Raw genomic sequence first — 115,343 nt, forward strand, 5'->3', positions numbered from 1 at the left:
CGTTGATTCAGCGCCACGTGTTCGAAAATCCTGCTTGGTACACCGCCTACACCCCGTATCAGGCCGAAATTGCCCAGGGGCGTCTGGAGGCTCTGCTCAACTTTCAAACCTTGATCAGCGAGCTCACGGGCTTGCCGATCGCCAATGCGTCGCTGCTCGATGAAGCCACCGCAGCGGCGGAGGCCATGAGCCTCAGCTTCGGGGTGTGCCGGCGCGCTGAGGCGACCCGGTTCCTGGTCGACTTCAATGTGATGCCGCAGACCTGGGCTGTGCTACAGACCCGCGCCGCTCCCCTCGGCATCGTCCTCGAGCAGATCGAACCGGGCACGGCCCTGATTGATGCGTCCGTGTTTGGTGTGCTGCTGCAATTGCCAGGTGCTGATGGCTGCATCTGGGACCCATCGGCCGTTATTGAAGCGGCCCATGCGGCGGGTGCTTTGGCCACCGTGGCCATCGATCCGCTGGCGCAGACCCTGATGGCGCCCGTGGGATCCCTGGGGGCAGACATCGCTGTGGGCAGCGCTCAACGCTTGGGGGTGCCGATGGGATTCGGCGGCCCGCACGCCGCCTTTTTCGCCACGGTTGAGTCCTACAAGCGTCAGATCCCCGGCCGCCTGGTGGGGCAGTCCAAGGATGCCGAAGGTCATTCGGCGCTGCGGCTGGCGTTGCAGACGCGTGAGCAGCACATCCGTCGTGACAAGGCCACCAGCAACATCTGCACGGCCCAGGTGTTGCTGGCAGTGATGGCCTCGTTTTATGCGGTGCACCACGGGCCTGATGGTCTGCAGGCCATTGCTCAGCGCATTGTTGGCCTGCGCAGCCAGCTGGAGCAGGGCCTGCGGGCCCTGGGTTATCCGCTGGAGCTGGCCGATCGTTTCGACACCGTCACCGTCCACTGTGCGTCGGCACCGACTGTGCACCGCGCTGCCGCAACGGCTGGTTTCAATCTGCGGGTGCTGCCCGATGGTGCAGCGCCGGCAGATGCCACCGGATTCGGCATCAGCCTCGATGAGCTCTCGGATCAACAGGAGCTGCAAGCCCTGCTCGCCCTGTTGGCCGATGCCAGTGGTCAGGCCACCCCGGAACTCGAGTCTGAGCAGCCCCTGTCCCTCTCCCTGCCGCAACGCAGCCAGCCCTGGCTGAGCCAGCCGGTCTTTCACCAGTACCGCAGCGAATCGGAGTTGCTGCGGTACATCCAGCGGTTGGTGAGCCGTGATCTGTCGTTGGTGCACGGGATGATCCCGTTGGGCAGTTGCACCATGAAGCTCAATGCCGCGGCTGAGCTGCAGCCGGTGAGCTGGCCTGCTTTTGCCGCATTGCATCCGTTTGCTCCAGCCGATCAGGGCCAGGGTTATCGCCGTCTGGCCGACGATCTGGAGCAATGGCTGGCTGCTCTGACGGGCTTTGCCGCCGTGTCGTTGCAGCCCAATGCCGGTTCTCAAGGGGAATACGCCGGGCTGCTGGTGATTCGCGCCTGGCACCGCTCCCGCGGTGAGGCCCATCGCGACATCTGTCTGATTCCCACCAGCGCCCATGGCACCAACCCAGCTAGTGCCGTGATGGCTGGCCTCAAGGTGGTGGCCGTGGCCTGTGATGACGAGGGCAACATCGATCAGCAGGATTTGGCGGCAAAGGCTGCCGAGCATGCCGATCGGCTGGCGGCGCTGATGGTGACTTACCCCTCCACCCATGGGGTTTTCGAAGCCGGCATCCGTGAGATCTGTTCGGTGGTGCATCAGCACGGCGGCCAGGTGTACCTCGACGGGGCCAACCTCAATGCGCAAGTGGGGCTGTGCCGTCCCGGTGCTTTCGGCGCCGATGTTTGCCACCTCAATCTGCACAAGACGTTTTGTATCCCCCACGGTGGTGGTGGCCCGGGTGTGGGGCCCATCGGTGTGGCGGCGCATCTGGCGCCATTTCTCCCGGGCCATCCGTTGCTGGCCTCGGCACCCTCAGCCATCGGCCCTGTTTCGGCGGCACCGCTCGGCAGCGCCAGCATTCTCCCGATCAGCTGGATGTATCTGCGGATGATGGGAGCGGAGGCCCTGCGTCAGGCCAGTGCCGTCGCGCTGTTATCGGCCAACTATCTGGCCCATCGGCTCGATGCCTCGTATCCCGTCCTGTTTCGAGGCAGCACCGGTCGGGTGGCTCACGAATGCATCCTTGATCTACGTCCACTGAAGCGGGATGCGGGGATCGATGTGGATGACATCGCCAAGCGGTTGATGGATTACGGCTTCCATGCACCCACGGTCAGCTGGCCGGTGGCTGGAACCGTCATGGTGGAACCCACCGAGAGCGAGAGCCTGGCGGAGCTTGATCGCTTTGCCGATGCCCTGGTGGCCATCCGTGAGGAGATTCGTGCCATTCAAACCGGCGCAATTGATCCTCAGAACAACCCGCTGAAGCGTGCGCCGCACACCCTGGCTGCCGTTACAGCGGATGACTGGGATCGTCCCTACAGCCGTCAACAGGCTGCCTTCCCAATGGAGAGCCAGCTCGAGTTCAAGGTCTGGCCGGCTGTGGCGCGTATTGATAACGCCTTCGGCGATCGCAACTTGGTTTGCACCTGTCCTTCCGTGGACGCGCTGGCCACCGCGGCTTGAAGTTCTGGTGCGAAGGCTTCAGGGCTTGTAAATTTTCACCGAAAGTGGAAAAATTCGTTTGATTCCGTTTATCGCACTTGCGAGTTCGGTCAAACTATCCGACAACTGATTCGTCTGTCGGGGGACACTATGGATCGGGACACCAACAAGAAATCTGCTCTCAGGAGCTCTGAAGGGCCTGCCCTCCCGCAACTTCCGGAGGGTCTTGAGTCGGCCCTCAATCGTGGCCATACATTGTCAATTGAAGGAACAAATGTGATTCGGGTTCCCTTCGGCACCCGCCGGTCCCGCCGCAGTCGTCCTGAGCGGCCCGACCACTGGGCCACCCTGGTGATTCCTTTTCAACCTGTGGGTGATCCCACTCCGCCACCGGCCGCGGCCTGAGTTCAGGCCACACCGATTTCAGCTTTTTCCTGAGATAGGCGCCAGTCAAGCAGGGCCTTGACGTCGGCCAACGAGCAGGTTGGTGTCCGGAATGGCAACAGCCTCATCGGGCTGCGCTCCGGCCGCACCAGCCAACTGTGGTTGGTTTGAGGCATCAAAAGGAACCCGCGATACCGCACCGCGGTCTCCTGACCGTTCATGAATCCCATCGCTCAAGGGATCGGTTGAAAGTGACCCCGCCATTTCAGGGCGCAGATTCTGGTCTCTCGCACTTGCACCGAATCTCTTCCGGATTGCTTTGTTTAGGTGATCAAACGGAGATCAGATTGCGAGATTGCAACGGCCCGCCAGCCGGCGCGTCGAGGCGGATGGTTCATGCCATCGCAAAGAGAAGCACGTCAGCCGTGTTGCTGAGAACGATCAGCTCCTGCTGTGTGGTTGCGTCGTGGTTCATGCCCAGTCCGTCGCCCCGCCGGAGCGGTCGCCTGGGCCTGCCGTTGCTGTGCAGGTTCAGCTCGCCCTCAATCACCTGAATCCATCGCCACGGCTTATTCACTGTTGGCAGGGGCAGCTGCTGCCCTCGTTTCGGTTGAGCACGCCACAGGTGGATGGGACGGGCGATGGCCATTGCCTCGCCGGGTCCATCTGGCGCAATCAGGGGTGTCCAGTGCTCACCGAGTGCGAATGACTTCTGTTCATAGGCGGGTTCGAGCCCTCGTTGAGTCGGTTCCAGCCAGATCTGCAGCAATCGGCAGGGAGTGTTGCTTCGGTTGATCTCGCTGTGCAGGAGGCCGGTCCCTGCGCTCATGCACTGCACTTCGCCGGCACGCAGAACTTCGCTGTGTCCCATGGAGTCGGCATGGGTCAGCTCCCCGTCCACCATCACGGTGATGATTTCCATGTCGCGGTGGGGGTGCATGCTGAAACCCTGGCCTGCAGCGATGGTGTCGTCGTTGATCACCCGCAGGGGGCCAAAGCCCATCCAGTTCGGATCCTGATGGCTGCCGAAGGAAAAGCTGTGCCATGAGTCGAGCCAGTCCAGTTGGCTGTGAAAGCGCTCGTCAGCCAGGCGGATCACCGTTGCGGATGTGCTGTTCGATGGTGCTGCGCACACGGTTCGTAGAGGCGTGATGGATGACGTTCGACCTAGAGCTCCAGCGGTGACATCTGCAGAAGGCGCTGCACTAGGTCGCTGATGCTCTCGTCCTGCGGTGGTTTGGCATGGTTGCTCAAGAGCTGACGCCCCACCACCTGAGCCCCGAGGTGGGTGAGTTGGATGCGCAGTGACAGGAGCAGTTCCATGCCGCCACCGCCAGAGAAGGTGGCCATGGCAATCGGGCGACCATTGAAGAGGGACCGGAAGTCGTCTCCTGTGACGGAGAGCCAGGCAATGGCATTGGTAAGGGTCGGCGGAATGGAGCCGTTGTATTCCGGCGCGCAGATCACCCAGCGCGGTGCTTGATGCAGCTTGTCGTGCAGGATCTCGAGGTCAGTGCCTGCCCCTACTGCCTTGACTCTCGGTGTGAAGAGAGGCAGGTCGATCTCTGTGAGATCGATCAGTTCGGCACTGGCGTTCTGAGCTGCTGCGGCCTGCACGAAGCGTTCTGCCAGTTTGAGGTTCTCGCCATTGCTCGCTGTCAGGACGACGAGATCAGAGGACATGGAGGGTTTGGCGTGTGTCTGAATCGTGTTGGTTCTCAACCGTTTTCACAACCAGGCCCGCCCCGCAGGGGGACATGGTGACGGACCTGGCTGTGACGTTGGGGCTCGTGTTGGTTGGGACGAGTCTCAGGCTGCTTTCAATTCCGCTTCGCAGTAAGGAATAAAACTGGTTTTGCGGGCACCGCAGATGGGGCACTGCCAATCGTCTGGAATCGCTTCAAAGGGGGTGCCGGCAGCGATGCCGGAATCCGGATCCCCCTCGGCGGGGTCGTAGATCATCGAGCACACCTTGCAGATCCATTTGCCCGGGATCGGTTGATCGGCTTGGCCTGCGGTGCCCTTGCCTTGTAGGGCTTCGAGGGCAACGCCATAGGTTTTGGCGTGATGCTGCTCGATCGGGGTCAGAAGGCCGAAGTTCTTGGCGGCGGTGCGGAAGAGGCCCGCATGCTCCTTGGATTCGCTGCTTTGTTCGGCGAACTCCGCTTCGGCTCCGCTGTCCCGGTCCTGCCGGGCCTGGGCGGCGAACTCCGGATACATCGTTGTGTACTCGTAGGTTTCGCCTTCAATGGCAAGCTCCAGGCAGCGGCTCAGGATGGCCTGCTTTTCTTCTCCGCTGAGTTGATCAGGGTTGCTGATCATCAGCTCGGGGTGCAGCAGGCGGAAATGCGCAAAGGCGTGTTCCGTTTCCTGGGCTGCAGTATCACGAAACAACTTGGCCAGGTCTTTGTGGCCCAGTTGTTTGGCCACGTCCGCAAAGAACAGGTATTTGCGGTTGGCCATGCTTTCGCCACCGAATGCCGCTTCAAGGTTGGTGTGGGTGGATGGCTTGGAGAGGTCCATCAGTCAGATGAGCGATCGTTCCACAAGCCTAGACCTAACTCATAACAGCTATGAGTTAGGTCTAGGTTCGGGTTGCCGGCTCAGTAGTTGGCGCCGCTGCGGCGTTGGTGCACTGCGGTACTGCCTTTTGGATCCAGCACCCCGCCGTGATCCACTTCCGCGTAGATCAGCCAGTGGTCGCCGCATTCCATCCGTTGGCTCACCTTGCCGTCCAGCCAGGCCAGGGCATCCGGCAGCAACGGCTGCTCAGCAGGGCTGGTCTCAAGCTCCAGGCCTGCAAAGCGGTCGGCTCCAGGTTCGAACGGTTGGAGGAACTGCTTCATTGGGCCTGTTTCGCGTCCTTCGGCCAACACGTTCAAGGCGAAGCGATCGCCCTTGTGCAGTAGGGCTTCGACGGCGCGATCCTTGGCGACGGCCACAGTGATGCCGGGCGGATTGAAGCTGGCCTGACTCACCCAGCTGGCCACCATGGCGCCGCTCAGATTGGCTTTGCGTGTGGTGAGCACGCAGAGGGAGCCGATCACACGGCCCAACGCCAGCACCGCTGGATCGCTGCGGCTTTCGCTCAAGCCGCCAGCACTGCGCCGCAGGGCCCGTTTCTGGCTCTGCAGCAGCTGGCGGGCGAAACGGGTACCGGTTTCCTCCAGCTCCTTCACTCGGGCAACATCAGGACTGAACTTCACCCGGATCGGCTCGAAGCCGAAGCTGAAGCCGCCGTCCCGCAGTTTGGTTTCCAGAAGATCGACCGCTTCGCCACTCCATCCGAAGCTGCCGAACACCCCCACGGGCTTACTGCGATCCCCTTCCGCCAAAAGGGTGCCCAGGGCCGACACGATCGGTGTGGGGGCATGGCCCCCCAGGGTTGGTGAGCCAATCAACACGGCATCGGCACGCTGGATCGTGCTCACCAATTCATCGGCGGGGGTGAATTCGCAGTTCAGGCTGCTCACCCGGATGCCCGTACGGCTGACGCCGCGGGCCAGGGCATCGGCAATGGCCGCGGTGTTGCCGTAGGCGCTGGCGAACAGCAGGGCCACCGTCAGGCTGGCGTTTTGCTGGCCTTCGCCCCAGCGCCGGTAGTCATTCAGCAGGCTGCGCCAACTGGCTTCGATGGCCGGGCCATGGCCTGGTGCGATGGTGCGGATGTCGAGCTCTTCGAGCCGTTCCACCAGGGCATCCACCTGGCTGGCCATGGGGGCCATCAGGCAGTCATAGAAGTGACGTCGTTCTTCTTCGGTGCTGCTGCGGTTGCTTTCGGCCCAGCTTTCGGTGCAGAGATGGGCGCTGAAGAATTTGTCGCTCATCAGCAGGCCGAGGCTTTCTTCGAACGCCAACAACCCGCCCGGCCAGCGGGGGGTTGGGGCCGGCAGAAGCACCAAGCTGCGCTGATGGCTGAGCGGCAGCGTTTGCTCCTGGCGGATCACCCGCAGCGGCGGCAGCTCGGGCAGTGGTGGTTGCTCAGTGGCCTCGCCGGGAGGGGCCGGTTTGCGTTGGTTCCATAGCTCTTCGATCAGCTTCGCGCCGGGGTTGGAGACGATCAGTTCCAAGCCGGCATAAGCTTCAGCCAGATTCCGCAGCAGGGCAACCCGGTTTGGGTTGACGTGGCCCACGACCACCAGCAGCGATGCGTCGCTGCTCGGCAGGGCTTCGGCAAGCACCGGCAGAAAGGCCGCGTTGTAGGCCACCCCTGGAGGGTGGACCAGCACAGCAGGGGCACCGTCACCGGCTTCGAACAACACACTGTTGGCGGTGCTGCCCCGCTCCAGGGCGTACTCCAGTTCGAAGCGGTGACGTTGGGGGCTCAGACCGCGGAGGCCAACGACACCATCGTCGATCGGCAGCTGGATCGTGCGACGCGTGGTTGCGGTGCTGGTCACGCTCATCTTCGAAGCCAGTTGAATGTAGGCGTGTCGTTGATGGGAGCAGCAGGCCGGTGGCCCAGAGCGTTGTTCTTCTCTCCTCCCAGCTGATTACCACCCTCTCGGCTCTGGCCTATCTGCGCTGGAGAGGCCTCAGGGGGACTCGGCTGGAGGTCGTCTCGCTCTACCGCGACGACCTCAGTCATTCGACCCGGGCCTTTCAGCCGCTGTTGCGGGATCTTGCGGCCCAGGATGGGCATCAGTGCCAGTTCATCGCTGGGGACAGCGTGATGATCGAGCCTGAGCTGAGAGCCTGCAGCCTGTTGCTGCTGCCCCGCTTGGACGATCGCGAAGGCCAGCAGATGTTCCGTGCTTACAAGGCTTCAGAGGTGGTGGAGCTGGGGGAATCCATTGGAGTGGAGACGCTCTTGTATTCACGGGGCGGCCGTCGGGAACGCCAACGGGTCCTGCAGAGATTGCGCCGTTCTGGTGGCCGAACTGCGGTTCGAGAGGAACCCCTGATTCCTCTGAATCACCCCGTTGACGCAGAACGCTTGCGTTGTCTGCTCGACTTGGGTGCTGCCTGTCGTGCGGCCATGGCTGAGGTCGCGTTTGCGTCCACCAACCGCGGCTCTGCAACGCGGGTGATGCTCTGTTTGCCTTACCTCAAGTTGCGGACATGGCGCTTTCGCTGGCGCCTGGGGGGGCGATCGCTGGGCTGGCGGCAGGCACCGATGATCGAGAACCGTTCCTACGTCAGGCGTGCCGTTCGTTCCGCGTGGTGCCACCTGCCGGCTGAAACGACGTTGGCGGTGCAGGCCCACCCCAAGAACGAAGCGCACCATGATTTGATCGAGAAGTTGTTGCGTCCGCTTCAGCCAGGGAGACTCTTGGAGCTGCTCCCCTCCGATGCCCCTCTGGAGGTGAGGCTGTCGAGCGGGTTGTCTCTTGAAGGGAGTGGACGTTGGCGTGTCTTGGGTTTCGGTACCAACCTCTTGGCTGCGGCGGTGTTTCTGGCGCCCCAACACCATGGTGTTGGTCTATGTCAGCCGGCTGAGGAGTGTTGGTGGCGGCGCTGCTTGGATCAGTGGCTCAACCACCGTGAATGGCATAGGCGTCAGCACGTGCGTGCCGTACTCTCCAACCTGCTGGATGCATTGGATCAGCTGCAGGTTTAGTGGTGCGTCTCCACGCTGCAATCGGTTACATGCAGGTGAGGGATGCTGTATGGATTCTTAGCTTTTGAATCAACGTTTCAACGCGATGTTTGCTGGTTTTGCTCCAAGGATTCGTCGCATTGTCTTGCTTGCTTCAGTTGTGCTTTTGATCGGTGCATGTGGTGGGATCTTTCCAGGCTCGATATTTCATGCAGATGGCAAGCTCTCCACAGATGAGTTGAACTATTTCTTGTCAGAGATGAGAGAAACGACGGGCATCGGTGCGAGGCTTGATCGATGCATCAAAACAGAAGCTGCTCGACGCGCAGAGATTGCCGGTGATCCGCAGGCGATTGATCCCAAATCACTGAACATTCCAAAGGACAACTGGTTGCTTTTGGATAAGTCGAATAAACGACTGATTTTGGCCCAGCTGATCGTGACGCAGTCCAGTGTGTTCTGCACGATGGGGCGTGAGATGTAAGCACCGAGTGGTAAGACACGCTGGGGGCAGGTCCTGGGATTGAAAAGTGAACGAGCGCGAAATTTTTAAGGATGATGCTGTTTTGAGCCAGGACATCCTCCGACTTTTTCAAGCGTTTGCTTGAGGAGATTGTGTTTCAGCTGGGAATCAGTAGTGATTTCCTACCTTGCGGTGGTGCACCGCGGTGCTGGCCTCGGCATCGGCCACGTTGCCCTGCTCCACCACGGCATAGATGATCCAGTGGTCGGGGCCTTCCATCCGTTGCTCCACCCGGCAGCCCAGAAAGGCCAGGGCATCGGCGAGTACCGGGCCGCCATCGGCGGTTCCCTCCAGCACGTTCACTCCGGCGAAACGATCGGCACCGGGGGGGAAGCGCTTCAGGAAATGGCGCATCAGCTGTTGGTGGTTGTCCTGCCGTAGAACGTTCAGCACGAAGCGGTCGCCCACCTGCATCAGGGCTTCAATGGCGCGGTCCTTGGCGACGGCGATGGTGAGGCCCGGTGGGGTGAAGCTGGCCTGACTCACCCAGCTGGCCACCATGGCGCTGCGGCGTTGCGATTCGCCCTCTCCCTGGCTGGCGGTCACCACATAAAGGCCTCCGCTGATGCGACCCAGGGCTTTGTCGAGGTCGCCATCGAGGCTCTTCATTGCTGCGATCGCCTTTTCCTTGGTGAGCAGTTGACCAAGGTCCGTGCCCGACTCCTCACAGCGTTGGTAGTCGCTTCCTTGGGGCAGTTGCTTGATCCGCAAGGGGCTGAAGGCCTGTTTCTGGCCCTGACTGCTCAGTTGATCGGCAACGGCATCGATCGGTTCATCGTTCCCGCTAAAAGCGTCATAGACCCCTACGAGTTGCTTTGGATGGAGGGCTGCCAACAGGGTGCCGATTGAGGCCTGCAGATCCGGTTCCGGATCCGACGGCCAGGTCGGCACCACAACAGCCTTGGCGTCGCCGATCAGGGCGGTGAGCTCCTGGGGGTCGGTGGCCCGTAGGTCCACCAGTTGCACCTGGGCCTCCGCTTTGCCGATGCCGTGGGCAATGGCCTGGCTGATCCGATCGGAGAAGCCGTACTGACTCAGGTAGCAGACGGCTGCATAACTTTCCCCCTTGCTGCGCTGGCCGCTCCACTCGCGGTAATCGCTGATCCAGTGACTGAGGTGATGGCGCAGCAGGGGGCCGTGGCCTACGGCGATGGTGGTGATCTCCGGCAGGCCATCCATCCGCTTGAGAGCCTGCAGCACGCTGCGGGCGTTGGGGCCCATGAGGCAGTCGTAGTAGAAGCGAAAATCGGGAGCGATCGCCCCAGGGTCGGCGTCGAAGACGTCGTCGGAGCAATAGTGCAGGCCGAAGGCGTCGCAGGTGTAGAGGATGCCTGTGCCGTGATCGAAGGAAAAGATCGTGTCAGGCCAGTGCAGGTTTGGAGCACTGAGGAATTCGAAGCGGTGCTGGATGCCGCTGTCAGGATTGGTGCCGAGATCCAGTTCCTCTCCGGATTTCACAGCACGGGATTTAAAGGGCCGATGCACCTGGTCCTGCAGGAACTGCAGTGCCACCTTCGAGCCCACGATCTCGATCTCGGGATTGAGATCGATCAGGTCACCGATCAGACCGGAGTGGTCGGGTTCGGTGTGGCTCACGATCAAGACATCGATCGCGCTTGGATCGATCTGCTCCTTGAGCAGTGGGATCCACGTGTCACGGAATTTCGCGTGGCTGGTGTCGATCAGGGCGGTGCGCTCCCCTTGCACCAGAAAGGCGTTGTAAGTGGTGCCGTTGCGCAGGCCGAACTCAATGTCAAAGCGGCTGCGATCCCAGTCGAGCGAGCGAATCGTTGTCGTGTCGGCCGAGATGGTCCTGCATTGCAAGGAGAGCCGAGGTGCCACAGCGGAAGGGTCTGTGCTGTTCAGACTTGCCGTGACCATGACAGAACGCTTGTTGATTGAACTCTACGAAGGTTGTTAAGTGATTGGCCCGGGGGTCACTCCCGCTGCGAGGCGTGGCAGCCACTCCACCAGTCCCGGTACGGCGATGATGAGAGCCAGTACGGCCACTTGGAGGCCGACAAACGGCAGGGCTCCCCTGTAGATATCTCGAGTGCTCACCTCCTCGGGGGCTACACCACGCAGATAAAACAGGGCGAAGCCGAAAGGAGGTGTCAGGAAGGACGTCTGCAGGTTGGCTCCGATGATGACGCCGAACCACACCATCGCCTCAGGGCCCAACAGTTGACGGGCTGCGGGCAATAACAGGGGCACCGCAATAAAAGCGATTTCGAAGAAATCGATGAAAAAGCCCAGCAGAAAAATAATCAACATGCTGAACACCAAAAAGCCCACCCTGCCTCCCGGCAGGTTGAGGAGCAGTTCGGAAATCAGTTGATCGCCTCCCACGCCCCTGAAGATCAGGCTGAAGGTGGTGGAGCCCATCAGGATCGCCATCACCATTGCAGTTGTGCGCATGGTGCTCTCGCACACCGCAGAGAGTTGGCTGCGGCTGAAGCCACCGTTGATGGCAGCCAGAACCATGGAGCCAACGGCACCGATCACACCGGCTTCGGTGGGTGTAGCGATCCCGAAGAAAATGCTGCCCAGGACCGCCACGATCAGTGCGAGCGGTGGAAGCACTGAACGGATCAGCTGCAGCGGGTTGCCCGTTTTGGTGACTTCAGTCTCAAGTAATGGTGCCAGCTGTGGTTTGAGTGCACTGATCACCAGGACGTAAATGGCGAACACAGCCGACATCAGCAGCCCTGGGAGGAGGGCTCCGATGAACAGATCTCCAACGGAGATACCCAGCTGATCCCCCAGCACCACCAGAACGATGCTGGGGGGAATGATCTGCCCGAGGGTGCCGGAGGCCACGATGACGCCTGTGGCGAGGCTTTTGTCGTAGCCCGCCCGCAGCATGGCCGGCAGGGAGATGAGCCCCATCGTGGTGACGGTTGCCGCTACCACGCCCGTTGTGGCGGCGAGCATGGATCCCACGATCACGACCGCCAGTGCCAGGCCGCCGCGCAGGCGGCCCAGCAGCTGACCCATGGTTTCCAGCAGACGTTCAGCAATGCCCGAACGTTCGAGCATGGCGCCCATGAACACAAAGGCAGGAATGGCCAACAGGGTGAAGTTGGCCATGATCCCCAGGATGCGTTGGGGCAGGGCGGCGACGAACTGAGGCTCGATTTCACCGCTGAACATGCCCAGCAGGGCAAAAATCACGCCCACGCCGCCGAGGCAGAAGGCCACCGGGAATCCGCTGAGCAGAGCGAAGACCAGCGCCAGGAACATGCCTGGAGCGAGTACAGCTGAGGGGTCGAAGCTGATCACCCAGCCGAGGGCTTCAATTTCAATCACAGGGCAGGCCCTCTGTTATGCGTTTCCTCCGCTGTTGGGGGCTCCGTCTTGTCCTTGCGGGGCGCCCGGATCAGACGCAGTACTTCAGCAATTCCCTGGAGGCCGAGCAGTAGAAAACCCAGCGGGATCAACGATTTCACCCAGGTGCGGGGCAGTCCGCCGGGGTCTGGCGACAGTTCACCGATGCTCCAGGATTGCAGGGCTGGATCGATGGCAATTGCCATCACGCCAAAGGCAAATGGCAGCAAGAGAACGAAGATTCCCCGCAGCTCCTGGCGCTGGCGTCGACGTTCAGACCAGCGGCTCTGGAGCACATCAACACGAACATGTCCATCCTTTTGCAAAGTCCACCCCAGGCCCAACAGAAAGATCAGATCAAAGAGGTACCACTGGGCTTCGATGAGTCCGTTGGAGCTGAGATTGACGCCGATTGCTGACCCCAGGTAGCGGCCGATCACATTCCAGATGCCGATAGCCAGCATCAGCAGGACAGACCATCGGGCCAGCCAGGCCGCTCCGGCATTCAGGCGATCCACCAGCTGCACCATCCCTCTTGGCGGCTGGCTCATGGCTGGTCCCCCTCGGCGTTGGCGGTGAAGTTGGCCAGGGGAAGTTCATTGATTCGGTTCCAGCGGATGATGGCGCGCTGGAACTGGCGCCACTGCTCAAGCAGATTCCGAAAATCAGTGTCGCTTCTGGCCAATTCGGCAAACATCTCCTTGGTGGCGTCGCGTGCTGCATTCAAGATGTCGTTGCTGAAAGCCTCAAGCCGGATGCCCTGCCGTTGGAGCCGCAGGAGAGCTTCGCTGTTGCGTTGTTCGTATTTGCTCAGCATGCCCAAATTGGCTTCGTAACAAGCGGTCTTGAACATCGCTTGGTATTCCTTCGGCAAGGCAGTCCAGGATTTCCTGTTCACCAGGGCTGAGAGGGTTGGTCCCGGTTCCCACCAGCCCGGGTAGTAGTAGTACTCGGCGGCTTTATGCAGGCCCAGTTTTTCATCGTCGTAGGGGCCGGTGAATTCCGCTGCATCGATCGCACCCCGCTCCAGCGCGAGATAGATCTCACCACCCGGCAGCACCTGCACATTCACCCCAAGGCGGGCCATGACCTTGCCTCCAAGGCCCGGGATGCGCATCTTCAAACCCTGAAGGGAGGCCAGCCCCTGGATCGGGCGTTTGAACCACCCCCCCATTTGGGCACCGGTGTTGCCGGCAGGAAAGAATTTGGTGCCGAAGTCGCCAAACAGGCGATCCATCGCCTCATTTCCCCCCCCGTTGTAAAGCCAGGCGTTCTGTTGTTGGGCGGACAGGCCGAAGGGCACCGCTGTGCCAAAGGCGAAGGCTGGGTTTTTGCCGATGTAGTAGTAACTGGCCGTGTGGCCACACTCCACAGCACCAGCCTGCACCGCATCCAACACCTCCAGTCCGGGAACGATTTCGCCGGCGGCAAAGGGCTCGATGTTGAACCCACCCCCGCTCATCTCAGCCACCCGTTGGCAGATGGTTTCAGCGCCTCCGTAGATGGTGTCGAGCGAGATCGGCCAGCTGGTGGCCATGCGCCAACGCACCTGGGGGAGGCCGCTGCTGCGGCTTTCATCAGCACGACGGATCGTGCAGGCGCTCAGGACTCCGGCGCCAGCGGCAGCGGCGATGGTTTGTCCACTGTTACGGAGCAGCTGCCGACGTTGCATGGCGTGGTCCTGCATGCGTCGCTTGGGAGGCGACATGGCCTGTTTTTTACCCTACCGATGGTGGACAGCAGCCCTTGACTTTGTGGCAAACAGAAAAGCCCCCCGCGTTGCGGAGGGCTGAACCGTTCTCAAGGGGGCTGTGGTTGTGAGACCAGGGGCGTATCGCCACCATCAGCTCTTCACTGTCAGCTCTCCACGTTCAGCTCTCCACGGTCACTGAAACGCTGGTGTGCTCCACAGCTTTGCCGGCCTTGATTTCAAGAATGCCGTCGCGATAGCTGGCCTTGAGTTGGTCGCGATTGAGGCTGTGGGGAAAACGGAAGCTGCGGCTCCAGGTGCCGTTGCGGAATTCGCTCAGCAGCGGCGCGTTGCTCTCATCGCTTTCTGTCGCTGGGCGCTCGGCCGTGATCACCAGATTGCGATCGGTGGCCTTGATGTCGATGGAGTCGCGGTCCACGCCGGGCAGCTCCAGCCGCACGCTGTAGCTGGTTGCGGTTTCATGGATTTCGGCGTTGGGGACGCGCTCTGCCGTGGCCATTTGCTGCTCGAGACGCTCGAACAGATCGAAGGGAGATTGGCGAAGGGTCAGCATGATGATGGCTCCGAAGAATGAACATCTGCGGACTGGGTTGATCGCCCGCCATCACAATCTGCGCTGCTTGGATGAAAATCAGAAGGATGAGAACCGTCCGATTTCATTCGGTCTCTACCACCAGGTTCGGTTGGCACAACAGGGATGGCGTTGAAACCGAATCTCCTTAAAGCCACTTAAAGCCACCACCAGTCGCTGAAGCAGGCCGCCTGTCCACAGGCCCGCTCTTCTGCATCCCAGAGGGTCCAGATCTTGGCGTTGTTGATCATGAATCGCCGCCCTTTGCGGCTGATGCGAATGCCGCGGTAGTTCCGTACCGCGTCGAGACGTTGGGCTTGGCCCAGGGCGCTGCTGCGTTCCGCTCGTTCGCTCTCCGGTGCGGTGAGCCGTGAGGGCATGCCGATCAGCGCATCCCAGCGGGCGTCCCAAAGCTGCAGGGCCGCAGCGTTGGCATACGTGAGCTTTGGATCCTTCTCTGTGCCGTGGGCCAGCACTGGAAAACCGCAGGCGAACAGCTCCTGGCAGAGCAGCCGCTTTGAGCGGCCTGGTTGGGCGGAGGCGATCAGCGGCCGAGCGAAGGCCCGTTGATGCGATTGCAGCAGCAATCCCGCGAGCCCCTGTTTGTCCTTGCTGAGCCAGTCGGCCTCGTTGGCCATGGTTCCCGGCCGCCCCACGTCCCGTCAGCTGCCGGCCGCCATGGCCTGCAGCATGGCCTTCTGGGCGCTGGCCTGGCCGTGGGCTTTGAGGTTGCTGAGGAAGGTGCTCCGAGCTTCGGCGAAGCGGGGGTCTTCCGCCAGCGGCAGCTCTCCGGCGGCATCGAGGCCCGTGTCGCCCTCCATTGCTGGGGTGATCACGACAAGGTCGCCATCGAGGCTGCGGTTGTAGCGCCACCACAGGGCGGGGTCCTGCACCGCCGCATGGGGCGGCAGCGGTGTTGCCTCTTGAGGCGTGCTGGCTTTGTTCTCCTCCTTTGCTGCCGCCGCCCGCTCCGCCAGGGCCTTGCGGCGGTGTTCCGCCAGGTCTTCCAGCAGCCGAGCCCGGTTGCGGCCCCGTAGTTGGAACAGCACAAAGGGATCTTCACTGAAGCGATCCCCCATCAGGAAATACACCGCGCTGATGTGTTTGCAGGGGTTGGCCTTGTCGGGGCAGCTGCACTCGCTGCGCACCTCCTGCAACTTGAACGGGAACAGGCGTTTGCCGCTGGCGGCGAAGGCCCGTTCGATGTCTGCAGGCATGATCCCCGCCAGCAGCTGGGCCGACCAGCGGGCTTTCTGGGTCAGCGCTTCCAGCACATAGCCCCAGTCCTCATCGTTGAGCACGTCCAGCCAGAGCTTCACCTTGTAGGGCGCTTCATCGGTGCCCTGCACACGGGCATGAACCCGGCGGCCTTCGAAGCGGATCGAGGTCACATGGCCTTCGCGGGCGTAGCCCCAGGCCCGCTCCAGCCGTTTCTTGAAGCGATAGCCGTTGATCAGCTCCATCCACTGCTCCACCCACCAGGGTTGCTGGCCCAGGCCGTCGTCGCCGATGGCGGTGATGCCGTTGCTGTTGCTGTTGCTGAGGGTCATGGTCAGGTGTCCTCCAAAGCGACGAGATCGCGCAATTGATCGCCACCGAGGCTTCCCAGCCAATCTTCCCCGGAACCGATCACATCTTCGGCCAGGCGTGATTTCTCGCGGATCATTCGATCGATTTTTTCCTCCACCGAACCGCTGGTGATGAATTTATGAACCATCACCCGGTTCGTCTGGCCGATCCGGTAGGCCCGGTCGGTGGCCTGGTTTTCCACGGCAGGGTTCCACCAGCGATCGATGTGGAACACGTGGCTGGCCCGGGTGAGGTTGAGGCCCACACCACCGGCCTTGAGCGAGAGCAGGAACAGCTGTGGACCGCGGGGATCCTCCTGGAAGCGATCCACCATCGCCTGGCGTTCGCTCTTGCGGGTGCCGCCGTGCAGGAAGGGCACTTCCCCCTTCCAGCGTTGCTGCATCCAGGCCTGCAGCAAATGGCCCCATTCGGCGAACTGGGTGAACAGCAGGGCCCGATCGCCCGCTTCGATCACCTCCTCGAGGATTTCCTCCAGCCGCTGCAGCTTGGCCGAACGGCCCAGGAAACCATCGTCCACGGCCCCCTCGCTCAGGGCCAGGGCGGGATGGTTGCAGATCTGTTTCAGCCGGGTGAGCAGGGCCAGCACCTGCCCGTGGCGCTGCCCGCGCGGCGCCCGGGCAATGGCATCGAGGGTGTCTTCTACGGTCTTGCTGTACAGAGATTTCTGCTCCTTGCTCAGCCCCACCCATTCGCTCAGCTCCACCTTCTCCGGCAGGTCGGAAATGATCGTCTTGTCGGTTTTCAGCCGGCGCAGGATGAACGGACCCACGCGGCCTTTGAGGTCCCGCAGGGACGACATGTCGCCGTAGCGCTCAATAGGCATCCGATAGCGCTGGCGGAAGAAGTCCTCTTCCCCCAGCACCTTGGGGTTGAGGAAGTCCATCAAGGCCCACAGTTCGCTCACCCGGTTCTCCACGGGGGTGCCGGTGAGGGCGATGCGGAAGCGGTTGCTCTTGCTGCGGCCGGTGCGGGCCAGATCCCGGGCGGCTTGGCTCTGCTTGGCGCCAGGGTTCTTGATCGCCTGGGCTTCGTCAATCACCACCCCTTGCCAGTCCTGGGTTTCCAGCAGTTCGCTGTCCCGCTGCAGCAGCCCGTAGCTGGTGAGCACCAGATCCACCTGCTTCAACGCTTTCTTGAGTTCAGCGGGTGTGGAGGGGCGTCTTGGGCCGTAGTGCTCGATTACGGCTAAATCGGGCGTGAAGGATTCTGCCTCCCGTCGCCAGTTGGTGAGCACCGAGGTGGGGGCCACCAGCAGCACCGGGCGCTTCAGTTCTTGCTCCGCTTTGAGGTGCTGGAGAAACGCCAGAAGTTGGATTGTTTTGCCCAGGCCCATGTCGTCAGCCAGGCAGGCCCCTTGATCGAAGCGGTGCAGGAAGGCGAGCCAGCCGAGGCCCCGCTCCTGATAGGGGCGCAGTTGGCCGCTGAATCCTTCCGGGGCCGGCAGGGGGTCGGGGGCCTTCTGCTGGTGGTACTGCTCCAGCACCGATTGCAGCCTTGGGCCGGCATCGAAGCGGTGTACCGGCATCCGCATCAGCAGTTCCCCTTCCGTCCCCGTCAGCCGTAGCGCGTCGTCGAGGCTCAGCTCCGGTTTCGCTCCACAGAACCGTTCGGCGTTCTTGAGGTCGTTGGGCCGCAGTTCGATCCAGGCCCCCTTGTGGCGCACCAGGGGGCTGCGCTTGCCGCTTAGGCGCTCCAGTTCCCGCAGGGTGAGCGTCACCCCGCCGATCATCAGATCCCACTCCCAATCCAGGCACTCACCCAACGTGAAACCGCTCGAGCGTTCGGGCAGTTCCGCTTTGATCGCCAACCCCAGCCGGCTGGCCAGGCCACCGGAGAGGCTGGGCGGCAGCTCCACCCCCACACCGGCATCCCGCAGCTGCCGGGCAGCCGTGCGCACCAGCACGAAGGCCTCGGCTGGGGTGAGCTGCATCGTTTCAGGTGTGGCGCTCTCCAGTCCCCGCTCAATCGCCGGAAACACGCTCAGGGCGCGGCCCATGCCTTCCAGCAGCACTTCACCCGGTTGGTCCACCCGGATTTCTCCAAGCTGTAGCGGTTCCGCACCAGCCGCCCAGGCCGCGGCGGCAGGGAGCTTCAGGCTGGGGTCAGCTTCCGCCTGCAGCCCGAAGCGCAGCTCCCAGAGATCCTCCCCATCCGGTGGGGTGTGCAGTTCAAGGCAGGTGCGGGCCGCAGCAAAACCGCCGGCGATGCCCTCCCTCCAGTGATGGCTGGCGGTGGCCAGGCGTTCGGCCTCTTCATCACCGATCTCGATCACCCCAGTCTCTGAGCCCAGGGCCTCCTGCCAGAGGGTCAGCAGGGGATCGAGGCCATCGGTAGAGGGTTCAAAGTCCTTGCGCAGCTGCGCGTCCACCAGGTCTTCCAGCAGCGTCGCCACCCGCAGGCGTCCGCTGCGAGGCCGGCAGCTGGCCACGGGGTTGGCGGCCCGCATCGCCTCCGGTCGCAATCGGGTGGTGCGGTTGCTGCGGCGCCCCAGGGGTTCACGCCAGGGCAAGGCGCAGGTGGCCACCAGCGGCAGGCTGGCCGCCAGATCCTCCAGCCGGCGCCGGTCTTCTTCCCGGTTGAGCAGGGGCACCCAACGGGCCCGATGGGGATAGCCCTCCCCTTTGCTGAGCTCCATCTGGGGAATCCAACGTCCCCGGGCCACCAGGCTCAGGGCCCAGCGCTGCAGATGGCTCCACCAGCGCAGTTCGTCAGCCAGGTCTGGATTGGTGCCGGAGAGGGGCAACCGGGACAACCACTCGGTGGCCGCGGATGGTTCCACCGCGAGCCCCTGCACCTGCCAAGGCCACCATTCTGTTTGCTTGGGGATCGGTTCGCCGGCCTGCATCGGCAGCCCGGTCCAGCCCGGTGGTTCCGGCGTTGGCTCCTCTTTTTTGCTGCGGCTTTTGCGGGGCTTCACCGTGCGGCTCGGCAGGGTGAGGCATGCCGTGGCATCGATGCAGCCGCCCGGCAAAAGGTCGCGTTCGCCCAGCCAGGCCCTGAGGTCGTCGTGGCTGAGGGTGAAGGGGTGCAGTGCTGGGGTGAGGCCCGGGCCTTCCGGTGTGGCCACCCGCCAGGTGTCAGCCCAAACGAGCAGTGCCGGTTGACCGGAACTGTTGGAAGTGCGGATGGCGGGAAGCCAGGTGGCGTGCAGCAGGCTCATGGCCGCGACGCGGGCAGGAAGCGGAGGGTGCCGTGGAGCAGGAGAGCACTGCCGATCAACGGCAGCCAGGCCTGAAAAAGCTCCAGTAGTAATGATGCCAGGCCATCGACCTGCCAGTTGTCAAGGGGTAGAGGCATGCCGAGGCTGCGCAGCCCGCAGACCGCCCCCACCAGACCCGCCTGCAGATGCCCGTCATCGGGGTCCACCCGTTGCAGGTGGAAGGCCAGCAGGCCGTAAAAGAGGCCACAACCGCCGGAACGCACAGCAGCTTCCAGACCCCAGGGCAAACTCAGCAGCCCAGCGCTGATGCCGGCAGCCAGCGCCCAACCGATCGACTGCAGCCGCAGTCGCTGGCGAATCTCAGGATCACTGGGCGGAACGGCCACGGGCGCCGGCGGTTCAAAGGCGATCATGACGGCAGGATCCCACCTTCCTGTCATGGTTGCCGCCGCATCGTCGTTTTCTGCAGCGTCTGCACCGCGCAGTGGGGAGGAGATCCGTGAGGCTTTCCTCAACTTCTATGCCGAACGCGGCCACAAGCGGATGGCCAGCGCCTCGTTGATTCCCGAAGACCCAACGGTGCTGCTCACCATTGCGGGAATGCTGCCGTTCAAGCCGGTGTTTCTCGGCCAGCAGGAGCGACCTGCGCCCCGGGCCACCAGTTCGCAGAAGTGCATCCGCACCAACGACATCGAGAACGTGGGGCGCACGGCCCGGCATCACACCTTCTTCGAGATGCTCGGCAACTTCTCGTTCGGGGACTACTTCAAACAGCAGGCGATTGAGTGGGCCTGGGAGCTCAGCACCGGCGTTTATGGCATCGACCCCAAGAACCTGGTGGTGAGCGTCTTCCGGGACGACGACGAAGCCGAGCAGATCTGGCGCGATGTGGTGGGGGTGAACCCCAAGCGGATCATCCGCATGGATGAGGCCGACAATTTCTGGGCGTCCGGCCCCACTGGTCCCTGTGGCCCCTGCTCGGAGATCTATTACGACTTCAAACCCGAGCTCGGAGATGAAGGCATTGATCTCGAGGACGACGACCGGTTCATCGAGTTCTACAACCTGGTGTTCATGCAGTACAACCGCGACGCGGAGGGCACCCTCACGCCGCTGGCCAACCGCAACATTGACACCGGTATGGGCCTCGAGCGGATGGCCCAGATCCTGCAGAAGGTTCCCAACAACTACGAAACCGATCTGATCTTTCCGCTGATCCAAGCGGCTGCCGATCTGGCGGGGGTCGATTACCACCAGCTCAACGACAAGGGCAAGACGTCGTTGAAGGTGATCGGCGACCACAGCCGTGCGGTGACGCAATTGATCTGCGATGGCGTCACCGCCAGTAACCTGGGCCGTGGCTACATCCTGCGGCGCCTTCTGCGCCGGGTGGTGCGCCATGGCCGCCTGCTGGGCATCGACAAACCCTTCCTCGTCACCATGGGCGAGGCGGCGATTGCCCTGCTGAAGGGAGCACATCCCAGCGTGATCGAGCGCCAGGAGGTGATCCTGGCCGAACTCCAGCGGGAGGAAGCCCGCTTCCTTGAGACCCTCGAGCGCGGCGAGAAGTTGCTGGCGGAGGTGCTGGACTCCAAGCCCGCGCAGATCAGCGGTGACCGGGCCTTTGAGCTGTACGACACCTATGGCTTCCCGCTGGAGCTCACCCAGGAGATCGCGGAGGAGCAGGGCCTGACCGTCGACCTTGATGGGTTCGAGGCGGCAATGGAGGAGCAGCGTCAGCGCGCCAAGGCGGCCGCGGTGAGCATCGATCTCACGCTCCAGGATGCGATCGATCAGGTGGTGGCGGATCAGGCGGCCACTTGTTTCGAGGGGTATGAGGCCCTCGACCAGGCCTCCTGCGTGCAGGCGTTGGTGGTGAACGGTGAACCAGCCACCACCGCCAAGGCGGGTGATGCGGTTCAGGTGGTGCTCGACACCACGCCCTTCTATGGCGAAGGCGGCGGTCAGGTGGGTGATCGCGGCGTGCTGGCGGGCAGCGATCTGATTGTTCGGATTGAGACGGTGAGCCGCAGCCGTGATGTCTTCGTCCATGCCGGGCGGGTGGAACGCGGCGAGCTCGCCTTGGGTGACACCGTGAAGGCTCAGGTGGACCGCGCCTGCCGGCGTCGGGCCCAGGCCAACCACACCGCCACCCACCTGCTGCAGGCTGCGCTCAAGCAGGTGGTGGATCCAGGGATTGGCCAGGCCGGATCACTGGTGGATTTCGATCGCCTGCGCTTCGACTTCCACTGCCCCAATGCGGTGACTGCGGAGCAGTTGCAGCAGGTTGAAACCCTGATCAACGGCTGGATCAACGAGGCCCATGCACTGCAGGTGCAGGAGATGGCGATTGATCAGGCCAAGGCGGCCGGAGCCGTGGCGATGTTCGGTGAGAAGTACGCCGATGTGGTGCGTGTGGTCGACGTGCCCGGTGTGTCGATGGAGCTCTGCGGTGGCACCCACGTGGCCAACACCGCTGAGATCGGCTTGTTCAAAATCGTGGCGGAGAGTGGAGTTGCTGCCGGCATTCGCCGGATTGAAGCTGTCGCTGGTCCCGCCGTGCTCGCCTACCTGAACGAGCGCGATGCGGTGGTAAAGCAGCTGGGGGATCGCTTCAAGGCCCAGCCGGCCGAAATTGTTGACCGTGTGGCGGCCCTCCAGGAGGAGCTCAAGGCCACCGGCAAGGCGCTGGCCGCGGCCCAGGCAGAACTCGCGGTGGCCAAGGCGGGCGCTCTGGCCGCCAAGGCCGAGGCCGTGGGCGCCTTTCAGATGCTGGTGGAACGCCTCGATGGCGTGGATGGTACCGGTTTGCAGGGGGCAGCCCAGAGCCTTGTGGATCAACTGGGGGATGATGCGGCGGTGGTGATCGGAGGTTTGCCGGATCCAGGCGACATGGGCAAGGTGATCCTGGTGGCGGCCTTCGGCAAGCAGGTGATCGCCGCCAAACTGCAGGCGGGCAAATTCATCGGCGGCATCGCCAAGCGCTGTGGTGGCGGTGGTGGTGGTCGCCCGAACCTGGCCCAGGCTGGAGGTCGCGATGGCGCTGCTTTGGATGGAGCGTTGGCTCAGGCCCGCTCAGAACTGGAAGTCAACTTGCAGCGTGAAACTTGAAGCATTGATCAGCCTCTTCAGCATCAGTCTTTTGCCTGCGGTGAGGGGGCTTGGGTTGATTTGTTGCAGCGTGATTGACGCTGTTTGACTGGTTATCGCTTGCAAATAATGCCTTGATCAATGAGTGCCACGAGTGCTCATGCAGTTGGATGGTGTGATTCAATATGTCAAAGCAGTGTTGTTAATGCTTTAATGATCTTAAGTGTTAATCACTAATTAAGGTGTAGGTTTATGATGTTTAGGAGAATTTGCTTATTTGCTAAGCGTAAAAGAGAAGGCAGCGTTGGTTTTGTTTTTCGTTTTATAAGTTGCTCGTGCTCGTGCTCGTGCTCGTGCTTTGGCTTTGAGTCTCGCTTGTTTCTGGTTCTTTGTTGTCATTGGATATCTGCTTTGGTTCTGTTTGTTGTTTGTCTTCTTTCTTCGGTTCTTCTTTTGGCTCTTGATTGTCTTGGTCGTCTTGATTGTCTTTGTCTTCTTTTTTCTCTTTTTTTGAAAGTTTGTTGTCAGGAACGACGAGATTGTTGGCGCCGCGAAGTCGTGGATATGGAGTTCTTGCTTCAATCAACCAGTCAGATCCTAGGATGGCCAGCAAGGTGCGATCGGGTAGCCCATACAGTTGTTGGTAGATCAGGTTGATCACATGGCTTTCTGGCAGGAGGTTCTGCCCGCTCATCGTCTCGATGATCAACTGAGAGAAGCGTTCTTTGCTCATCATCTGTTGACTCAGCAGTGTTCCATCCGGGCTGAATGTCGCCTCTTCACCAGCTTTCAGGCGAATGAGGGCGTCGGCATTGCTGATCAAGTTGTTGAGGTTTGTGCTCGAGATCGTTGTTTCTTCGGATGTCGGTTGTGAGAATGCATGGCCTCGATCTTGATTAAGGGCCACTTGTGTCGCTCTGCCGGTGTTGAATTCGCCGGCTTGCCATGGTGTGGGTGATTCGGGTGTTTTGGCGCGAAGGTTCGGGTCGTTGACAAACCCTCCATTCGTGGCGAATCGATAGCTGACCTGACCGCCCACCACGGTGTCGAGCAGCTTGTCGTATTGACCGTAGGCCGACAGGATCACTTGGTCGCCGACAGGCACATTCAAGCCGACCCGTCCACCGCCATAGGAATCACCTGTGCCGTGGAGCACGTAGGGCGAGAGTGACAGGGTGATGGACTGGTCGCCCAGATCAGCCACGGGGATGCCGACCTGGCCGATGGCGAATCCCAGATTGTTCGCGCACTGATCCAGAGGGATGCCTCCCGTAACGCCGAACTGCCAGCGATCTTTCTGCCACTGGCCTCCCACCGCGACCTGAGAGTGGAAACATCCAGATCCATCCCAGCCGTCGTAGCCAATCAACAGGGAGCTGATGCTGCGGTCATCGGGGTTGAACCACTTGTATCCCAGTTCTGTGCTCGCGCCCCAAGCACCATCAAAGTTGCTGCTGGCCGTTGAGTAGCTGTAGAGAAGCGTGCTGCCCAAGTTCTGGCTGAGCGGGACGAACACTGAGGCGTCGCCAAGGATGAGGCCTGCAGCTTCCCCCAAGGCACGTCCAGAGCTGTTGCTGCCCCAGCTGCTTGCACCGAAGCCGATCACTGGGTTCAAGGTGGGGTACAACGAGAGGATGTCAGTGCTGCTCTGGCTGCCTGGTGTTTCCAGGGCATCACCCACCGTTGCTTCGCCGCTCAGCACTGCGAGGTCATAGTTTCCGTCTTCTTGGACGCTCAGGACGTAGGTGGTGCCACGGATCCCCAGCACTTTTGTTCCCAGACAACTGTTCTGAGGGCCGTTGACCAGCACCTGACCGCGATCCAGGCGAAAGCAGTCTTCCCCTAGACGGATCAGGCTGTTGTTTCCCAGAAAGCCGAGTGCCCGTCGGTCAAACAGCACTTCGGCCCTGCTGCTGCCGGTGCTCAGTTCCTGACCACGGTCTGCGGTGTCATCAACCGTTGCCGGTTGCCGGTCGATGAACACTTCTCTGCCATCGATGATGCGACGAATCGTGGCGTTGTTGAACGGAGCTGCTCCCGCTGCTGCTGGAACCAGAGACGCCGCGCAAGCGATAGCCAACAACTTTCTGTACACGAACACCAAACGTTGACCACAGGTTGGTCTTACTGATCTGTCTCCGCAGGGGTGACCTCCGCGGTGTCAGTTTTTAGTGCGAACACCTGTTGCTGGCCTTGCCCACGGATTGGAAACGTTCCCAGGTCCTGCAAACGCCAATCATCGGGTAGATGTTCTGCCACCGCAGCACTCATCACAATCGACTGGCCGCACTGTTTGGCAATCGCCTCCAATCGGCTGGCCGTGTTAACGGCATCGCCGATGACGGTGTAGTCCATGCGGCTGGAGCAGCCAATGTTGCCGCTCACAACCCAGCCATAGCTGAGCACCACCACCTGCTCCCATGGAGATTGCCCTTGAGCGATCCAGGCGCGATTCAGAGCGGCGAGGCGTTGCTGAAGCGTTATCGCCGTTCTGACTCCCGCAATCACGTTGGTGCTGTTTGTTTTCTGTAGAGGTGCTCCAAACACCGCAAGAACAGCATCGCCAATGAATTTATCAACGGTTCCCCCCTGTGAATGCACGGCGTCCACCACCTCGCTGAAGTAGGTGTTGAGTCGATCAACCAGTCCTTTCACATCGCCTCGTTGGGTCATCTCTTGGGTGAATGTTGTAAAGCCACGAATGTCGCTCATCAGGACCACCACATCCATCAACTTCCCACCCAGCAGTTCATCGGCTTCTTCTGGCTGGTCGGCGATCTCGGCTGCGACTGCAGGTGAGAGATAACGACCCAGCGTTCGGCGCAAACGTCGCCGTTGCCACTGGAGTCGAAGGGTGGCATCGGCGCTGGAGACAATCCCGGTCAGGATCAGGCAGCCTGCAGGCCCCAGCACTGGTAGCAGGAGGCCGCCCCAGGCAATCAGTCCGGCACCTGCTGTCACGAGGACACCGGAGGCTGCCAACAGGACCCCAAGTCTTGGCAGAGGCCGCTCCTGGCGCGATGTGCAGATGCCTGCAAGGAGCACCAGAACCGCCATCGCAAGATTCCACCCCGGTGGAGCAGGTATCCAGCGAAGTGAGCGATCTTCCAGCCGGTTGGCGACCTCGGTGGCATGCAATTCCACGCCAGGCATGCCTTGTGCACCTGAGAAGACGGCTGGATGGAGGTCTTGAAACACGGCTGCTGTCGGTCCCACGAGCACCGTTGCATCCGTGAGCACGCCGCTTTTCTTGATCGTGAGGAAGGCGTTGGCGTCGAGAAGTTCCCAGATCGAGAGGGTTGGAATCGTTCCAGGAGGTCCGTAGGGATCCAACAGATCCAACGGTTCGTCGTCGAGGTTGCTGTCAGCGTTGGCCAGCTCGAGCAAGGTCTTGGCCAGTCCATCGGGTACGGAGGAACCCAGGTGCTGGCGCATCTCCACTGCACTGTGTCCAGGCCGCCGACGAATCACACCGTCTCGATCAGGAGATCCATTAAGAAGCCCTCGGTTCAGTGATTGGTCAGCTGGTTGCAGGGCGGGAGTCAGGTCCAGCAAGGACATGCTTGCCACGGGGCCGCGGCCGCTCAACACCTGCACACCGAGTGCCACGCGGTCGTGGTAGCGCCTCAACGCACCGGCGAAAGCTGCATCGTCGTCTGCTCCATGGCTGCTGGGTGCTTCGAACAGCAGGTCAAATCCAACGGCAGAAGCACCTGCTTCAAACAGCCGTTCCAACACCTTCACGTGCACCCTCCTTGGCCAAGGCCATTGGTTCAGGTCTTGGAGCAGAGGGTCTCGGCTCAGGTCGGCGTTGGCAGCTTGCTGAAGGCTGAAGTCGTCGATCGCGACGATCACCACTCCTTTCGGTGCGTTACGGGGCCCTCGGGTCTCCTGGACCCAGTCAGCAAAGCGCAGGTCAAGGCGGCTTAACCGCTCCTTGCCGAGTCCTCCGACCGTGAGGACCAATCCGCTGAGCAGCAGCGTTGGGCCATAACGTCGAATCCAGTCGTAATGGTGTGACCGTTCCATGGCGTTTCTGACTCCTGCACTGTGGGGGGGATTCCCTGTAAGCGCCATTCCCCTGAGCGTTCATTGGCATCGCAGCAGCCACTCCGTGAGAGCGACTTGTTCAAACAGCACCTCAGCTCAAGTTGGCATGCGGATGTGTTCGCTCAGCTGTTGGTGAGCGCTGTCCTTCGGTGGCCGAGTGGGCATTCTGGTGTTGGTGCTTGTCGCGTCGTAACCGCACTTCATCTCTGAATCATGTCTGCGCTCACGTCCGAGGATCTCGCCTCCATGCCTTTGTTCGCCGACCTGGCGGATGATCAGCGCGTGCTTCTTCTGGATCGCCATCGTGAGACCAGCCATCTGGTCGATCAGGTGATCGTGATGGAACAAGACTGGGGTGAGTCGTTGTTTCTGATCCGTGATGGGGTGGCCAAGGTGCGCACCTACACAGTCGATGGCGACGAGGTGGTGATGTCGCTGCTTGGGGAAGGCGATGTTTTCGGTGAGATGGCCGCTCTTGACGGTGCCGTTCGCTCCGCTGATGTGGTCGCCCTGACGCCACTTCGTTTGGTCAAACTTCGCTCTGCGCCCTTTGCGGCCTTGCTGCGGCAGCAGGCGACTCTTGCCCTCGCCTTGGCGCGTTTGGAGGCATCCCGTCTTCGCGATCTCAATCAGCGCTTTGCCCTGCAAAGCGCTGATGCCACCACTCGCTTGTTGGATGCCCTCGCTTACCTGGCTCGAAAGAGCGGTCCCACCGCAGATCCCACGGCTGTGATCCCGCCGTTGGCGCAGAAAGAGATCGCTCTGATTGCAGGGCTGGCACGGGAAACGGCGTCCCGCACACTCAGCAAGTTGCGTACACGCGGCACAGTCACGGTCGCCAACGACGGTTCAATGCAGCTCGCTGACCTTCAGCCCCTGGTGAAGCGAGGTCTCCTGACTCAATCCTGAAGGTAGGTGGTTTGCCGCAGACTGCTCTCCAGGTGGTCAAGAAGCCTGCGCGATTCATCGATCCGCAGCTGGCCGTTGTTGATTGCCGCCTCTGCCGCAATCCGCAAGCGTTCGAGCAAGGCGCGGGGGTCGTGCTCCATGGCCTCGAGCACGTCGGCATTGGTGTCACCACGCACGACGTGGTCAATGCGATAGCTACCCCGTGGGCTGAGGCGAATGTGCACGGCGTTGGTGGTCCCAAACAGATTGTGCAGATTGCCCATCACCTCCTGATAAGCGCCGCTGAGGAACAGGCCGATCAGATACGGGTTGTTGTCGTTCAGGTCGTGGAGCTCCAGCAGATGTTTGGGTTGCCCATCGCCGATGAAGCGATCAAGTCGCCCATCGGAATCGCAGGTGAGATCGGCGAGGTTGGCCAGCCGTGTTGGCCGTTGATCCAGCTTCTGGATGGGCACCACCGGAAACAGCTGATCGATGGCCCAGGTGTCCGGAGCCGAGCGGAAGATCGATAGGTTTGCGTAATACGTTCCCGCCAACGCTTTGCTGAGGGCTGCCAGCTCTTCAGGGACGACTTGGTTGTTGGGCAGCCGTTGGGCAATGGCATCAGCGCAGGCCCACGTCAGTTGTTCGGCGGTGGCTCGATCGGGTAACCCCATGTATCCGAGCCGGAATGCGGCGAGTGCATCCTGTTTGAACTTCAGGGCGTCGTTCCAGGCTTCCTGCAGCCGTACGAGCTGGGCATCGGCCGTCACCGATAGCTCTTGAATCGTGGCGAGGGTGTCCCGGAGGTTGCGAACGGTCAGAGGCTCCTCTCCGGTGGCGTTGGGGATGGATGCCGGGAGTGCGCTGCTGCCCAGGATGTCGAACACCAGCAGCGAGAAATGGCTGGCGATGGCGCGGCCGCTTTCGCTCACCAGCGTGGGTACAGCAACACCATTGGGCTCACAGCACTCCCGAACCGTGGCCACAACGTCGTTGGCATAGTTCTGCAGCGAGTAGTTCGTGGAGGCCGCCGACGCCGTCCGGCTGCCGTCGTAGTCGATGCCGAGTCCACCCCCTACATCCAGGAAACCCATCGGGGCCCCCAGTCGGGTCAGTTCTACGTAGATCTGCCCCGCTTCTTGGAGAGCGTCCTTGAGAACGGCGATATCGTTGATCTGGCTTCCAATGTGGAAGTGCAGCAGGCGCAGATCTTGGAGCAGGTTGTTGTCCCGCAGCCGTTCCACGGTTGCCAACAACTCGGGAATGGAGAGGCCGAATTTGGCCTTGTCGCCCACGGAACTGCCCCAACGTCCTGTGCTGCGGCTGGAGAGCTTGGCCCGCACGCCGATGTAGGGCGCTGCCCCCAGGCTCTTGCTGGCTTCGATAATCCGGTCGACTTCATCCGGCTGTTCAATCACCACGACCGGTTGCCGTCCCAGACGTCGCGCCAGGATTGCAGTCTCGATGTAAAGACGATCTTTGTAGCCGTTGCAGATCAACAGGGCTTCGGGGTCGTCCAGCAGTGATAGTGCAATCAGCAGCTCCGCTTTGCTGCCCGCTTCCAGTCCGAAATTCCAGCGGTGGCCACAGCTCACCAACTCCTCCACCACGTGGCGTTGCTGGTTGCACTTCACCGGGAAAACGCCTTGGTATCGGCCTGGGTAGCTGTACTGCGCAATAGCGCGTTCAAAGGCGGCGTGGAGCCGCTCCAAGCGGTCTTCAAGGATGTCGTCGAAGCGAATCAGCAGCGGCAGAGCCAGGTTGCGGCTCTTCAGCTCCGACACCAGATCCACCAGGTCCAGGCTGCCGCCGCGATCCCCTTGGGGTTGAACGCTGATGTGCCCGCGCCCATTGATGGAGAAGTACGGATCGCCCCAGCGGTTAAGGCCGTACAGCGCCGCACTGTCTTCAATCGACCAGCTTTCGCTGTCAGCCACCGGCCTCTGTCGTGGGGAATGGTCGGAATCTAGGGACTTCCCCTGCACTGCCCAAGGCCTGTGCTTGCCAATCGGGGTGGCCAGCACTGACGATGGCTGCGCTTCTACCTAACACCAATTCCATGGCCGAACGCACTTTTGTCGCCATCAAGCCCGACGGCGTCCAGCGCGGCCTGGTGGGCGAGATCCTCGGTCGCTTTGAGCGCAAGGGCTTCAAGCTTGTGGGTCTGAAGCAGATCACCCCCAGCCGTGCGCTGGCTGAGGAGCACTACGGCGTCCACAAGGAGCGTCCTTTTTTCGCCGGTTTGGTTGATTTCATCACCTCTGGCCCAGTGGTGGCCATGGTGTGGGAAGGCGATGGCGTCATCGCCAGCGCCCGCAAACTGATCGGCGCTACCAAGCCCCTCGAGGCCGAGCCCGGCACCATTCGCGGCGATCTGGCCGTCAACATCGGTCGCAATGTCATCCACGGTTCCGATGCTGCGGAAACGGCTGCCTTCGAGATCGGCCTGTGGTTTGAAGCGTCTGAACTGAACGACTGGTCTCCTTCTGATCAGGAGTGGCGCGTCGAGGGCTGATCGCCTGACAGCTCGTTCTGATCTGCATACCCTCGGGACTCAGTCCCGGGGGTTTTGTTGTGAATGCTGAATCGCTGCTGTTGTTGCAGGCCCTGGACGGGGCGGTTGATCAGGCATTCGCTGATGTCGAGCCCTGCAGCTTTGCCCCCGGGTCTTGCCTGGTGCGGGAAGGTGAGTCAGTCGATGGGTTGCTGCTGATCTCGCGTCGGGTGTGGTTCAGGCTCGATGGGCTGATCTGGTGGATTCCCCGGGGCCGCTGCTGGGTCCACCCTGTGTGATCGTCGATATCTCCTATCTGCTGGGCGGAGTGGCTCGGGCCAGTGTGATTGCCCTGGAGCCTGTGGATGCCCTGCGCTTGTCTCGCCAGGGCCTCGAGACCTTGATGGCGTGATCCGGGCCACGGGCAACAACTGTTTCGCGCTCTGGCGGCCATCAATGCCCAGCGCTTACTCCTCCAGACCCATTCCCAAATGCGCGATGGCGTGGCAGGACACGGGGCGGCGTCGTTGATGCCCGAACCGCTGGCTGTAGCGGTGCAGCGGTTCAAGCAATGTGCGGCTGCGGTGGAGGTGGATCTCCGCCGCAGCACCCCTGATCCGGTGATGAGGAGGGATCTGACGGCGGCTTTCGACACCTTGGTGCGTCTCACCGGCAGACTGTTTCCGCCTCTGTCAGGCGAGACCAAGGCACCTGACAGCCCGGCCTTCAGGCATTGCGCCTCGAAATGTTGTCCTATGTGCTGACCCGTTCCGCCGAACGGATGTATCGCAAGCCGATGGGCTACGCGCGGGACCTCCTCACGACCGCCTAGATGTATGCCGATGAGCCATGTGGGGCTGGGGAGCTCGGCACGCTGCTGGACCGCTGCTTTCTCAACCAACCGGCGGCACAGGCGCTGCGCAACTTCGAGGGCTGTTCCGTGAGGAGTTGCAGCCGGCTCTCACCCTTACTGATCAGAGACCTCTACGGGTGACCAGCCTGGCCTGCGGCCCTGCCTCGGAGGTCTTCGACATCCTTCTGTAGGATCATCAGTAGCACTGGAGTACGTGCGCGAGCGGCTGGAGCGTGCAGGGCTTGCGTCGGTGGTGCGCCTGGAACGCAGCAACCGTCCTCATCTGTGCATTGGCCGCCAGAAGTTTGAGCTGGAACCCCAGCACTTGATCTATTCAATCGGCTTGATTGACTATTTCGATGATCGGATCGTTACGCGCTTGCAGACCTGGATGCGGGGGTGTCTCGCGGGTGTGGGCGATCCATCCTGGGCAATTTTCACACCAGCAATCCCACGCGCGGATCGATGGATCACCTGCTCGATTGGCCACTGATTAACCGGGATGAGGGCGACATGGTGCGCCTGGCAGGGCTGCAGGCTTCGCTCCGGGCACAACGCAATGCCGCTTAGAGGGAGCCGGCGTCAATCTGTTTGCGGTATCAACGCATTGATTGGCTTCGATTGACAGATTATTTTCAATTTTAACACACCTGAAGTCTGGCTTTGCTGCTTGATCATCTGCTCATGCGCACGTCCAATTGCTTTCGAGGCAAGTCTGAGTTGAGGCTGCCCATTTTTGACGACTGCCCTGCTGGACTAGATTGAGTCTGAAGGGATAGGTGAGTGGCTACTTCCCTTTGTAATCACGGGCTTTTACACCGTATGCGCTGGGTGTGATGTGTTAAGAGAGGCTTGAAGGAAGCCTTTATGTGTGAATTAAGGAATTTCTTGAAGTGGAGATCTCTTTCTTTAAGATTTAAATTTCGTCATTTAGAAATGCTTGTCGCTCAGCTGTGCTGACGTGCTCTCCACGATCATTCAGTAATTGATTGCATCCTGCAAGACCACAGCGCAATGGGGCAATCATGCATCGATGAATGCCTAAGGCAAGTCGAGAAAGATCGTCTTGTTGTTGATTGTCACGGCTCCCTTCCACAAGTTTTGTATTCTCTGGTGCCAGGTCAAGTCTTGAAATGTTGTATCCCATATTTTTTGCAAGATCCCGGATGGAGTCTATGTAGGCAAAGTCGATTCCGCCGAGGCATCGTTCCGCTGCTTGTTCGCGAAGTTGCAGAAGCTTGTCTTGTAATCCCTTGTCCTCGCAAACGGCAGAAAGAAAAATGTCTAGCTGAGTAGAAGTCATAATGGTAATTGGTTTTAAGGCTTAGATAGAATGATGACGAGTTGGCATTTTTCTGCCTGAGTAGAACGGGGGGTGGCCATGCTCACTGATCAGTTTTCTCTTGGCTGCCTGTATGTCTTCGGGAAGAAGGGGCAGAATATGTTTTTCCCACCGCGGCATCGTTAGGCATTTCATTGGGTCTGGACTCATCTGTGTGTCATAAAGACCGGCATGAGCCCTACATCCACCACCACATAATGAAAAGTACTTGCACTGACGACAGTGACTTAGTGCACCTGAGCGGATTGAGTAGAAATCTACTTCTGATTCTACTTTGGCACAGGCCTGGCTGAGGTGGTCGTATTCTTCTGTATTAGCTAATGGTTTTGTCAGCAGAGGACATATTGTAAGCTCCCCTTTTGGATTGATATTTATTGTTCCCTTTCTGTAGTCACAGGGATGAGATACTTCTGTAAATTCATGCATGTCAAGAGCTGTTTTTTCATAGTTATGATGAACTCCTCCTATATCTAGACCTATGATTTGTCCGTCATTAAAGTGTCGCTCTAAGAGGTTTCGATAGGCCTTGAAAAGGTTGTCGTAATTTTGGATTGATTGCTGCTCTCCAATTTCAAGAGCATCTGGTGTATGCATGTGGGTGTTGATTTTCCATTCAAGCCTATTTTCTTTGACAAAATCGTACATTGCGTCTAGATGCTCAATATTGTGCTCGTTGACGACGCTGATAATTATTGTCCGAAGGTATTTCTTGGCTTTGATAGCGATGTCGGCTAATTTGTGATTAACGGCTCCCACTCTTACGGGGTCATGTCCCTTGATTCCATCAAGGCTTATGGCGATATAGCGTAATCCTGCATCTGCCAAATCTTGAATCATCTGCTCTCCCTTATTGCCCATAAGAAGAGAGCCATTGGTCACCAGACTGCTATAGCCTTTCTTGCCTGTGATGTATGAGATAATTTCTAGGACATCAGGATGCATTAGTGGTTCTCCACCAATAAGAATGTATCTTCTTACTCCCATTTCAGATGCTTGATCGATCAGTTGTCTGGCTTTTTTTGTGGATAGATAAGTGCCATTCTTGCTGCTAATTTGTTCAGCACAGAAGCAGTATGAGCATTTGAAGTTACATTGATTTGTGAGCTCAAGGCGAAGAATAGAATGTGTATTTTTGCTAATTGACGCTGTCTTCATTGCCCTTTGATCTTGCCTATCCTTAGTATGAGCTCATCTCTTAAAGTCCGCAGCAACCCAGGTTAAATTCTTTCTGAAGGTATGTCTCTAACTGCTGTTATTGATTTTATGAGAGCAGTTAAAATTACCCCTCTTCTGGGTGATCAGGTTAAAACGGCACGTGAACGGGCCTCACAGCGTTGCCAGGGTGGGTTTGATGATGAGTATCTAGATCAGTTGGTCAAACTAGCAGAACAAGCTGGATATAAAATTTCAGTCAAAGAACTCAGGCAAGTACCTGGATTCTTGCCTGTGAATGACCCGAATTAATTACCCATTGATGGTTATTAATTTGTCCCCTTGTGGTGTCTTTGGTGAATCATCAGAATAGTATGTGTCTTCCAAGGTAGATTGAATTAAGTCAGGTCTCCCGATTGCCTCCAGCAATAAAGAAGCTGTTATCAGCCTTGTTCCGATGCAAAAGTCGTCATATTTATACTCTGAGCCCTTATGGGTATGCGTTACGTGGCACCCTCCAGCACAGGAGTACCGGCAAAAGCAGTCTTCACATTTTCCTTTTTTGGTGACAAGTTCACGTATTGACTCAACATTGGACTCTTTGATTGATACCACCCCATTGGACCGTATTTCACCTATCTTTAAATCCATGTCGTGGGCTTCCCAGTCATTTGGAGATAAATAGCATGCATTAAGAGACCCATCAGGGTGAACAACGATTGCATCATCTCCAACCAAGCATGATGTTAATCGTGGTTCCCCTGGATTAATCGGAGTGTAGGCAAAGTCAACGCCAGTACCCCTAAGGTGTAGAAAAGTTTGATGCCAATTACGGGCAAAATCAATTGGACTTGGAGGGTAAATTGACGCAAGTACTGTTAATGTGTTTTCAGTTAGCGGCTCAAATTTAATGCTTGATGGCCGCCATCTTTCTATCATATTAGAAGCTATTGATTTCATCTTATGGACTGTCTCTGATGTGATACATCCTCGAATATGCAGCTCTAGCTTACTCTTGGAGAAGTAGTCTGCGCTTTTGGCTACTGCCTGATAGCTTCCATGATCTTTATTGATAGGTCTATGCAGGTCATGTTCGTCTTGTTCTCCATCAATGGATAGGATGATCTTATGAAAATTTTCTGATATCCACTCTCGCATAGATTCGGATAATACTCCATTCGTTGTGGCCATATAAAATGGCTGTATATTGTGCTTTAAACACTCTTTGTTTGAAAATTCAACGATCTCTTTGATCAGCTCAAATGTTGTAAATGGCTCTCCACCAAAAAAGTGAATTTTTAATGGCTGATCTTTCTTGGTCTCCCGCTTACGTTGCGACCGCCTTTTGACCGTCCATTTGATAATCTCTTTTGCTCTTTGTATGTCCAGGCTATTTTGTGGAGAGGTTGGTCCATCAAAATGACAATAAGTGCATTGTAGGTTGCATCCTCTCGTTGTGACAAAGACTAAAAAGTCGTCATTGAGCTCTCCTTTTTTTTGCTTTGGTTTGAGGTGTGGTTCCTGGTGTATTAATTGATTGATAATAGCTAGTTGGGGATCTTGTGTGTTGATTTTCCCCCCTTTTATTTCTTGTATATCCTCGTCTGTAAGAAGTGCATTAAAGTCATGAAGTGGTGCATGGAGTAGCCAGTTTTTTCCGACTGGTATTGCAAATACTTTGCTGGTCTTGAGTGCTTCTTCTTTTGCGGAGAAGTTTTGTTTGATTGATTGTAATGGTGTGGGCATGGGTTCTATTTGAAGGTGCTAGTGAGAACAGTGGTTGGGTGTTTTGAAGTAATATCTATCTATGCATATTGCAAAAGTGGTGGGTTGGGTAATTTCTCAAAAATCCCTTTCTCGTAAAGCGTGTTTGCTGCATGCAACACAAGTCCTGGGTTGATTTCGTTTGTCTTAGAGATTTCTGAGACTATTTCTGAAACTGACAATGTTCCATTAATTCTTGATACGATCTCTTTTTCGATTTTGTCTTTTACAATTATGTTCGCGTATTGTGTTTTCAGGTTGAGCTGCCCTTCGTGATTGGTGATATAGATTTCTTCCCTTAGTGATAATATCTTTTCGATATCTAGGCTTTCGTTGAAGATTGTTTTCTCGCAATGTTCAAAGAATTCTTGGATTTGTTTAATGGGGTCATCTAGCTCTGTCTCAGCGTAAACGGCATAGCCTTGAGGCCATCTCTCAAAGTCTATGCATGGGCTAATTAACTTGATGTTTCTTTGCGACAAGTTGATCAAAAATCCAGAGACACAGGCGATGGAGCCTAGTTGAGTATTGATTGATAAATCTTTCGCCCTACCAGCGCAGCTTTTTGTCTTCAGTGACTCAGGATTTTGCAGCACAAGGTCGATATCCTTGAGTTCTATGGCACTGAACTCTTGCATGATTATATGAAGTTCTTTGAGGCTATTAATTGAGAGACGGTCCCAGGTGCCCCCCATTGTTTCTCTCAATTCTATAAATTGCCGGGTGCGATCTATGTTTTTCACCCACGCGGCAGTTGTTGTTTGGGGTGGAATTCCAAATTCTCTATTGAATGACTGAATATATTTTTCGTAATCGGGATTATCAAAGGGATCTGTGGCCCAATACAAAAAACCTGTGGCTCCGGCTTCCCCTATATAGTTTTTAAGACTTTGTATGATTGAATTGAAGATTGTTCCGTTGTTATTCCTCTCATATCGTGCGACTGATTTCAGTTTGGGAGCTGAAAGGCCGCAGTATTGGCATCCTATAGAGCAACCTTCGGATAGTTCAATCGCGAATGGAAGGAGTCTTTTCCTTCTGGCAAACCCATCGGCGGCTTGTCCGGCATAACGATTGGCTTGTCTGTTTCGCCAGTGGCGAAACGAAGAGGGTAAGTCTGTGTCTAGCTTCTGTAGCCAATGGTAAGCATTTTGCCGTCGCTTTGTGCACCAATTTGTGTAATTTATAGATGTATCTGTTCGTCTGTCAAAAAGTCTGCTTTGGGATTCTTGCCAGAGGTCTTGGATCTCTGAAGGTACGAGTTGAATTCCATAGCGACTGATGATGTTATTCGGGCTTTGGACTGCTTTCTCTCTGAATTCCGGATCGGCGGTGAAAAGCTCCAAAAACCTTTTGACTTCCCAGGGCTGCGTTTTAGATGTCATGTGCCTGCTTGAAAAAAGGTGTGTGTGATTGAAGCTTTTCTCCGCTTCCCCTTAGCCCGAAAAATTACCAGCAGCAGTTAAGTGCCCTTGTGTTCTGATTGTTGACACTCATCCAGTTGCCAACTTTGAAGTGTCTGGTATTGACAGCTTTGTTCAGAGAAAGTTTTGCAAACATTTGCCCCCCGACTACTGCTGTCAGGTCTTCCGTCCCTAGAGGCTCGTCGATGTCCTCTACGGACGGAGGTTCTGTTGGAAGTGGAAAGTGCACCTCTTTTTCTCCGATAAAGTAAGGCAAACCGCTTTCTCCTTCTTTGATGACAACCTCCACGTCATCTCTAATGATGTAACCCTCCTCGGTCAGCACCTTCCGAGCATTACTTTTTAAGTTTTCTTTGTATTGTGGCTCTTCCCAGCATTTTGAGATGATCCTTCCGAGAATCAAAAGGTCTTCGTTAGTCATTGCTTTAGGCCTCGTGGTCTATTGGCAGTCTTCATTTTGGAGATAAATACAGCTGCAGGTCGCCCTCTTTATTTTTTGCTCTGCATTCTTTGTATTTTTGTTTAGCTCACGTATTTCGTCTTGTGCTGAGAAACATAGTTTCTGCTTCTCTCGTCTTGTATCAGGAAATGTTTTTAAATTTTTCGCATTTTCTTCGGCAACTGATGTCTGCGGCTTAGCCCGTAATGTTCAGTAATTGCATGTATGGGCCTGATGGTTCCCCTGCGAGTTGTTTGTGGCTTCCTTGTTGAATTACTTTGCCTTGATCCATCACCAATATGAGATCGGCGTCACGGATGGTGCTCAAGCGGTGGGCCACAATGATTTGGGTGCAGCCTCGCCTGGCGAGGTTCGCGATCAGTTTGCGTTCTGTTTCGGCATCCAGGGCAGATGTGGCCTCATCCATGATCAGAATGCTGGGATTGCTCACTAGGGCTCGGGCTATTTCCAGGCGCTGGCGTTGCCCGCCGGAGAGGTTGCGGCCGCCTTCGCTGAGTTGGGTATCGAGGCCGTCCGGCAGTCCCCGCACCACCTCCAGCACCTCCGCATCACGGCAGGCATCTTGCAGCGTTGTGTCGCTGATGGTCCGGTTCCAGAGGCTGAGGTTATCGCGCACGCTGCAGCCAAACAGCTGAATCTCTTGTTGGACCATCGCCAGCGAGGCCACCGCCACGGAGCGCGGAAGCTCCAGCAGGGTGTGGCCATCGAATCGGATAGTGCCACCCGTGGGTTGATGGAGGCCGGCCAGCAATTTGGCCAAAGTGCTTTTGCCGCTCCCGCTGCCCCCCACCAGGGCAACGCGCATGCCGGGTTGAATGGTCAGCGACAGCCCGTCGATCAATGGTTCCTGAATCGCGGTGAAGCCAAAGCGCAGATCGTCAATTTCGATCTTGCCGCTCATGCGTGTTGGTGCTCTGTTGGCATTGGTTCTGCTCGGGTGATCGAGCAGAGGATCGCGGGGTTGCTCGAGAACGTCTTCCAGGCGCAGAACGCCTGCTTCAAAACCGGGTAGTTGCTGTATGAACTCGATCAAGCTTTCGATTTGACCTTTGAGGCTGAAGGCAATGGTTTGGGCGGCTAGCAACATGCCCAGGGTGAGATCGCCTCGGATGACCAGCAGGAATCCCAGCAGAAGAACGGCCACTTCGTTGAAGGTGGTAAGTCCGTTGGGGATCAGGCGCAGGCTGGCATTGCGCAACTGCAGGGCTTGCAGGGTGTTGAGCAAACGGCTCTGATAGCCGGCAAAGCGGCGGAACACATCGTGTTCCAGGGCGGCGGCCTTGATTGTTTCGATATCGCGCATGGCGCCCACCACCACCGCGCCGCTTTTAGCCTCATCCTTCTGCAGGGCAATGCTGGCATCTTTCTGGGTGCGCAAGTTGCGCTGCACCACAAGCGCATTGATGGCGGTGGTGGTGAGGATCAATATCCCTAGCCATGGGCTGTAGAGGAAGGTGAGGATCAGGTAGAAGACCAAAAGCACCAGCCCTGTCGCCATGGGGATCAGCTTGCCGCCGATGAATTCGGCAATAGTGGTGTTGATGTCCATCCGACTAGCGATGTCGGACGCATGACGTTGGCTGTAGAAGCGTTCGGGTAGGGCGAGGATCTGATGCTCAAAGCCGATGGCGAAGCGGCGGGTCAGCCTTTTCTCCAGGCTGCGGGTTCCCACCAGCTGCAGATGCTGCAGCACCACTTGCAGGCCGATGGTCAGGGCCATGGACCAAAGCATGGGCTTGAGCCAGTGGTTCATGGCATTGCCGATCACTTCGTCCAGGTAGATCTGGGCGAACACCGGCATCACCAGCTGGGGAAGGATCAACAGCAGGCCGGCGATCAGGATGAACAGCGCTCCCATCGGCTCGCTGCTCAATCGACGCCACACGATGGGCCACGGCGACGGTGCACGGCCACCCCGTTGGAACTCCGGCCCTGGTTCCATCGTCAGCACGATGCCGGTGTAACTGCGATCGAACTCCTCACGGCTCACCGTGCGTGGCCCCAGGGCGGGGTCGTTGAGGGCTACCCGATCACCGCGAAAGCCCTCGAACACCAGGAAGTGATTGAACTCCCAGAACAGAATCGCCGGGAGGTTGATCTTCTCCAGCGCGGCGATGCCCTTTTTGAATCCTTTGGCGTCGAGGCCCAGGCTGCGGGCCGCGAGGATCAGATTGGCGGCGTCACTGCCATCGCGGGAGACGCCGCAGAGTTCTCGCAGTTGGGCGAGGGGGACATAGCGCCCGTAATGCTGCAGAACGATGCTCAAGGAGGCGGCACCGCATTCGGTGTTCTCCATCTGCAGCACGGTGGGCGTATTCACCATCAGAAGATTCCTGTCAGATCCCGCAGAATTGGAATCACGTAGCTGATTGGTCTGCGTTCTTCCACCAGCACGCGCACGTCCGTGGGGGTACCGGCACTCAGCTGCAGCGCCGGGCCCGGGCCACCACCCCAGTCGTAACCGCTGATGGTGTTCGGGTCGGCCTTTAGGGAGGTTTTGACTTCGATCAGGGGGCCCTTCGGCTCGGTGCGCACCGCTTCCAGCAGTGATTCGAGGCCGAGCCGTTTCGTCAGGGCGGTGTCATCCACCGGTAGTTGGCGAATCGACAGCACCACACCGTCGATGCCGCCATGGCGTTGCTGTTTGGTGCTCGTGGGGCTGATGCGCACCCGCAGGCCCACGTTAAGGCGTTTGCCATCCCCTGCCGGGAAGAAGGCCAGGCTCTCCAGGGGCTCTTGGCCGTTTTGAGCATCCAGGGTGAACACCGGGCTGCCGGCTTGGAGCACTTCCCCGCGGTGCACATTGCGGTCGACCACGCAACCATCGATTGGGGCGCGGATCTGAGCGATGCGCTTGATCTCCTCATCACGGGCGTTGATGCGCGCCCGTTGCTGCTGGATTTGCTGCTCCCGTTGGCCATCCCGCGCTTCGAGGGAATCCACCAGGCTGCTCAGCTCTTTCTCGCGCTGGCTCAGTTGATCAAGGGAGATGGCCCCAGACTTCACCAGGTTGCGGATCCGGGCGATTTCCGCCTTTTGCTGACGGATGCGGATGGCACCGAGCCGATCTTCCTCTTGGTCTTGATCGATCAGTTGCTGTAGCTGCAGCCTCGCTTCCTGTTTGCTCACCTCCTGGTTTACCGGGTCGATCCGAGCCATCAATTGGCCGCGTTTCACGCAGTCACCAATGTCGTTGTTCAGCTCCAGCAGGCGCCCGGCAGTTTCGCTCTGCACCACCGTGAGGCTGTTGGTGCGAATCAGCACGCCCTTGCCGCTGATGCGCACAGGCAGCCGGCCAAACACCGACCAGACGGCGATGGTGATGCAGAACCCTCCAAGGGATAGGAGCAGTAGCCATTGCCCGGGCCGCAGGAGCCGCAGGGGTTGATCCAGTTGTTCCGGACTGGAGAGGGCATCCAGTGCGTTCTTGCGAAACAGGCTCATGTGATCTGCCGTTCCATCATTCGGAAGAACAGCCCCTGGTTCTGCATCAGGGTCTTGCAGGTTCCCTGCTCCTGCACCTGCCCGTGGTCGAGCACCACAATGTGATCGGCTTGGCGGATGGTGCTGAGGCGATGGGCGATCACGATCCGGGTGATGGCCAGGGATTGCAGGCTTTCGGTGACGATTGCTTGGGTGCGGTTGTCGAGGGCACTGGTGGCTTCATCAAAGATCAGGATGCGGGGACGGCGCACCAGGGCTCGGGCGATCGCGACCCGTTGACGCTGCCCGCCGGACAAGGTGCCACCTCCCTCCGGAACCATCGTCTGAAGCCCCATGGGCATGGCCTGGATCTCATCGGCCAGGCCTGCCAGTTCCGCTGCATGCCAGGCCTCCTGCTCTGTGATCATGGCTCCTCCGGCTATCGCTTCCATCAAGGTGCCTGTGAACAGGCTGTTGGTCTGCAGCACCGTGCCGATCTGGCGGCGCACGCTGTCCAGACGCAGGCCGTTCAGGGGTTGACCATCGAAGCGGATTGCGCCGTCCTCTGGGCTGGCAAAGCCCAGCAGCAGGCGCACCAAGGTGGACTTCCCGGATCCGGAGGGACCGACGATCGCCACCTGCTCCCCTGCACGCGCTTCAAGGCTGACCCCGTCAAGCACCAGGGGGAGCTCGGGGGCATAGCGGTAGCTGATGCGATCCAGCTGGATGTGGCCGTTGAGTGGGGCCGCCTCGTCTTTGCGTTCGGCCGTTTCGGTGGCTGTTTCCAGGATCGGCTTGGCCCGCTCATAGATCACCGGCATGTCGAGAGCGCCGATCAACAGTCCGGCGAAACCGGCTGCAGCGCCGATGAAGGTGCCAAAGGCGGAGAAGAAGCCCAGCAGTTGCCCCACATTGGGCGCCCTGAGGCTGGGGCTGCTGGCCGCTTCGGCGATCAGGCGCGTGATCACGACGTACACCAGCAAGGTGCCCAGATTGGGCATCACCGCTCTTAGCAGGGCGGCAGTTGCCTCTTTGGCATCGAGGGCGTTTTCCAGCGCAACGATCTTTTGAAACTCTTCGCCCCACCAACGGGCGGCGCCAGTTTCCGCACCAGCGAGGCGCAGTTTGGCTACCGAACCGATCAACTCCAGATTGCGGCTTTGGGCCTGCCCTTCGGCTTCTTCCTGGTGGCGTTGCAGCGGGCGGGCTTGCCAGCCGATAAGAGCGGTGGGCACCAGGATCAGGGCTGCCACCACCAGGGCAAGGGCGGTGAGTTTCACGCTGATGCGCAGCATGAACAGGATGTAGAGGCTGGTGAGCACAACCCTCAACAGTCCGCCCTCCAGCAGTTGCTGAATTTCACCGCGCAGTTCGTCCAGGGCACCGAAGCGCAGTTGCAGATCGCCGACATTGCGTTGGCGAAAGAAGTCTGTGGGGAGCCGCAGCAGGCGGTGCATGCCTGCCAGCTGTGAGCGGGCAGCTCCCCGTTGCTGGCTGAGCTGCAGGGCTCGGCTCTGCACCCACTCGAAGGACACCCGTGTGATGCCGGCGGCCATCAGGATCAGGCTGATCTGCAGCAACAGGCCCAGGTCGCGATCCGGCAGGGCTTGGTTGGTGATCACCGTATTGAAGGTGGGCGTCAGCAATGACAGCAGCGTGGAGAGCAGCATCACGCCCACACCGAGCCGGAATCCTCCACTCAGCACGCCGAGGCAGGTGCCTGTCAGCAGTCCAGTGATACCCATCCCGAAGATCCAACGGGCTGCTCCCACTTCACGGCCGATGGCCAGCAGGAAACCGATCACGACGCCCAGCAGCAGCCCGCCGATTACAAAGCGTGTGGTTTGGCGGGGTTGGCCGTAGGCAAACCGCAGTAGGCCAATGGTGGTGAGGTCTTGGGGGCGGAAGGCGGGGCTGATGCTCACCATCCGTGGTGACAGGTTGTTCAGCCAGGCCGAACACTGCTCCAGGGGTTCGGGTTCGGCCATGCGGCTCGGCTGCCAGGCTCGATACCCCTTGCGGGTGGATTGGAGCACCACCACGTCGCTGTCTTTGGCTTCGCTTCCGTTGAGAAAACCGATCAGATCGCCACAGTCCTGCTGGAGATCCTCCGGATGAATCAGCACATCCCGGCAGAACAGATCGGTGCGGTCCAGCAGCTGTTGCAGCCGTTGGCGTTGATCCTGGGTCTCCAGGCGGGGTGCCATGGGTAGGAGGGGCCCTTGATCTCCGCTGACCAACTGCAGCGCCCGCAGCACAGGATCGACGTAGTGGTCCTGTGGGTGGGCTGTCGGGTCACCCGCCTCTGCGGCGCTATCGCCGTTGCTCTGTTCCATGGTCTGGAACAGTTGCCATTCACTGGCTGCATTCAGGGGTTGGTGGGCGTTCACCACCGCTCGGTGATGCTGCTCAGCCTTGGCATGCAGCTGGGCGAGTTTGTGGATGAGCTGGGTACTGCTCGGGGCGGCTGATGCGGGGATGCCCAGGTCTTGGCTGATTTGGGCATCCAGCCAGATCAGCCCCTCACCGCACTCTCCTCCTGGCACGTGCTCCAGCCGCGTCGTCTGGATGGCTCGCAGGCTCAGTCGAATCGGTGCATCCTCCGAGGCAGAGAGCCCTGGATAGAGATGGGTGCGATCCAGGCGCAGCACCCCGAAGCTGTGGTTGCCGCTGACCTCCAACAGCAGGTCGCCGTCGACGACCTGAAACGGCGTCGTGGGCCAGTCGTGTTCGCTGCCGGCCTCCCAGTTCATGCTGAAACGGCCTCGCCCGTTTGAAAGTGTCGGCAGAGCCAATCAAAGTGGCGCGCGCCCCTGCTGATGGCCGCTAGCTCGCCGAGATCAAGTCGATCGATGGCATCCAATTCGGCCTGCTGGCTGGCCGCGGCGCGTTGATGACTCAATAGTTGATCCCTGCTGCGTTGGGACAACATGCAGGCCAGGCCTCGGTAAAAGCGAGACGCCAACTTGGGATCCTGCGCCAAAGCGGCTTGGAGCTGCTGGATGTCGATGGCGAGCACATCCATGCCTGCAGCGGTGTGGACGCTGGCCGCGGCGCCGTCTTGCTTCCTCTGCAGCAGACTCATCTCGCCCAGCAACTCGCCGCGTCTGGAGCTGCCCACCATCTGTGTCGTTCCGCTGAGGTTGAGCAGGATCTCCGCTTCACCGCTGAGCACCAGATACAGAGCTGGGACAGGCTCGCCCTGATGCAGCAGCACAGTGTCAGGCAAGAGCTTCTCTACCTGCCCGAGTAGCGCCAGGCGATGCACATCCTGTTCGTGGAGCTGGGCAAACAACACCAACACTTTGCGCAGGGCTTCCACCGGGGCAGTTGCGTTGGTCAGCCGATGAACCCAGGCGTTCTGCTCTTGAATCTGAACGGCCAGTTTCTGAGCGATCAGCTGATTCAGCTCGGCGGCCAGGGCCGGAGAGTCCTCCACGAAGCGCTCCAGCTGTCGCACCGGGAGCTCCAGCACGGTGCTGTCCTCAGGAGCGGTGACGGTGGCCACGGCGGGACGTTGCTCCAGCCAGCTCATTTCCCCCACCAGACTGCCGGGGCTCAGGGTCGCCAGCTGGTCTTGAAGCTCTTGGCGGTTGGTGGTGGTGACCGTGAGGCTCCCGTTGAGGAGAACGAACAAGCATTCACTGGCTTTACCTTCCCGGATCAGCGTGCTGCCGCCTGCCAAGGTTCTGGAGCTGCCAGCGCTCTTGATCCACTCCAGCAGTGCTGTACTGGCATGGTCAAAAAGGCTGAATGACGGCATGGATTTCGATGCTGTCTGCCAGAACTGTCAGTGGCGGACCCCAACAGGATGGACAGTTCTCGGTTTTACAGCCACCGATCCCAGCTGAAGCTGGGCAGCAAGGCCGCGAGATCGCTTCGGGGTGTGCCTCCACTGGCCAAATCCGCGATCAGTTCTGAAGTGGCACTGGCCATCAGCACGCCGTTGCGGTGATGCCCACAGGCCAGCCAGAGCCCTTGGATTGCGCAGGCGCCCAGGAGAGGACCCTCGTCCGGGGTGCAGGGTCGGAAGCCCCACCAGCGCTCCATCGGTGGCCAGTGGATGGCCTCTGGCAACAAGGCGGCGATGCCCTGTTTCAGGGTGGTCTGACCCTGGGGCGTGAGCCCTTCGCTGAACCCGGCATCGCGTTCGGAGGTGGCTCCTACCACCACGAGGCCATCTTCCCGTGGTACCAGATAGGTGCCTGGCCCGAAGATCACCCGCCGTAGAGCCCCCCGGGGCGTTTGCAGCGAAAGCATCTGGCCTTTCACGGGAAACACCGGCAGTTCCGGCAGGAGTTGGCCACTCCATGCACCGCTGCAGAGCACGGCTGTGCTGCACATCAGGCTTGTCTCATGCCCTTCGGAGTCGCAGGTGCGGACCCCTTTCAGGCGGCTGTTTTGGTCGCGCAGCAGGTCCAGCACTTCTACCCCTTCCTGGAAGTGCACCCCCCGGTCCACACAGGCGCTTTCCAGGGCGCGCATCAACTGGCGGCGGTTGTCGATCTGTCCGTCCTGGGCGAAGAGCAGTCCCGCCGTCCAGGACGGTGCCAGGCCCGGCAGCTCCTGCAGCAGTTGCGCGCGGTTGAGGGGTTCTCCGAAGGCAGCCGTGGGGTACTGATCCCGTTCGTCTTCGCTGCGGAACGGCACCACGATGCCGGTGGTGCGCAGGCCGCAGGGCAGGCCACTGTCGGCTTCGATTTGCGCCACCCAACTGGAGACCCGGCCGAGACTTAACTGTCCGAGCTGCAGTAACGGCCCACTTAGCCCTTCCGCATGGGGTGCCAGCATTCCGGCCGCTACAAAGCCTGCTGCTTCACTGCGGCGGCGGCTGATCACCTGTACATTTTCGCCGCGACGGGCCAGCTGGTGGGCCACGGCCAGGCCCATCAAGCCACCCCCCAGCACAAGCGTTGCTGGATGGTCTGAAGGGGTCATGGCTGGCTCAACTCTCCGGACGTGGTTGCGCTGCGAGCGTCAGCAGCTGCTCCAGCTGAGCCGCCGCTTCACCCATGCTGTCAGGCCCATTGCGAAGGGTGGTGCAGATGTCCGCCAGTGCAGAGGCATCACCGCGGGCCGTGGCGTCAATGCCGTCCAGCAACAGGTTGATCATCTGATTGCTGCCGCGGCAGCGTTCACTGCTCACCAGCAGCATCTCGGCAGCCAATTCAGCATCGAAAATGATGGCGCTGTGGAGCGCGTCTCGCGAGAAGCGCAGGATTTCTGTACCGGCATCCAGCACCCGCACCCGCGCGCCATGGCGGGGCTCCCCTTCTCCGAGCAGCGCCATTTCCCCCAGGACGGCCCCTGCCCCCACCTCGGCAATGGTTCGGGCGGCATGGCCGTTTTGATGAATTTCGATGGCGAGGCGGCCCTTGTGCACCAGCATCAAGGAGTTGGCGATCTCACCCTGCTCAATCAGAACGGATTGAGGCTCCGGGTGGAGACGTTCAGGATTGAGCAGCTTTTGATGGGTCTGGAGCAGAGTCGGCAACCTGCGATTCAACGGTTTCGTTACCTGTGTTGCGGGATCCATTCCAGCCAGGCAACAACCCCCATCCTGATCGGCTCGGGCTTGGTTCCATAGGATCCCGGAATCTGCTTCACATCAAGGGCGCATGGCCGACGCAGCAACCCAACCGGCCTGGGAGGCCGTGATCGGTCTTGAGACCCACGTGCAGCTGGGAACGGACAGCAAAATTTTCACTTCGGCGTCGACCACCTTCGGCGATGATCCCAACACTCACATTGATCCAGTGGTGTGCGGTTTGCCCGGCACGTTGCCGGTGTTGAACCAGAAGGTGCTCGAATATGCGGTGAAAGCCGCGATGGCCCTGAATCTCAACATCGCCGAACACAGCAAGTTCGACCGCAAGCAGTACTTCTACCCCGATCTTCCGAAGAACTATCAAATCTCTCAGTACGACCAGCCGATCGCTGAGGAGGGATGGATTGAGGTGGAGGTCGCTGAAAAGGGAAAAGACACTTACCTGAAGACCATCGGCATCGAGCGTCTGCACATGGAGGAAGATGCCGGCAAGTTGGTGCACGCCGGTAGCGACCGCCTGGCGGGATCCACCCATTCCCTGGTGGATTACAACCGTGCCGGTGTGGCCTTGGCGGAGATCGTCAGCAAGCCGGACCTGCGCACCGGTCGCGAGGCCGCGGAATATGCTTCGGAGATTCGCAGGATCATGCGTTACCTGGGTGTGAGCGACGGCAACATGCAGGAGGGATCCCTGCGTTGCGACGTCAACATCTCCGTGCGACGGGGGCCGGATGCGCCCTTCGGCACCAAGGTGGAGATCAAGAACATGAACTCCTTCTCGGCCATTCAAAGGGCCTGCGAGTACGAGATCAAGCGTCAGATCAAGGCTTACGAGACCGGTGAGCCGATCGTTCAGGAGACCCGCCTCTGGGACGAGGGCAAGCAGCTCACCAAGAGCATGCGAAGCAAGGAGGGGGCAAGCGATTACCGCTACTTCCCGGACCCCGACCTGGGCCCGATTGAGGTGAGTGCGGATCAGCGGGAATCCTGGCGCGCTGAATTGCCTGAGCTGCCAGCAGCGAAGCGGCATCGTTACGCCGATGATCTGGGGTTGTCTCAATACGACGCACGGGTGCTCACCGATGAGCGGCCGATGGCGGATTACTTCGAGGCTGCGGTGAATGCTGGCGCTGATCCCAAGCTTGCGGCGAACTGGATCACCGGCGACATTGCTGCCCATGTGAACAGCAATCGGTTCAGCTACACCGAACTGCCGTTCCGCCCTGAGCAGCTGGCCGAGATGGTGCAACTGATCGATGGCGCCAAGATCAGCGGCAAAATCGCCAAAGAGATCCTGCCAGAGCTACTTGAAAAAGGCGGCTCACCCAAGGCAATCGTCGATGAGCGCGGGCTCGGCATGATCAGTGATCCGGCGGCGATCGAGGCGATCGTCGATGAGCTGTTGGGAGCCCATCCCGATGAGGTGGAGGCGTTTCGTGGGGGCAAGACCAAGCTGCAGGGCTTCTTTGTCGGCCAGTTGATGAAGAAGACCGGTGGTAAGGCCGACCCCAAACTGGCCAATCAAATTCTGAGCAAGAAACTCAAGGGTTGATGAGCAGAGCGGCAGCCATTCCCGACGACTGGAAGGAGTGGCTGCTGCAGAACCGGGATCGTGGTTGTGATCCTGAGACCCTGATTCAAAGGGCTCTCGACAAGGGATTTCAGCGCGACGCGATTGCGGCCGTTCTCCAGTCCTCATCCCATGGGCCGGCGACCCACGGCCCATCCACGCCGGACTGGCTCGGCTGGTTTGAGGCTCCCCTCACACGCCCGGAACATCGCCCTCGCGCCTGGAGGTTGGATACCTCACGAGCCCAGGTGTACGAGCTGCCGGCACTGCTCAGCCACCAGGAATGCGAGCAAGTCATCGACGCCATCAATGCCGCACTGCAGCCTTCGACCGTGACCCGGGGCAGCAGCGATTACCGCACCAGCCGCACCTGTCATCTGCGCCACAACCATCCACAACTTGCTGCGAGCCTTGATCGGCGCTTTGCGGCGCTGTTTGGTGTGGATCCGCGATTGTCGGAACCCATCCAGGGGCAGCGTTACGACCCAGGCGAGTACTTCAAGGAGCACACGGACTGGTTTGCGCCTGGGACGGAGGAATATGCAACCCACACCGATAGCGGTGGGCAACGCACGTGGACGCTGATGGTCTATCTCAACGCCGTTGAGCGGGGTGGAGAGACGCTGTTTCGTCGCCTCGGTCGTTCCTTCACTCCAGTGCCTGGCATGGCATTGGCCTGGAACAACCTCCAGGCCGATGGAACCCCCAACCCCTTCACCCTGCATGAGGCCCTGCCGGTGGATGGGGGTCACAAATGGGTGATCACCAAGTGGTTTCGCGCCGACTTCGGCCGTAACGGTTGAATCAACGCTGCTGTGTCGGGGCTGAGTACTGGGAGAGGGGGCCGTTGTGAATGGTTTGCGTGATCGCGCGTCCATCGGGGGAAACGCGCAGCACCGTCACTTGTGTTGGTGGCGTCCCGGATTCCTGCCAGCCGGGTTGTCCGCCTGGGAAGTGAAAGATGAATCCAGAGGCATCACGCTGGGCAAGGCATGGATTGTTGGCGATTCCCTGGTACATGCAGCGACCTGGTCGATATTTCCCTAGCCCGCCATTCATGCGGATTGCTGTATCGCGAGCCAAGTTGAGTGCGCGTTTAGGTGCCATGGCATCCGTCTGAGCGTGTGTAGGCGAGGGGAGAGCGATGGCTGGGCTGAGCAGAAGAAAGGTCAGGGCAAGATGTTGGAAATTCATGATTCATTGTCCTTTGATTTGAATGAGCTGGCCTGGAGTTAAAAGCCAAACAGGCCAAAGATTTGATCGTTGATTTGCTTGATCAGATTGTTGCTCCGATTCTCTTTGGTGGGTTTCTGACTGGTCTCTTCGCTAATGGTTTGTTCGGGGAAGATGCCAGAAAAGTGAATGAATTGGCATTCCTCTTTTGTGGTGCAGAATTCTATTCTAGCTTCCGTTCTGTCGGTTTCAATGCGAATACGGCTTTCTTCAGCAGAGGCGGAGTGTGAGGTTGCAATTGTGCTGAGTCCAGCAAGGAGGATGGGTGCAACAGTTTTTAGGAAAGGCATGGTTCAGAACACTTGTGGTGATTTTTTCGGTGGTGTTGAGCTGCAGTGATGCCTGGAGGGGTTCAGTAGGAGTAGGCCGGTTGAGCTGGGTAGGGTCCATAGCCCGCGGGCTGTGCCACGGGGGGTTGGGGATAGCCAGGCACGTAGTTGACGGTTGTGGGTGCGCCGTAAACAGGTCTGGCCTGCTGGGCCTGAAGTTGCATCTGGAGTTTCAACAACTCGAGTTCATGTTGTTGCTTGATCAGGGCGAGTTCGGCTTCTGAAGGCCCAGAGGACTGTTGGGCTTTTTGGTTTTGGCTGTTGAGAATCAGTCCGGTGACGAGATTGCCTCCAAGTCCGATCAGCTGGGAATTTCTGTCATGACGACGGTCTTTTGATGCTTCGTCCCGGGCGAAATCGATTGCATCGTCGCAGTCGCGGCCACCGGCCCCGAAGCCAGGGGCCAGCACAAACCCTTCATTACAAGCGCCTTTATCGCCGAAGATGTCCGGGACGAAGGATTGGGCGTGAGCGTCGCCAGGGGCGAGAGTTAAGGCTAGGGCGCCAACAGCGAGGGATGAGGTGGTGATGGTTTTGAAAGACATGGTGCTCATGTGTTTGTTGAGTGGCCCGTGGGATTGGGCTGATTTCACTGTCAGCGCGTTTGCCGTTTGAGGATTTGATTCCGGTCTCCATGGCGTGTGAGCTTGATCACAGCTCGGCTGCGGCGCCTGCCTTCAGGAGCGTGCTGATCTGGTGTTGCCAATGTCCTGGTTGGCCTTGATTGGCAATGACGTGATCCGCTAAACCGCGTTTGCGGCTCAGGGGCCATTGGGCGGCAATGCGGGCTTGAGCGGCTTCAGGGCTCAGGCCGTCGCGTGCGATCAACCGCGCGAGTTGCTGGTCTTCGTCGCAGTCGACCAGCCAGATTTCGCTGCACAGCGATTCCAAACCCGCTTCAAACAAAAGCGGAATCATCAGCACAACGGCTGGTTTTTGGGCAAGGAGGGTGAGCGCTTGATCGAAGCGCTTCCGCACGATCGGGTGAACCAGTTGCTCGAGCCACCGCAATTCATCGGGGTTGTGGAACACGATGCGGCCCAGGGCTGCTCTGTCGATGGCAGCGCCTCCATCGGCCTGGACCGTGGATCCATAGCGCTGCAGCACGGTGTTCGTGGCCTGGCGACCTGGCCCGAGGGCCTCTCGGGCGAATTGGTCCGCATCCAACACCGGGAGCCCTTGTTGCGCCAACCAACGGCCAACGCTGCTTTTGCCGCTGGCAATCCCGCCTGTGAGTCCGATGCGTCGTTGCGAGAACGGCTCGCCAGGCGCCATGGTTCCGGAGCAGGATGCAACCAGTGTCTCGCGGCGGATCAGCGGTGGCGATGGCTTCTTCTTGGCAACCGATCCAGGGCGGTGTGACGGCACCGAATGGGTTCCAGGCGGCAGGCATCGCCGCTGGTCTGAAGCCCTCGGGCAAGCCTGATCTGGCGCTATTGTTGGCACCGGAAGCAGCCGTTTGTGCTGGCACCTTCACCACCTCGGTGGTGCGTGCGGCCTGTGTTGACCTCTGCCGTGAACGCCTTGTCAGCAATGGTGGTCTGGCCCGTGCTGTGTTGATCAATTCCGGCCAGGCCAATGCCTGCACCGGCGATCGAGGTTTGATCGACAGCCAGCGCGCCACTCAGCTGCTCGCCGACCAGCTCGGCGTGGATGCGGAGTCGGTGTTGATCTGCTCCACGGGCGTGATCGGTGTGCCGATTCCGATGACGACCTTGTTGGCCGGGTTGGCACCCTTGGTGGAAGCCTTGGACGACGTGGGCGCTGATGCCGCGGCCAACGCCATCCTCACCACCGATCTGGTGGACAAGCAGGTGGCGCTTGAACTGGAGCTGGAGGGGCGCCGGGTTTGCATTGGAGGCATGGCCAAAGGCTCGGGAATGATTCATCCCGACATGGCCACGATGCTGGGCTTCTTCAGTTGCGATGCGGGCGTTGACCCGACTGCCTGGCAGGGGATGGTGCAGCGCGCGGTGCAGCGTTCTTTCAATGCCATCACCGTTGACGGGGACACAAGCACCAACGACACCGTGCTGGCCTTTGCAGCAGGCCCACCGCTGGCCGAAGAGCACCATGCCGTTCTTGAACAGGGTCTGACCAAGGCGATGCAGCAGCTCGCTCAGGCCATTGCCCGGGATGGAGAAGGGGCGACCTGCCTGCTTGAGGTGCACGTGGAGGGTGCTGTTGACGAACTTGCAGCCTTGCAAGTGGCGCGAACGGTTTGCGGCTCGTCTTTGGTGAAAACCGCCGTTCATGGCCGGGATCCGAATTGGGGGCGGATCGTGGCAGCAGCAGGCCGTTCTGGCGTGTCTTTCGATCCGGATGCAGTGGCCCTGTGGATTGGGTCACATCAGTTGATGGCTGCCGGACAACCCTTGGCCTTTGATCGTGATGCAGCCAGCGACGTCTTGCGGCAGGAGCACGTCTCCATACGCCTCTCGTTGGGTGATGGCTCCGGTACTGGCCAGGCCTGGGGATGTGACCTCTCGGATCAATATGTGCGCATCAACGCCGACTACACCACGTAAACCCAAAAATGTCAGTATTTCCAATGAATTTGGGCGGAGTCTTTTGAGGGGGTAACGCAGGGGTAACGGTGGATCCACACTTAGTTGCCTCTGTGTCTCCCCGTTAGGTCTCTCCTCGTATGACATCAAGCACGATGTCCAGCGGATCACTCAACATCTGATCTCGTCTCTTGCGTAAATCTCTTTTGAGATCAAGATCGTTCCACGCAGCTGCATAGGAATCACAAAGTTCTCTCCCTTTGATCCGAAGGCAGTAGCCAATTTCTTGGATCGAAGGGTTTTATCTTTGATCTCACGACCGCGAGCATTGGTTTTTCCATGTCCACGGGTGATACCAACCATTTCCCAGTTATCAGCGCGATAACAAACACCATTTCTGGTCTTTCCATTCCATAGACGTTCTTCGACGACAAAGGTCTCGAACCCTGCTATCGGAACTCCATATAGTTTTTCCCAGTCCTCCATTATCCGTTTTCTGCAGATGGAGAGAACAATCTTTGCTAGATTTGGTGCGGGATACTCAAGGCGAAAAACATTGTTGTTGACGATGCTATTGAGTTGTTGTGTTTTAACTTCTGTCTCCTCCGCAAGACCAAAGAACTCGTCCCGTGCCTGATTGGCAAAAACTGCGGAAGCACCACCAATGATTCCAACGACCTCAGATCCGTAGAAGACCAGGTACTGGAGTTGTTGTCCCATCGTCCCTCTGTCAGGGATGTAGTGGCTGCGACGGAACTTTTGATAGAGGGGGTTACTGCTCTTGACCAGTTCCAACCTCACAAGGTCTCTCTGAGCGACAGGAAGGGGGTCTGGAGGCGAACTAGGTGTCAGTACACCCTCAAGCAATTTCACGATGCTTCTGCCTCGTCCTGCGCCGTGTTCTCGTCCATACGCATCGAGTGCCTCTATGAACGGTTCAGGCAGAGAGACTTGAATTTGCCTTGCAGGTGGATGTGAACTCTCAACAAACTTCCCTCCTTTGCCACGGTTCTGATGGTCCTTCGATAGTGCCAAATGACCGACTCATATCATTCGGATACGGAACATAAGTCAAGATGACTTATGTTCCGTAAAAAAAGTCTTGATCTTCTTGATGTTTTGAATTACATATCAACTTTTGAACCGCAGGGTCTGATTTTGCTTTTTTTGCAGAATCTCTGTAAGGTGAAACATTGCTTGAATAATTAATTTCCAACCCAAGCAGGGAGGATGCATCATTTTTTAAGTTTTCTGTTCTAATCAACTTCAATTTGGAAGGTATGGACGAAGAAGACATGCATGGAATTCCATGCTCACGGGAAATAGAGAGCATCTGTGTCATTGAATCAGTTTTACGGATCATCGCCGAGAATTCATCGATGTCAAAATCAATTGTTTCAGGCAGGAAGATTTCCCCAGTAAATCTATTTCGTTTGGCGTACCAGTGTGGAGAGAAATATAGGGAAACTAATCTGTCAACAGGATTCCGAATGCATGTGTATACATTAAATGATCGCAATTCATCGTATTCAAAATATTCGGACAATTTCATGTGTTTCTTGGAAGTGAATCTGCCTCTCACTTCGAATCTATCCTTGCCATCCTGACGACCCGAAATTTTCATTTCATCCAAAGAATCGCCATTGTCAAAAATGTGTTTCTGAATAGTATTACCACCAGTTTTGGGAATGTGTATGAATATTGACCGTCCTTCGGGCGAATTGAAAATCATGATCTTTGATTACTCATGTTGTATTTTACCGCAAAAACATTTCTACGACAATATCTGCCATAATTTGCATGCTCTGAAGCGGCAAATCTTTTCATCCATTCTTGACAAATATCATTAACTTGAATGCAATAACTCCGTAAGTGTTCAAGAGAGCAATGCACTTTGAACCCTAGAGAATAGATTGATACCAGGAATTTTTTTGAAAATGATGCATTGAGTTATTCCGATCGTCCGTAACACTTTGTAGGTTGACAGTATCTTCGATTTTAGTTTTACCTGCTACGTCTTATCGAACTTATCTTTGATCAGTTGTTCAATGAGTCTTTCGTAGTTCTGACTAGGCAGTCTCATCTTTTTAATCAGTTCTCTCGCTAGTACTTCTGATTTATCTGAAAGTCTAACTGTTTTCATCTTCGATCTCCCTGTAAACTTGTTTTAGTTCTGCTTCAAGCAGTTTCATTCTTTGTTTGTCGATCTCTTTCATCAGAAACGACACTTGATTATTCTTCTCTTCAAAATCACCATCACAGATTTCATCTAGTTTGTTGTAGAGGTAGTCAATCTTTTTTCTAGTAGCGGTAGTTTCGTCTTTCATAGTGCCGCTTTCAACGCATAATATTTCTCTCTGACTAGATTCTTGTGCAGTTGAGAATAGTTGTACCCGTAATGATCCATCAGGGAACTTTCCATTAATGATAGTCTTTCAATCTCCTGTTCCTGATAAGAAACCATTTTTTTATTGGGTTGCTGCTTTGCTGGTGTCATGTTGATTCTTTCTAGATGATTGATGTAGATAAGTTTTTAGGAAAAACACAAGTGGCGATAACAAATCACCTAAGACAACAAGAGGAGTCATATTAAAATCACCTTTTTTGCCTACTAGTTATGCGATTGAAGTGACTTCAACGTTTTGGCGGTAACTCTAAGCAGGACTCTTAATAAATTTCTGAACAATACTATCTATAATAATTCTATCTTCCAGATATAAATACGTCAGAGAACAAACACAAAAGGGATTGAAATGAGTTGGAACTTTTGCACGAATGAATCAATAGAAGAACCCTTTGTTAATGATGTTGGTCGTTTCATGAATGCCATAGAGAATCCCAGGAAATTCAATGGCAGAGTCGCTTACCAAAAAGGTGAGTGTCCAGTCTGCAAAAGGAAGACAGCAGTGTTGGGATTCTCACCTCGAACAAACACCTGGATGATGGCGTGTCCTGTTCAGGTCTGTGGTCTCCGAACAATGACGTTGCACAAGGCAATCAAGAGTTACTTTCCGACCCTTCAGGAGGACTGGAGGCGTGCGAGATGGACTCCAACGTATTCAGGAGACTGGTTACCGATCAGGAACAGAAAGAGGTCAGTGTCAGAGGGTGATCAAGAAACAGAGACAGGTTCATGTGTTTGAACGATGCGTTGCACCATCGATCGACTCATACCCATTGATCTAGCGATCGTTCCATATCCCTCACCAGCAGTACGTTTTTTCATCACCTCTGTTGCTTGATGTTCGGTATAGGTCTTTTTCCGACCGAATTTCACCCCACGGGACTTAGCGACTTCCCTGCCTTCAGCGGTTCTGGATTTGATCTGATCCAGTTCCTGAGATGCCGCATACCCCAGGACCGACACGATGAGCATCGTGATTTCCTTTGGCATCGCAGTGGTATCAAGACGTTTGTCGAGAGTCCTGATATGGATCCCACGTTCCAGCAGGTTGCTTACCTCGTTCACCATCCCCAGGAAGGAACGAGATAAACGGGAGAGTTCAGCGATCACCAGCGTGTCTCCCTCGACCATCTCATCCAAGCAACGACGTAGTTCAGGACGGGTGTTCCAGTCACTAGTCCCTGTGATCTGGTCTCCATAGATGCGTTCACAACCTGCTTCCCGCAAGGACTGCTCCTGACGCTCGCTGTCTTGCTCAGCAGTGCTGGTTCTCCAATAACCCCAGATCGCCACGACTGCTCTGTCGAAAGTCTGCCGTAAGTACATTGCATTCCGACAGGGAGTTACGACAGACAAAGAATGCAGTCACAGCAGCCTTAGTGCTGCACTGTCGAAACTTTCGCTTTCCGACAGCCCCCCTTTCTGTTTTTCTGGCTCTCTCATGCTTGCCTGTCCAGCCTTCGCCGCTAAGCCAGCTCCCTTCCTGGCCTGCTGTACTTTTTGACTAGGCCTGTCGCTAATTGGTCGTGTCTTGAAATTTCGTCCAGCCTTGATGGGATAATGAGTAAGGGTTTTGATTCCTTACATGCCAGATCATATTTTCACTCCCGAGTCTAAGAACGATCCTTTGAAGTCACAAAAGGGTCAGCTTAGGTTTGTGCTCGAAGTTGCGTTTAACTACGCTGAAAATGGTCTTCACCGAAATGGATATTTTGTCGATCTTGCAGCGGCGCATCCAACCTATCTCAGTAATACGTTCTTCCTGGAACGCCATTTAGGTTGGAGAGGCGTGTTGATTGATGCAAATCCCAGATTTGCTGAGCTCCTAAGGGAGGGAAGGAAAAGCCAGGTTTTCGAGTATGCAGTTACTTCTTCGAACGGAGATAACGTACGCTTTCGTATCGACAATGGTGAACTCGGTGGGATTCTAGGAGATCAGTTTGATAACAATCAGGCAATAAGAGGCGAGCAGCTTCAAGCCGCTGAAATAATAAATGTTAAAACAAGAACTTTGCAGTCTATTCTTGACGAGGCAAGCGCTCCGCGCTTGATCGATTATCTTTCTCTTGATATTGAAGGAGCTGAGTTTGAAGCTCTTAAAGACTTCGACTTCTGTAAATATCAATTTAAGTGCATGACAATTGAGCGTCCTTCATTGGAGCTCGACCTGCTTCTTGATGAGCGTGGATATATACAAGTCCAGCATAGACTTTATGACACTTTTTATATTCATAAATCAGAGATTGCAGGATCTCGTCTTGGCAACACCTCTCCGCAATTTCTTGTAACGCCATCCAAGGATTGGTAGGCCATTGATGTGACCTGTCCAGAGGCCGAGAATAGTCTCGTTGACAATAATTGCGCATTTCTTGTGATCGTTAATTTTTCCACTGCTGAGATTTTGTGGGCACCGTAGCGAGCTTGTAGTCCAGAATTCTTGATGAGTTGTGCCTTGATCTCTCTTCACCTTTCACGTACGGATCTCTCATCCACTCCGCGTTGATCCCTCCCTTAGGTGCTCTTGATCTCCCAGTCAGGAGAGCGCCAGTCGCTCGCTTCGCGTCGTAGTGGAAGTAGTGCTCTTGGACGTATTGGATCGAGGTATCGCAGTTGTTGCATACGGTCGCGACGGGTACGCCTCGTTCCAGAGCAAAGGTGATCCAGGAATGGCGGAACGAGTACCAGGTCAGCGTTTTCCCGCTGGTCACTTCGATCTTTCGGCAGTTGTTGCTGTCGTCCTCGGACCAGGTGGCAAGACCCGATTCAACGAGCATCTCCTTTAAGGAGTCGCCCCAAATCCTGCTGCTGAGTGGTGCACCGCTGCTCTGGTTGGTGAACAACAGGTCGCTTCTCCTCTTGTGTCGAGTGATCTCGCGTAGGCGTTCGAGATGTCTGACCACTGGTGCTGACAACTCGTACCAGCGACCTGTCTTCGTGTTTTCGGGTGGCACCTCAATCAGGCACCAGACCTTCTGCTCTTCCTTGGAAAGCGTTTTGTTGTCCGAGATATGAGACCAGCGCATCTTCCTCAGTGATCCGATCCGAATCCCTGACTCCATCGAGATCCTCATCGCCAGATAAAGCATCAGGCGGTGGTCCTGCTGAATCTGAGCCCTCGTCGATTTCCTGGTGCCTTTCCCCTGGATGACCCCGTATAGAGAGTTCCTGGTGATGGGTCTAGTGCTGTCCTGCCCTTTGTTCGGTCCTCTTGTGATCTTGTGAAACCCCAGTGGACTGCCTGTTTGGGACCACCTGGTTAGACCCTTTGTCCAATAGAGACGTGCTGTCTTTTCGAGCTGAACCCACTCCTCAGCAGAGAACGCTGAGCGCCGATACGACTGATCTTTTGGAACCTTGGCGCTGGGTATCTCAGGTAGTTGGTCTCTGGTGATGAACCCTTCCGCCAGAGCAACCTCCCTGAACATCCGACGGATGGTCGAAAACTCTCCATTGAGGGTTGTTGGACGTGGCAGCACCCGTCCTGCCTTGTCTATTGCGTCTGTGGTGTCTTGTCTCCACTGCTGATAGGTGTCTAGGTACGTACGTCGGAAGAGGTGGACCTGCTTGCTTGCTCCACATCCCCCCTTCCGAGAGCAGAAGTTGAGGAAATGCCTGGTCTGGTTTCTGATCAGACGAAAGCGTCCATCTGTGATCCCCTCGTGAGGTGTGCTGCTGATTCGGCGTTGCTCCTTCGTTAGGAACCGATTCACCATCTCCCCAATGGTCAGGACGTTGACCGCTTCTCCTTCGTCTGCCTTGGTTCGGAGTTCGATGTATCGCTCTTGCGCCAGTTCCACCGCCTCGTCCAGACCTGTTGGTGTTGGGTCGGGGAATCTTCCGTTGGGGTGTCTGAGAACGAACCGATGCCTGCTCTTCTTCTCTGGGTTGAAGAAGTAGAGAGACCACCGACCACCCCGTTGACCGTTCCGAAACACGTACGCTTTGTTTCGTTTGCCGCCTTGTAAGTCGGTCCGATCTAGGACCTGAGATTGAGTGCTCATCTCAGGCATCGGTTGGCAGTTTGTTGACGCTCTCTACCGGCCACGACTGAGATCTGGTATTTGTTGACAGATTGTTTACAGTGATTCTAACTGGCATGAATTCAGTCAGACACTTATTCCGAGAGATACGTACGCATCAACGCCGACTACACCACGTAAACCTTGGACCCTTTTGATTTGAATGAACTCGAGAGGTTCTTCTCTGCTCCTGCTTCGATTGTTCTTCGCTTTTAAACCGCGTGAGCGTCAAGAATCTGTGTTCCATGTCCATCATTCCCGATGGTGTTGGGAATGTTGGTTAATTGCTCTATGGCCTTCTTCATTGTGATAAGAGTGGCATGATGAAGTCTGTGCTCTCGGTTCGTCCAAATCCGAGTGTTCATTCTTCCTCGAAAACTTTGAGTCTTTGTCCTGTAAGATGGAGTTTCATTTGTGATGATGAGTCGGTGATTGGTTGCTAGCGTGAATGGTAGATCGATGCAGCATGTAGTGATTAAATCAGATCATGAACTGTTGGGTTTTGAAAGTGAAGCTTCAAAAGCTGCTGAACATTTGCTGGCGTCGCAGAGCTGCATTAAAGAAATTGACGCCAGCCTCAAGCTTCTCCTCATAAGCGAAGAGGTTTGTGGTAAATTGAACTGGTTATCGTTTGCTTCATGGAAAAAAATCCATATGTAGGTTTGCCGCGAACTGCATTTTGGAAAACCGGCGTTGCTCAAGAAAATCCTTATTCGATCGAAGGTATTTATAGGAAAAAGTTTAAGATACATCCCAAGTCGAAAATTGCAACAGCGGGATCTTGTTTCGCGCAGCATATTTCGCGCCATTTAAAGAAGAACGGATACAAGGTTCTTGATGTTGAGCCGCCGCCGCCGGCTCTTCCTAAGGATTTGCGCCAAAAATTTGGATTTTCAATGTATTCTGCAAGGTACGGAAATATTTATACGGTTCGTCAGTTATTGCAGCTTGCCCAAGAGGTTGCTGGCGAATGGACTCCAAAGAACCATATCTGGGAGAAAGATGGTAAGTTTTTCGATGCTTTGCGTCCGGCAGTCGAGCCTGAGGGTCTTGACTCTGCAGAAGAAGTTCAAAAGCACCGTCAAACTCATATCTCAAGAGTTAGGCAGCTCTTCAAGGATCTTGATGTGTTCATCTTTACCCTTGGTCTTACTGAGATGTGGGTGGATAAAAGGTCGGGAACTGTTTACCCAACAGCACCTGGGGTTCTTGCTGGTGAGTTCGATGAAGAGAATTTTGAGTTTCAAAATCCTAATTTTCGTTTAATCAATAGAGATATGCGTGACTTTATTGAAGTGCTTGGGCGCATTAGGGGAGAGAAAGAATTCAAGATGATTTTGACGGTTTCTCCTGTGCCATTAACTGCAACAGCGAGTGGTAATCATGTGCTCTCCTCTACTATTTATTCCAAGTCAATATTAAGGGCTGTAGCAGGATTTTGGGCTGAAAAGCCTTTTGTTGACTATTTCCCTTCCTATGAGATAGTGACGAATCCAAGAATGCATTCAACTGGATTCTCTGATAATTTGAGGTCAGTAAGGGATGAAACTGTCAAGATGGTGATGAAGCATTTCTTTGCGAGTCACTCAATTGTCAGGTCTTCTAAGAAATCATCTTTAGTGAGTGTTGGTAATGACAAAGGTAATTCTGATGGTGTTGAATGTGAAGAAGAATTGCTGGAGGCATTTGGCAAATGAGTAAGTTCCTTGCTCTTGGATCTTCGCAGTTGGGTGGTTTCCTCAAAGGATTTCGTCTTTTCGATGAGCAACTCACTGAGAATTTTGACTTTGCAGCTCTATGGGAGACAGGCTTTGGGCACTTAAATCTAGAACCCGACGGTTATATTCGTGCACCAGATTTGGTGCCGAAACTAAATAACCCTGAAAAAAGAAATTTGCAGCGCGCTTGGGCGATTCGCGACGCTTTCGGAAACAAAGATTTGGGGCAAGTGCCATGTATCCACAATTACCAGAAGATATTTATTGTGGCTTCACCGTGTAAATATTTTGCCCCGTTTTATTATGCTAAAAACAGTATTCCCTCTCTTCTTTCTGCTTCACTTCTCAAGTCTTGTTTCTATTCGTGGCAGGTCGATAAGCAATTTGAGGCGATCAGTCCTTGGCATTTTCGTGTGTCTCCAATTGTTCGACAGCTTACAAGTCGTTGCCCTGAAAAAGTAGTTTTCATCGGTGCCCCATTGCCGTTAGAGAATTTGGAAAAAGGATATTTCGAAGGCCTAAGGGCTGTTTTGAAGCACGACAAAAGCCTAAAGGATATTCATTTCCATAATATGGAATCTATACGTTGTTTGTGCCGTCAATTTCACTCGCAGTCTGGAAATTCATATGATGTATTTTTGCCCCCTGACGAACTCCTCTGTGATTTGAAATTAACGACACGTTCAATGTATGCAACTAAAAGTAGTGTCTGGCACGCAGGCCCTGAATACTGGCAGAAAATAGTTGCCCAAATTTGTAAGCTTTACGTCGTTTGATTCTGATGTGGTTGTTTTTCTATATTTTGCGTTAGCTCATGTCGTCTTTCTGGCAAGTTCTTGGCTGTCTGTTTTGGGTTTGCAGCTGTCTGGCTTGATGAGCTAGAAGACCATTCTGTTGGCTTGTTCGCAGCGTTCTCATGCGGTGTCTGGTCAACCTTGTTGGTCTGTCTTGCTGATTGGTATTGGTTGGTTTAATCGCCTTAGATTAAAAGTCAACTCCGTCATAGTGTTTTATTTGACTTTGACTTTGGCTTTTGATTGCTCTCTACGGGCATAAATACCTTTGTTCGCCCCTAAGGCTTACTTTTTGCGTATGTAGTGAAAATTTTCTAGCTTGAAACTCTTGCTGTCTCAGATGGTTTGCTTGTTTTTTGCGAAGCAGTTTTATGCATTGGATTTCTGGCTCAGATGCAGGCTTCCCGTGCCGTTTGTCTCAGGGTGATTCGATGACATTTCTGGTTTGATCGTTTTTGGACTCAAGGTTGTGTCTTGTTGATTTGTCGTCGTCAGAGTGATTTTGCTCGTGCATGGCCGCCTTGTCTGAAGGATTCTTGACGCCTTGTTTTGACTTCAGCGTCCTAGTGCTATTGGGGAGATTTTTGTGTTTTATTTTCGAGGTATGTCTGTTTCTGTTGGACTGCTACGACTTTGTCCGTGGTTTCAGCCCTGCTGAACCCGATCGGCTCCCTCACTGTCCAACCTGCAGGCCGAGGTCTGATTCTTCTATGCGTTCACCTCAATATCAACTGCGCCACCTGAAGCGTCTCTGCTGGATCCCTGTCACAATCCGAGTCTCTGTCAGACGCACCCGTGGACAAGTCCAGCTCCCCTGACGCCCCCGTTGAGACCCAGTCCCGTTTCTGGGTTGGCCCCCTGGTTGCTGGTTGTTGTTTTGCTCTCGGTTACGGCATCACCGACCGGGTGCTGACGCTTCAGACCAATGCTGAAGACCCTGTCCCTCAGGCCTTTACGCCGCTCGCCTTCCCCGGGGATTCTCTGAAGGAGATCAGATCTCGGTTCGGCAACGACGGTGCAGCGCTTCAGGTGGACATCACAGCCCTCGAAGCCGCCGAGGCGGCGAGCCGACCACCCAAGCCAGAGCTCAAGACAACAATCAAACCTGAGGTCGCTCTGCAGACGCCCCAAGCTCCAGTGTGGACAGCACCCGCTTGGTCTGACCCTCAAACCATCACCCCGGATCTTGAGCCCGATCTCCCACCGGAGGTCCCCGCAGCAGATGGGACTGTGCCCTCAACAGACCAGGAAGAGGTCCTGGACTCAGGGTTGGATGAGGGCAATACCGATCTCCTGGTTTTTCCTGAGCCCATCGATACCGTCCCTGCTGTTCTTCTGCCTGCCGACGATTCACCGGTGTTGATGGCCGAGCCGGAACCTGTACTGGCGGCCCCTGGTTCGGAAGCCTTTTTTGAAACCATCGAGCCCGTGTTGCCACCTCAGCCGTGATCACCGGTTGGATCTGCCACAGTTGAGCTTGTCTGCAATCGGTCCATGGGCTCGTCGGAGGCCTTGATTCGCGCCACCGTGAATCGCATCAGTGCGCGCCTGGGTCATGGTTTTGCAGATGCGGCAGCGGAGCTTGCCGTGTTGGCGCAAGACGCTCCGCAACGAATGCGTCAGGAATGGGATCTGTTTCAGGAGGAGGTGCGTGCTGAGGCGGAACGGATTGAACGCGCTGATCAGGCCACGGGGAGCACAGACGCCGAGACCTCTGTTGAATCGCCCGAGGCCCCACAAGCTGTCATCGATCGTCTCCGGGCCACGGTGGCTGATCTCAGCCAAGCGATCGAGGCACGCCCCTGATGTTCCGACTGCTGCGGGCGCTCCGGATCTGGCGAGCTGTCCTGACGCTGCTCTTCCTGCTCTGGTGGGATGGTCAGTCCTGGACCTATCGCGGTGGCGTCACCCCTGAGCGTCGCGCTCGCCGTCAGCAAGGGCGTGCCCGCTGGTTGACGGCTGAGTTGCTGTCTCTGGGCTCAGCCTTCATCAAGTTGGGCCAGCTGCTCTCCGCCCGGCCCGACATTCTCCCGGCGGGTTGGGTGGCTGAATTGGCGGGACTGCAGGACAGCGTTCCCGCCTTCAGTTTTGATCAGGTGCAGACCGTGCTTGAAGCAGAGCTGGGTCAGCGCTGTGCAGAGGTCATCGACCTTGACCCGGAGCCCCTTGGTGCTGCCTCGTTGGCTCAGGTGCACCGAGCCAGCCTGCGCAGTGGCCGGCAGGTGGTGCTCAAGGTTCAGCGGCCCGGATTGGACCGATTGTTTCGCCTTGATCTGGAGGTGATGCAGCAGGTGGCGGCGGTCTTGCAACGCAATCCCAATTGGGGTCGTGGTCGCGATTGGCCGGCAATGGCCCGCGAATGTCGACGTGTGCTGCTGCGCGAGCTTGATTTCCGCGTTGAGGCCCAGTATGCGGCGCGTTTTCGTCAACAGTTTCTGGATGACGAACGGATCAGGATTCCGGGCGTGGTCTGGGAATTGAGCAGCCGACGTGTGCTGTGTCTCGACTATCTGCCGGGCATCAAGGTCAACGACCGTGAGGCCTTGATCGAAGCTGGCATCGACCCCGTCGCCGTGGCTGAGGTGGGCGCCGCCAGCTATCTCAAGCAGCTGGTGCGGTTCGGGTTTTTCCATGCCGACCCCCATCCCGGCAACCTCGCCGTGGCGAGCGATGGCGCTCTCATCTACTACGACTTTGGAATGATGGGCTTGTTGTCAGACGGCCTGCGTCGACGTCTGGGAGCCATGGTCCGCGCTGCTGCTGCCCGTGATTCCGCTGGGTTGGTGGAGGAGATGCAGGCGGCCGGGGTGATCTCAGGAGGCATTGATGTGGGTCCGGTGCGTCGTCTGGTGCGGCTGATGCTGCAGGAGGCCCTCACCCCACCGTTCACGGCCAATGTGATCGACAAACTCTCCGGCGATCTCTACGACCTGGTGTACGGCCAGCCCTTTCGCTTGCCGGTCGAACTGATCTTTGTGATGCGGGCGCTGTCCACCTTCGAGGGTGTTGGCCGCAGCCTCGATCCCGCTTTTAGTTTGGTGGCGATCGCCAAGCCTTATCTCCTTCCACTCATGACCTCAAGCGGCTCCGGCAGCAACGATCTGTTCAACGAACTCGGCCGTCAGGTCGGGGCCCTCAGCAGCCGCGCTGCGGCTTTCCCGCGGCGACTGGACGAAAGCCTGGAACGCCTGGAGCAGGGAGATCTTCAGCTCCAGGTGCGGCTGGGGGAATCAGATCGGCAGTTTCGCCGGATGGCTCTGGCTCAGCAATCGATCGGTCAATCGGTGTTGCTTGGATGCTTGGCTTTGGCCACCGCCATTGTCGGTGCTAGTGCTCGCCCGCTCTGGTCAATTCTTCCGGCTGCTGCCGCTTTGCCGGTGGGTTTGGGCTGGTTCCGGATGCAGGTCAAGATCGGTCGGGATCAACGGTTGGAGCAGTTGCCCGGTTCCAACCGTTGAATTTTTGTCGGGGGCCTGAGATCAGGCCTTGCCGCGGGGGCCTTGTCCAACCGCGCCGGCGTACACGGCCTGACTGCCCAGCTCGTCTTCGATGCGAAGCAGCTGGTTGTATTTGGCGACCCGCTCGCTGCGGCTGAGGGAGCCGGTCTTGATCTGTCCGGCGCGGGTCGCGACGGATAGGTCGGCAATGGTGGTGTCTTCGGTTTCGCCACTGCGGTGGCTGATCACGCTGGTGTAGCCGGAGCGGCCTGCCAGGTCGATCGCCTGGAGGGTCTCGGTGAGCGAACCGATCTGGTTCACCTTGATCAGAATCGAGTTGGCCGTGGCGCTGTCGATGCCCTGTTGAAGACGCTTGGTGTTGGTCACGAACAGGTCATCACCCACAAGCTGCACCTTGCCGCCGAGGCGCTCGGTCAGCAGCTTCCAGCCGTCCCAGTCGTCTTCCGCCAGGCCGTCTTCGATCGAAACGATCGGGAATTTCTCCACCAGCTGCTCGAGTTGGCCCACCATCTCGGCGCTGGTGTAGCTGCCGCCATCGAAGGCATAGCGACCGTTCTCGAAGAATTCGGTGCTGGCCACGTCCAGGGCCAGGGAGATCTGTTCGCCAGGCTTGTAGCCCGCCTTGCTGATCGCTTCCACCAGGATTTCGCCGGCTTCCACGTTGCCCAGATCCGGCGCGAAGCCGCCCTCATCGCCCACGGCGGTGCTCATGCCCTTGTCGCTGAGCAGTTTCTTGAGCGTGTGGAACACCTCGGTGCCCATCCGCAGTGCTTCGCGGAAGCTCGGAGCGCCGTGGGGCACCAGCATGAATTCCTGGAAGTCAAGGCTGTTGGCGGCATGGGCGCCACCGTTGATCACGTTCATCAACGGCACCGGGAGCAGGTTGGCCATCGGGCCGCCGAGGTAGCGGTAGAGGGGAATGCCCAGACCGTTGGCGGCAGCGCGGGCGGTGGCCATGCTCACCGCCAGGATCGCGTTGGCTCCCAGGTTGGATTTGTTGTCGCTTCCGTCCAGCTCCAGCATCGCGGCGTCCACAGCCGCCTGATCCAGGGCGGACAGGCCGCAGAGGGCCGGTGCGATCCGCTCTTCGATGTGGTTCACGGCCTGGCCCACGCCCTTGCCCATGTAGCGGTCGCCCCCGTCACGCAGTTCGTGGGCTTCGTGGGCGCCGGTGCTGGCACCACTGGGAACGATGGCGCGTCCCATGGCACCTCCTTCGAGCAGCACCTCGGCTTCAACCGTGGGGTTGCCGCGGGAATCGAGTACCTCTCGGGCCACGATGGTGTCGATGACGAGGTCGAGGGAATCGATCACGTTGGGACAGACGCTTAACCCGGCGATCTTATGGGTCGCCCCTCTCTCTCGTGTTGTGACGGGTCATACCTGGCCAGAATGACGGCAGGTTCACGCTGCACGACGCTCACCCATGCGGATGCTTCACACCATGCTTCGGGTCGCTGATCTGGAGCGGTCTCTGGGCTTCTACACCGAGGTCCTGGGCATGCAGCTTCTGCGCCGGAAGGATTACCCCAGCGGGCGCTTCACCCTGGCCTTTGTTGGCTACGGATCGGAAGAGAATCACACTGTTCTGGAACTCACCCACAATTGGGACACTGAGAGCTACACCCTGGGTGATGCCTATGGCCACATCGCCCTTGGGGTGGATGACATCCGCAGCACCTGTGCGGGCATTGCCGATAAGGGTGGGCGCGTCGTGCGGGAACCTGGCCCGATGAAGCACGGCACCACCGTCATTGCTTTTGTTGAAGATCCCGATGGTTACAAGGTGGAATTGATCGAGTTGTCCTCCAAAGCCCCCGCCTGAACAGGATGACCTCATCCCCAGCTTTGAACGGCAGCCTCACCCATGAGCCGGACCGCTTCAGCGATGCGGCCTGGGATCTGCTACTGAGTGGTCAGGACGTCGCCCGTCGTTGGCGCCATGAGCAGTTGGATGTGGAGCACCTGATCCAGGTGCTGTTCACCGATCCCTCATGCCGCCGCTTGGTGGAGCGCTTGCCCCTCCCGATCGATGCCTTGTTGGATCGCCTGGAGGATGTGCTGGCCGATCAGCCTTCAGGGCGAGGTGATGAGCTGTACATCGGTGATGACCTGGAGCAGCTGCTGGATGCGGCCGAAGCCATTCGTCAGCGCTGGAACGGCGATGTCATCGATCTGCCGGAAGTGCTGATGGCCATCGGCGCTGATCCAAGGATCGGGGCTGAGTTGTTCGCTGGGCTGGGGCTGTCGGCCGATCAGCTTGAACTGTTGCTCCAGAAGGGTGTTGACGCTGGGGTGGGCGGTGTTCAATCTCCACCGCAGGGCCGGCCGGGGCCGTCGTCTCCGCAAGAGGCTCCGCGTCGTCAACGGGTAGCTTCTGTTCCCCCCTCCTCCCGAGCTCTGCGCGAGTCGGCTTCCCCCCAGCCGTCTGTCCTGCCTCGACAGCCGGACCGCCTCGAGCCTTCAGCGGCCTCCGATGCTTCGCTGCAGGAGCAACCCTCGGCGTTGGAGTCCTACGGGCGGGACCTCACCGAAGAAGCGGAGGCAGGCAGCCTCGATCCTGTGATCGGACGCGATTCCGAAATCCGCAACCTGATCAAGGTGCTGTCACGCCGGAGCAAGAACAACCCGGTGCTCATCGGTGAACCTGGTGTTGGCAAAACAGCGATTGCGGAGCTGTTGGCCCAGCGGATCGTGGCGGGTGAAGTGCCTGAGTCGTTGCAGGGCCTGCGGCTGGTGGCGCTCGATCTTGGGGCCTTGATCGCCGGTGCCAAGTTCAGGGGGCAGTTCGAGGAACGCCTGCGTTCGGTGCTCGAGGAGGTGAGTGGTTCCGATTCCGGTGTGGTGTTGTTTATCGATGAGCTGCACACCGTGGTCGGCAGCGATCGCAGCAGCACCGATGCCGGCAGCCTGTTGAAGCCAGCCCTCGCCCGTGGGGATCTGCGCTGCATCGGCGCCACCACGCCTGAGGATTACAGGCTCACGGTGGAGAAGGATCCGGCCCTCAACCGGCGCTTTCAGCAGGTGGTGATCCGTGAGCCGGACCTGGAGTTGAGTTTGGAGATTCTGCGGGGCCTCAAGGAGCGCTATGAACTCCACCACGGCGTCACCATCACCGACGACGCCATCCAGACCGCCAACCGTCTTGCCGACCGCTACATCAGCGATCGCTGCCTGCCGGACAAAGCCATTGACCTGATTGATGAAGCGGCGGCGCAACTGAAGATGGAGGTCACCTCCAAGCCGCAGGTGGTGGAGGAGGCCGAGGCGGATCTGCGTCGCGTTGAACTGGCTCTGCTCGCGGCTGAGCAGGCGCCTGAAGCGGAACGGATTCAGCTCCAGCGCAACCGGCTTGAGGTGTCCACGCGACTGGACGATCTGCGGCGCCGCTGGCAGGAGGAGCGCGGTCAGCTCGAGGAGCTCGGTCAGCTGCTCCAGCAGGACGAAGACCTGCGCCATGCCATCGCTGAAGCCGAGCGGGATGGCGACCTCGAGGAAGCGGCCCGCCTTCAGTACGACCAGTTGCATCGGGTGCAGCAGCGCCGGGATGAGCTGGAGGCGTCCCAGGCGGAGGCACAGTCGGCCGGAACGACTCTGTTGCGCGAGCAGGTGGAGGCCGGGGACATTGCGGATCTGGTGGCTCGCTGGACCGGGATCCCCGTGCAGCGGCTGTTGGCGGGCGAGCGGCGCAAACTCCTGGATCTCGACGCCCACCTCGCCGACCGGGTGATTGGTCAGGCTGAGGCGGTGACGGCCGTTGCTTCTGCCATCCGCCGTGCCCGGGCCGGCATGAAGGACCCCCGTCGTCCGGTGGGCTCCTTCTTGTTCCTGGGGCCAACCGGCGTCGGCAAAACCGAGCTGGCGAAGGCGCTGGCGGGGTCGCTGTTTGATGAAGAGGAGGCTCTGGTTCGCCTCGACATGAGCGAGTTCATGGAGAGGAATGCCGTGGCTCGGCTCATCGGTGCTCCCCCCGGCTATGTCGGCTATGAGGAAGGGGGGCAGCTCACGGAGGCCGTGCGCCGTCGTCCCTACGCGGTGCTGCTTCTTGATGAGGTGGAGAAGGCCCATCCCGATGTTTTCAACCTGCTGCTGCAGGTGCTGGATGACGGCCGGCTCACCGATTCCCAGGGCCGCACTGTCGATTTCCGCCACACCGTGGTTGTGATGACCAGCAATCTGGCCAGCCCGGCGATCCTTGAACATGCCCGTTCGGGATCCACGGATGAGTCAGCCCTGCAACAGCAGGTGGATGCAGCACTCTCCAGCCAGTTCCGGCCTGAATTCCTCAACCGCATTGATGAGGTCATTCGTTTCCGCCCCTTGGAGGTGGCCGATCTGGTGCGGATTGTTCAGCTGCAACTGAAGGACCTCGCTGCCCTGTTGGCCGAGCAGGGTCTTGCCCTTCAGGTGGACGATGCTGTCGCTGAGACCATGGCCCGTCAGGGCCATGAACCGGAGTACGGGGCGAGGCCCCTGCGTCGGGTGTTGCGGCGCCAATTGGAAAATCCGCTCTCCACCCTGCTGCTTGAGGAGCGCTTTGCCGGAGCCAGTGGCGTGACGGTGCGGCTGGGGGAGGCCGGCACGGATGCCCTGGTGTTCGATCCGGTGGGGGTTTGAGGGCATCCGGTAGGGTGTCTGTTTGGCGAAGTGCCCACCGGCACCGTTGTCAACTTCCGGTCCCATCCCCGTGACCAGCCCCATCTCTGAGGACACCACCACTTCCGACGGCTCCAAGGCCGCTGCCGATTCCACCAAATCCGGTGGTTTTCTGGCGGACACGGTTGATGAGCTGAAACTCGTGGTCTGGCCCAGCCGCCAGCAACTGTTCAGCGAATCCATCGCTGTGATCCTGATGGTCAGCCTTTCGGCGGCCACCATTGCGGCTGTCAGCCGTCTGTTTGGGTGGGCTTCGTCCCAGGTGTTCCGCTGACTCGATATCACCTTTCTCGCCGTGCCCGACGACCTGACCACACCGGACACCCCTGAGGTGCTTGATCTGCCGGCCCCGAACGAGGGGGAAGACGGCACCTTGCCTGCGGCGGCTGTCGCCAACACGGCCATCGCCCGTTGGTACGCCATTCAAGTGGCCTCCAGCTGCGAGAAGAAGGTCAAGGCCACCCTGGAGCAGCGGGCCGTCACCCTCGGGGTGAGCAACCGAATCCTCGAAATCGAGATTCCCCAGACCCCTGCCGTCAAGCTGAAGAAGGACGGCACCCGTCAGTCCACCGAGGAGAAGGTGTTTCCCGGCTATGTGCTGGTTCGGATGGTGCTGGATGAGGACACGATGATGGCGGTGCGGAGCACCCCGAACGTGATCAATTTCGTCGGTGCTGAGGACCGGCGCGCCACCGGTAAGGCCCGTGGTCACATCAAGCCTCGTCCCCTCAGCCGCTCTGAGGTGGATCGCATCTTCAAGCGCGCTGCCGAGAAGAAGACCGTCGTCAAGGTGGATCTCACCGAAGGCGATCAGATCCTGGTGACAGCTGGTCCGTTCAAGGACTTCCAGGGCGAGGTGATCGAAGTGTCTGGGGAGCGCAACAAGCTCAAGGCGCTGCTCTCCATCTTTGGTCGAGAGACTCCTGTGGAACTGGAGTTTTCTCAGATCAGCAAACAGAACTGACCTGGCGGCGGCCGTCTCCCTGCGGAGGGCGGCCTTGGGAATGGGCAACCATTCCGCCGCACCCGACCCGAGGGTTTGGTGATCCGCAGCTGTCCAAACCCCCCAGCCGATGGCCAAGAAAGTCGTAGCTGTGATCAAGCTGGCCCTAGACGCCGGCAAAGCCAACCCCGCGCCGCCGGTGGGCCCTGCCCTCGGTCAGCACGGTGTGAACATCATGATGTTCTGCAAGGAGTACAACGCTCGAACGCAGGACAAGGCCGGTTATGTGATTCCGGTGGAGATCTCGGTCTTCGAAGACCGCAGCTTCACCTTCATCACCAAGACGCCTCCGGCGTCGGTGCTGATCACCAAGGCCGCCAAGATCCAAAAGGGATCCGGTGAGTCCGCCAAGGGCAGTGTTGGATCGATCAGTCGGGCTCAGCTCGAGGAGATCGCCAAGACCAAACTCCCCGATCTCAACTGCACAAGCGTTGAATCCGCCATGCGGATCATCGAAGGCACCGCCCGCAACATGGGCGTTTCCATCAGCGACTGACGTCGCTGCATCGCTTCTCCAACCCATTCGGGGGAGGCATCACTGATGTCGCCTGAACCCCACCTCTGAACATGCCCAAAATCTCTAAGCGCCTGGCCAGCCTGGCCGGCAAGATCGAGGACCGTGCCTACGCACCCCTCGAGGCGATTGCCCTGGTTAAGGACAATGCCAACGCGAAATTCGACGAGACGATGGAGGCCCATGTGCGCCTCGGTATCGATCCGAAGTACACCGACCAGCAGCTGCGCACCACCGTGGCACTGCCCAATGGCACCGGTCAGACCGTGCGCATCGCCGTGGTGACCCGTGGTGAGAAGGTGGCTGAAGCCAAAGCCGCCGGTGCTGAACTCGCCGGTGAAGAAGACCTGGTGGAAAGCATCAGCAAGGGCGAGATGGATTTCGACCTGTTGATCGCCACCCCCGACATGATGCCCAAAGTGGCCAAGTTGGGTCGGGTCCTCGGCCCCCGTGGCTTGATGCCCAACCCCAAGGCAGGCACCGTCACCACGGACCTTGAGGCCGCGATCAAGGAATTCAAGGCCGGCAAACTGGAATTCCGTGCCGACCGCACCGGCATCGTCCACGTCCGTTTCGGCAAGGCCAGCTTCAGTGCCGATGCCCTGCTGCAGAACCTCAAGACCCTGCAGGAGACCATCGACCGCAACAAGCCCAGTGGTGCTAAGGGCCGCTACTGGAAGTCCCTGTATGTGACCTCCACCATGGGTCCTTCCGTTGAAGTCGATTTCTCTGCTCTGCAGGACATCGAGCAGGGGAGCTGATCCGGCTCTCCTCTACACTTAAAGATTGGCGAAAGCCAAATCGGGCACGCGCCCGGCCAGAGACAGCAGGATGTCCCTGGGAATGACTTCAGTCCTTCCCGTTGATGTAATCCCTGCCGAGGCAGACGCGACACGGTTTTTGTCCCATCCGGGATTGGATCGGCACGCGGCCTCGTCTTCCTCTCGAAGACTCGATCGGCCGTGTGCCCAGCTTGTTCCTTTGATCCGATCCAATCCCTATGGGCCGCACGCTGGAGAACAAGCAGCAGATCGTCGGAGAGCTCAAAGAGCTCCTCGCCGACGCCGAACTGGCACTTGTCCTTGATTTCAAGGGCCTGTCCATCAAGGAGATGTCTGACCTGCGGGATCGTCTGCGGGCCAGCGACAGCGTTTGCAAGGTGACCAAAAACACCTTGATGCGCCGTGCCATTGATGGTGACAGCAACTGGGCCAGCCTCGACTCCCTGCTGACCGGAACCAACGCCTTCGTCCTGGTGAAGGGCGATGTTGGTGCCGGTGTGAAGGCCGTTCAGACCTTCCAGAAGGAACTCAAGAAGTCCGAGACCAAGGGCGGCCTTTTCGAAGGCAAGCTCCTGTCTCAGGACGAGATCAAAGCCATTGCCGATCTCCCCTCCAAGGAGCAGCTCATGGCTCAGATCGCCGGTGCCATCAACGCCGTGGCCACGAAGGTCGCTGTGGGCATCAACGAGGTTCCCTCTGGTATGGCCAGGGCGCTCAAGCAGCACGCCGAAGGCGGCGAAGGCTGATTCGGCCCTGCCGAGACCACTGTTCATTGATCTGTTGCTTCCCCTTTCAAAACCATGTCTGCAAAAACCGACGAAATTCTCGAATCGCTGAAATCCCTTTCCCTGCTTGAAGCTTCCGAGCTGGTCAAGCAGATCGAAGAGGCCTTCGGTGTGTCTGCCGCAGCATCTGCTGGTGTTGTGATGGCTGCCCCTGGCGCTGCTGGTGGCGGTGGCGAGGCCGCTGAAGAGAAGACCGAATTCGACGTGATCCTCGAAGGCTTCGAGGCTTCCGCCAAGATCAAGGTCCTCAAGGCTGTCCGTGAAGCCACCGGTCTGGGTCTGGGCGACGCCAAGGCTTTGGTCGAGGCTGCTCCCAAGGCCGTCAAGGAAGGTGTCTCCAAGGAAGACGCCGAGGCTGCCAAGAAGGCCATCGAAGAGGCCGGCGGCAAGGTCTCCCTCAAGTGATTGCCGCGGGAGAGGGCATGTCCCTCTCCTCGTTTCCTTGTGTTCAGCCACCGGCCCTTTCGAGGGTCGGTTTTTTTGTATTTTTCTCTGGCCAACAAAAAAGCTCCGCCAAAGGCGGAGCTTTTGTCGAGAGGAACACGTTCAGGAGTCTGTCCTTGTTTCGACCCTGAAGAGGCGTTCGGCACTCCTCACACATCCAAAACCTAGGAGCGCTTCCTTTGTTGTCAGCCTTGTTCTGGTCGCTCTCTCAACTGGCACTGTGACGGTTTGCTGTTAGCGGCCGTACGGGATCACCTGTAATCGGATGGGGCCTCTGCTGGCGATTCGCTTGGTTGATGGGCGACTGCTTGATGTGCGCGTTGCGTTCGCTGAGGGCAGGGGTGGTGGTGCAACCGGTGGCTTCGGTGCCCCCCAAGGCCTGAATCCATACCCTTGGCTGTGGCTGCTCGCCTTGGCGAGCAGCCGGTTCACCGGTTCCTGGTGGGCAAAGTAAAGGTGATTCAACTTGCGCTCTTGATAGACGCGGCGCTCCAGCTCCCAGCCAGGCTCCAGCTGCAGGGGGATGAATCCGTTGGCGTCGCGTTTTGCTACGGCGGCCTGACCGACCAGGAGTGGCGCCCGTTGCTGAGGATCGAGGGCTTCGAGCTTCAGCAACCGACCGGATTGCTTGATCCGGAAGCGGAAGCGTGTGCCCAGATCTTGCCCTCCACTGCGCAGTGAGTAGCCATTGCTGTCGAGGTAGCGCTTGCAGATCCCGCTGAAATCGAAGCGATTCAGGCTTGGTTCCACCAGTCCATCCGGGCGTGACGTCCAGCAGGACGGTTGGGCCTTGATCTGTTCCAACACCAGCAGTTTCCATTGGGACCTGCCAATGGGTTGTGCCAGCACAGCGAAACGCTCCTGCGGGACGGCGGTGCTCTCAAACAGCGAACGCGCTACGCCCCCCTGCGTTAGGCCAGCGCTCAGAAGTCCCACGGCAGTCAGGCCCGCAGCCCGCAGGTAGGTTCGGCTCATGCATGGTGACGCCAGAAGCCGTGTTGTACCGAACAGTGTTGGGACCGATCAATGGCGGAAGGACGGGGACGGGTTGTGGCTGCAGCGACGGATGGCGCCTGCAGCGGAAACCCAGGTCCGGGAGGTTGGGGTGCGTTGTTGCGCTTCGAAGACGGCAGCGTTGAGGAATTCGGTGGCCATGCCCCCGACACCACCAACAACCGCATGGAACTGCAGGCGGCTTTGGAGGTGTTGCAACGGCTTGAGCAGCTGCCCCGTCATCCGGATCTCACCCTGCGTACCGACAGTAAATATCTGATTGATGGGCTGGGCTCTTGGATCAAAGGCTGGAAGCGAAAAGGCTGGAAAACGGCTGCTGGTAAGCCTGTGCTCAATCAGGACCTCTGGAAGGCCTTGGATGCTGCACGTCTGGATGATGTCCCGCTGCGGTACGTCAAAGGGCATAGCGGCGATCCAGACAATGACCGGGTGGATCGCATCGCTGTGGCGTTTTCCCATGCGGCCCATCCGGATTTGGCCCTGAAGCAGGGATCACCTGAGGCCGCATCAGAGGCTTCATCCGAGCTTGCCCCCAGGCCTCTGCTGCAGTTGTTGTCACGGTTGGAGTTGGCGGATCGGTTGGCGGAGGGTGGCTACAGCCTCTCGTTGCTGGAGCTGGCGCAGCTGGTGGAACAGCCGTTCAAACAGCTGGAAACCAAGCAGGAGCGCTGGATCTGGAGGGATTGGATTGTCGAGCCCCAGCTGGAGGGTCGCTGGATCCTGCAACGTCGCAAGGCAGGATCAGAACAGTCCTGAGGCAGAGCATGTCGCCGTCCTCTTCGGCCGGACCGCTCAGCAGCGGCGCCTTCTACCAGCGTTGGCTGGGTCCGGTGCTGGCGCGAGATGATGGCCTGGATGCTGAACAGCTGTCGCGCACCGCGCTCACGGCCCTTGGCCAGGCCAGCCTCAGGCGCCGCTGGCCAGGGGTGTCCACCGTGCTTGATGGCGTCGCGGCCGATCTGCAACGGCGTGATCTGCGCCTGGAGCAGGTGTTGTTGGGCTGCCGTTTTCCCAACCCGGTGGGTTTGGCGGCGGGATTCGACAAGAACGGTGTGGCGGCAGCGATCTGGGATCGCTTCGGCTTTGGCTTCGCCGAAGTGGGCACGGTCACATGGCATGGCCAGCCGGGCAATCCCAGACCACGTCTGTTCCGTCTGGCGGACGAGCAGGCCGCGTTGAACCGGATGGGATTCAACAACGACGGCGCCAAGGCCCTGTTGAAAACCTTGGAGCGCCAACGGTTGGATCCGCCCGGCCGGCGGCCAGCGGTGCTGGGCATCAATGTCGGCAAATCCAAGATCACCGATCTGGAGCAGGCCCCAGATGACTATGCGGCCTCCCTGGAGCTGTTGTCTCCGCTGGCGGACTATGCGGTGATTAATGTCAGCTCCCCCAACACTCCGGGACTCCGGGAACTGCAGGACACAGCCCAGTTGCGGCGGCTTGTGGAGCGGTTGCGACGACTACCGGCCTGTCCGCCTCTGCTGGTGAAAATCGCACCCGATTTGGACGATGAATCGATCGATGCGGTGGCTCGGCTGGCCTTCGAGGAGGGCTTGGCCGGCGTGATCGCGGTCAACACCAGTCTCAATCGGCTGGGCCTTGAGCAACGGCGTCTGCCGCAGACCGGGCGCACGCTCGCCGAGGAGGCTGGTGGCCTCAGTGGTGCACCTCTGCGTCATCGGGCCCTGGCGGTGATCCGTCGCTTGCGGGCCAGTGCTGGCCCCGCATTGCCCTTGATCGGTGTTGGTGGGATTGATTCCCCCCAATCCGCCTGGGAGCGGATCACGTCAGGCGCATCTCTGGTGCAGGTCTACACCGGATGGATTTTTCAGGGGCCGGATCTGGTGCCGCGGATTCTGGAGGGTCTGCTGCTGCAGTTGGATCGCCATGGCCTGCGCAACATCGCGGAGGCCTCGGGCAGCGGTTTGCCTTGGCTGGATTGAGGACAGCGGATTCGTTCCGTTCATGCTCAGAGTGATTCAACTCTTGAACTCTCCTGTTCGCATGCGTTTCGCTCGAAGGAGCTGGCATTGCGAGTGCGTTGTTTGTCCTCTTGCATTCCTGCCTTGAACTGGTTGCTGTGAGGTTTTGTCTTCATGGCGATAAACATGTCCATTCGCTCCTGTGGGGCTCACTTGTTCTTTTGCCTGGAGGTGAAGGCTTCGCGTTGATGTTTGAATCTGAAGCTATGGATGGTCTGCGGAGCTGAGCGATCAGTTCATCCTTTGATTCTCGATCTGCATGCAGTTGCCGTGTGTTGATATCTGTTTTGCGATCTATTGATGCGTGGATCATTGATCCCGTTGATTGGTTTTTGGTATGGAACTGATGATTTCCAATCATCCTTGTTTTCTTCCTGTTTTCTGTCTTGAATGACAATGCTGTTCGGTGGCAGGCCGATCCCGTTTCCAAGTTTGCTCAGCTTTGGTACCGTCTGAACCAAAGCCTTTATTCCGGCGTCGCCACGGATGCTGTCTTCATTCCCACAGTGGCAATCCAGTCGTTTGGCGTGGGACCGTTTGATTCATCCTCGCCCCGTGCTGGTGATGATTTCCAATGGCGGGTTGTCGATCTGCTGGCGGGGTGCCCGGGGTTGGACCTTCCGTTGTGCTGATCTGTCGGCAGGTTCCTGTCGTGATGGCATGCCCAAGGCCCGTGAGGCGATTGGTGAGTTGATTGCTGATCTGCTGTTTGATGTGGAGCTGCCTGGAGCCGAATTGGTGCTTTCGCTTCCGCCTGCGGCAGCCTCCTGGCGCGTTCTTGACGGTTTGAGTTGTGATGTTGAAGCCATGCCTGACTTGCGACGTGAGCTTCCAGGTTCGCTGGATCTTCCGTTCAGCTTGGATCAGAGCTATCTGATGACCAGCGTGATTGGAGATAGTGTTGCGGTGTGTGGAACATCCCGAGCACTGATCCAGGCCTGGGTGGACATCGTGGAAATCGCAGATTTGCCCCTGCGTCGGATCAGTTGGTCACTCACCGATGCCCTGAACGGATTGCGTCAAATCACTCAGGATTGGTCCGGTGATCTTGCTTGGTTGTTGCTCCATGACGGAAGGGCTCGTCTGATCCTGATGCGAGATCGGATTCCCGAGATTGACCGTACCTTTTCGTCGAACGATGTGGATGTCTGTATCGCCGAGACTCGCGCCTTGATTCGTTCCTGGCAACAGAAACTCAATGCACCAAGACCCTTGGGCTGGTGGTTCACGCTTGAGGATCCAAGCCGTCGCGATTGGCTTCAGCTTGTTGATGCGGAGGCTGGTGAACAGAGCTTGAATCGGCCTCTGGCTTGGTCTCCCGATCCCTGGACCGAATCAGCGGGGGCAGAGGTGCTGTCCCCCCTGGCGCATTTGGTGCTTGGTCAGCTGCATGAGGAGGAGTGCTGGTGAAATCTGTGAGGAGCTCCGTTGGATCAGATTGGCTTCGGGAGGTTCGGCTTGAGCGCGGCTTGCCGTCTGAGCCGGTCGCTCATCAGTCCCTTTATCCATTGCTGGCCAAAGGCAGTCTGTTGGGGATTGTTCTGGTCTTAACGCCCTTGGTGCTGCTGCTCTTGTTGCACAACCGGCAGAGCCGCCTCACCGCTGAGGTTGTTGCCTTGGCTCCCGTGGAGGCGCGTCTTGGCGATGCCCAGGCCAGGCTGAAGTCCATGGCCTCCAAACGCGATGTTCTGAAGCAACAGGTTGAAAAGATCGCGTCTCAACTAGTGGCGTTGCGATCAAGTTCTGCATTGCTGGAACAGATGCGACAGGTCACGCCAAAGGGTGTTCGTCTGCGCGCAGTGGCAGCTTTACCTTCGAAGCTGACCATCACAGGGGAAGCCGAAGGGTCGGATGCGTTCCAGCGCATCAATGCCCTAGCCCTCAATCTTGAGGCGGAGCAGGAGTTCAGCCTGAACGGAACATCCATCGTGAAGGCCACTGCAGACGATGCGGGTTTGATCGAGTTCAGGCTGGAATCAGCCATCGATTCCACGGCCGGAACCACGCCGGAACGCCTTCGTGAACTCGGCTCTGATGGTTTGGCGCAACGCTTTGAGTTGCTGCGGGCCAAGGGGGTTGGGCTGTGACCAATCTTCTGCCTTCGGGACGTCGCCAGTGGATCACCCGTGGACGTGTGTTGGTGGGTCTGCCCATCATCTTTGGCGTGATTGTGTCGGCGTGTTTGTTCCTGATTGTTCTGCGGCCTGTCTGGCAGGACGCGAAAGAACTGGAGCGGCGTCGTGATTCTTTGCTGCAATTGCAACGCAACCTTCCTGTAATGGAAGGGCAACTGGAATCGGCCTCTTTTGCACTGGAACAGGCTCAACAGCAACAGGATTTGTTGATCGGTTTTCTGGCTGGTCGTGACAAGGTTCAGACCTTTTTGGCGCTTCTCAATCAACAGGCCGTCTTGTCAGATGTGAAAATTCTTCGGTATGAACCATTGGCGCCCGTAGTTGCTTCGGCGCAACAGCCACAAGCTCAGGATCAAAACCAGAAGGGTGACGAGTCGTTGGAACCGACGGACCCGCTTCTAGCGCTTGGGTATCAGAAGTCTTCAGTCGCCCTTGCCGTTCGCGGCCCCTACGACGGCTTGCATGCGTTTCTCCAGAAGATGGAAGCTTTGGAGTTGTTGGTTGAAAGCAGCAACCTTGAGATCACGGCCGTTGAGATTGAGACCAGTGACGAAGATTCAGATCCCCAGCAGCCAACAACTCAGTTAACCCTGCAGCTGAACTTCTACGACATTCAGACCGGGGCATCTCCGATCATGGGTCAGTCAGTTGCAAAACTACCTGTCTAGGACTGGTTGGTCAGGTTTTTGGCCGATAAGGTCGAGGCATTGATTTGATTGGCCTCAGGTGCGGAGCTCATTGGTTCGACGTTCACTTCCACTCGTCGTTCTCCTGGGCTTGAGTTGCTCCACCGTTGAGATGGTCACAGCGTTGGCTTCGGCGCCGGCTGTCGCTTCAACGACGGTCGCCTTGAAGGTGCGTCGGATGGCAGGCCGGGTGGATCTGGTGGTGTCTGGCCTTGGGGCCAGCTCGAGGGTGCGGAGTCAGAATCTTTCGTCCTCCAGTTGGACTGGCCGTTTGGAGGGGTCGTCATCACGAACGTTGCCGGTTCCACAGGAGGTTTCAATGCCCGAGCTGGGCTTGAAATCAATTCGCTTGAGTCAGAACAGCGACTTTGGCTTTGATCTGGCTGTTCAGTCAAGCCACAACATCACACTGACCCAGCCTCGGATCAGTGCCAATGGAGAGGAGTTGATTGTTTCTTTTCAAGGACTCTCTGCTCAAGGCAAGACGTCGACATCTGCTCAACTTGACTTGAGGCGGCCTGGCCGCGTTGCGCAGCCCAGCTTCGTTCCACCGTTGCGATCCCGCGCGAGTGCACCACCTCTCGGAGATATGGCGGTCGGTTCCATGCTTGTAAGTCCCAATAATGTCCTCAATATTTCGGGACCTCCTGTTTCGATGATTCTGAATAATGCTCCGGCCAAGGATGCATTAATGGCTTTATCGAAAGTTGGTGGTTTTAACTTCGTTTATGTGGATTCGCTGGATTCAGGTGATCAAGAGCCGGTCGTTAGGCCAGTTAGTGTAGTTTTTAAAAATGAAGTTTTCGGACGTGCTCTCAACAGTATTTTGTTGTCCTCTGGACTTGAAGGGCGATTAGAAGGTCGCACTTTGCTGGTAGGAAAGTCATTGCAGAACTCTAGTTTTGCCCCCCAGATGTCGAAAGTTTTTCGTCTTAATCAGGTCAAGCCGGAAACGGCGGCGAATTATTTGTCAAGTTTGGGTGCTAAAATGACTAAGGTAATTGAAATCAAAGTAACGACTGGCTCGTCCGCTTCTCTTGGGACAACGGAGCTTAGTAATCAAGTATCTCAAGCTACGGGCATTGAGAGTTCGATTGAAACTTTGGAGGCACAAGTTGGCCCTCTCAATGGTCTGGTTGGTACCACCGATGGTCGTCTTGGCTCTGTAACACTTGTTGGCGAGCCTCGATTGATTGCTTTGGCTGAAAGTTATTTGAAGCAGATTGATCTTCGTAAGAGGCAGGTCGCTGTAAAAGTTCAGATCATAAATGTGGATTTGGATAACGACAAAAGAATTGATTCAAGCTTTTCTTCTAGGATGGGTAACACGTTCATAGTTAGCGATAAGGGAAAGGCTTTTATCAATTTCGGTGATTACAAACCCGGAGGTGTTGAAGGTACTGGCATTTATGGAAGTGGAGATTCTGGGGTGCCAGGCACTTACGCCAGATATGGTGAAGAGCCTCAGCAGCGTGTTATTGATCCCGTTGCCCAGAGACAGCTGGAAGTGCCCAACTACGAAGTGGCTCAGGAGCGTTTTATTAACTCGCAAGGTGAGGTCGAGTTTCGAGATTTAATTGATTCCAGTGGCCGCAAAGTATATTTTCCTTCGACTGATCCGAATTCCACGCAGACAAGGACTGTCCTTGATAGTAATGGTCAGCCTATTTACGTGTCGTCGACGGATCCCACGGCGGAACAGGTAAGGCAGCCCGTATACGATGAAAATGGACGGTTGAAATATGTGCCTCGCTCGGACTTGCGTCGGCAGCCAGATAACTCTTTTTACTCCTATCTTGAGGCTCAGATTGAGTCCCGTAGTGCCAAAATACTGGCCGAGCCTACTTTGCTTGTAGGAGAGGGGCAGATTTCGGAAGTCAAAACAGGCCTTGAAGTTTTTACTAATGTAGAGACCGAGATTATCAGTGTAGGTGACATTACATCTGAGAATACTACTTTTGAAACTGAAACCGCGGGTATAACTCTTTCGGTTGGTGTTGATAGGATCGACGATAATGGTTTTGTGACAATGGATATTACTCCTAAGATTTCTTTGCCTGTTCTTGCGGGCCAAAACGATGGTGTTAATATCTTTAATCTCGACAGTCGTCAATTGTCTGCCAGTGGGATTCGGTTGCGAGATGGCCAAACTCTTGTAATTACTGGTGTGATGTCTGATCAGCAAGTGGAGGAGGTAAGAAAATGGCCATTGCTTGGAGATCTGCCGCTTATTGGTAGTTTGTTTAGAGGAACAACTTCGGTGCGCGAAAAAAGAGAACTTGTGATCGTTGTCACTCCTCAAATACTCGACGATGAGCAGGGAGGGGAATATGGTTATGGTTATTACAGACCTGAAACCCCAGATGTCAGGAGGGTTTTAAGGACTTTTTAAATTTCACAAGGGTGATAGTGCGCGAAGTGCCATTGGGCCGATGATTTGTAGGACTGATAACCCTCCAGACAAAATTGTTGACCCAATCCCGGTACCACTTTTGGTTGAGGGTGTTTGTGGATCACGGGTCTTCTTACTAGCCAATTCCAGCTGTTCTGCTTTTACCTGATCACCGCTTTCGCTAAACAGAGTTCCGGCGTATGCAAGGTCCTTGGCAGCAAGGTCGCTTTGACCAAGTTCACCGCGGCTAAGCCCGCGCGCTACCCAGCTCAACGGATCCTCCGGTTTTGCCTTGATTGCTTCGCCGAATAATTTTTCAGCCTTTTCCCATTGGCCCTTCTCGGCGGCATCCACCCCGGCATTGTGCAGTGATGCATGGCTGCGGATTCCACTGGCGATGCCTCGTGCCCCCTGCCAGTGGCTTTGTTCAAGGGCGTCTGGATCCAACACTGCACCGGAGAGGTCGCTCAGGCGAAGGTCGGTGCCGTAGAGCTTGCTGCCTCGGAGATCAGCGCCGCGCAGCGACGCCCCCCTCAGGCTGGTGAAGCGGAGATCGGTGTTGCGTAGATCGGCTCCATCCAGCCGCGCCTGAGACAGATTGGCGCGTTGCAGTTGCGCCCCGCTCAGATCAGCATCCCGCAGATCAGCGTGCACCAGATCCACATCCGCCAGGCGACAGTCCGGGCAATTCCGTTGCTGCAGCAGCAGGATCAGATCGTCCGCCCGAGCGGCCAGCGGCGTGGCGAGCAGCAGGGTGAAGAGCAGCACTCGGGCCGTCATGGGCAGTGGTCCACGCTGGTCATGTCTAAGTGTTGTATCGGGAGTCGGGATGGGCGTCGACCTGCGCCATGGCGGCAACCGCGAAGCCATCGCCGCACGGTTGAACTGCAGGGCATCGCAGTTGCTGGATGCCAGCGCTTCATTGGCCCCCTGGAGTCCGCGTTGCCCGCGTCTGCCTCTGACCGCGATCCGCGATTATCCCGACCGGGGCCAGATGGCTCTGCGCCTGGCGCTGGCTGGGCTGCATGGCCTGGATCCTGAAGCTGTGCTGCCCGGCAACGGGGCGGCTGAGTTGTTCACCTGGGCGGCGCGCGATGCCGCTGCCGTTGGCGTGAGTGGTCTGCTGGCGCCTGGTTTTGCCGATTACCGGCGGGCACTTCAGTGCTGGGACGCCCCATGGATTGATGTTCCCCTGGCCTTGCATGGGGAACAGGTTGGTCTGCAGCTGCATCCCCCCCTGCAACCGCCGGTGGCTTGGATCTGCAATCCCCACAACCCCACGGGTCAGCTGTGGAGCCGTGCATCGTTGCAGCTCCTGCTGGCGACCCATGACCTGGTCATCTGCGATGAGGCCTTCCTGCCCCTGGTGCCCGATGGGGAGCTGCAATCGCTGATTCCGCTGGTGGAGCACCATCCCAACCTGGTGGTGATCCGCAGCCTCACCAAGGTGTTTGGCATGGCGGGCTTGCGCCTTGGCTATGCCATTGGGCACCCCGACCGCCTCAAGCGCTGGCGGGACTGGCGGGACCCCTGGCCGGTGAATGGCGTCGCTGCTGCCCTGACCGAGCGGTTGCTGGTTCCTCCTGGGCGGTATCGACGCTGGTGCCGACGGGTGCAGCGGTGGACCGCCAGGGAGGGTGCCTGGATGCAACACCACCTGGCCGCCGTGCCTGGCCTCTGCCCCATGCCGTCGAGCGCCAACTTCCTCTTGGTTTCCGCGGCGGACTCCCTGGTGCCTTTGCGTGAAGCTCTGGAACAGGACCACCGCATTCTCTTGCGCGATTGCCGCAGTTTCGAAGGCCTTGGTGAATCCTGGTTGCGGATCGGTTTGCAGACCCGTGCCAACAACCGCCGGATCCTCAGAGCGCTGAAGCAGGTTCAGGCCACCAGGGTCTGAAGCAGGGCGGCCAACTGCCGCTCGGCTTCCTGTTCCGCCAGGGTCTGCATGCCTTCACGCATCTGAGGAAGCGGATCGGATTGAGCTGAGGCCTGTCCTAGACGTGCCTTCAGAAGCCGTTCAATGGTGCTCAGCAACACGGGATGATCCGGGTCGTGCTGGTGCACGATCACCGCTGCGCCAAGGGATGCGGCGCAGGCGGCATTGGCCTCCTGATGCTGGTCTGCAGCCTGGGGGAATGGCACCAGCACGCTGGGGGTCCCGCAAACCGCCAGTTCACTGAGGCTGCCGGCACCTGCGCGGCTGATGGCCAGGTCGGCATGCTGCAACAGTCCGGGGATCTCATCGCTGAACCGGCGTTCCACCAGCTGTGGGTGCTGCAGTTGCTGAATGTCGGGATCATTGTCGCCGGTGAGGTGCACCACGCGGCAGCCCTGTTTCAGCAGGGCTGGCACCGCAGCCCGCACCATGCGGTTCAGCCCGACCGCGCCTTGGCTGCCGCCCATCACCACCAAAAGGGGCCCCTTGCCGGAGGGGACCCAGCTCGGCAGGGGTTGGGCTGTCAGGAAGTGGGAACGCACCGGTGTGCCCGTCAGCACCGGCTGACTGCCCGGGATGCGCTTGGCGGCAGCAGGGAGTCCAATGGCTACAGCGCTGCAGAAGCGGCCCAGCAATCGGGTGACCCGCCCTGGGATGGCATTGGATTCATGGAGAACCACAGGGATGCCGCACCAGCGCGCCGCCAGGATTGCGGGTGCGGCGATGTATCCGCCGGTTGTGAACACGACATCGATCGCGTTCCGGCGGATCACCCGCCGAACGTCGACGCTGGCCAGCAGCAGACGCAGCAGCTGCAGCAGCTTGGTGAGTCCACGCCCCTGCAGGCCTCCGGCGTTCACACATACCAAGTTGAAGCGCTCCGGCACCAGACGCGTTTCAAGTCGATCGGGCACCCCCAACCAGCGCACGGGCCACTGGTCTTCAACAGCTTCTGCCACAGCCAGCGCGGGGAAGAGATGGCCGCCCGTGCCGCTGGCGGCGATCAGAAGCCGGGTCATCGCGTCGGCCGTCTCCGCTTATCACCCCTAACTTAATTGGACTGTCGCGTTGCGTTCGTGCGTCGTTTCCTGGGAGTCACGCTCGTCTCGGCCATGGCGCTGGTGCTGTCGCCGGTCCATGCCCTCGAGCAGCCTGGAGGCCAGAGCCGTGCCTTGGAGCGTTTCAGCGCGCGCCTGCAAACGGTGTTGAACAGCGGCAGTCCTACAGCCTTCGAGACAGTGGTCAGCAGTGAGCTGCTGCCTGTCCTGGCCCAGCGCCTTGAGCGTTTCCGGCAGGATTTCCCTGAGGTCATGTGGCAGGTGGAGCCTGCCGAGTCAACGCCGGATGGTCGGCCGACCCTGAACCTGCGGGTGCGGGGTGCCACGGAATCCGAGGGGCTGACCTACTCCTTGGACGCCACAGAACAGATTGCGATTCGCCTGGAGGCGGGTCAGCTGGTGGAGCAGGAACTGTTGGCGCAGCAGTCGTTGCTGCGCAGCGGTAAACGCCCCTTGTCGGTCAATCTCGCCATCCCCGATGTGGTACTCACCGGCAGTCGTTATGACATCGATCTGGTGGTTGAAGAGCCGCTGGGGAAGGCTCTGGTGGCCGGCGGCCTGATCGACCTCACCGATGCGCAGCTCACGGCTCAGTTCCGCCCCAACCTGCCTTTGGCACCTCTGGGGGGTGGTGGTTTGTTCAAGAGCGTTCAGGCACCGCAGCAACCCGGTTCGCAGACCTGGGCCGTGATGCTGGTGCATCCCGATGGGGTGGTGACGGCCACCAAACGGGTGCGGGTGGTCAGCAGCAACTAGCGCCCTTCCTTTGGATGGTTCCATCGATGCAGGGCTGACACGTCCTCGTCGCCATGGCCATCGTTGATGAGATCGAGTTCCAGCTGTTCCACCAAGGTTGTGACCGGCAGATCCAGCTGCACGGCTCTGGCCGCCTCGAGAGCAATGTCGAGATCCTTGCGATGCAGGCTGAGCCGGAATCCGAGGGGGTAGCTGCCGTTCAGCATGGCGTCGCTGCGATGGTCGAGGGCCCATGAGCCGGCTGCACCGTTTTTGAGGGCATTGATCACCTGGGGCATCGGCAGATCCAGGCTCTGGCCCAGGGCCACGGCCTCCGCCACGGCGGCATAGCTGCCGGCCACCAGCACCTGGTTCACCGCCTTCACCTGTTGCCCGCGCCCCACGCCGCCGAAGTGGTGGATCGACGCGCCGATCACCTCGAGGATGGGGCGAACACGCTCCAGTGGCTCGCTCGCTCCCCCCACCAGCACCGTGAGGCTGCCGCGTTTGGCACCCTCCGTGCCCCCGGTGACGGGGGCATCCAGGTAATGCACGTTTTGGTGGGCCAGCCGTTCCGCACAGCCTTGAGCTGTGGAGGGAGCAATGGTGGAGCAATCCAGCACCACACTGCCGGCGCTCAGCTGTGATGCAGCTCCGTTCGGTCCGAACAGCACGTCCTCAACGGCTGCATCGTCGCTGACGCAAAGCAGGAGAACATCGACGCCGGCGCTGGCGGCCGCGGGATTGGAACACGGAGTCGCATCCTTGAGGTCCGGATGGGTTTCAGCCCTCCGGCTGCGGGTGTGCACCCGCAGCCGCAAGCCTTCGCGTTGCAGGTTGATCGCCATGGGGAGGCCGAGTGCTCCCAGCCCCACGAAGCCAAGGCTCAAGTCACATCTGGTCATCACTCATCGCAGACCATTCAGATCCTGATTGATGGATGACGCCACAGTGAATGCATTGTGAAGGCTTCATTCATGCGCACCTCCACCGTTTCCTTGGCCCTGGCTGCACTGTTGGCCGCACCGGTGATCACGATGGCCCCATCGGGCGCTGTGGGGCGGGAGCAGTCCCCTGAACAGAGCCAGGTTCTGTTCCAGGCCCGCAAGTCCTGGGCCAAGGACAACTACCAGCGCAGGCTGGATTTGTTGAAGAGCCAGCAGCGCTGCATCGATGCGTCAACCTCTGCTGCTGAGCTGAAGACCTGTCGCCAGGAGATGAAAAGAGCCCGGAAGTCCCTCAAGCAGGACTACCGGGCGTACATGAACAAGGTTCGGAATCAGCTGGGGCTGCCGGCACGCACCCGCAACAAGCGCGATGGGAGAAGCCGGAGGCTCCAGGCCTGAGCTGTTGATCAGGCGGCGTCGAGGGCAGCCACACCCGGCAGCACCTTGCCTTCCAGCAGTTCAAGGCTGGCGCCACCTCCGGTGGAGATGTGGGACATCTTCTCGGCCAGGCCAGCCTTCTCGACCGCTGCCACGGAGTCACCGCCGCCGATGATGGTGCAGCAGCCTTTGCCGCTCAGGTCGGCCAGGGTGGTTGCGATGGCGTTGGTGCCGGCAGCGAACTTGTCGAATTCGAACACGCCCATGGGGCCGTTCCAGATCACGGTCTGACAGTCGGCCAGGGCGTCCTGGAACAGCTTGATCGAGTCGGGGCCGATGTCGAGACCCATCCAGCCATCGGGAATGGCGTTGATATCAGTGGTCTGGCTGTTGGCGTCGGGGGCGAAGTTGTCTGCCAGCACCACGTCGGTGGGCAGCAGCAGCTGCACGCCCTTGGCCTTGGCCTTGGCTTCCAGCTCCTTGGCCAGTTCCAGCTTGTCCTCTTCCACCAGGCTCTTGCCCACCGAGAGCCCGCGGGCCTTGTAGAAGGTGAAGATCATGCCGCCGCCGATCAGCACCTTGTCGCACTTGTCGATCAGGGCCTCGAGCACGCCGATCTTGGAGCTCACCTTGGAACCACCAACGATCGCGGCCAGGGGACGCTTGGGCTCATCCACAGCACCCTGCAGGTACTGAAGTTCCTTCTCCATCAGGAAGCCGGCGACGGAGGGCTTGAGGAACTTGGTCACGCCTTCGGTGGAGGCGTGGGCCCGGTGGGCGGCGCCGAAGGCGTCGTTCACGTACGCCTCGGCGAGGCCTGCAAGCTTCTCAGCGAAACCGGCTTCGTTCTTCTCTTCCTCGGCGAAGAAGCGAACGTTCTCCAGCAGCACCACATCGCCGTTGGCCATGGCGCCCACCTTGGCTTCGGCGTCGGGGCCGATGCAGCTGTCGGTCTTGGCCACGGGCTTGCCCAGCAGTTCGCTTAGACGTGCGGCCACTGGGGTGAGGCGCATCGCATCATTCACCTGGCCCTTGGGCCGGCCGAAGTGAGCCGAGAGGATCACCTTGGCGCCCTTGCCGATCAGGTCGTTGATCGTGGGCAGGGCTGCGCGGATGCGGGTGTCGTCGGTGATCGCACCGGCGTCGTTCAGGGGCACGTTGAAGTCAACCCGCACGAGAACGCGTTTGCCGCTCAGGTCGCCGGCGTTGAGGCTGGCCAGGGAACGCTTCGCCATAGGGTTGTGTCGTGCGGTAAGAAAACGGGGTGACATTAACCCGTGTGAACGGCAAAGACTCCAGTGCGTTCAAAGTGGATTTGTTTCACGGGACTTTGCTGAGCTCATCTGCCTCGGTGATGCAGCGGGTCGTCTGTTCTGTGCGTTTGCGTTCGTGAGCACCCCAACGATCCAGTGGTACCCCGGCCACATCGCCAAGGCGGAGCAGCAGCTCAAGCGCCATCTCGACAAGGTGGATCTGGTGATCGAGGTGCGTGATGCCCGCATCCCTCTGGCCACGGGCCACCCCCATCTCAATCGCTGGTTGAAGGGCAAACAGCATCTGTTGGTGATCAACCGGCGCGACATGGTCACCGCGGCGGCCAAGGAGGCTTGGGAGGCCTGGTTCAAGGCCCAGGGGCAGCGGACGGTTTGGTGTGATGCCAAGGCCGGGACCGGCGTGAAGCAGGTGCAGCAGGCCGCAATCCGTGCCGGCGACCAGCTCAACGAACGGCGCCGCAACCGGGGCATGCGCCCTAGGCCGGTGCGGGCTCTCACCCTGGGCTTTCCCAACGTGGGCAAGTCAGCGTTGATCAATCGCCTTGTGCGCCAGAAGGTGGTGGCCAGTGCCCGGCGGGCCGGGGTGACGCGCACCCTGCGTTGGGTGCGTCTGGGGCAGGACCTGGACCTGCTCGATGCGCCGGGGGTGCTGCCCCCTCGGCTCGATGACCAGCAGGCGGCCCTTCGGCTCGCCCTCTGCGACGACATTGGCCAGGCCGCTTATGACGGTGAGTTGGTGGCTCAGGCGTTCTTGAGGCTGTTGATCGATGCGCAGGGGCGGGAAGACTCTGGGGTTGTGTTGTCGATCCTTGAGCAACGTTATGGAACGCCAGTGGACGGCCCTACTGCTGACCCAGCATTTTGGTTGGAGGCAGCGGCCGAAAGACATACCTCTGGGGATACGGCACGGATGTCACAACGTTTGCTGGATGATTTCCGCCGCTCGATGTTGGGCTCCATCGCGTTGGAGTTGCCCGTTGAGCGTTAGAACGAGGGATAGCTGACATTCATTGTTAAGAATGGATTGCGAAAATCACTGCTAAATCCTGAGATTGCTTCAATTATTTTTTGATGCACATGGAAGTCATCCATGAAGATGCAAGACGCGATAAAGAGTTTCTACCAAGACCCCTGTCTCCCTGGTTGGGATGACCCCTATTCGGTTTATGCCCAGCTGAGGGAAGAGTCGCCTATTCATTGGTGCGAAGGGCCTCAAATGTGGATGATTGTCGCCTACCGAGAGGCTTCGGAACAATTAAAAGACCATCGCTTTAGTCGCCAACAGCACCTCGATAAACTGATATCTCGATTTGGTAATGGACATATTTTTGAAAGGCAAAAGAATGATCTTCCATTTCTGGATGGAAATGATCATGCGAGAATTCGTCACCATGTCACCAATGCGTATCGAAGAATTGATTTTCCTGCGTTGAAGGAATTTACGGCCTCGTTTTTGGATTCTCGTCTAAAGAGTTTGTTGAGTCAAAAACAATTTGACGTTGTGCATGAGGTTGCTGATCTTCTCCCTGTCATGGTGGTCAGTGAGCTGTTGGGAGTCCCTGCTGATCAGCAAGGACAGGTGGGGCGCAAGGTTGGATCATTTGTGCGTGCGAGAGGACTCACGCAAACAGAATCAACAATGGGGAAAGGAGATGATTCAATCGCATTTTATGAAGAATACTTTTTGCCGATGATCCATGAAAAGCGCAGCAATCCTTCGTGTGATTTATTGAGTCGTTTGATCGCTGATCCAGAGGAGGGTGTCCATCTATCGGATGAGCAATTATTGTTGATTATTAGCAGTAACTTCTATTCGGCAAGTGTTTTTACGCTTAGGTTATTGGTTAGTACATTGGCCTGGGTGATGGCGATGAATCCTGATGCTTATGCTCGAGTCCAGGACAACCGTGAGCTCGTTATACCCGCACTGGAAGAGTTGTTGCGTTGGGATCCTCCTGCTCAGGCCACCAATGCCAGCGTAGCCTTGGAAGATATCGAAATTGCTGGAAAGCTTGTGAAGGCAGGAGACTCATTATCCGTTCTGGTGGGTGCTGCGAACCGAGACCCCAAGGCCTTCCCTGATCCTGATCAGTTTTTGCTGGATCGCCGCCCCAATTCTCATGTGAGTTTTGCGCCTGGATTACACCAATGTCTCGGTCTTCAAATCGCGAGGATGGAAGGTCAGGCTGCGCTGAATGCATTCTGTGATCATTTTTCATCGCTGTCAGTGATCGAGTCTGAGAGTCAACGGTTTGTCGGAGATCGCTTCCGAGGCTTCGATCGATTGATGCTTGAAGTGTCTCATAAATAGAACCTAAATCGCTGTTATCTGCTATGGATTACATTGAATGTCTCTTTGTTGGTCCTGGTAATAAGCCTAAGGAGTCTCCCTTAAAAAATAATCTGATTCATTCCGTCGATTCTGCATTGACCCATGTTGGAAGGCTGATGCAGAGAGGCACTTTATGCAGCGCAGGACGACCGTGGGCTTTTGCATGACCATCGATCAGTTCATTCCAAGTTGCAGCAGCTGATAAAAGTGAAATCAAGCCGTGGAGGCTTTGACTTTTTTTAGGCCAGTGATCCATATCTCATCAGCAGCAATCGTGCCAACTTTTTGTTCTAGCTTTCTGATGTCGTCATTGAATAGTCCATCGATGATGACGGCTATGGAATCGAGAAGGATCGGCCGGCAAAGGGTAATGATCTCGGCTTGTCTTTTGTTAGGACTTTCCTTCCCAATCTCTGTTAATTCGTGAATCAGACGTGTTGTCTGTTGCTCATGCGTTAACGGACTGTCTGAATTCGCCGTGTTAGGACTATGAAGATTGACGGTTCCGCCGGCCATGAATTCAAAGAGTCAATATCCCCTCGCCATCTTAGCTGTGGTTATGGGCGTGAATATAGGCAATATGTTTTACTCTCAATCTCTCTTGCCGGTAATATCAAATGGCTATGATTTGCATGATGGGCAAGTGTTTTGGGTGCCTGTCTTCTTGCAGTCAGGGCTTTTGACGTCATTGGTGTTTCTATTGCCGGCAGGCGATATCTGGGACCGACGCCTGTTGCTTCGATGGCTTGCTTTTGGTTGTTCTGCATCAGCTCTAGCGGTGGTACTGAGTTTTAATTATTATCTTGTATTGGCAGCATTTTTCTGTCTTGGATTGTGTTCTCTGACGTCGTATATGCTTCCGTCTTATCTTTCTGGGCTGATTCCTCAGGCTGAGCGTGGCCATGCTTTAGGTGTGCTTCTTGCTGGGCAGTTTTCGGGAATTCTTCTTTCTCGCTTTTTTAGTGGTGCTCTCGCTGATTGGTTTGGTTGGAAAAGTATCTATTTACTCTCCTCTTTTTTGATGCTTGCGATTGCCTTCCTTTGGCCACGGCTCATCCCGAAAGATGGCGAAACAGTTGACGTGTCTTATCGGAGGCTTCTTGCTTCGCAACTCCAGTTAATCAGGAGATTCATTGTGCTCCGCTGCGCTTGCGCGAGTCAGGGGTTTCAGTTTGCAGCATTTGCGATTGTCTGGACGGGCTTGTCTCTGCATTTGGCAGGCGCTCCTTGGTTCTATGGATCAGCCCAAATTGGTGCGTTTGGTCTTGTTGGACTGGCTAGTACTCTCTCGTCGCAGTTTGTGGGCAAGCTGGTGGATCGTTTTGGACCATTTTGGGTGATCATAAGTTGCACGTTATCAACGTTGATCGGCGTTGTTGGGCTTTTTGGGGTTGGGTCATCAACGCTTGGCCTCTTGGTTTGTTTGTCCTTGATCGATTTTGGGGTTCAGGGAAGTTATGTTGCGAACCAGTCTCGGGTGTTCTCGCTTGATCAGGCGTCACGATCACGCCTGGGTAGTTTGCTGTTTGTCAGTGCCTTCTCTGCAGCGACTGTTTCAGGGCTTTTGCAAGTGCGTCTTTGGCCCGTGTGGGGTTGGTACGGCTTGCTGACGTTTGCCGTGATTTTGGTTGTGATTGCGTTTGTGACGCAACTCCCTCTACGTCTTCAGCCCCATGCGTCCTTGCGTCAGCCATGAGACCGATCTTGTGAATTCTCCTAGCGGCCCCACGGAAACTGATTTGCATCATTCCTTTGGGGAAGGGGAGGGCACGCTTGTCACGCTGACCTATCCCAAGCCGTTGCCGATGCGGCTGGACCGGTGGCTGGTGAGCCAGCGTAAGGAGCAGAGCCGGGCCCGGATTCAGAAATTCATCGACGCGGGCTACGTGCGCGTCAACGGCAAGACCGGCAAGGCTAAAACGCCCCTGCGCCAGGGCGATGAGGTGCAGCTGTGGATGCCTCCACCGGAACCGCTGCCTTACCTCAAGCCGGAGCCGATGGATCTGGATGTGTTGTTTGAGGACGACCATCTGATTGTGCTCAATAAGCCGGCCGGGTTGACGGTGCATCCGGCGCCGGGCAACAAGGACGGCACGCTGGTGAACGGCCTGCTGCATCACTGCCCGGACCTGCCCGGCATCAGCGGCAAGCTGCGGCCGGGGATCGTGCACCGTCTCGATAAAGACACCACCGGCTGCATCGTGATCGCCAAGAGCCAGGAAGCCCTGGTGCGGCTGCAGGTGCAGATCCAGAAACGGATCGCGTCACGCGAGTACTTCGCCGTCGTCCATGGCGTGCCCGGCGGCGATTCCGGCACGATCGTCGGCGCCATCGGTCGCCATCCGGCGGATCGCAAGAAATATGCCGTGGTGAGCTCTGAAAACGGTCGTTACGCCTGCACCCACTGGACCTTGGTGGAGCGTCTTGGCGACTACTCCCTGTTGCGGTTCAAGCTCGATACCGGACGCACCCATCAGATCCGCGTCCACTGCGCCCATATGAATCATCCTGTGGTGGGGGATCCCACTTACAGCCGTTGCCGCAAATTGCCGATGGACCTGCCCGGTCAGGCCCTGCATGCCGTGCAGTTGGGGCTGGATCACCCGATCACCCGGGAGCGGATGGTGTTTGAGGCGCCCCTTCCTCCGGTGATGGAGAAATTGCTGGGGCTGTTGCGGCGGCGCGTTGTGTCCTGTTGATGGCAACGATCCGGGTCAGCATTCCCTGGCAGGTGTGCAGCGGCTGAGATCAGCGTCATCGCGCAGAAGCCAGTGGCCGAGCGGTATGTGAGTGCTTGAAGTGCAGGGGGTGTTGGAGAGAAGGATCCCATCCCCGCTGGACAAGCCCTGAATCTGCCGTTTGATAGCTCGTCATCCATGGGCCGATCAATGGTCATACGGGTTCGTTGCCGCAGGACTTGGCTGTCCGCACTGATCCGTTCGGTTCGCCGCGAGGTCTTGCCTGATGCCCTGCGCCGGCATCTGATCGTGGTTGACCTTCCGAAGGGCGTCTGAGCTCAGCGCGGCAGCCGGGGACAGGCCTCCACGAGGGTCTGGCTGATTGGCGCCTGGGGCGAACTGAAGATTCTGTCCCCTGGCCCCTGCTCCACCACCTTGCCTTGGTCCAGCACCATCACCCGATGGCAGAAGCCACTGGCCACTGAGAGGTCGTGGGTGATGAACACGATGGCAAGCCCCAGCTCCTGTTGCAGCTTCCGCAGCAGAGCGAGCACATCTGCCTGCACCTCCGCATCGAGCATGCTCACGCTCTCGTCGCAGATCAGCACCTTGGGCTTCAAGGCCAGGGCGCGGGCGATGGCCACCCGCTGTTGTTGGCCACCAGAGAGCTGCTTGGGCAGTCGGTTTTGAAACTGCTCTGCGGGGCTGAGTCCGACCCGCTCCAGCAGGCGACGGGCTTCCTCCCTGGCCGCGGCTTTGGAGCAGAGGCCATGGATCAGCAACGGATCGGCGATGGCATCCGCCACCTGCAGGGCGGGATTCAGGCAGGCCAGAGGGTCCTGAAACACCATCTGGAGGGCCCGACGGACTGTCCGCAGCGCCTCTCCACGCAGGCTCAGAAGGTCCTGGCCGAGCAGGTCGACCCGTCCGCCGCGGATCGGATTCAGTCCCATCAGGGCCCGGCAAAGGGTGCTCTTGCCACAGCCGGAGGCCCCAACCACCCCAAGACTTTCTCCGGCCTTGAGCTCAAAACTCACCCCATCCACCGCTTTCAGCCAGACGGGCGACCAAGGGGCGCCACCCACGGCATGCCAGCAGCGGAGTTCCTCCACCCGCAGCACTCTGGTGGTGTCGGGGCGTTCCGGCGACTGTCCCCCTTCCCTGGCCTGCGCGGAGGCGACCAGCCGTTGCCCTACCGATGATTGCGGCCGGGTGAGCAGCTGACGGCTGGGTCCGTCCTCCACCTTGCGTCCGCCGTCGAGCATGGCCATGCGGTCGCACCAGCGGGCGGCCATGGCGAGGTCATGGCTGATCAGCAGCAGGGCACTGCCCAGCTCCTGGCAGAGACCGCTTAGCTCGGCCATCACCTGCCCCGCCACCGCCACATCCAGGCTGGTGGTGGGTTCATCGGCGATCAGCAGCGGTGGCTTCAGAGCGATAGCCAGGGCAATCGCCAGGCGTTGGCGCATGCCGCCGCTGAGTTCATGGGGGTAGGCACGGAAGCGGTTGGCACCAATGCCCACCCGTTCCAGCAGGTCCCGGGCCCGTTCCTGGTGGGTAGCGGTGCTGGTCCCAGGGCGGTGGGCCCTGAGGGTGTCGATCAGGTGTCCACCCACGCTCATCAGCGGATTCAGCCGCGTCATCGGGTCCTGGAACACCAGACCCACGGCCTCACCCCGCAGCTGGCGCAGCTGCGGTCGCCTGAGCTGGCGTGGATCCTGACCGGTCAAGGTGAGGCGTCCTTCACAGACCGTGCCCCGCGGGAGGAGTTGCATCACAGCCCGGGCCACGGTGCTCTTGCCGCAGCCCGAGGATCCCACCAGGGCCAGGGTTTCCCCAGGATCGAGGCTCAAATTCAGCCCATCGAGCGTCCATCGCTCACTGCTGGGGTAGCGCAAGCGCAGCTGTTCGAGTTCCAGGACAGGCCGGCCCATGAACAGTGCGGCAGGAGCGACGGGGGGTCCTGCACTGAATACCATGGATTGACCCGATGGGTCGGATGCTCAACGCTGCCTCCACACCCAAAGAGCCCCGAACCGATGCCGGTTCGGCAAGGGTTGGCTGCGTGTTGCCGGAAGTCCGGCGCCATCCCATACGCCATCCGGATGACTACGCCATCCCACTTCCGGACTGGTTGCGTGAGTGCATTGCCAATGTGCCCCCCGGCATCGGCCAGAGCTGTCCCACCGATGCCGAGGCGCTGCTGGTGTCGGCCTTTGATTTCGGCTTTCAGCTCCACGAAGGTCAGTTCCGGGCCAGTGGTGATCCCTACATCGTTCATCCGGTGGCCGTCGCCGATCTGTTGCGCGATATCGGCGCCAGCGCCCCGGTGATTGCCGCTGGCTTTCTCCACGACGTGGTCGAAGACACGGACGTCACCCCTGATCAGATCGAGCAGTACTTCGGTTCCGAGGTGCGGGAACTGGTGGAGGGGGTCACCAAACTCGGCGGTATTCATTTCAACGACCGCACGGAAGCTCAGGCCGAGAATCTGCGGCGGATGTTCCTGGCCATGGCCAGTGACATCCGCGTCGTGCTGGTGAAGTTGGCGGATCGGCTGCACAACATGCGCACCCTCGGTGCCCTGAAAGAGGAGAAGCGCCAACGGATCGCCCGTGAAACCCGTGAGATCTATGCACCCCTAGCCAACCGGCTTGGCATCGGACGCTTCAAGTGGGAGCTGGAGGATCTGGCCTTCAAATTGCTGGAACCGGAGGCCTTCCGTGAGATTCAGGAGGAGGTGGCGACCAAGCGCAGTGAGCGGGAGCAACGGCTTGGCGTCACGGTGGGGCTGCTGAATGAACGGCTGGAGCGGGCCGGCTTGGAGAGCTGTGAGGTGAGTGGTCGTCCCAAGCATCTCTACGGCATCTGGAGCAAGATGCAGCGTCAGCAGAAGGAGTTCAACGAGATCTACGACGTGGCGGCGTTGCGGATCCTCACCACCAGTGTTGAGAGCTGCTATCGCGCTCTCGCCGTGGTTCACGACACCTTCCGTCCGATCCCCGGCCGCTTCAAGGACTACATCGGGTTGCCCAAACCCAATGGATATCAATCCCTGCATACGGCCGTGATCGGTCGGCACCGCCCGATCGAAGTGCAGATCCGCACGCTTGAGATGCACCACGTGGCCGAATTCGGGATTGCGGCCCACTGGAAATACAAGGAGGGGGGATCTCCCGCCAGCAGCAGCAGTAATGCGGAGCGGTTCAACTGGCTGCGTCAACTGGTGGATTGGCAGCAGGAAGGCGGTAACGATGATCACAACGACTACCTCTCGTCGATCAAGGAAGACCTGTTTGACGAAGAGGTTTTCGTGTTCACCCCGAAGGGCGATGTGCTCGGTTTGCGCAAGGGGGCAACAGCCGTCGATTTTGCTTATCGCATCCACTCCGAAGTGGGCAACCACTGCCATGGCGTCCGCATCAACGATCGGCTATGCCCCCTGGCGACACCGTTGCAGAACGGTGATTTCGTTCAGGTGCTCACCAGCAAGACGGCGCACCCGAGCCTGGATTGGCTGAACTTTGTGGCCACGCCGACGGCGCGCAATCGCATTCGCCAGTGGTACAAGCGCAGCCACCGTGACGAGACGATTGAACGGGGCAAGGATCTGCTGGAGCGGGAGCTGGGGCGTGATGGCTTCGATGCCCTGCTGAACAGTGAAGCGATGCAGCGGGTGGCCCAGCGCTGCAATGTGCCCACCACCGAGGATCTGCTGGCGTCACTGGGGTTCGGTGATGTCACGCTCCAGCAGGCACTCAACCGTTTGCGGGAAGAAATGCGCCTGCTGGCGGAACAGCAGCAGGCCCCACCCAGCAACGAAGACGTTGCCGCGGCGCTGGTGCCATCGCGGGATCTGGCGCCCGACCGTTCTGGAGGCGAAGGGGCGATCCTTGGGCTCGAGGGATTGGATTACCGCCTTGGTGGCTGCTGCAGTCCGTTGCCGGGAGAGCCGATTGTGGGCACGGTCGCCCTCGGCAACCACGGCATCACCATTCACCGGCAGGACTGCTCCAACGTGGAGACGATGCCCCGGGAACGGCGGCTGCCTGTGCGTTGGAACACCACCCACGCCGATCGGGAGAAACATCGGTTCCCGGTGCAGCTGCGCATCGAAGTGATCGATCGTGTGGGCATCCTCAAGGACATCCTGCTGCGCCTCTCCGATGGCGCCATCAACGTCAGTGATGCCCGGGTCACCACCGCAGCGGGCCGGCCAGCCCGGATTGATCTCCGGGTTGAACTGGAGGGTGCCGATCAGCTCAGCCGCACCATGGACCAGATCCGCTCGATGGCGGATGTGATTGGGATTGCCCGGGTGGGATCGGCCTAGCTGCCCTGGCTGCCGATGGGCCTGGCCTTCGCCGCTGAAACAGGCGGTAGGCGATCCAGCCGCTGGCGATGGCCAGCACCATCCCCACGACGCTCGAGCCCAGCAGGATGCGCTGGGTGAAGTCCCATCCCTGGGCCCACAGGCTGCTGCGATTGAGCTCCGCCGGGTTGATCCCGCTCCGGCCAGGGCCCAGCAGCTGACAGCCCACCAGGTAGTTGAACCAGTACAGAGGCAGATAGGTGAGGGGATTGCTCACCAAGGTTCCCGCTGCAGCGAGCAGGTGGTTGCCACGAACAACGGTGGCGACGCCCACGCTGAGGAAGATCTGCAGCCCGAAGAAGGGGTAGCAGCCGCAGAACACGCCGGCGGCCAGGCCGCGGGCCCGTTGCCCAGGGGTTCCTTCCTGCCTCCACAACCAGAGCACCCCGCGGCGCATCCGGAGGCGTCCGAGGCGCAGCAACCGGCGCATGAACCCAGCAAATGACGGCTGGATCCTAGGTATGGAGCACCGGAGGCGAATGCTGTGCCCAGCACCGACACGATTGCAGCGGTGGCCACTGCCGTGGCGCCAGGGCAGGGTGGGATCGCTGTGATTCGTCTGTCCGGCCCTGATGCGGAAGCGACAGGACGCAGCGTGGTGCACTGTCCGGGTTGTCAGGCCTGGGGGTCGCACCGGGTGGCCTATGGCCACGTGATTGATGGCGAAGGCCGGCGACTTGATGAGGTGCTGTTGCTGCTGATGCGCGGGCCGCGGAGTTTCACTGGCGAGGACGTGGCGGAGATCCACTGTCATGGCGGGGTGATCGCGGTGCAGCGGGTGCTCGAACAGGTGCTGCGGCAGCCGGGAGTGCGCCGGGCCCAGCCAGGAGAGTTCAGCCAGCGGGCCGTGCTCAACGGGCGGCTCGACCTCACCCGCGCGGAGGCGTTGAGTGAGCTGGTGGCGGCCCGCAGCCGCCGGGCGGCCGAGTTGGCGATGGCGGGCCTCGATGGCGGCATTCAGGCCCAGATCACGGCGCTGCGGGAACGGCTGCTGGACCAGCTCACTGAGTTGGAGGCCCGGGTCGATTTCGAGGAGGACCTGCCACCTCTTGATGGCAATGCCCTTTTGCAGCAGCTGAACGCCGTGCGCCTTGAGCTTCAGCAGTTGGTGCGGGATGGCGAGCGGGGGGATGCCCTGCGTCAGGGGCTGCGGGTGGCGTTGGTGGGTCGGCCCAATGTGGGGAAGAGTTCCCTGCTCAATCGGCTCAGCCGCCGCGAGCGGGCGATCGTGACCGATCTGCCGGGCACCACCAGGGATCTGCTGGAGAGCGAGATCGTTCTGGAGGGCGTGCCGATCACCCTGCTCGACACCGCCGGCATCCGCAGCACCGACGATGCGGTGGAGCAGCTGGGGATTGCTCGCAGCGAGGAAGCGCTGGCCACGGCGGATGTGGTGCTGTTGGTGCTTGATGGCCATGCGGGCTGGACCAGTGAAGATGCGGCCTTGCTGGCGCGCATCCCGCAGCAGATCCCCAGGATCCTGGTTGCCAACAAGGCGGATCTCCCTGCGGGGGCCTTCCCTCAGCCGGTGGATGTTCAGCTGTCGGCGTTGGAGGGCACGGGGGAAGCGGACCTGGTACAGGCCCTGCTCGAGCGTTGTGGTGCGGCAGGCACCGACGGCATGTTGGTGGCACTGAATCAACGCCAACGTGATCTGGCGGCGCGGGCGGCTGAGGCGCTAGCCCGCAGCCAGGAGGTGGCGGCCCAGCAGCTGCCCTGGGACTTCTGGACCATCGACCTGCGCGAGGCGATCCGGTCTCTAGGGGAGATCACCGGGGAAGAACTCACCGAAGCGGTGCTGGACCGTGTGTTCTCCCGCTTCTGTATCGGCAAGTGAGCCGCCTAAGGCAGACGGCCTGAAGCCTGCAGTTCCTCCTCAAACCCGAAGGCTGTCGGCGATTGCAGGCGATCTGGGAAGAGCACGCCGTCGAGGTGATCGCACTCGTGCTGCATCACCCTGGCTTCGAAGCCGCTGAAGTGTTCGCGGTGGCAGCGGCCTTGCAGATCACGCCATTGCAGTCGGATGTTGGCCCAGCGGGCCACCTCGCCCCGCAGGCCCGGCACGCTCAGGCAGCCTTCCCAGCCCGCGATGGTCGTCTTGCTCAGGGGAGTGATCAAGGGATTGATGATCACCCGCTCCGGCACCGGCGCTGCATCGGGATAGCGGGGATTGTGGGCCATGCCCACCACCACCACACGCCAGGGTGCATGGATCTGCGGGGCGGCCAGTCCTGCTCCGGAGCGGGCGGTTTTGGTGTCGATCAGGTCGTTGATCAGGGCCTGGAGATGTTCGGAACCGAACCAGCTCTCTGGCACCTCAGTCGCCCGCTGGCGAAGGGCAGGATCACCAAGGCGAAGAACGGGTCGAATGCTCATCGCTCTCCTTTTTGGCGAGGCATCAGCCTGGCGATCAGGATCAGCAGCGTGATGGCCGTGTAAGCCACAGCCCACGGTTCACCGGTGCCCCACCCCAGGTTCAGCACGGTGTCGGCGCTGGAGAACCGCCAGGCATGCAGGATCCCGAACCAAGCCAGAACCGCGGCCGATCCGCTGCAGGCTGCCGCTGCCAGAAAGCGGCCTTCGATGGCGAACACCAGCAGGGCTGCCAGCAGCATCGCCGTGATGATCTGCCCCTGCTCCAGGGCAAAGGCCCCGGCCGCCCACACATCGCCTGAGGCCAACTGAGTGACCAGGGCCTCGCTGAAGGGTCGGGCCTCGCTGCCGAGGCCGCCCGTGCGCAGCCCCGCCTTCAGCAGTTGGGCGCCCCAGCCGGCCAGCCCCGGAAGAATGCCTAATACAACGGCCGGAGCATGGCGGGCAGGCGTGGCCTGAAACGCCTGGGCGGTCATGGCGATGCCGATGTAGAGCACGATCGCCATGCCGGCATCAATCGGGATCAGCAGCGCCACAACGCCAAAGAGCCCCAGGACGCAGGCGGAGGCCATCACCACACCGTTCAGCCAGGAATAGCCCGATCGGGCACCGAGATCCTTGAACCCCGAGTGACCGATGTAGATGGTGGTGGGGAAGCAGGATCCCAGGGCCGCGGCACTCAGGGTGCCGATCCCGTCGATCAGCAGGCAGCTGCGGGTGGCGTAGCGATCACCGGCGGCTTCGGCGCTGTCGAGGTTTTGCAGCGATCCGATCACGTTGAACAGCCCCATCGGCAGGATCACCCCCAACCAGGGCATCAGATCGGTGCGGTTGGTCCAGAGTGCACCCAGCTGCAGGGTTGGTGCTTGCAGCCCCACCGTGATGAGGCCCGACTGCCAGGCGCTGTCGTCTGGACCGATCAGCCCGCTGCTCCACGCGAGCACCATGCCCACCAGCACGGCCATCAGGCCAGTGGGGAGCGGCCACTTCACCTTGGCGTAGGTGCCAAGCAGGATCACGGCCAGGCTGGTGAGCCCCACCAGGGGATGGGCATAGCTCCGCAAAAGGAACCCCAGGGCGATGTAGCCCAGGGCAATGCCTGCCAGGGTGGAGAGCAGGGCGGCCCGGGGCAGCCAACGCCGCAGGCGATCCGCGCAGAAGGCACCGGCCGTTTCAATCAGGCCTGAGCCCATGCAGGCGACCATGCCGGCATGCCAGGACCGGGTCACAGCGTCGGCCTCGCTCATGCCGCCGTTGAGCGAGGCCAGTTTCACCGGCAGCATCACCAGGAAGATGTAGGCGAACAGGCTGACGGTGTTGATGCCGTAGGGCAATGCCGTGCAGTCGTCGCGCTCTTCCCGCGCTCCCAGACGGCGCGCCAGATGGCTGTAGGCGAGATTGCCCACCAGCAGGCTGACACCGGCGGCTGGGAGGATTTGCCCGAAGATCAGGGCGTCGGGATAGCCCAGAACCCCGCGGCACAGGCTGATGATCAGCAGGATCTGAATCAGGTTGTTCAGCCCCAGGGCGAGGAAGCCATCCAGATCGCCGGGACGCCACGGGCCCAGAACGCGATGTAGAGATGCAGGCATTGGCGACGCTTGCGACACCTCAGCATGGACGGCATGGCAGAACCTCTTTCCAGGGCTCCCTCCCCTCTGATGATCACCCCCCAGCTGCGTCGTCAGCTGGGGGATTGGCTGCAGGAGGATCTCGGGCGTGGCGATCTCAGTGCAGTGGCGTTGCGGGGACGGCAGGGGCAGGCCCACTGGATGGCGAAGGCCGATGGCGTGTTCTGCGGGGGGGTGCTGCTGGAGCCATTGCTGCGGGCGTTGGAGCCAGCGGATGCAACCTGGCAACTGCGCCTGCTGGCGGCCGATGGCGCGGTGGTGAAGGCCGGTGATCGCTTGTTGGAGCTGGAAGGGCCGGCTGGGGTGCTGGTGGCGCTGGAGCGCACGGCCCTGAATCTGGCGATGCGGCTGTCGGGCATTGCAACCGCCACCGCTGCGTTGGTGGCGGATCTTCAGGGAACGGGTGTGGCGTTGGCGGACACCCGCAAAACCACCCCCGGGCTGCGGACCCTGGAGAAATACGCCGTGCGCTGTGGTGGCGGGGTGAATCACCGCCTCGGCCTTGATGACACCGCCATGCTCAAGGAGAACCACCTGGCCTGGGCTGGAGGGGTGGAGCCGGCGATCGCGGCTGTGCGTGCTGCAGCTCCCTGGCCGTCTCAGGTGATCGTGGAAGCGGAAACCGAGGCGGAAGCGATGGCAGCGGTGGCTGCCGGAGCCAATGGGGTGCTGCTCGATGAGTTCACCCCTGAGCAGCTCACGCAGTTGGTGCCACGGTTGCGGCAGCTGGCGAGGGAGCGACCGGGAGCTGGATCAGTGGTGCTGGAAGCATCTGGCCTTCAGCCTTCACAGTTGCGGGCCTATGCCGCCACCGGCATCGATCTGATTTCGACCAGTGCACCGGTCACCCGCAGCCGTTGGCTCGACCTCAGCATGCGGTTCAGCTGAGGCCTGCGCGGCGGATGGTTGGATTGGAGTCTGCATTTCTTGGCTGATCGATGCACGTCACTTGCGTTCACGTTCACGTGAAACCCGATCGGATCGAGGAGTTTCGTCAGGCGTCCATCCTCAATCACCAGGAATCCATCCAGGAACCTGGCAATCAACGCTTTGACATCCTCCAAAGCAAGGACGACCCCACTCGGTTTCTGCTTTACGAGGCGTACGAATCCGAAGCGGCCGCAGCAGCCCACAAGAGCACGCCGCATTACCTGAAGTGGAGGGAAACCGTCGCCGATTGGATGGCTGAACCGCGGAAGGGTGTTCCCTACCAATCGGTTGCCCCATGACGCGACGGACCCATGACAATGGCGTTTTCCTTTGCACGGGTCCCGCCGATTCACTGCGGTATGGGAACGCTCAAACAGATCACCACTTGGCTGCAGTCGCATCAGGTGCAATCGGTCTTGCTGGTGACCGGACGAGCCTCGCTGGAGGCGATGGGTCACCTGAGCCTCGTGGAGCGTTTGATCAACGATGCTGGAGCCAGTCATCACCATGTGGTTTGTGACGGTGAACCCAGCACGGAGCTGGTGGATCGCACCACCCAGCAGTGGTTTGATCAGGGCCTGGACGCTGTGATCGGCATCGGTGGCGGCAGCGTCATCGATTTCGGTAAAGCAATTGCTGCGATGCTCCCCCACGGAAACTCTGTGCTCGATCACCTCGAGGGTGTGGGCCGTGGTCTGGTCCACAGTGGAATCACGCTGCCTTTCCTGGCGATTCCCACCACCTCAGGCACCGGTGGAGAGGTATCGAAAAACGCCGTCCTCAGTGATGTGGGTCCGGAGGGTTACAAGAAGTCGTTGCGTCACGACAACTTTGTTCCCAATGCCGTGATCCTGGATGGTTCGCTGCTCACCGGTGCCGCTGCTGATGTGACGGCAGCCTGCGGTATGGATGCCTTCACGCAGTTGCTGGAGCCATTTCTTTCCCCAACCGCATCCCCGTTGAGTGACGCGATCGTCTGGAGCGGGCTCCAGCACGTGGTGCCGAATCTGCGGCGTGCCTGTGGAGAGGAGGGAGCCGCCGATCCGCAGGTGCGCTTGAGCATGGCCTACGGCGCCCTCTGCTCAGGCATCGGATTGGCGAATGCCGGCCTTGGCATTGTTCACGGTCTGGCGGGGCCGATCGGGGGCTGGTTTCCGATTCCCCACGGTGTGGTTTGCGGAACCTTGATGGCTGCCGCTCAACAGCAGAACTGGCGCGCTCTGCAACAACGCGATCCCAACCACCCTGCCGTTGAACGCATGGCCCGTGTTGGCCGGTTGATGCCCGATGGCAGCGGCCTCAGTGAGAACAAGGCTGCTGTGGATCATTTCACGAACAGCTTGCTCGATTGGGTTGAGGAACTGAGGATCCCCCGCCTGGGTGACTACGGCATCACTGCTGCTGATCTGGACCGGATCGTTGAGTCCGCCAGTAACCGCAACAACCCAATTGCGCTGACCCCATCAGAGATCAAGGCCTTGCTGCAAACAAGGCTTTAAGCAAGGTTGGATCAAGTGCTTGCACCAGCCTGGTCAAGGGCGGTGGCAAATTTTTTGGCATAACCCTCAATCAGATCGGCTTTGTCCATGCCGTTGATGATTTTGCGGGCGTGGAAGTAGTCCACAATTTGCCCCTCGAGAGGATCACCGATGAAGTTCTTGAGAGCCCATCCTGTGAACACCCCACAAAACATGCCGTTAAACATGATCACTGCTGCATAGCGGTCATCCTTCACAGCATCGGGGTGTTTTGTGAAATCGGGCGCGTCAGGAAAAATTGATTGCACAACACCTGTCATGGCGGTGTAGTTCGCCCGGCCTGTGAGTTGCACAAATCCCCGCCCGTGAAACCTGGCTCCATCTCCAGGTTCCGTGTTGCCGAGGTCGGATCGGTTTTCATACATCTGTGTGAAATAAGCGGTATCTCCGTATTCATCAATGGGCTGCATGGTGGCAGCTGTTTCATGTTTTGTGGTGGCGAGCATGTAGGCCAGCCAGCCGATGGAGCGGATGTCCCAGTTGGTTTTGAAGTCCCCTTGTGGTGGCTTGGGTGGTGCGTCCCAGAAGTTCAGGATGGCTTCCATTCCATCCACGTGCTGCTGCCGGAGCACGCCGTTGAACAAATCATCCCGAATGCATGTGTAGAAGATCTTGCGGTCCAATCGCACCCCTTGGATGAGATCGGAGGGTAGGTGGCTTGTTCAGTGCTGGCATGGTTGTCCCTTGGATCTGCAGCTGGCCTGATCAGGCCCTGAGGGTGCATTCCCGCGCCGGGAGATGATCAGGAGCTGACTCCGATCACCGGCTGCTGTCCATGCTGCGCATCGCCAACGCCCTCCACACCCAGTTGCGCGGTGCGATGCAACGGGCCTTCCCCGAGGCCTGGGCGTCTGCGGCGGGTGCCGGCCTCGACCCCCAGCTGGCCCCGGCGAGCAAGCCTGAGTTCGGCGACTTCCAGGCCAACGGCGCCCTGCCGCTGGCCAAACCCTTGAAGCAGGCGCCTCGTCAGATCGCCACTGCGATCGTGGCGCAGCTGCAGGCCGATCCCGCCTTCACCGACCTCTGCCTGGAGCCCCAGATCGCCGGGCCCGGTTTCATCAACCTCACGATCCGCTCGGAGCGGCTGGCATCGGAGGTGGCTGCGCGGCTTGGGGATAAGCGCCTCGGGGTCCCCTCCGTGGAGAACCCGGCGCCGGTGGTGGTGGATTTTTCCAGCCCCAACATCGCCAAGGAGATGCATGTGGGGCATCTGCGTTCCACGATCATCGGCGACTCCCTGGCCCGGGTGCTTGAGTTCCGCGGCCACCCTGTGTTGCGCCTGAACCACGTGGGCGACTGGGGCACCCAGTTCGGGATGCTGATCACCCACCTCAAGCAGGTGGCCCCGGAGGCGTTGGAGACGGCCGATGCGGTGGACCTCGGCGATCTGGTGGCCTTCTACCGGCAGGCCAAGAAACGCTTCGATGACGACGAGGCGTTTCAGACCACCTCCCGCGAGGAGGTGGTGAAGCTCCAGGGGGGTGATCCGCTGTCGTTGAAGGCCTGGGGCCTGCTCTGTGACCAGTCGCGGCGTGAATTCCAGAAGATCTACGACCGGCTCGACATCCGCTTGAGCGAGCGGGGCGAGTCGTTTTACAACCCCTTCCTGCCGGCGGTGATTGAAGGACTCAAAGCCGCCGATCTGCTGGTCACTGATGACGGGGCCCAGTGCGTGTTCCTTGAGGGCGTGCAGGGCAAGGACGGCAAGCCGCTGCCGGTGATCGTGCAGAAGAGCGACGGTGGTTTCAACTACGCCACCACTGATCTGGCGGCGATCCGCTATCGCTTTGCGGCAACGCCGGAGGGGGATGGGGCCCGGCGGGTGATCTACGTGACTGACGCCGGCCAGGCCAATCATTTCGCCGGCGTGTTCCAGGTGGCGGAACGGGCCGGTTGGATCCCCGATGGATCCCGGCTGCAGCATGTGCCCTTTGGGTTGGTGCAGGGGGAGGACGGCAAGAAGCTCAAGACCCGGGCCGGCGACACGGTGCGTCTGCGGGATCTGCTTGATGAAGCCGTCGAGCGCGCCGAAACCGATCTGCGTTCACGCCTGAAGGACGAAGAGCGCAGCGAGCCTGAGGCGTTCATCAACCATGTGGCCAGCACCGTGGGCCTGGCGGCGGTGAAATATGCCGACCTGAGCCAGAACCGGATCACGAATTACCAGTTCTCCTTTGATCGGATGCTGGCGCTGCAGGGCAACACGGCGCCCTATCTGCTCTATGCCGTGGTGCGTATCGCTGGAATTGCGCGCAAGGGGGGTGATCTGGATGCGGCAGCAACGGCGCAGTTGCAGTTCAGCGAGCCGCAGGAATGGGCGCTGGTGCGGGAACTGCTCAAGTTCGATGCGGTGATCGCTGAGGTGGAGGAGGAGTTGCTGCCCAATCGCCTTTGCAGCTACCTGTTTGAGCTCAGCCAGGTGTTCAACCGCTTCTACGACCAGGTGCCGGTGCTCAAGGCTGACGCGGAGGCACTTCCTTCACGTCTGGCCCTGTGCCGGCTGACGGCCGACACGCTCAAGGCCGGCCTCGGGCTGCTGGGAATAGCCACGCTGGAGCGGATGTGAGCGGGAATCCAGGAGCGCTCGAGGTCCCTCATTGTTGGAATACGGATTCAGATCTGTACAGCTGCGCTGCTGTTTTGGCACCTGGCCATTGGTGTGTTCGCTTGAAGATTGTCGGCAGGGTGGTGTTGGGGGCTTCCTGAAAAACCAGTGATTTTCCACTTAAATTTTACTGAAACAGGGGCGATTGGTTGGTTTTGCGAGTATATAATCTGCCTGTAAAGCATTGTGCATGGCAGCTATCTTTTCGAGCTAAGGCCGTCAACTACCCATTGCTATTGTTGCCCTAAATATTGTGTCAATCATTAACTATTGGATGATTGAAGCTATGCTTTGCATTCTTATTGGCTGACCTGCGAAAAATTTTGCTATATGCCTAGCACCTTTCCCAAAATAAGCTTTGAATTAATTGCCTCAACGTTGGGGTGTATTGGCGACGCTGTTTTAATTACAAGCGAAAGTAGAGAAACTTTGTATTACAATGAGAAGCTCTATAGGATTTGGGGAGTAGATGAAAAGGTGATCTCTGAGTACACTTCGGGGCATAAGGAGATAGGCTGTAAATATGCGGATAAATACCTCAAGCATCCTGATGAATTCGTTGAGATTGTTCACCGCGTTCAAGGAACGCTTCAGGAAACCAACGACACGATTGAATTTATAGATGGGCGTATATTTAAGCGGCGTGGAGTAGGGATCAAAGATGAGGTCCATGGCATTTGTAGAATATGGTTCTTTACTGATGTAACTGAAAAAAAATATATTAATACTGACTCGTTGACAAAATGCCTCAATCGAGCTGCTTGGGATGAATTCACGCAAAATCAACCAAGCCATGAAAAGGCCATTGGCGGCTATGCAGTTGCTGTGATTGATGTCAATAATTTCAAACTTATTAATGATGAATTTGGTCATGAAGCGGGAGACAAAGTTTTAAGAAGGGTAGGCAGCACCCTCCTTTCGGTGGCACGAGATCAGGATCTAGTGTTTAGAATTGGTGGTGATGAATTTTGCCTGGTCGTTCCAACACGTCAAGATATTAATCAGTTAATAGAGCAGCGGATTGCCCATTGCTTGATCTCATCTGGAATCAATGCGTCTGTAGGGATTGCAATGGCCTCTGAGCATGGTCAGATTTTAGAGGCATTTCGAAAAGCAGATGTGAACATGCTTCGGTACAAAAAAGATGGCAAGATCAAGGCGCAATCGCTACCCGTTCACCATGTCTTACCACAAGCAAGAATAACAAGAACAGACGAAGAGTTGGAGTTGTTGTCAGAATTAAATGTGGCTCTAGAAAAGCGTGAAATTTATCAACTCTATCAGCCAATTGTTGATGTCAACGGTTGTATCTCGTCGGTTGAGGTGCTGATGAGATGGAACAAAAATGGTGTGTCTGTTCCACCCAGCACATTCATTCCTCTTGCAGAAGAAAGTGGCTGCATCCATGCGATATGGAATGCAAGCTTGCTGGAATCTGTTACTCAATTGGCAGCATGGAAGAAAAAGAATATGGTTCTCCCAGCACTTCGCTTGAATTTCTCTGGCGCTCAGGTTGAATACGCAAAGAATTCAGGCCATTCCTACGCAAAGCAAATTAGTTCAATATGTGAATTGAATGGAATCCCTCCTTCCTTGATTAGGATTGAGTTAACGGAGACGGTCTTGCTTCAAGACTTGGCTAAGGCGAAAGAAATTTTTGAAGAGCTTGCCGCAATTGGAGTTCACCTGAGCATTGATGATTATGGAACGGGATTTTCATCATTATCAGTGATTAAAATGCTGCCCGTCACCAGCATTAAAATTGATGGCTCGTTTGTCCACGGGCTTCCCGACTCAGCGCCGGATTGTTCAATCGTATCCACCTTAATTTCACTTGCCAGGGCGATGGACATCATTGCGGTAGTGGAATGTGTGGAGTCGTCTGATCAATACGATTACATCAAGAGTCTTTCTGAAAGTTGCTCGGGTTCGGGCATGTCTTGTGAAACTTTATTCCAAGGCTATCTGTTCTCCAAGCCCGTGCACGCAGAGGCATTAGAACAAATGCTGCCAATCATCGACTGAACTTACCCAAGGGTTTTGGGTATAAACAGAGGTGAATTTGAAAGGTATCACTATTATCATTTCAATCGATCTTGGTGGATTCGAATTGTTCTGCTTGCCTCAATGCAATAATCAGGCCTTGGCCCATTGATCGTAGGATTCACAGCTTACAGAACCATTTCTGCAGAAATGGACAGGCTGGGTCTTGTTATGTTTAAGCATCGTCGTTCAGCGGCCGCTAGGCGATGTCAATTTGGATGACTTGGCAATAGGGCCTTTGGGCACAATGTTTATGGTCGCCTGCCAAAGTCTTGAAATCTTTGATCGGCAATTACATCAAATAGTGGCGACTTCAGTGGCTACTTAACAGTAGAGAGTTCAGGACATAATTATTTTACTCTTTATTTTGCTCGCAGAACATGAACGAAAGGTTCAAGCCGTTTGGGGTCCTGAAGATAATAGATGGATCCCAGGTTTCTTTATATGGCTTAAAGGTGCCGAGGTTCAGATGGGTTAGGCCATCTTTTTCGATGATGAATGAAAGACTATTGTTGGCAGGAAGGAATGACACACTGATCGATATGGCTTCTCCATTCGGCAACTCTAAAGGCTCTTGATCAAGGCCAAAAGGACTGCATTCGTCTTGGATGGTCTCGGCGGGCAAGAGGTTCTCGTAGGGGGTGAGTGGGATCGACGCTAGTTCTTCCCACTGTCCACTCTCTTTATGTCCGTATGAAACGTGCACGAACAGCATCTGGGGCTCTTTGCAGGGTTGCGCTTACGCCAGTCGATTGAAGCAGCTTGCATGGGATGTGTGCAATGAAGCCAATCCAATTGGGCCTCCGATGAATTTAATGGTGAGCCATCTTTGCTGGAGTTGATGGTGTAGATCTTAGGCAAGGCTTAAATTTTTCTCAATTCTGCGAAGCTGAATAACCTTTTGTGATCAACCTGCTGCATTGTCAGCGAATGATGATGGTGTTGGGACTTCTGTCACTGGATCTCAGTCTTCATGCAGCCATAAAGCTGCATCCCCGCTCACACTGAGGAATCAAGGCTTTGGTCCTTCTTTTGATTCAGGCGATGCATACACCTGAATCAAAGGTAAAGATTTGTTTCATTTAAGTTGGTACCAATTTGCGTTTCTAAGATTTTTCTTAGGAGCTTTTTTTTTGCATGCCGCTGAGCGACATTGTTGGCAAATCTTACGCCTTGACGGTTGTCACTCCTCTGTGGTGGTCATGGATCAACCGTTTTTTGTTTGGCTTATATCGATCACTTCCGGCTCAGTTTTTTCCTTTGGTTAATCTTGAAATGATCCATTTTGCAAGATGGGTGATTTTGCCAAAAGATCGATGGCCTGGTCGACCAGACAACTTTGAGACGCGTTATTCGTATCTCTTATTTGCTTCTAATTTTAATGGAACCTGGGATGTTTATTTGGATGAGTTCTCGGATGTAATCTCGTTAGGGATGGATACAATGTGGTATCGAAGTATTGGATTTCCAAAGTCGATCCCTAGCAGCCCTTTTAAATCTTACATCGACGACAACTCAATTGAGAGTTCTTACTATTACAACGCGCTGCCAGGTTTTTCACTCCGAGATGTTGCCAGTGCTTTGAAGGTTCGCAAAGCAATTCATTACTTGGAGGAGCAGATGCTTCATATCAATCAGGATCAGGCTACTTCTGCGGAAACCAAGAATGATCTGTTTTTTCAACAGTTTGAGTCTGTCATGACGAATCTAGTGAACCATTTGCCCTCTACAGGAAAGCCGCCTCCGCATTCACCTGACAGCTCTGATTGATTTTCTTTCCTAAAAAAATCATCTAATGGAGGTTTTTAAAGATGCCGAGCAATGAAGCGGGTTTTTATCAGTTGACAGCTTTACTCCCGATCAAGGCCGGACCATACACCAGTTTGAATCCCGACGAGAGTGATGCAGGGACAAGAAATAATCCGGAATCTTATGTCCGTCACCTTAAAGCTTTCTTGAATCAACTTTCTGACTCTTTTCTTGAGAATATTGACCTTAAGCAATCAAGCGAAGATCATCGGCATTTATTCGATCACACACGCTGCACACACTTTGCGCGATTTGTTGTTATCGATCAGCTTTTTTATAATGGACGGCGAAGGAACGACTCCTTGATCGATTTCCTGAGGGTTCTGTTTGTTAATGGTGATTTTTTATCCAAAAAAGACGAGATTGACGAACTTGATTTGCCCTATTTGCTGATAACGATTGATTTTGATTGCGATCCCGATTCATCGTCTTGCGTTCAAGACTATCTGTCAGAGCTTTGGCCTTACGCGAATGAATACTTGACTGAAATATTTCATCACTGCCAGGGTTTTTCTCTTCCATCTCCTCCACAGGACCAACTTTTAGAGCCGCATCATGCAGATTGGCATGCTTATCACACGGTGGAACGGATGCTTCTTTCTCACGAGGTTGAGACGACCTATCCATACTCCGCCTATTTTTGGGCTGCTGACAAAGTGCAACGTTGGGACCCATGTACTGATGAAGTATCACCTTCGGCATTTAAAAATCGATGGGGCCTCATCATTATCGGAATTTTGCCCCTTATTTTAGTTGTGGTGGCAATTCTGATTCTACTTTTTCGTCTTGTGAGTTTGTTATTTAATCCCTTGTATTACACAGCATTCCTCCGATGGGGGCTTGTTAGCTTTGGATTGACTGTTACTTCTCTGATTTTATTTATGTTTGCGTGGCGCTATTTTATCGACAGCGCAAATACGCCACTGCCCAAAATCAATGGAGTTGATTTGAAGTCAATTTCCAAGGCCTTGTATCTTCAAGCTAAGTTGCTTGAAATGTATGACGATTGGCAAGAGATAGATAGTTTCGATAAAGCCACGCTCCGCCAGCGCTTTGCGTCCTTCCTGGACGTCAACAAGCCTTCTGATCTGCATTCGCCTTCCTTGCAGCTTGGCAAGTATTTTCAATCAGCTAAGTCATGACAATAACTTTTGACCGGCTTGATATCCAGGGAAACATCTTGCTTCCCTATGGGCGATCTTCTTATCCTGTTGTGCGCCACTTTATTTTTCACGTGGTCGACCTGGAAGAGGCTCAGCATTTTTTGAGTTGGATTCTGCCTTTAATTACTACAGCTCAGTTTTTTCCGTCAAAGCGATCTGTTCAGATGCAGATTCCTGCTGATCAGCTCAGAAAAGATAGCCCAGAGCTTCTCTACAATATAGCTTTTACAGCTTCAGGTTTAAAGGCTTTAGGGCTTCCCGACTCAGTTCTCCGTCAATTTCCTGATGCTTTTTTAGATGGAATGTGGAAACGAGCTCACATGTTGAATGATAATCGTCCTGATTGGGATAACGCTTGGAAGGATGATGAAGACGACAAAATTACTCATATGATGCTCAGCTTACGTGCGTCATTTAATTCTTGCTTGAAAAGAGTTTGCCTGGAGCGAAAAGATACCTTTTCAAAGTCTGATTATCAGTGTCAGGAGACTTTTGAGTCTGCACGATCCATGATGCTTGAAAATCTCGACCATGAGTCCCAGCGTTTGTTGGAACAGGCTGCAGACCATGGTTTGGCTGCACTGACAGGGCACACGAGCCATGATCCTGATTCGAAATGGCTCGAATGTGAATCATTGGTTCACTCGCGTCTCCAAGACCTTGCTATTTCTGGGAAGAGCGAACACCAGTGTTTGGCTCAACTTCACAAACAGATTGAGCTAGCTCATGTTCCACCAAATGCAAAGCTTACAGATTTAAGATATAGCGAATATGAACACTTTGGCTTCTTTGATGGAAGCGGAGACCCTGTTTTTGAGGGCCAATATCCAAAGTCTTTTCAAGACGAGATGGCCCAAGGCCAAGGTCATCTTTCCTGTGGTCAGTGGAGACCCCTTGCCCCAGGAGAATTTCTTCTGGGTTATCCCAATGAAGCACAAGAAACAACATGTCACCCTATCCCTTACACGTTCAGTAGAAATGGAACATTCATGGCTGTCCGGAAATTGGAGCAGAATGTATCGGCATTCCATAATGCCCTAGCAGATCAGGCTCCATTGATGCAGAAATGGCTTGATAACGTAGAAACTTCGTCTTCATCTGATCAATCCTCCGTTGGTGATTCATTCTCTCAAGCCTTAAAGACTCTTCGTGCCAAAATCGTTGGACGTTGGGACGATGGAACGCCATTGGTCCATGCTCCAACGTATGAATCATGGCTTCGCTTTCGAAAACGTCTTCTCACCCTGGCGGGTGAAGCTAGAAAGGGTGGCCCAGTTGCCAAAGCAGCCTGGAAAAAATTCAAGATTCAATTTACACTTTTCACATTCGAGACTGATGATGCAAAAGGAATAAGATGTCCATTCGCTTCGCACATCCGTCGGAGCAACCCTCGCGATAGTGGGGATCCGTCGGTCCGGAATGATTCCGATCCATCAGAAACGTCGCAAGCAAGTTCACTGCTTGTGAATCGTCGACGAATCTTAAGGCGTGGTATGACCTATGGACCCCCCTCGGGTCTGAAGTGTGAACATTCCAGTCATCATGATCAATCCACTTCTGTTGATTCAGAACGGGGTACTTTTTTCGTTGCCCTATGTGCTGACCTTGCCAGACAGTTTGAGTTTATGCAACAGCAGTGGTTGAACTACGGATCTGATTTCAATCTTGGCAATGATATCTGTCCCATTGCTGGTGCACTTCATCCCTCTGATGCAAGTGAAACGAAGAATACAAAAGTGATGATCTCTACCAACCGGCCCGATGGTTCCCCTGCACTTCCATTTGTTGCCAAGCCCTCTTCGCAGCCTGTGGTGTGCCGTGGTGGAGCTTATTTCTTTATCCCCAGTCTTTCAGCGATTCGGTTGCTCGCTGAGAACCGTTTCTGATGGCCATGGACATTCAGATCATTCACCCTGTCGCTTCTGTGTTGATGCAACCGTCCACTTTGTCATCCATGCTTTCAGATGATATGACTGCATTCCTTTACGCTTTGACAGCCAATGTCTGGACTTATATTGAGACTTTAGCCTTTAAGCTAAAGCCTTGGCTTAATTCCTTGATTTCTCATTATCAGTTACTCATACTTGCCGCTGCTCTTGTCTATTTTGTGGCGCGTTCGTCGCGTATGGTTTTTTTATACAGCCTTCAATGGATTGAATTTGCAGTTCGCTTGCTCCGCTTCCTTGGTGATGCGTTCTCTCAGTTGTTCTGGGTGAATCCCCGTTATCGTACCCGTCGTGCAATTCAATGTTCGTCTCAGGCTAGCTTCTCTTTTGGCTTTATATTTTCTCGATTTATCAGAGAAGGATTGTGGCTGCCTGTTGACTGGATTCGTTCGCTTGGATTTACTGATGTTTTTGCTCCCGAGCCACTCGCACAAGATAAGTGTTACGACAAGAGAGCGTTTTATCCGTCATTCCCTCAGCGCTTCCTCATAGTCAAGAATAAGCACCTCACGATTTATTTTTTTCTGTCATTAATTCGTTTGTTTGTTCATCGGTTTACGGTGCCAAGCTGGATACCTGGGATCACCATCAAGGAAAACAGCCACGGTGACGAATTTCCTGTCATGCGACAACTTCATCTCTTGAAGCGTCATGACGTGGAGGAAGTTTTGGAACGTTCTGAGGATTTTTCTGTCATTTATGGACCAAGAATGTGTGATGTTACACAAAATGGGCGATCCTCAGGTAATTTCCTCCTTGGCATGCAAGTGTCATCGTCAACCTACACTCGTGACATATCCAACATGCGATTGATCTTTCGTCGAGATGACGTGGATCGTTGCCAAATGATTGCTGCCAACGCATCTCAGGACAGTTTTTTTGTCTTTGAGGAGAGAAAGGACGTGAAGCGTGATCTTGATCGGGGTAAAGTTTTGAGCTTGCCAAATGATCTCGTTCAACCTGTTATCAAATCGTTTGTAGAGCACTATTTTGGTATCAGTCTTCCAATGCAGGCACAGAATGCTAATGGAACAACATCAACTGATTTCAACCTGACTTGGTTCGCCGATCTCTTTTACTACATTTTTTACGATATCAATGGCGATGACAGTCGAGAAGCGGCGTTGGCTTCTGCAGATTTATTGAATCAGGATCTGGATCGTCAGATTGCCGCTGCAAAGGAACCGTCCATGAATGATTTAGAGAATGTTGACACTGTGCTGCATCGATGCCTAAAGCTACAGCGATCAGATACCCCTGGCATGGATGATCTATCCATCCGAATCAATCTCACGGGATTTCTTGTGGGAGCCGTGTTGCCTTTGCAAAATACAATCTGTCAGGTGATTGATCAGTTGCTTGCTCGGCCTCATATTCTTCAACAAGCGGTGACGGCCGCTGATCACAATGAATGGGAGATGTTGCAGGGATTTGTCTTGGAAGCATTGCGTTTTTCCCCTGGTGATCCTGTGATTTATCGCCATTGCAACACTAAAACCGAGTTGGTCTCCGCTTCCTACCGCTCGCCGGTTTCACCTAACACTTTAGTGATGGCCTGGAATTCTTCGGCAATGTTTGATCCAAAGTATGTTGATCAACCTTGGCAATTCAATCCAAAACGACAGACCCGTGATTACCTGCACTTTGGTCATATGCATCACGTCTGTGCTGGAAAATATATTGTGATGTCAGTCATACCTGCTGTTGTTCGTGAACTTCTTTCTTGTTATGAACTGGCTAGAATACCCGGAAGATGCGGTTATCCTGTTAAAAAAGGAATCACAGTCTCTGAGTTTGATGTTCTTGTTCGCCTCCGCGATTCCGATGATTCCTTGAGGGATAAGTTTCCATGATTCTGCCATGACTCATCCTGATCTGCCGTCTGGCGACATTCTGAAGGACCAAGGTCAGGTTCGAACGGACATCGTTGACCTTCTCAGGCGAGCTGGCGTTGAGTTTTTTCGATTTCCTTTGTCACCAGAAGGAAAGGAAATGCAGGACTACTTTAAGTCTGACGACTATATTCATTGCCACTTTACCGATCAGTCGTTTGTTGAAAGTGGATCAGCAAAAAAGCTGCTTCATGCGTTTTTAGAAGATGTCCATCCCGACGATCGAGACTATATGACAAATGTGGCGGGGCAGTTGTTGGCCAGTGATGGATATGGTCATGACGTCACGAGCCGCCCCTTTCGTGGTGTTTCGCCGGATGGACGCTGGTCCTGGTATGAAGTACGGATGAGTGTGCGTCGGCAACAGAATCTTCTGATCTGCGAAGGCCTCATGGTTAATGTCGACCTTCAGCAGGATTCGTTGCTCAAATTACAGGCCAGTCTTTATCGCGATCAACTAACTGGTCTTGGAAATCTAAAGAGTGCAGATCCTTTGCTACAGGGTCTAATTTCCGACTCCGTCACTTTGTCACTGGTTTGGATTGATTTAAAGGGTTTTGGTCGGCTTAACACATACCTTGGACGAGAAACAGGTGACGAAATTCTTCGAGCTGCCGCAAGTGTCTTGCAGAACTGGCTGCAAGAAGGAGATCATTTGATTCGGCCTGATTCAGATGAGTTTTTAATTATTTTACCTGGTCGTGATTCAAAGGCTGCACAGTCAGCAGCCCTTCAATTGCGCCGGCAATTTCCATCATTGTTGGAAAATCTTGGAAACGGCTTTTATGGCCTTGGTTTTCATGCAGGTGTTAGTTCTTTCCCAGAACATGGAGACAATGAAGCTTCAATTTTGGCTCATGCAGCGTCTGCCTTGGATCAGGCTAGAAGGATTAATTCTCCCACTGAGCCTGTTGTTGTTTTTGGAGAAGAAATTCCATCAAGAACTGCCGAATTATTGAATCTGGAAATGAGTCTTCGCCAAGCTGTGCTCCAGGACGAATTTCGTCTTGTTTATCAGCCGCAATGGAATGTTTCAGGTCAGATCATTGGTGCTGAAGCACTTTTGCGTTGGGAGAGTGGGAGCCTTGGCTCCGTGAGTCCTGGATCGTTTATTCCCCTGGCTGAGCAGACTGGCCAAATCCATTTGATTGGTGAATGGGTGATCGAAGCTGCCTGCCGTGCTCTTTCATCATTTCGTGGGGATGAGAACCTACCTCCTCCACTTTCTATTAATATTTCCGCCAGTCAACTTTCTTCTCGCCAGCACGATGTCTTGGAGACGTTGTTGTTGAATTTGCATCGGTTTGAGGTTCCAGTGCATCTTCTGTATATCGAGATTACTGAGTCAGGATTCTTGGATGATCTTGCTATTCGACGGTTGAAGGGAATTCATG

At 57.5% G+C, this 115,343-nt stretch carries 105 protein-coding genes (2 of these 105 running past the window's edge); 55 read left to right on the forward strand and 50 right to left on the reverse strand.

All coding sequences use genetic code 11. From position 1 onward, the window contains the following. Both gcvP and KR52_RS03135 read left to right on the forward strand, forming a co-directional pair. Positions 1-2,606 carry the 3' portion of an aminomethyl-transferring glycine dehydrogenase gene (gene gcvP / locus KR52_RS03130; protein ID WP_253912439.1) on the forward strand. Its footprint begins 208 nt before the window's first position, so only the last 2,606 of its 2,814 coding nucleotides appear in the window; the start codon falls outside the window, past its left edge; its stop codon occupies positions 2,604-2,606. Between the two features lie 129 nt (positions 2,607-2,735). After that, positions 2,736-2,990 (forward strand): hypothetical protein, encoded by a 255-nt coding sequence (locus tag KR52_RS03135; RefSeq protein ID WP_038552353.1) that lies wholly within the window; start codon positions 2,736-2,738, stop codon positions 2,988-2,990. 2 nt (positions 2,991-2,992) lie between these two features. Here the strand turns inward: KR52_RS03135 and KR52_RS03140 are convergent, their stop codons facing one another. The 5 genes from KR52_RS03140 to KR52_RS03160 all read right to left on the reverse strand — a co-directional run bounded on the left by KR52_RS03140 (position 2,993) and on the right by KR52_RS03160 (position 7,375). Continuing rightward, a complete protein-coding gene (locus KR52_RS03140; RefSeq protein ID WP_038552357.1) occupies positions 2,993-3,199 on the reverse strand; it encodes a hypothetical protein in 207 nt (68 codons plus the stop codon). Between the two features lie 164 nt (positions 3,200-3,363). Beyond that, positions 3,364-4,104 (reverse strand): pirin family protein, encoded by a 741-nt coding sequence (locus KR52_RS03145; protein WP_038552359.1) that lies wholly within the window; start codon positions 4,102-4,104, stop codon positions 3,364-3,366. A gap of 32 nt (positions 4,105-4,136) precedes the next feature. Then, on the reverse strand, positions 4,137-4,652 hold the full coding sequence (locus KR52_RS03150; RefSeq protein ID WP_038552362.1) for an NADPH-dependent FMN reductase: 516 nt from the start codon (positions 4,650-4,652) through the stop codon (positions 4,137-4,139). 126 nt (positions 4,653-4,778) lie between these two features. Beyond that, complete coding sequence (locus KR52_RS15310) at positions 4,779-5,492, reverse strand: rubrerythrin family protein (RefSeq protein WP_038552364.1); 714 nt, start codon at positions 5,490-5,492, stop codon at positions 4,779-4,781. A gap of 80 nt (positions 5,493-5,572) precedes the next feature. Then, positions 5,573-7,375, reverse strand: coding sequence for a diflavin flavoprotein (locus tag KR52_RS03160; protein ID WP_038552367.1), 1,803 nt, complete (start codon positions 7,373-7,375; stop codon positions 5,573-5,575). Positions 7,376-7,425: 50 nt separating this feature from the next. On the opposite strand from KR52_RS03160, the gene KR52_RS03165 reads away from it, so the two are divergent. Then, the gene (locus tag KR52_RS03165) at positions 7,426-8,529 is read left to right on the forward strand and encodes a hypothetical protein (protein WP_038552369.1); all 1,104 of its coding nucleotides are present in this window, start codon (positions 7,426-7,428) and stop codon (positions 8,527-8,529) included. A gap of 64 nt (positions 8,530-8,593) precedes the next feature. Continuing rightward, a complete protein-coding gene (locus KR52_RS03170) occupies positions 8,594-8,992 on the forward strand; it encodes a hypothetical protein (RefSeq protein WP_156957568.1) in 399 nt (132 codons plus the stop codon). Positions 8,993-9,139: 147 nt separating this feature from the next. On the opposite strand, the gene KR52_RS03175 is transcribed toward KR52_RS03170, so the two are convergent. From KR52_RS03175 to KR52_RS03215, 9 genes are all read right to left on the reverse strand, one after another. Continuing rightward, entirely contained in the window at positions 9,140-10,912 is a 1,773-nt protein-coding gene (locus tag KR52_RS03175) for a diflavin flavoprotein (protein WP_051834256.1), read from the reverse strand. A gap of 36 nt (positions 10,913-10,948) precedes the next feature. Beyond that, on the reverse strand, positions 10,949-12,340 hold the full coding sequence (locus KR52_RS03180; protein ID WP_038552374.1) for a TRAP transporter large permease subunit: 1,392 nt from the start codon (positions 12,338-12,340) through the stop codon (positions 10,949-10,951). After that, positions 12,337-12,909 (reverse strand): TRAP transporter small permease subunit, encoded by a 573-nt coding sequence (locus tag KR52_RS03185; RefSeq protein WP_038552376.1) that lies wholly within the window; start codon positions 12,907-12,909, stop codon positions 12,337-12,339. Before KR52_RS03185 ends, KR52_RS03180 begins: the two co-directional genes overlap by 4 nt. Further along, positions 12,906-14,030: a TRAP transporter substrate-binding protein gene (locus KR52_RS03190; RefSeq protein WP_038556778.1), complete on the reverse strand. Its 1,125-nt coding sequence runs from the start codon at positions 14,028-14,030 to the stop codon at positions 12,906-12,908. The genes KR52_RS03185 and KR52_RS03190 overlap by 4 nt, the downstream gene beginning before the upstream one ends. 199 nt (positions 14,031-14,229) lie before the next feature. Further along, on the reverse strand, positions 14,230-14,622 hold the full coding sequence (locus KR52_RS03195) for an Hsp20/alpha crystallin family protein (protein ID WP_038552378.1): 393 nt from the start codon (positions 14,620-14,622) through the stop codon (positions 14,230-14,232). 176 nt (positions 14,623-14,798) lie between these two features. After that, on the reverse strand, positions 14,799-15,278 hold the full coding sequence (locus tag KR52_RS03200; protein ID WP_038552381.1) for an MEKHLA domain-containing protein: 480 nt from the start codon (positions 15,276-15,278) through the stop codon (positions 14,799-14,801). A 24-nt stretch (positions 15,279-15,302) separates the two neighbouring features. Then, on the reverse strand, positions 15,303-16,190 hold the full coding sequence (locus tag KR52_RS03205; RefSeq protein WP_038552384.1) for an SWIM zinc finger family protein: 888 nt from the start codon (positions 16,188-16,190) through the stop codon (positions 15,303-15,305). Positions 16,191-16,192: 2 nt separating this feature from the next. Next, the gene (locus KR52_RS03210) at positions 16,193-19,390 is read right to left on the reverse strand and encodes a DEAD/DEAH box helicase (RefSeq protein ID WP_038552387.1); all 3,198 of its coding nucleotides are present in this window, start codon (positions 19,388-19,390) and stop codon (positions 16,193-16,195) included. Continuing rightward, positions 19,387-19,803, reverse strand: coding sequence for a hypothetical protein (locus tag KR52_RS03215; protein ID WP_038552390.1), 417 nt, complete (start codon positions 19,801-19,803; stop codon positions 19,387-19,389). The genes KR52_RS03210 and KR52_RS03215 overlap by 4 nt, the downstream gene beginning before the upstream one ends. 25 nt (positions 19,804-19,828) lie before the next feature. Here KR52_RS03215 and alaS point away from each other — a divergent pair, with 25 nt between their 5' ends. Next, complete coding sequence (gene alaS, locus KR52_RS03220; protein ID WP_038556779.1) at positions 19,829-22,501, forward strand: alanine--tRNA ligase; 2,673 nt, start codon at positions 19,829-19,831, stop codon at positions 22,499-22,501. A gap of 301 nt (positions 22,502-22,802) precedes the next feature. Here the strand turns inward: alaS and KR52_RS03225 are convergent, their stop codons facing one another. Together KR52_RS03225 and KR52_RS03230 are read right to left on the reverse strand one after the other, a co-directional pair. Next, a complete protein-coding gene (locus KR52_RS03225; RefSeq protein WP_253912440.1) occupies positions 22,803-24,290 on the reverse strand; it encodes a hypothetical protein in 1,488 nt (495 codons plus the stop codon). 314 nt (positions 24,291-24,604) lie between these two features. Further along, positions 24,605-26,509: a CHASE2 domain-containing protein gene (locus KR52_RS03230; RefSeq protein WP_038552393.1), complete on the reverse strand. Its 1,905-nt coding sequence runs from the start codon at positions 26,507-26,509 to the stop codon at positions 24,605-24,607. Positions 26,510-26,743: 234 nt separating this feature from the next. Between KR52_RS03230 and KR52_RS03235 the strand changes: the two genes are divergently transcribed. Continuing rightward, a complete protein-coding gene (locus KR52_RS03235) occupies positions 26,744-27,439 on the forward strand; it encodes a Crp/Fnr family transcriptional regulator (RefSeq protein WP_038552395.1) in 696 nt (231 codons plus the stop codon). Here KR52_RS03235 and speA read toward each other — a convergent pair. Beyond that, on the reverse strand, positions 27,430-29,358 hold the full coding sequence (gene speA, locus KR52_RS03240) for a biosynthetic arginine decarboxylase (RefSeq protein ID WP_038552398.1): 1,929 nt from the start codon (positions 29,356-29,358) through the stop codon (positions 27,430-27,432). The genes KR52_RS03235 and speA overlap by 10 nt on opposite strands. A gap of 122 nt (positions 29,359-29,480) precedes the next feature. Between speA and ndk the strand changes: the two genes are divergently transcribed. From ndk to KR52_RS03265, 5 genes are all read left to right on the forward strand, one after another. Beyond that, positions 29,481-29,936, forward strand: a complete 456-nt coding sequence (ndk, locus tag KR52_RS03245) for a nucleoside-diphosphate kinase (RefSeq protein WP_038552400.1) — start codon at positions 29,481-29,483, stop codon at positions 29,934-29,936. Between the two features lie 211 nt (positions 29,937-30,147). Further along, positions 30,148-30,327, forward strand: coding sequence for a hypothetical protein (locus KR52_RS14070; protein WP_156957569.1), 180 nt, complete (start codon positions 30,148-30,150; stop codon positions 30,325-30,327). Positions 30,328-30,418: 91 nt separating this feature from the next. Continuing rightward, positions 30,419-30,679 (forward strand): hypothetical protein, encoded by a 261-nt coding sequence (locus KR52_RS03255; RefSeq protein WP_156957570.1) that lies wholly within the window; start codon positions 30,419-30,421, stop codon positions 30,677-30,679. Positions 30,680-30,764: 85 nt separating this feature from the next. Beyond that, positions 30,765-30,959 (forward strand): hypothetical protein, encoded by a 195-nt coding sequence (locus tag KR52_RS03260; RefSeq protein WP_038552408.1) that lies wholly within the window; start codon positions 30,765-30,767, stop codon positions 30,957-30,959. A gap of 23 nt (positions 30,960-30,982) precedes the next feature. Continuing rightward, a complete protein-coding gene (locus KR52_RS03265) occupies positions 30,983-31,261 on the forward strand; it encodes a hypothetical protein (protein WP_038552411.1) in 279 nt (92 codons plus the stop codon). Positions 31,262-31,684: 423 nt separating this feature from the next. Here KR52_RS03265 and KR52_RS03270 read toward each other — a convergent pair whose 3' ends face one another. Then, positions 31,685-32,071: a hypothetical protein gene (locus KR52_RS03270; protein WP_038552414.1), complete on the reverse strand. Its 387-nt coding sequence runs from the start codon at positions 32,069-32,071 to the stop codon at positions 31,685-31,687. A 21-nt stretch (positions 32,072-32,092) separates the two neighbouring features. Next, positions 32,093-33,265 carry a radical SAM/SPASM domain-containing protein gene (locus KR52_RS03275; RefSeq protein ID WP_071840154.1) on the reverse strand — a complete coding sequence of 391 codons (1,173 nt, stop codon included), beginning with the start codon at positions 33,263-33,265 and terminating at the stop codon, positions 32,093-32,095. A gap of 81 nt (positions 33,266-33,346) precedes the next feature. On the opposite strand from KR52_RS03275, the gene KR52_RS14075 reads away from it, so the two are divergent. Then, positions 33,347-33,574 (forward strand): Nif11-like leader peptide family natural product precursor, encoded by a 228-nt coding sequence (locus KR52_RS14075; RefSeq protein ID WP_071840155.1) that lies wholly within the window; start codon positions 33,347-33,349, stop codon positions 33,572-33,574. Here the strand turns inward: KR52_RS14075 and KR52_RS13510 are convergent, their stop codons facing one another. The 9 genes from KR52_RS13510 to KR52_RS03315 all read right to left on the reverse strand — a co-directional run bounded on the left by KR52_RS13510 (position 33,575) and on the right by KR52_RS03315 (position 45,827). Continuing rightward, entirely contained in the window at positions 33,575-35,008 is a 1,434-nt protein-coding gene (locus tag KR52_RS13510; RefSeq protein ID WP_071840156.1) for a radical SAM/SPASM domain-containing protein, read from the reverse strand. It abuts the gene before it with no gap. A 59-nt stretch (positions 35,009-35,067) separates the two neighbouring features. Further along, positions 35,068-36,411, reverse strand: coding sequence for a radical SAM family RiPP maturation amino acid epimerase (locus KR52_RS13515; protein ID WP_071840157.1), 1,344 nt, complete (start codon positions 36,409-36,411; stop codon positions 35,068-35,070). A gap of 64 nt (positions 36,412-36,475) precedes the next feature. Then, on the reverse strand, positions 36,476-36,871 hold the full coding sequence (locus KR52_RS03285; RefSeq protein ID WP_038552420.1) for a hypothetical protein: 396 nt from the start codon (positions 36,869-36,871) through the stop codon (positions 36,476-36,478). A gap of 214 nt (positions 36,872-37,085) precedes the next feature. Then, on the reverse strand, positions 37,086-39,233 hold the full coding sequence (locus tag KR52_RS03290) for an NHLP family bacteriocin export ABC transporter peptidase/permease/ATPase subunit (protein WP_038552422.1): 2,148 nt from the start codon (positions 39,231-39,233) through the stop codon (positions 37,086-37,088). Next, positions 39,233-40,354, reverse strand: coding sequence for an HlyD family efflux transporter periplasmic adaptor subunit (locus tag KR52_RS03295; protein ID WP_038552425.1), 1,122 nt, complete (start codon positions 40,352-40,354; stop codon positions 39,233-39,235). The genes KR52_RS03290 and KR52_RS03295 overlap by 1 nt, the downstream gene beginning before the upstream one ends. Beyond that, positions 40,351-43,086: an ATP-binding cassette domain-containing protein gene (locus tag KR52_RS03300; protein ID WP_038552427.1), complete on the reverse strand. Its 2,736-nt coding sequence runs from the start codon at positions 43,084-43,086 to the stop codon at positions 40,351-40,353. The genes KR52_RS03295 and KR52_RS03300 overlap by 4 nt, the downstream gene beginning before the upstream one ends. Beyond that, a complete protein-coding gene (locus KR52_RS03305; protein WP_038552430.1) occupies positions 43,083-44,096 on the reverse strand; it encodes a cyclic nucleotide-binding domain-containing protein in 1,014 nt (337 codons plus the stop codon). The genes KR52_RS03300 and KR52_RS03305 overlap by 4 nt, the downstream gene beginning before the upstream one ends. Positions 44,097-44,161: 65 nt before the next feature. Further along, positions 44,162-45,271, reverse strand: coding sequence for an FAD-binding oxidoreductase (locus KR52_RS03310; RefSeq protein WP_038552432.1), 1,110 nt, complete (start codon positions 45,269-45,271; stop codon positions 44,162-44,164). 7 nt (positions 45,272-45,278) lie between these two features. Beyond that, positions 45,279-45,827, reverse strand: coding sequence for a cyclic nucleotide-binding domain-containing protein (locus tag KR52_RS03315; RefSeq protein ID WP_051834257.1), 549 nt, complete (start codon positions 45,825-45,827; stop codon positions 45,279-45,281). Between the two features lie 124 nt (positions 45,828-45,951). On the opposite strand from KR52_RS03315, the gene gatB reads away from it, so the two are divergent. Both gatB and KR52_RS03325 read left to right on the forward strand, forming a co-directional pair. Then, positions 45,952-47,433, forward strand: a complete 1,482-nt coding sequence (gene gatB / locus KR52_RS03320; RefSeq protein WP_038552435.1) for an Asp-tRNA(Asn)/Glu-tRNA(Gln) amidotransferase subunit GatB — start codon at positions 45,952-45,954, stop codon at positions 47,431-47,433. After that, the gene (locus tag KR52_RS03325; RefSeq protein WP_038552437.1) at positions 47,433-48,254 is read left to right on the forward strand and encodes a 2OG-Fe(II) oxygenase; all 822 of its coding nucleotides are present in this window, start codon (positions 47,433-47,435) and stop codon (positions 48,252-48,254) included. Before gatB ends, KR52_RS03325 begins: the two co-directional genes overlap by 1 nt. Position 48,255: 1 nt before the next feature. On the opposite strand, the gene KR52_RS03330 is transcribed toward KR52_RS03325, so the two are convergent. From KR52_RS03330 to coaE, 4 genes are all read right to left on the reverse strand, one after another. Further along, positions 48,256-48,558 carry a transcriptional regulator gene (locus KR52_RS03330; RefSeq protein WP_253912441.1) on the reverse strand — a complete coding sequence of 101 codons (303 nt, stop codon included), beginning with the start codon at positions 48,556-48,558 and terminating at the stop codon, positions 48,256-48,258. Positions 48,559-48,683: 125 nt separating this feature from the next. Further along, the gene (locus KR52_RS03335) at positions 48,684-48,974 is read right to left on the reverse strand and encodes a hypothetical protein (protein ID WP_038552442.1); all 291 of its coding nucleotides are present in this window, start codon (positions 48,972-48,974) and stop codon (positions 48,684-48,686) included. A 62-nt stretch (positions 48,975-49,036) separates the two neighbouring features. Further along, the gene (locus tag KR52_RS03340) at positions 49,037-49,558 is read right to left on the reverse strand and encodes a hypothetical protein (protein ID WP_084222025.1); all 522 of its coding nucleotides are present in this window, start codon (positions 49,556-49,558) and stop codon (positions 49,037-49,039) included. 106 nt (positions 49,559-49,664) lie between these two features. Beyond that, entirely contained in the window at positions 49,665-50,288 is a 624-nt protein-coding gene (gene coaE / locus KR52_RS03345) for a dephospho-CoA kinase (RefSeq protein ID WP_038552448.1), read from the reverse strand. A gap of 50 nt (positions 50,289-50,338) precedes the next feature. Between coaE and argJ the strand changes: the two genes are divergently transcribed. Further along, the gene (gene argJ, locus KR52_RS03350) at positions 50,339-51,541 is read left to right on the forward strand and encodes a bifunctional glutamate N-acetyltransferase/amino-acid acetyltransferase ArgJ (RefSeq protein ID WP_038552452.1); all 1,203 of its coding nucleotides are present in this window, start codon (positions 50,339-50,341) and stop codon (positions 51,539-51,541) included. Between the two features lie 150 nt (positions 51,542-51,691). Here the strand turns inward: argJ and KR52_RS03355 are convergent, their stop codons facing one another. The 4 genes from KR52_RS03355 to KR52_RS03365 all read right to left on the reverse strand — a co-directional run bounded on the left by KR52_RS03355 (position 51,692) and on the right by KR52_RS03365 (position 55,217). Further along, positions 51,692-52,555: a Druantia anti-phage system protein DruA gene (locus tag KR52_RS03355; RefSeq protein ID WP_084221938.1), complete on the reverse strand. Its 864-nt coding sequence runs from the start codon at positions 52,553-52,555 to the stop codon at positions 51,692-51,694. Between the two features lie 46 nt (positions 52,556-52,601). Continuing rightward, complete coding sequence (locus KR52_RS13520; RefSeq protein WP_071840158.1) at positions 52,602-53,252, reverse strand: sulfotransferase family 2 domain-containing protein; 651 nt, start codon at positions 53,250-53,252, stop codon at positions 52,602-52,604. Between the two features lie 397 nt (positions 53,253-53,649). Further along, complete coding sequence (locus tag KR52_RS03360; protein WP_038552457.1) at positions 53,650-53,847, reverse strand: hypothetical protein; 198 nt, start codon at positions 53,845-53,847, stop codon at positions 53,650-53,652. 785 nt (positions 53,848-54,632) lie between these two features. Beyond that, a complete protein-coding gene (locus KR52_RS03365) occupies positions 54,633-55,217 on the reverse strand; it encodes a recombinase family protein (RefSeq protein ID WP_162175603.1) in 585 nt (194 codons plus the stop codon). A 292-nt stretch (positions 55,218-55,509) separates the two neighbouring features. Here KR52_RS03365 and KR52_RS03370 point away from each other — a divergent pair, with 292 nt between their 5' ends. Next, on the forward strand, positions 55,510-56,232 hold the full coding sequence (locus KR52_RS03370) for an FkbM family methyltransferase (RefSeq protein ID WP_071840160.1): 723 nt from the start codon (positions 55,510-55,512) through the stop codon (positions 56,230-56,232). A 70-nt stretch (positions 56,233-56,302) separates the two neighbouring features. On the opposite strand, the gene KR52_RS03375 is transcribed toward KR52_RS03370, so the two are convergent. After that, a complete protein-coding gene (locus KR52_RS03375; RefSeq protein ID WP_051834258.1) occupies positions 56,303-57,934 on the reverse strand; it encodes a site-specific integrase in 1,632 nt (543 codons plus the stop codon). A gap of 441 nt (positions 57,935-58,375) precedes the next feature. Here KR52_RS03375 and KR52_RS14080 point away from each other — a divergent pair, with 441 nt between their 5' ends. The 6 genes from KR52_RS14080 (at position 58,376) to KR52_RS03395 (ending at position 63,913) form a co-directional block, all read left to right on the forward strand. Further along, entirely contained in the window at positions 58,376-58,603 is a 228-nt protein-coding gene (locus KR52_RS14080; RefSeq protein WP_156957571.1) for a hypothetical protein, read from the forward strand. Continuing rightward, positions 58,582-59,640, forward strand: coding sequence for a GSCFA domain-containing protein (locus KR52_RS03380; protein ID WP_038552466.1), 1,059 nt, complete (start codon positions 58,582-58,584; stop codon positions 59,638-59,640). The genes KR52_RS14080 and KR52_RS03380 overlap by 22 nt, the downstream gene beginning before the upstream one ends. Beyond that, positions 59,637-60,437 carry a hypothetical protein gene (locus KR52_RS14085; RefSeq protein WP_156957572.1) on the forward strand — a complete coding sequence of 267 codons (801 nt, stop codon included), beginning with the start codon at positions 59,637-59,639 and terminating at the stop codon, positions 60,435-60,437. The genes KR52_RS03380 and KR52_RS14085 overlap by 4 nt, the downstream gene beginning before the upstream one ends. An 813-nt stretch (positions 60,438-61,250) precedes the next feature. After that, positions 61,251-61,904, forward strand: coding sequence for a hypothetical protein (locus tag KR52_RS03385; protein ID WP_038552468.1), 654 nt, complete (start codon positions 61,251-61,253; stop codon positions 61,902-61,904). Positions 61,905-61,949: 45 nt separating this feature from the next. Beyond that, a complete protein-coding gene (locus KR52_RS03390) occupies positions 61,950-62,261 on the forward strand; it encodes a hypothetical protein (protein ID WP_038552470.1) in 312 nt (103 codons plus the stop codon). After that, positions 62,261-63,913, forward strand: a complete 1,653-nt coding sequence (locus KR52_RS03395) for an AarF/ABC1/UbiB kinase family protein (RefSeq protein WP_038552473.1) — start codon at positions 62,261-62,263, stop codon at positions 63,911-63,913. Before KR52_RS03390 ends, KR52_RS03395 begins: the two co-directional genes overlap by 1 nt. Positions 63,914-63,934: 21 nt before the next feature. On the opposite strand, the gene eno is transcribed toward KR52_RS03395, so the two are convergent. Continuing rightward, the gene (gene eno, locus KR52_RS03400; protein WP_038552476.1) at positions 63,935-65,227 is read right to left on the reverse strand and encodes a phosphopyruvate hydratase; all 1,293 of its coding nucleotides are present in this window, start codon (positions 65,225-65,227) and stop codon (positions 63,935-63,937) included. A 112-nt stretch (positions 65,228-65,339) separates the two neighbouring features. On the opposite strand from eno, the gene gloA reads away from it, so the two are divergent. The 8 genes from gloA to rplL all read left to right on the forward strand — a co-directional run bounded on the left by gloA (position 65,340) and on the right by rplL (position 72,058). After that, complete coding sequence (gene gloA, locus KR52_RS03405; RefSeq protein WP_038552479.1) at positions 65,340-65,738, forward strand: lactoylglutathione lyase; 399 nt, start codon at positions 65,340-65,342, stop codon at positions 65,736-65,738. A 5-nt stretch (positions 65,739-65,743) separates the two neighbouring features. Continuing rightward, positions 65,744-68,530 (forward strand): ATP-dependent Clp protease ATP-binding subunit, encoded by a 2,787-nt coding sequence (locus tag KR52_RS03410; RefSeq protein WP_038552482.1) that lies wholly within the window; start codon positions 65,744-65,746, stop codon positions 68,528-68,530. Positions 68,531-68,600: 70 nt separating this feature from the next. Continuing rightward, positions 68,601-68,843, forward strand: coding sequence for a preprotein translocase subunit SecE (secE, locus tag KR52_RS03415; RefSeq protein WP_038552485.1), 243 nt, complete (start codon positions 68,601-68,603; stop codon positions 68,841-68,843). A gap of 21 nt (positions 68,844-68,864) precedes the next feature. Beyond that, complete coding sequence (gene nusG / locus KR52_RS03420; protein WP_038552489.1) at positions 68,865-69,533, forward strand: transcription termination/antitermination protein NusG; 669 nt, start codon at positions 68,865-68,867, stop codon at positions 69,531-69,533. A 109-nt stretch (positions 69,534-69,642) separates the two neighbouring features. Next, positions 69,643-70,068, forward strand: coding sequence for a 50S ribosomal protein L11 (gene rplK / locus KR52_RS03425; RefSeq protein ID WP_006851160.1), 426 nt, complete (start codon positions 69,643-69,645; stop codon positions 70,066-70,068). A 71-nt stretch (positions 70,069-70,139) separates the two neighbouring features. After that, positions 70,140-70,847 carry a 50S ribosomal protein L1 gene (gene rplA, locus KR52_RS03430; RefSeq protein WP_038552494.1) on the forward strand — a complete coding sequence of 236 codons (708 nt, stop codon included), beginning with the start codon at positions 70,140-70,142 and terminating at the stop codon, positions 70,845-70,847. A 239-nt stretch (positions 70,848-71,086) separates the two neighbouring features. After that, positions 71,087-71,614 carry a 50S ribosomal protein L10 gene (rplJ, locus tag KR52_RS03435; protein WP_006851480.1) on the forward strand — a complete coding sequence of 176 codons (528 nt, stop codon included), beginning with the start codon at positions 71,087-71,089 and terminating at the stop codon, positions 71,612-71,614. Between the two features lie 54 nt (positions 71,615-71,668). Further along, a complete protein-coding gene (gene rplL / locus KR52_RS03440; RefSeq protein ID WP_038552497.1) occupies positions 71,669-72,058 on the forward strand; it encodes a 50S ribosomal protein L7/L12 in 390 nt (129 codons plus the stop codon). A gap of 273 nt (positions 72,059-72,331) precedes the next feature. On the opposite strand, the gene KR52_RS03445 is transcribed toward rplL, so the two are convergent. After that, a complete protein-coding gene (locus KR52_RS03445) occupies positions 72,332-73,072 on the reverse strand; it encodes a DUF3747 domain-containing protein (RefSeq protein ID WP_038552499.1) in 741 nt (246 codons plus the stop codon). 51 nt (positions 73,073-73,123) lie between these two features. Here KR52_RS03445 and rnhA point away from each other — a divergent pair, with 51 nt between their 5' ends. From rnhA to KR52_RS03475, 6 genes are all read left to right on the forward strand, one after another. After that, positions 73,124-73,867, forward strand: a complete 744-nt coding sequence (rnhA, locus tag KR52_RS03450) for a ribonuclease HI (RefSeq protein ID WP_038552503.1) — start codon at positions 73,124-73,126, stop codon at positions 73,865-73,867. A gap of 8 nt (positions 73,868-73,875) precedes the next feature. Further along, entirely contained in the window at positions 73,876-75,057 is a 1,182-nt protein-coding gene (locus KR52_RS03455; RefSeq protein ID WP_038552506.1) for a quinone-dependent dihydroorotate dehydrogenase, read from the forward strand. Positions 75,058-75,582: 525 nt separating this feature from the next. After that, positions 75,583-76,506 carry a hypothetical protein gene (locus KR52_RS03460; protein WP_038552508.1) on the forward strand — a complete coding sequence of 308 codons (924 nt, stop codon included), beginning with the start codon at positions 75,583-75,585 and terminating at the stop codon, positions 76,504-76,506. A 59-nt stretch (positions 76,507-76,565) separates the two neighbouring features. Further along, positions 76,566-77,183 (forward strand): PilN domain-containing protein, encoded by a 618-nt coding sequence (locus tag KR52_RS03465; protein WP_156957573.1) that lies wholly within the window; start codon positions 76,566-76,568, stop codon positions 77,181-77,183. Beyond that, the gene (locus KR52_RS03470) at positions 77,180-77,899 is read left to right on the forward strand and encodes a hypothetical protein (protein ID WP_051834259.1); all 720 of its coding nucleotides are present in this window, start codon (positions 77,180-77,182) and stop codon (positions 77,897-77,899) included. The genes KR52_RS03465 and KR52_RS03470 overlap by 4 nt, the downstream gene beginning before the upstream one ends. Before the next feature lie 337 nt (positions 77,900-78,236). After that, positions 78,237-80,309, forward strand: coding sequence for a type II secretion system protein GspD (locus tag KR52_RS03475; protein WP_051834260.1), 2,073 nt, complete (start codon positions 78,237-78,239; stop codon positions 80,307-80,309). A gap of 3 nt (positions 80,310-80,312) precedes the next feature. On the opposite strand, the gene KR52_RS03480 is transcribed toward KR52_RS03475, so the two are convergent. Further along, a complete protein-coding gene (locus tag KR52_RS03480; RefSeq protein ID WP_038552515.1) occupies positions 80,313-81,089 on the reverse strand; it encodes a pentapeptide repeat-containing protein in 777 nt (258 codons plus the stop codon). Positions 81,090-81,138: 49 nt separating this feature from the next. Between KR52_RS03480 and KR52_RS03485 the strand changes: the two genes are divergently transcribed. After that, positions 81,139-82,206, forward strand: coding sequence for a threonine-phosphate decarboxylase (locus tag KR52_RS03485; protein WP_038552517.1), 1,068 nt, complete (start codon positions 81,139-81,141; stop codon positions 82,204-82,206). On the opposite strand, the gene murG is transcribed toward KR52_RS03485, so the two are convergent. Then, entirely contained in the window at positions 82,188-83,264 is a 1,077-nt protein-coding gene (gene murG, locus KR52_RS03490; protein WP_038552519.1) for an undecaprenyldiphospho-muramoylpentapeptide beta-N-acetylglucosaminyltransferase, read from the reverse strand. The genes KR52_RS03485 and murG overlap by 19 nt on opposite strands. Positions 83,265-83,321: 57 nt before the next feature. On the opposite strand from murG, the gene KR52_RS03495 reads away from it, so the two are divergent. Next, positions 83,322-84,059 (forward strand): hypothetical protein, encoded by a 738-nt coding sequence (locus KR52_RS03495; protein WP_038556787.1) that lies wholly within the window; start codon positions 83,322-83,324, stop codon positions 84,057-84,059. Here KR52_RS03495 and KR52_RS03500 read toward each other — a convergent pair. Then, the gene (locus KR52_RS03500; protein WP_038552521.1) at positions 84,056-84,943 is read right to left on the reverse strand and encodes an NAD(P)-dependent oxidoreductase; all 888 of its coding nucleotides are present in this window, start codon (positions 84,941-84,943) and stop codon (positions 84,056-84,058) included. The genes KR52_RS03495 and KR52_RS03500 overlap by 4 nt on opposite strands. A gap of 72 nt (positions 84,944-85,015) precedes the next feature. Between KR52_RS03500 and KR52_RS03505 the strand changes: the two genes are divergently transcribed. After that, positions 85,016-85,384 (forward strand): hypothetical protein, encoded by a 369-nt coding sequence (locus tag KR52_RS03505; RefSeq protein WP_051834261.1) that lies wholly within the window; start codon positions 85,016-85,018, stop codon positions 85,382-85,384. An 8-nt stretch (positions 85,385-85,392) separates the two neighbouring features. Here the strand turns inward: KR52_RS03505 and pgk are convergent, their stop codons facing one another. Continuing rightward, positions 85,393-86,598, reverse strand: a complete 1,206-nt coding sequence (gene pgk, locus KR52_RS03510; protein ID WP_038552523.1) for a phosphoglycerate kinase — start codon at positions 86,596-86,598, stop codon at positions 85,393-85,395. Positions 86,599-86,752: 154 nt separating this feature from the next. Between pgk and ylqF the strand changes: the two genes are divergently transcribed. Beyond that, a complete protein-coding gene (gene ylqF / locus KR52_RS03515; protein ID WP_038552526.1) occupies positions 86,753-87,625 on the forward strand; it encodes a ribosome biogenesis GTPase YlqF in 873 nt (290 codons plus the stop codon). A 234-nt stretch (positions 87,626-87,859) separates the two neighbouring features. After that, positions 87,860-88,948: a cytochrome P450 gene (locus KR52_RS03520; RefSeq protein ID WP_216725535.1), complete on the forward strand. Its 1,089-nt coding sequence runs from the start codon at positions 87,860-87,862 to the stop codon at positions 88,946-88,948. A gap of 234 nt (positions 88,949-89,182) precedes the next feature. Here the strand turns inward: KR52_RS03520 and KR52_RS03525 are convergent, their stop codons facing one another. Continuing rightward, positions 89,183-89,485: a hypothetical protein gene (locus tag KR52_RS03525; protein ID WP_038552531.1), complete on the reverse strand. Its 303-nt coding sequence runs from the start codon at positions 89,483-89,485 to the stop codon at positions 89,183-89,185. On the opposite strand from KR52_RS03525, the gene KR52_RS03530 reads away from it, so the two are divergent. After that, positions 89,466-90,665 (forward strand): MFS transporter, encoded by a 1,200-nt coding sequence (locus KR52_RS03530; protein ID WP_156957574.1) that lies wholly within the window; start codon positions 89,466-89,468, stop codon positions 90,663-90,665. The genes KR52_RS03525 and KR52_RS03530 overlap by 20 nt on opposite strands. Further along, positions 90,643-91,668, forward strand: a complete 1,026-nt coding sequence (locus KR52_RS03535; RefSeq protein WP_253912442.1) for an RluA family pseudouridine synthase — start codon at positions 90,643-90,645, stop codon at positions 91,666-91,668. The genes KR52_RS03530 and KR52_RS03535 overlap by 23 nt, the downstream gene beginning before the upstream one ends. A gap of 317 nt (positions 91,669-91,985) precedes the next feature. Here KR52_RS03535 and KR52_RS03540 read toward each other — a convergent pair whose 3' ends face one another. Then, the gene (locus KR52_RS03540) at positions 91,986-93,626 is read right to left on the reverse strand and encodes an ABC transporter ATP-binding protein (protein ID WP_038552536.1); all 1,641 of its coding nucleotides are present in this window, start codon (positions 93,624-93,626) and stop codon (positions 91,986-91,988) included. A 20-nt stretch (positions 93,627-93,646) separates the two neighbouring features. On the opposite strand from KR52_RS03540, the gene KR52_RS03545 reads away from it, so the two are divergent. Then, on the forward strand, positions 93,647-95,980 hold the full coding sequence (locus tag KR52_RS03545) for a bifunctional (p)ppGpp synthetase/guanosine-3',5'-bis(diphosphate) 3'-pyrophosphohydrolase (RefSeq protein WP_038556793.1): 2,334 nt from the start codon (positions 93,647-93,649) through the stop codon (positions 95,978-95,980). Here the strand turns inward: KR52_RS03545 and KR52_RS03550 are convergent. Beyond that, on the reverse strand, positions 95,910-96,449 hold the full coding sequence (locus KR52_RS03550) for a DUF2062 domain-containing protein (RefSeq protein ID WP_051834262.1): 540 nt from the start codon (positions 96,447-96,449) through the stop codon (positions 95,910-95,912). The genes KR52_RS03545 and KR52_RS03550 overlap by 71 nt on opposite strands. 54 nt (positions 96,450-96,503) lie before the next feature. On the opposite strand from KR52_RS03550, the gene mnmE reads away from it, so the two are divergent. Beyond that, on the forward strand, positions 96,504-97,856 hold the full coding sequence (gene mnmE, locus KR52_RS03555) for a tRNA uridine-5-carboxymethylaminomethyl(34) synthesis GTPase MnmE (protein ID WP_038552538.1): 1,353 nt from the start codon (positions 96,504-96,506) through the stop codon (positions 97,854-97,856). Between the two features lie 5 nt (positions 97,857-97,861). On the opposite strand, the gene KR52_RS03560 is transcribed toward mnmE, so the two are convergent. Continuing rightward, the gene (locus KR52_RS03560) at positions 97,862-98,395 is read right to left on the reverse strand and encodes a peptide deformylase (RefSeq protein ID WP_038552541.1); all 534 of its coding nucleotides are present in this window, start codon (positions 98,393-98,395) and stop codon (positions 97,862-97,864) included. Continuing rightward, positions 98,392-99,984: a permease gene (locus KR52_RS03565; protein WP_038552543.1), complete on the reverse strand. Its 1,593-nt coding sequence runs from the start codon at positions 99,982-99,984 to the stop codon at positions 98,392-98,394. The genes KR52_RS03560 and KR52_RS03565 overlap by 4 nt, the downstream gene beginning before the upstream one ends. Before the next feature lie 69 nt (positions 99,985-100,053). On the opposite strand from KR52_RS03565, the gene nadC reads away from it, so the two are divergent. Genes nadC through KR52_RS03580 form a run of 3 tightly spaced genes read left to right on the forward strand, consistent with a single transcriptional unit; the run spans position 100,054 to position 102,452 of the window. Next, the gene (gene nadC, locus KR52_RS03570; RefSeq protein ID WP_253912443.1) at positions 100,054-100,911 is read left to right on the forward strand and encodes a carboxylating nicotinate-nucleotide diphosphorylase; all 858 of its coding nucleotides are present in this window, start codon (positions 100,054-100,056) and stop codon (positions 100,909-100,911) included. Positions 100,912-100,961: 50 nt separating this feature from the next. Then, positions 100,962-101,252 (forward strand): antibiotic biosynthesis monooxygenase, encoded by a 291-nt coding sequence (locus KR52_RS03575; protein WP_038552550.1) that lies wholly within the window; start codon positions 100,962-100,964, stop codon positions 101,250-101,252. Between the two features lie 18 nt (positions 101,253-101,270). After that, the gene (locus KR52_RS03580) at positions 101,271-102,452 is read left to right on the forward strand and encodes an iron-containing alcohol dehydrogenase (protein WP_253912444.1); all 1,182 of its coding nucleotides are present in this window, start codon (positions 101,271-101,273) and stop codon (positions 102,450-102,452) included. 11 nt (positions 102,453-102,463) lie between these two features. Here KR52_RS03580 and KR52_RS03585 read toward each other — a convergent pair whose 3' ends face one another. Beyond that, positions 102,464-103,114 (reverse strand): hypothetical protein, encoded by a 651-nt coding sequence (locus tag KR52_RS03585; protein WP_038552556.1) that lies wholly within the window; start codon positions 103,112-103,114, stop codon positions 102,464-102,466. A gap of 152 nt (positions 103,115-103,266) precedes the next feature. Here KR52_RS03585 and argS point away from each other — a divergent pair, with 152 nt between their 5' ends. Next, complete coding sequence (argS, locus tag KR52_RS03590) at positions 103,267-105,057, forward strand: arginine--tRNA ligase (protein ID WP_038552558.1); 1,791 nt, start codon at positions 103,267-103,269, stop codon at positions 105,055-105,057. 369 nt (positions 105,058-105,426) lie between these two features. Continuing rightward, a complete protein-coding gene (locus tag KR52_RS03595) occupies positions 105,427-107,121 on the forward strand; it encodes a bifunctional diguanylate cyclase/phosphodiesterase (RefSeq protein WP_084221939.1) in 1,695 nt (564 codons plus the stop codon). A 373-nt stretch (positions 107,122-107,494) separates the two neighbouring features. On the opposite strand, the gene KR52_RS03600 is transcribed toward KR52_RS03595, so the two are convergent. Beyond that, positions 107,495-107,854: a hypothetical protein gene (locus KR52_RS03600; RefSeq protein ID WP_038552564.1), complete on the reverse strand. Its 360-nt coding sequence runs from the start codon at positions 107,852-107,854 to the stop codon at positions 107,495-107,497. A 422-nt stretch (positions 107,855-108,276) separates the two neighbouring features. Here KR52_RS03600 and KR52_RS14090 point away from each other — a divergent pair, with 422 nt between their 5' ends. The 5 genes in view from KR52_RS14090 to KR52_RS13530 are tightly spaced (at most 41 nt apart) and all read left to right on the forward strand, a layout consistent with a single transcriptional unit that may run on beyond the window. Next, positions 108,277-108,909 (forward strand): hypothetical protein, encoded by a 633-nt coding sequence (locus tag KR52_RS14090; protein WP_156957575.1) that lies wholly within the window; start codon positions 108,277-108,279, stop codon positions 108,907-108,909. A 41-nt stretch (positions 108,910-108,950) separates the two neighbouring features. Further along, positions 108,951-110,090 carry a hypothetical protein gene (locus tag KR52_RS03605; protein ID WP_038552567.1) on the forward strand — a complete coding sequence of 380 codons (1,140 nt, stop codon included), beginning with the start codon at positions 108,951-108,953 and terminating at the stop codon, positions 110,088-110,090. Next, positions 110,087-111,997 (forward strand): hypothetical protein, encoded by a 1,911-nt coding sequence (locus KR52_RS14095; RefSeq protein ID WP_156957576.1) that lies wholly within the window; start codon positions 110,087-110,089, stop codon positions 111,995-111,997. The genes KR52_RS03605 and KR52_RS14095 overlap by 4 nt, the downstream gene beginning before the upstream one ends. Further along, positions 111,997-113,910: a cytochrome P450 gene (locus tag KR52_RS03615; RefSeq protein WP_038552573.1), complete on the forward strand. Its 1,914-nt coding sequence runs from the start codon at positions 111,997-111,999 to the stop codon at positions 113,908-113,910. The genes KR52_RS14095 and KR52_RS03615 overlap by 1 nt, the downstream gene beginning before the upstream one ends. Before the next feature lie 7 nt (positions 113,911-113,917). Next, positions 113,918-115,343 carry the 5' portion of a bifunctional diguanylate cyclase/phosphodiesterase gene (locus KR52_RS13530; RefSeq protein ID WP_071840164.1) on the forward strand. Its footprint extends 407 nt past the window's final position, so 1,426 of the gene's 1,833 nt are visible here — the first part of the coding sequence; its start codon is at positions 113,918-113,920; its stop codon lies off the right edge, out of view.

It is taken from the genome of Synechococcus sp. KORDI-52 (assembly GCF_000737595.1).
In the GTDB taxonomy this organism is placed as follows: Bacteria; Cyanobacteriota; Cyanobacteriia; order PCC-6307; family Cyanobiaceae; genus Parasynechococcus.

Bases quoted from the DNA above. Each gene is read 5' to 3' on its own strand.
- KR52_RS03135 (WP_038552353.1), top strand. From the start codon at position 2,736: ATGGATCGGGACACCAACAAGAAATCTGCTCTCAGGAGCTCTGAAGGG.
- KR52_RS03140 (WP_038552357.1), bottom strand. From the start codon at position 3,199: ATGGGATTCATGAACGGTCAGGAGACCGCGGTGCGGTATCGCGGGTTC.
- KR52_RS03150 (WP_038552362.1), bottom strand. From the start codon at position 4,652: ATGTCCTCTGATCTCGTCGTCCTGACAGCGAGCAATGGCGAGAACCTC.
- KR52_RS15310 (WP_038552364.1), bottom strand. From the start codon at position 5,492: ATGGACCTCTCCAAGCCATCCACCCACACCAACCTTGAAGCGGCATTC.
- KR52_RS03160 (WP_038552367.1), bottom strand. From the start codon at position 7,375: ATGAGCGTGACCAGCACCGCAACCACGCGTCGCACGATCCAGCTGCCG.
- KR52_RS03175 (WP_051834256.1), bottom strand. From the start codon at position 10,912: ATGGTCACGGCAAGTCTGAACAGCACAGACCCTTCCGCTGTGGCACCT.
- KR52_RS03185 (WP_038552376.1), bottom strand. From the start codon at position 12,909: ATGAGCCAGCCGCCAAGAGGGATGGTGCAGCTGGTGGATCGCCTGAAT.
- KR52_RS03190 (WP_038556778.1), bottom strand. From the start codon at position 14,030: ATGCAACGTCGGCAGCTGCTCCGTAACAGTGGACAAACCATCGCCGCT.
- KR52_RS03195 (WP_038552378.1), bottom strand. From the start codon at position 14,622: ATGCTGACCCTTCGCCAATCTCCCTTCGATCTGTTCGAGCGTCTCGAG.
- KR52_RS03200 (WP_038552381.1), bottom strand. From the start codon at position 15,278: ATGGCCAACGAGGCCGACTGGCTCAGCAAGGACAAACAGGGGCTCGCG.
- KR52_RS03205 (WP_038552384.1), bottom strand. From the start codon at position 16,190: ATGACCCTCAGCAACAGCAACAGCAACGGCATCACCGCCATCGGCGAC.
- KR52_RS03210 (WP_038552387.1), bottom strand. From the start codon at position 19,390: ATGAGCCTGCTGCACGCCACCTGGCTTCCCGCCATCCGCACTTCCAAC.
- KR52_RS03215 (WP_038552390.1), bottom strand. From the start codon at position 19,803: ATGATCGCCTTTGAACCGCCGGCGCCCGTGGCCGTTCCGCCCAGTGAT.
- alaS (WP_038556779.1), top strand. From the start codon at position 19,829: ATGGTTGCCGCCGCATCGTCGTTTTCTGCAGCGTCTGCACCGCGCAGT.
- KR52_RS03230 (WP_038552393.1), bottom strand. From the start codon at position 26,509: ATGGAACGGTCACACCATTACGACTGGATTCGACGTTATGGCCCAACG.
- KR52_RS03235 (WP_038552395.1), top strand. From the start codon at position 26,744: ATGTCTGCGCTCACGTCCGAGGATCTCGCCTCCATGCCTTTGTTCGCC.
- ndk (WP_038552400.1), top strand. From the start codon at position 29,481: ATGGCCGAACGCACTTTTGTCGCCATCAAGCCCGACGGCGTCCAGCGC.
- KR52_RS03260 (WP_038552408.1), top strand. From the start codon at position 30,765: ATGTGGGGCTGGGGAGCTCGGCACGCTGCTGGACCGCTGCTTTCTCAA.
- KR52_RS03270 (WP_038552414.1), bottom strand. From the start codon at position 32,071: ATGACTTCTACTCAGCTAGACATTTTTCTTTCTGCCGTTTGCGAGGAC.
- KR52_RS03275 (WP_071840154.1), bottom strand. From the start codon at position 33,265: ATGAAGACAGCGTCAATTAGCAAAAATACACATTCTATTCTTCGCCTT.
- KR52_RS14075 (WP_071840155.1), top strand. From the start codon at position 33,347: ATGTCTCTAACTGCTGTTATTGATTTTATGAGAGCAGTTAAAATTACC.
- KR52_RS13510 (WP_071840156.1), bottom strand. From the start codon at position 35,008: ATGCCCACACCATTACAATCAATCAAACAAAACTTCTCCGCAAAAGAA.
- KR52_RS13515 (WP_071840157.1), bottom strand. From the start codon at position 36,411: ATGACATCTAAAACGCAGCCCTGGGAAGTCAAAAGGTTTTTGGAGCTT.
- KR52_RS03285 (WP_038552420.1), bottom strand. From the start codon at position 36,871: ATGACTAACGAAGACCTTTTGATTCTCGGAAGGATCATCTCAAAATGC.
- KR52_RS03290 (WP_038552422.1), bottom strand. From the start codon at position 39,233: ATGGTGAATACGCCCACCGTGCTGCAGATGGAGAACACCGAATGCGGT.
- KR52_RS03295 (WP_038552425.1), bottom strand. From the start codon at position 40,354: ATGAGCCTGTTTCGCAAGAACGCACTGGATGCCCTCTCCAGTCCGGAA.
- KR52_RS03300 (WP_038552427.1), bottom strand. From the start codon at position 43,086: ATGAACTGGGAGGCCGGCAGCGAACACGACTGGCCCACGACGCCGTTT.
- KR52_RS03305 (WP_038552430.1), bottom strand. From the start codon at position 44,096: ATGCCGTCATTCAGCCTTTTTGACCATGCCAGTACAGCACTGCTGGAG.
- KR52_RS03310 (WP_038552432.1), bottom strand. From the start codon at position 45,271: ATGACCCCTTCAGACCATCCAGCAACGCTTGTGCTGGGGGGTGGCTTG.
- gatB (WP_038552435.1), top strand. From the start codon at position 45,952: ATGGCCGACGCAGCAACCCAACCGGCCTGGGAGGCCGTGATCGGTCTT.
- KR52_RS03325 (WP_038552437.1), top strand. From the start codon at position 47,433: ATGAGCAGAGCGGCAGCCATTCCCGACGACTGGAAGGAGTGGCTGCTG.
- KR52_RS03330 (WP_253912441.1), bottom strand. From the start codon at position 48,558: ATGGCACCTAAACGCGCACTCAACTTGGCTCGCGATACAGCAATCCGC.
- KR52_RS03335 (WP_038552442.1), bottom strand. From the start codon at position 48,974: ATGCCTTTCCTAAAAACTGTTGCACCCATCCTCCTTGCTGGACTCAGC.
- KR52_RS03340 (WP_084222025.1), bottom strand. From the start codon at position 49,558: ATGTCTTTCAAAACCATCACCACCTCATCCCTCGCTGTTGGCGCCCTA.
- coaE (WP_038552448.1), bottom strand. From the start codon at position 50,288: ATGGCGCCTGGCGAGCCGTTCTCGCAACGACGCATCGGACTCACAGGC.
- argJ (WP_038552452.1), top strand. From the start codon at position 50,339: ATGGCTTCTTCTTGGCAACCGATCCAGGGCGGTGTGACGGCACCGAAT.
- KR52_RS13520 (WP_071840158.1), bottom strand. From the start codon at position 53,252: ATGATTTTCAATTCGCCCGAAGGACGGTCAATATTCATACACATTCCC.
- KR52_RS03360 (WP_038552457.1), bottom strand. From the start codon at position 53,847: ATGAAAGACGAAACTACCGCTACTAGAAAAAAGATTGACTACCTCTAC.
- KR52_RS03370 (WP_071840160.1), top strand. From the start codon at position 55,510: ATGCCAGATCATATTTTCACTCCCGAGTCTAAGAACGATCCTTTGAAG.
- KR52_RS03375 (WP_051834258.1), bottom strand. From the start codon at position 57,934: ATGCCTGAGATGAGCACTCAATCTCAGGTCCTAGATCGGACCGACTTA.
- KR52_RS03380 (WP_038552466.1), top strand. From the start codon at position 58,582: ATGGAAAAAAATCCATATGTAGGTTTGCCGCGAACTGCATTTTGGAAA.
- KR52_RS14085 (WP_156957572.1), top strand. From the start codon at position 59,637: ATGAGTAAGTTCCTTGCTCTTGGATCTTCGCAGTTGGGTGGTTTCCTC.
- KR52_RS03390 (WP_038552470.1), top strand. From the start codon at position 61,950: ATGGGCTCGTCGGAGGCCTTGATTCGCGCCACCGTGAATCGCATCAGT.
- KR52_RS03395 (WP_038552473.1), top strand. From the start codon at position 62,261: ATGTTCCGACTGCTGCGGGCGCTCCGGATCTGGCGAGCTGTCCTGACG.
- gloA (WP_038552479.1), top strand. From the start codon at position 65,340: ATGCGGATGCTTCACACCATGCTTCGGGTCGCTGATCTGGAGCGGTCT.
- KR52_RS03410 (WP_038552482.1), top strand. From the start codon at position 65,744: ATGACCTCATCCCCAGCTTTGAACGGCAGCCTCACCCATGAGCCGGAC.
- rplK (WP_006851160.1), top strand. From the start codon at position 69,643: ATGGCCAAGAAAGTCGTAGCTGTGATCAAGCTGGCCCTAGACGCCGGC.
- rplA (WP_038552494.1), top strand. From the start codon at position 70,140: ATGCCCAAAATCTCTAAGCGCCTGGCCAGCCTGGCCGGCAAGATCGAG.
- rplJ (WP_006851480.1), top strand. From the start codon at position 71,087: ATGGGCCGCACGCTGGAGAACAAGCAGCAGATCGTCGGAGAGCTCAAA.
- rplL (WP_038552497.1), top strand. From the start codon at position 71,669: ATGTCTGCAAAAACCGACGAAATTCTCGAATCGCTGAAATCCCTTTCC.
- KR52_RS03445 (WP_038552499.1), bottom strand. From the start codon at position 73,072: ATGAGCCGAACCTACCTGCGGGCTGCGGGCCTGACTGCCGTGGGACTT.
- rnhA (WP_038552503.1), top strand. From the start codon at position 73,124: ATGGCGGAAGGACGGGGACGGGTTGTGGCTGCAGCGACGGATGGCGCC.
- KR52_RS03455 (WP_038552506.1), top strand. From the start codon at position 73,876: ATGTCGCCGTCCTCTTCGGCCGGACCGCTCAGCAGCGGCGCCTTCTAC.
- KR52_RS03460 (WP_038552508.1), top strand. From the start codon at position 75,583: ATGCTGTCTTCATTCCCACAGTGGCAATCCAGTCGTTTGGCGTGGGAC.
- KR52_RS03475 (WP_051834260.1), top strand. From the start codon at position 78,237: ATGCCCGAGCTGGGCTTGAAATCAATTCGCTTGAGTCAGAACAGCGAC.
- KR52_RS03480 (WP_038552515.1), bottom strand. From the start codon at position 81,089: ATGACGGCCCGAGTGCTGCTCTTCACCCTGCTGCTCGCCACGCCGCTG.
- KR52_RS03485 (WP_038552517.1), top strand. From the start codon at position 81,139: ATGGGCGTCGACCTGCGCCATGGCGGCAACCGCGAAGCCATCGCCGCA.
- murG (WP_038552519.1), bottom strand. From the start codon at position 83,264: ATGACCCGGCTTCTGATCGCCGCCAGCGGCACGGGCGGCCATCTCTTC.
- KR52_RS03500 (WP_038552521.1), bottom strand. From the start codon at position 84,943: ATGACCAGATGTGACTTGAGCCTTGGCTTCGTGGGGCTGGGAGCACTC.
- KR52_RS03505 (WP_051834261.1), top strand. From the start codon at position 85,016: ATGCGCACCTCCACCGTTTCCTTGGCCCTGGCTGCACTGTTGGCCGCA.
- pgk (WP_038552523.1), bottom strand. From the start codon at position 86,598: ATGGCGAAGCGTTCCCTGGCCAGCCTCAACGCCGGCGACCTGAGCGGC.
- KR52_RS03520 (WP_216725535.1), top strand. From the start codon at position 87,860: ATGATTGTCGCCTACCGAGAGGCTTCGGAACAATTAAAAGACCATCGC.
- KR52_RS03525 (WP_038552531.1), bottom strand. From the start codon at position 89,485: ATGGCCGGCGGAACCGTCAATCTTCATAGTCCTAACACGGCGAATTCA.
- KR52_RS03535 (WP_253912442.1), top strand. From the start codon at position 90,643: ATGCGTCCTTGCGTCAGCCATGAGACCGATCTTGTGAATTCTCCTAGC.
- KR52_RS03540 (WP_038552536.1), bottom strand. From the start codon at position 93,626: ATGGTATTCAGTGCAGGACCCCCCGTCGCTCCTGCCGCACTGTTCATG.
- KR52_RS03545 (WP_038556793.1), top strand. From the start codon at position 93,647: ATGCTCAACGCTGCCTCCACACCCAAAGAGCCCCGAACCGATGCCGGT.
- KR52_RS03550 (WP_051834262.1), bottom strand. From the start codon at position 96,449: ATGCGCCGGTTGCTGCGCCTCGGACGCCTCCGGATGCGCCGCGGGGTG.
- KR52_RS03560 (WP_038552541.1), bottom strand. From the start codon at position 98,395: ATGAGCATTCGACCCGTTCTTCGCCTTGGTGATCCTGCCCTTCGCCAG.
- KR52_RS03565 (WP_038552543.1), bottom strand. From the start codon at position 99,984: ATGCCTGCATCTCTACATCGCGTTCTGGGCCCGTGGCGTCCCGGCGAT.
- nadC (WP_253912443.1), top strand. From the start codon at position 100,054: ATGATCACCCCCCAGCTGCGTCGTCAGCTGGGGGATTGGCTGCAGGAG.
- KR52_RS03575 (WP_038552550.1), top strand. From the start codon at position 100,962: ATGCACGTCACTTGCGTTCACGTTCACGTGAAACCCGATCGGATCGAG.
- KR52_RS03580 (WP_253912444.1), top strand. From the start codon at position 101,271: ATGGCGTTTTCCTTTGCACGGGTCCCGCCGATTCACTGCGGTATGGGA.
- argS (WP_038552558.1), top strand. From the start codon at position 103,267: ATGCTGCGCATCGCCAACGCCCTCCACACCCAGTTGCGCGGTGCGATG.
- KR52_RS03595 (WP_084221939.1), top strand. From the start codon at position 105,427: ATGCCTAGCACCTTTCCCAAAATAAGCTTTGAATTAATTGCCTCAACG.
- KR52_RS03600 (WP_038552564.1), bottom strand. From the start codon at position 107,854: ATGCTGTTCGTGCACGTTTCATACGGACATAAAGAGAGTGGACAGTGG.
- KR52_RS14090 (WP_156957575.1), top strand. From the start codon at position 108,277: ATGCCGCTGAGCGACATTGTTGGCAAATCTTACGCCTTGACGGTTGTC.
- KR52_RS03605 (WP_038552567.1), top strand. From the start codon at position 108,951: ATGCCGAGCAATGAAGCGGGTTTTTATCAGTTGACAGCTTTACTCCCG.
- KR52_RS14095 (WP_156957576.1), top strand. From the start codon at position 110,087: ATGACAATAACTTTTGACCGGCTTGATATCCAGGGAAACATCTTGCTT.
- KR52_RS03615 (WP_038552573.1), top strand. From the start codon at position 111,997: ATGGCCATGGACATTCAGATCATTCACCCTGTCGCTTCTGTGTTGATG.